Genomic DNA, 100,748 nt, shown 5'->3' on the forward strand with positions numbered 1-100,748 from the left:
CGTTTAATATGAAAAAGATCGTAAAAAGAATCGCAGCTATGGGTGCTGCTGTTATGATGATGAGTTCTATGGCTATTGGGGCTAGTGCATATAATTCCGGAAATACATATTCAAGTGCGACGTGGACAATAAGTGCAAAATACACACAAAGCACTAAATCTATAACCAAGACTCTTAAAGCTGGCAATAAAGTTAAGATCAACAACGGTACAACAAAGAATGTTATTATAACAAGTTGGACTGGGCAAGATGAGGTGCTCTATTCTAATGTTACGTTTAGTTCACCAAATGGCAGCAATAAAGTAACGATAGATAAAAGAGACAATTATGAGTATTTTATAACGATGACATCGTCATATAAACCAACAGCAGAAGTGAAGAATAAAATCACACTCAATAATTATGATGAGGATGATATAAAAGCTTCAGGATACACAAGAACGCCTAAATAATGTGCTATGGCTGCTGCTTGTCGGCAGCCATTTTTATAAAAGGAGCAACGATGAAAGAAATATTTAAGATATTTGTACTTCTTGTGATGATATGTACGTTTACAGCCTGTGCAGCAGGCGGTAAAACCAGTGATACAAAAGATATCAGCATAAAGCTTGAGAGCTTTTCTGATGTAAAAAAAGATATTTTGTCAACTGATACAGAGTATGAAAATATTTCTGTACCGACTGAAACACTTCAAACCTTGGCAAATGATCTGCCGGAAAAGGCTGAACTCGCTGACCTAAAGCAGGTGAACGATCGTGAGCAGTGTTTCGGTAAAATAAGGCCGCTGTTTATTTCCGACAAGGACTATAAGAAAGAGTATTATCAGGGCTTTGACAGTTCTTTTCCTGCCGGCAACGTTTATGATGACACAACGTACTATTTAAATGTTGCATCAAATGGAGGCATCGGATTTCTTTCTAAAGAATCTGCCTATGACTGTGAAACGATAAAAACAGTTTTTGTAGACAGACCCTATGAAGACGAAGAGTATGTTCTTGGCGGACAGACGTATAAACTCAGTCAGGGCGTTGAGTATGTAGACGGCTTTTTGCAGGCTTTGACCGACAGCGGATTTGGAAATATGAAAATAGCTTACGTTGATGTATTGAAATACGATCAGGAAAATGCTCTGCTTTTTCATATTCAAAGAACCGTCGATGGAATCGCCCTGAACGATTTCTTTTATAGCGACGGGGATTTTGATGAATATCCGTATTTTGGAGCAAAGCTGTATATGACCGCTCCAAACACCGTAGGAGAGTTCTTGGGAGATCATGGCTTTTGCGAGCTTGACGGCTCTGCGGAAAGTGTCGATAAATGCGTTACCTTAGAAAGTGCTTTAGATATATGTGAAAATACACTTGCGGCAAATCATAAATATACAGTCAATAAAATAGACCTCGGATATATGCAGAATGTTGTTAAAGCAAACGGTGAACCATGGAACAAGGATAGCGACGGACAGTTCTATTTTCAAGGTGATACAAAATATAAAACAGAGCTTGGCTGGTTTATATGGCTCGACACCACCACAGACAATGAACGAATGGTATTTGTCAATGCTCTGAATGGAGAAGCTTTGGTACTGTTCAACAATGCAGATGTTTCGGAAAACTGAGGATAGAACATGAATTTCAATAAGTGTCTGAAAACACAGCTTTATAAAATGCTCATCAGCCCTGTGCCTGTAATATGTGCCATTATGATATTTGGCTTGTGCTGTATAACAAATGTTTACACCGATGCAGACGGCGGAAAAGGCTATTCAGTATTGACCATACTGCTTTTGCGTGACCCCACAGAGGCTGTTGAAGGAAATTCTGTCGTTCGTGAAAATATTATTCGTGCAGCTATGAGCAGCTGGCTGATAATGTTTTCGCCTGTTGTATGCGTTCTGCCGTTTGTTAAAAGTGTTTCAGCAGAGAACAGCTCGTTAAAGCGGTTTGAAATGCAACGCAGCGGAAAAATTGCTTTTGCTGCATCAAGACTTGTGTCGGCGGTGCTTACTTCAGCGGCGGTACTTTGTCTGGGATACGGGCTTTTTGTGATATTTACAGTAATTATGTTTCCGTCTGTTATGGATACGAACAGTCATTCAGCTGCGGCAGTGCTTCATTCAATGAGTATAGGCTGCTTTTATTTGAGCCGAATGGCAGGTGCTTTTATAATAGGAGCGTTAAGTGCATTGCCTGCATATATCATCTCTGTTTTCAGCAGAAACAAATATATGATGACTTGCATACCGTTTATGTTCTTTTATTTTTACAACACTCTTATAAACAGACTTTCAAAAGGGTTTTCCGCCAATGTCGGAAAGATCGTCAGCTTATTTTCATTCAACGGGATATTCCGAGCCATAGAAAACGGCATGACTGTGTATGTGATCTTAGCCGCAGCCGTATTGATGATACTTGCGGCGATAATTGGCGTCAGCTTCTTGCAAAGGAGGTATGACTGTTGTGAGTAAAACAAGAATAAGGGCGGTATGGGGGACGGCACAAAGTGAATATATCAAATGGATATGCAGTTCAAGAATGTTGATATTTCTATGTGCATTGATATTCATAGATCAATTTGCCGTAAAGCCGTTAGTTGAGATATCAAAACAAACAGGCGTTAAACTTGGTCTGTTTGAGCCGTTTATTGCAATAACCAATTCAGACGTACTGCTGATGATAATGCCCATAGTTTTTATTACGCTTATAGGAGATTTTCCTAAAAACGATGGAAATATGCTGTTTTGCGTGCAGCGCACATGGCGTGTTAATTGGCTGCTTGGGCAAATGCTTTTTCTTGTTATGTCTTCACTTACATTTATGCTTGGAGTTATACTCAGCACGTTTCTTGCGGCGGCAGGTTATTTGCAATGGAGCGAACAATGGTCGGCAACAGTCACAGATTACAGCAGGCTCTTTCCCGAGAACGCCGATAGCGTTGCTGCAAATCTTATTCCTGAAAATCTTTACTACCAATATGTACCGCTGCGGTCGGCAGGCAATTCTGCGGTGCTGATATTTCTGCTGTTGTTGGTGTGCGGTCTTATTATGCTCGTTTTTGCAGAGCTTAGGCAAAAGCTTCTGGGTGTAGGCATAAATGTCTTTTTACTTCTGGCAGGCGGTGCGGCAATATACCTTGAAACGCCGATACGCTGGGCTTTTCCGTGTTGTAATGCCATAGTGAAAACGCATTTTACAAAGTTCTTCAGGCAGCAGATATATGAAATATCTTATTCCTACATATATTTCTTTTCAATCATAGTATCTTTGATCTTGCTGTCATTAGTTTTGCTACGGAAAACTAATTTTCTGACGGCTGGGGAGGAATGATAATGGATATCATAGGAGTTAGCAACGTGTGTCTTACTCTTGGCAAAACGGAGATACTAAAGCATATAAATGTGTCCTTTGAGGAGGGCAAGATACACGGACTTATCGGCAGAAACGGCAGCGGAAAGACAATGCTTATGAAGTGCATATGTGGTTTTATCAAGCCCACGAGCGGTGAGATTATCGTTGACGGCAAGAAGGTCGGAAAGGACGTTGATTTTCCGAAAGATATGGGAATTATCATTGAAACACCGGGGTTTATCCCATACTATTCAGGCTACAAAAATCTCAAGCTGCTTGCAGGGCTCAACAACAAGATCGGCAAAGAGGAGATAAAAAGCAGTATGAAACAGGTGGGACTTGATCCTGACCTAAAGCGTCACGTTCGTAAATACAGCCTTGGTATGCGGCAGCGTTTGGGACTTGCACAAGCCATTATGGAAAATCCGAAGATACTCATTCTTGACGAGCCTTTCAATGGTCTTGACAAGGACGGCGTAAAAGAAATGCGTGAGTACCTGCTTTCATACAAAGAGCAGGGCAAGACTATCCTTATTTGCTCTCACTCAGCGGAGGATATTTCTGTGCTGTGCGACACTGTGCATGAAATGGATAAGGGTGTGATAAGTGAGATCAAGGGGTAAGCTGATCAAAAAAACATCATCTGCGTCAGTGCGAGGCTTTGCCGTTGGCTAAGAATGGGACATTGGAAAATAAACCGGATAGCATTTTCAAATAAGTTTTGATATATAACGCAAAAAGACAGATACCTCAGTCAAATGAAGTATCTGTCTTTCTTATTTCTTAGTTATAGCCTGCTGTATAGGTCTTTCATAATAGTTGTTGAAAAGCTTCTATATTAGTACCGACCTAAGCCGTCCGCCATATTTTTCATATTGTATTAAAGCTGTGTATCAACAAAAATTGTATAGATAGCCTTCATTGCAGATTCAAAATCAGCCTCGTTTACACCGATGATGATATTAAGCTCGCTAGAGCCCTGATCTATCATCTTTACGTTTACATGAGCGTGTGCAAGAGCTGAGAATATTCTGCCTGCTGTACCTCTGTTTGACTTCATTGCACGTCCCACAACTGCAATAAGCGCAAGGTCTGTTTCAATATCGATTGTATCAGGGTGACAGTTTCTGTGCAGACCTGACATTATCTCCTGCTCCTTTGGAGCAAACTCTGCCTGATGAACAACGACAGACATTGTGTCGATACCTGATGGCATATGCTCAAAGCAGATACCATTCTTCTCGAAAACTTCAAGAACTCTTCTGCCGAAACCAAGCTCTGCGTTCATCATATCCTTTTCGATATTAACTACAGTAAAGCCCTTCTTTCCTGCTATACCTGTGATCGTGAATGCAGGCTTCTGAGATGTGGACTCAACGATCATTGTACCCATATCCTCAGGCTTGTTTGTGTTCTTGATGTTTATTGGGATACCTGCTTTTCTTACAGGGAAAATAGCGTCCTCATGAAGTACGCCTGCACCCATGTAAGAAAGCTCTCTCAGTTCCTTATATGTTATGGTAGTGATAGGCTGTGGGTTGTCGATAATTCTAGGGTCGCATACCAGAAAGCCTGATACGTCTGTCCAGTTCTCATAAAGATCAGCGTTTACTGCTGCGGCAACGATAGAACCTGTTACGTCAGAACCGCCTCTTGAAAATGTCTTGATAGTATCGTTTGGCATTGAGCCGTAGAAACCAGGTATTACCGCATTGTCAAGTGTAGCAAGTCTTTGAGGAAGCACCTCGTTTGTTCTTGCAGAATCGAACTGACCCTGATCGTTAAAATAGATAACATCAGCAGCGTCAACAAAGTTATATCCAAGATATTTAGCAAGAACGATACCGTTAAGATACTCGCCACGGGAAGCCGCATAGTCACGTCCTGCCTTGCCGATAAAGCAAGCCTTGATAGTTTCAAACTCCTTTTCAAGAGAAAGGTCAAGACCCAGATCATTGATTATGCCGTAATATCTTTCCTTGATAGCGTCGAACTCGCTGCTGAAATCCTTGCCCTTTGCAGCAAGATCATAGCAGCCATAAAGCATATCAGTTACCTTTGTATCGTTTGAAAACCTTTTTCCAGGAGCAGACGGCACAACAAATCTTCTTGAGCTTTCCGCTGTGATTATCTCCTTTACCTTTTTGAACTGCTCAGCACTTGCAAGAGAGCTTCCACCGAATTTTACAACCTTTGTCATTTCACAAACCCCTTATAAACTATAGAATTATTCCTGTCTGCGTACTTTTCCCACGCTGACGTTACAATAAATAGTATACCGAATTTGCGTGATTAAGTCAATGTATAAATGGACTAATTTTTATAGTTTTTTCGATGTATGTTTGTGAAATACGCTTGTATTTGTATGACGGACAACTCATACTTATCTGTCTGCCTATTATCTGTAATGTTCGTCTATCCACTTATCATGTTTTCGTGAAAGAAAGCCCCAGCGTTCTTCAACACAAAATGCAGCGGATAAAACAAGCGGCAAAGAAAGGAGCACAGCCGCAATAATAAGAATAGCCATATTACTTACGTTCACAAGAACGCCTCCCGTCTCGGTTTTGTTATGACTATATTATAGCGTTCCTTACTTAAACAGACCTTAATGCAAAGTGAAAACCATGTGAAAAAAGCCCCGACCGAAGCCAGGGCTTTTTTCATCAGACTGCTTAAACCGTCACAGCCTGAGTGTTATTATTTTTAAGCACCTCAATAAAATCTTTTTCAGGAACAGGCTTTGAGAAGTAGTATCCCTGAATGAAATCACAGCCCATGCCAAGAAGCGTGTCGAGTTGGTGCTTGTCCTCGATACCCTCGGCGACTATCTGCATATTGAGCTTCTTTATCATCGCCACTGTACTTTCAATGGCGATATGCGCCTTTTCGCTCTTGAAACATTCCCAGACTATTTCCTTTTCAAGCTTGATAAACCTGAAAGGCAGGCTGAGAAGATATGTCATATTTGAATATCCCGTACCATAATCGTCAAGTGCAAACTTCACACCATAGTCGGAAAGGGTCTTGATGTTTTTCTCCATAATGTGCGGAGTATACACCGCCGCAGTTTCTGTTACTTCAAGACAAATAGACGATGGGTCTACCTTGTATCTGTCCATAATGCTGAGAAGCTGCTCTACAAGGTCAGATTGCATACACTGGACTACCGACAGGTTTACCTGCACATATTCGATACCAAGTGAAGTTCCCACGCCTTTCTTTATAAAGCGGCAGGCTTCCTCGAAAACATATTTGCCTATTTTGAGTATCTTGCCGTTTTCCTCAGCTATAGGAATAAATTCCTGCGGAGGGATAAATCCAAGCTTTTCATCCTTAAGCCTAACAAGGGCTTCACAGGAAACTATCTTGTTTCTTGAACTTGAATATATCGGCTGATAGTATACCTCAAAGCCACGATTATCCAGAGCCTTGTCTATAGCATTTTCTACCTCGCTTCGACGTTTGCTGTCATAAAAGTTTATGTCAGTTGCATGAAGAAGTCTTTCAGTTTCAGGTTCACGATGCTTGAACTGCTCGATAAAGTCCACCAGCATATCTGCATTGTCAACGTCATCAGGGCAGTCGATACGCATAAAGCAGGCTGTTATCAAAGTATCAACAGTACCTATATTCCAGTTTTCAGACAGCTTTTTCCTTATTGCACGATACGTTTCTCCCACCTTTTCAGAATCCTTCGGAAACATAAGAGCAAAGCATTCGTCCTCCAAATAAAATCCATCGCCAAGATTAACAAAGTTATAAAGATAGTCGGAAAAGCTTCTTAACAGAGAGTTGGAAAAACGTCCGCCAAAGGTTTTCATAAACATTTTGAAATCCGGTATCCTTATGAGCAATAATGTAAAATCAGAAGCTGAGGCATATTTTATGGAACACCTATTGACAAAGCTGCTCCAGTTGAGCATTTTCGTTCCTTGGTCTATCATATCGTCCTGACTTTGCAAAGTGAACATTATTAGAAGCATACATACAGACGCCGCAAAGCACTCCACAAGAAGGAGTTTATTGATCATCTGAACAATTACCGCCACTACCGTCATTGAGATAAAGGCTGTTATAGAAGTGACCACCTGTCTTGATAGCATACTTCTATTACCCATTGCGTAAACGATGCCAAATATAAGATAATAAATCGCCACAATGTATGTAAATGGCTGAAGAGTGCCACGATGATAACCACCTTGACTATCCACATAGATGATAAAATGTGTTGCAGGCGTCGTAATCACAAGCAAAAGATCAACGATCATCGGTGTATATAAAAAGCTTTTGAAAAGAGCAGACATCTCTTTATAGCCGTCCGTCAGGAAAAGTATATATATCACAAATAGAAACGGAATAAGATTATGTGTAAAATAATAAGCCGTATGGAAGAAGATTTTAAGCCCTATGCCCCATTCGCCGGTAGAAAACACACTTAAAATATCCAACACAGTTGACAAAGCCGAGTCGCCCACGAGAATGCCAAAGGCCTTATTCTTGTTGCACGGAATACGCTTTTTGAAATAGAATACAACTCCTGTGATAGCATATATCACAAGGGCACATATATCATAATGGATAATATAACCCACAACGCAGACCTCCCCGTATTGTTATGGTAATATTTTAACATAACTCTGTTATGGCTTCAACCGATTTAACAAAAAGTTATAATATTTTTGGTTGTGTGCATAACTTACATATAAATAAAAGCCCGAATTTATGGTTTTTGTCAATTATTATCTATTCGTTGAAATGTTCATTCTTGCGGTTTACTGATAAGATATCATAAACATTTTAACATTATCCTAAAGCTTCACCCAAAAATGAAAAGTTAGAAAAACGATGATAATTTAACTTACGGCAAAAGATTATATATAGTTTTAAATAATTTTTAAATTTGTCGGTTTGACTTGACTAATAAACAATATAGAGTTATACTGAAATCACGGTAAAGATCCTGTCAGAGGACTTGTTATATGCTCGTATTTTGGCAGAGTTTCTGTATATGCCGAAATAATTAGTTCTTACTAATATCTAAAAACAAAACAGGAGGTAATAATTATGTTAAAATGTTTTAAAGACGAGAAATTCTGGTGTGCAGTAGGCGGAGCAGCCGCAGTCATTCTTGGCAAGAAAGTCGTAAAGGCTAAGAAAACAAGAGAGCTTGCCGTTACAGGTCTTGCAAAGGGAATGAAGCTCAAGAGCGACGCTCAGTCAGCACTTAGAAGCATGAAGGACGAAGCATCTGACATCTGCTATGACGCTAAGGTCGAGGCAGGGATAAATGACGAGGAAGAAGTAACTGAATAATGAAAGCTCAGATCGTTTATGACAAGCCCTGCCGCATACGTTTCCGCTGTGGTAGCGACGCTTTCACAAAAGAACTTGAACGGTCGATACATAAGCTTGTTATGTCAAACCCGTGGGCGGTCGCCTGCGAGGCTCACTATGAGAACGGCGGAATACTTATACGCTATAAAGAGGGTCACAGAGCCGAAGCTGTCGAACTTGTAAGAAAGCTCAGAGGAAGCGACCTAGCACCTGTCAGCGACAATCAGTATGACACCGAGGAGATAGACAGAACATTCAAATCTGACCTTGCAAAGCTTGTGATGCAAAGATATATAAGAAAAGCTATTCTGCCTGCACCTATAGGCGCAGCACTTATCGTGTACAGCGGACTTAAATACATAGCAAAGGGCGTAAGCGCACTGTTTGACGGCAAGCTTACAGTTGAGGTGCTTGACGGAGCGTCAATAAGCGCTTGTCTTATCCAGAAAAATTACAATACGGCTGGCACTGTCATGTTCCTGCTTTCTGTATCAGGCTTGCTGGAGGATTACACAAGAGCAAGAACAAGAGCCGCTCTTACTGACAGCTTGGCGATAAAGGCAGATCAGGTATGGCTGGCAGGCAAGGACGCAGATACTCTTATACCAATGTCACAGCTTCAGGTGGACGATTGCATAAGAGTTCGCACAGGAAGCGTTATTCCTGTTGACGGTCAGATAACCGAGGGCGAAGCTTACATAAATGAAGCTTCCATGACAGGCGAGCCTCTTGCGGTCATGAAGAGCGCAGGAGCAAGCGTATTTGCCGGAACCGTTGTCGAGGAAGGCTCAGTTGTGATAAAAGTTCGCAAGCTTTCTTCCGACACAAAGATAAGCAAGATAATCGAGCTTATCGACAACTCAGAAAACCTTAAAGCAGGGGTGCAGAGCAAAGCGGAGCGTCTTGCGGACTCTATCGTGCCGTACAGCTTTCTTGCCTTTGGTCTTACACTGCTGTTTACTAGAAATGTCACAAAAGCAGTTTCCGTTCTTATGGTGGACTATTCCTGCGCTATCAAGCTTTCAACGCCTATAGCCGTTATATCCGCTATTAAAGAAGCCGCTGATGATGACGTTACGGTAAAGGGCGGAAAATATCTTGAAGAATACGCACTTGCCGATTCTATCGTTTTTGACAAGACCGGCACTCTTACAAACGCTGAGCCTGTGCTTGAAAAGGTAATAGCCCTTGGGGATTACTCCGAGGCGGAAACGTTGAAAATTGCGGCTTGCCTTGAAGAGCACTTCCCTCACAGCGTAGCGAGAGCTATAGTAAAGGGTGCGGCCGATAGAGATATCGACCATGCCGAGGAACACGCCGAGGTGCAGTATATAGTTGCCCACGGAATTTCAACAACGCTTCACGGCAAACGTGCTATCATAGGAAGCAGGCATTTTGTCTGCGAGGACGAGGGCATAGAGATAACAGACGAACAGCAGGCTGAGATCGACGAAAAGTCGGGAGCTTGCTCAGTGGTTTATCTTGCTGTAGGCGACAAGCTCACAGGTGCGCTCTGCATAAGCGACCCGCCAAGACCTGAAGCTGAGGAAGCTGTTAAACAGCTCAAAGAAGCAGGCATCACAAATATCGTGATGCTCACAGGCGACAGCGCAAAGGCTGCCGAGATAACTGCACAGAAGCTTGGCATATCAGATTTCAGGGCGCAGGTTCTTCCTGAGGACAAGCACAGATATGTTCAACAGCTCAAAGAGCATGGACACAGAGTAATAATGGTAGGCGACGGAATAAACGACGCTCCAGCCCTTGCGGCGGCGAACGTTTCTGTTGCAATGAGCGATGCTTCCGATATCGCAAAGGAAACTGCCGATATCACAGTTCGTGGTGCAGACCTTACACAGCTTGCGTCTATAAGACAGCTTAGCGAGAAGCTAATGCACCGAATAAACAGTAACTACAGATTTATACTGCTGTTCAATTCAGTGCTTCTGCTGTCAGGAGCTTTCGGGCTTTTACAGCCGTCAGCCTCAGCGCTTCTGCACAACGCTTCAACAATGGCGATCTGTGCAAAGAGCATGACTCCTTTAGAGGATAAAAAGCGCAAAAAGAAAAACAAGTAAACAAAATATAAAGAGCGAATGATCGTAACGTCATTCGCTCTTTTTTGCATCTTAATAAATGTAACGCTTTTTTCTTAAATTACCTAGCAGGTGTACAGTAGCAAATAGAATAAACTGTGATATCGCCGTTTTTTGCCGCAGCATGAAGCTGATCCAGCTTATCAAAACCTGTACCAAGCTCCTTTACACAGTCTGCATATGTGAACTTAGCATAGTAATGATCATTCGCTCTGCCTGTTTCGCTAGGCTGAACTCTTGCCCAGTTTGCTCCTCCTGACCAGCTCTGGAGAATAAGCTCAAACTCGTTCTCTGCACCTGAATACTCAACATAGAAATAGCCATTTGCAGAAAGATACGAAACATCAAAACTGCCATAATTTTTTGAAGTCATAACTGAAACTGCCTGACCCCATGAGCCACATGATTTTGCACCCCAGAAAATAGATACATATGGATCCTGCTCCGGCTTATCAGGGTCAACAGGATCTACCGGATCAACCGGCTTTGTTGACTTTCCGACAATATACTTAACACTAAGAACTTCGATATCTCCGTTAGCCGCACCAACATGGAAGCGGTCTACTTTAGAGAAATCGGTTGTTCCGAACGCCGCCGCAACATCGTCGTAGCTGTACTTTGCGTATACAATGCCGTCCTTTTCTGTTACCTCAGTTGGTGAAACTCTCGCCCAGTCTGCACCGCCTGACCAACTCTGGAGAATGACCTCCGCCTTGTCTGTGACACCCTTGAACTGAACTTCAAAATATCCGTCCTTTTCGATAACTGAGCTGTCAAAGCTGCCGCCTTCCTTAGTTGTGGAAAGTGTGATAGCCTGACCCCAGCCTGATGTCTTTGCCGAGCCTGTGAAGATAACAGTTTCCTTTCTGTCACTTACCTCGCCTGTGGCAGGGATAACCTCTGTCTTTATCACCTTGCCGCAAGTTGTACACTCAGTGTGCTTTGAGCCATTTTCTGTCGCAGTAGCCGCCTTGTCGATTATCCATGCGCTTTCGCTGTGACCTGTCGCAGGGATAGTTTCAGTGTACTTTTCACCGCATGAGCAAGTGTATACCTTTTCGCCGTCAGCTTCGCAAGTTGCAGCCTTTGTTGATGTGAGGGTATAGCTGTGCCTGTGACCGATAGGGTCGGTGTAATCGTCCTTCTTTGTCTCACCGCAGGAAGCGCAGGTGTAGATAGTGTAGCCCTTTTCATTCTCTGTAGGAGCAACTGTCTCGCCCTTTACCCAGCTGTGACCCTTTGCAGGGATAGTTTCAGTGTACCTGTCTCCGCAAGTACAAGTGTAAATTCTCTCGCCCTCTGTTGTGCAAGTAGCTTCCTTTGTTACCTTTGCGGTGTAGCTGTGAGTGTGTGATGACTTAACATTCTTGACAGTGAGTGCAAATGTATCTGTGTTTCCGTCTGAGAATGTGTATGTAAGTGTGTAATTACCATTTGCAAGCGTCTTGAGCCAGCTTTCGTTGAGCATTATCTGACTTCCGCTTGTAGAATAATCTAAGCCGCCTGTAAGCTTCTTGCCGTTTACTATGATAGACTCAACGCTCTTTCCATAAAGCACAAGGTCTGTTCTCACACCGCTTGGAGCATCAGCGTCAAATATGCCTGACTTTGTGGAAAGGTGTGGCTTCTCGATCTGTCCGTCCTCGTAGAAAACAACATCGTCTATGTAAACTGTACCTGTCTTTTGAGCAGAATCTCCGCCCATATAGAACGAGAACTGGTTAAGCTTTGATGTATCAAGATTTCCGCCCGACTGCCAGCTTGGCGCTTTAAAGGCAGCGAATGGTATCTTGACAGTTTTTCCGCCTGCGAAATCAAGTGCTATCTGCGCTTCAAAATAATTGTCGTTTGCGTCTCTAAGCTGAACAGTAAGGCTGTTGCCTGTGCCGTCCCCCTCTACCCAAAGCTCAACGCCTGCAAATGATGAAGCATTTCTTATTGCAATAGGGTGGTTTACTCCGCAGTAGCCGTTTGGCGAGCCGATATCATATCCGAAAGCAAGTGCCTTTGAACCGTTCTTTGCAGCAAGAGAAAGTGAAACTTCATTGCCGCTTGTGTTTCTTGAATAAGACGACCAAAGTGCCTTATCATTTGAATAGCTCTCAAATGTGTCAAGCTCATCAAAGCCTGTGGTGTCGAAAACATTTATTGTAAGCTCCCTATCCTCGCCCTCATAGAAATCGAACTTAAGCGTCACAATGCCTGCTGAAAGCGTCTTGAGATATGCACTTTTAATGGTCACAGTGTCGCCCGAAGTTGTGTAATCTGTACCCTCTGCGAGTGCTTTTCCATCAGCAACAATGCCTCTGAACTCGCTTGTCTTGCGATCCATGGTGATATCAACATCACTGCACTTCTTAGGGTTTACGTCAACAGAGATTATCTCAGGTGAGATAATAGGCTTAGGGATAGAGCTGTCGCTCACCGTCAGATTGAACTTAGGCTGATTGCCGCCTGTTGTGAGTATCCTGCACGAATACTTTGCAAGCTCCTGCCTTTTAAGATAAGAAGCCTTGATAGTAACAGCGTTGCCCCTTATGGTGTAATCGTCTGACGAGAGTTTCTTTCCGCCGACCTCAACACCGCTTATGCTGCCCTCTTTCATAGAAACATTCACCACAACGTTACCTGACTTGCTTCTGTCAAAACTGTATGTAGACTTGTCAGTGGTGTTTACAATGTTCTTCTTTTCCATTTTTGCAGCAGCGTTCATCATAAGAGTTCTTGTGCTGTCCGTCTTTTCGATACCCTCAGGACCGTAAACGGTGTAGCCGTCATAGTCCTGATAAAGAGTGCCGTCATCAAGATAGGAAGCTATCATCCAGTAGTTGAAGCCCTGATATTCGACACCCTCATAGTAGTCCCCTGTTACAATATCCAGCCAATCGGAATAAGCGGCGTCACGCTTTGTTTTGTCTGTAAGACCGAATTCCTCAAAGATAATAGGCTTGTCAGCGGAAGATGTGGTCTGGGCATGGCGCTTTATCCACTCGAGGTCATCATCGCCAAGGTCAAAGCCCCACTGATCAACGTACATATGTGGTGTGCCAAAATCTACAGTGTCGATAGTCATAAGCTTGTCAAAGTCAACACCGTAGTAGCCTGAATATGCGGAAGACGGAAGATCTTGCCTTGCAGCTTCCTGATAGCCAAGGTTATAAAAGCCCTCGTCGCCAACAGATACCATGTGATAAGGGTCGATAGACTTTACATATGCTGACATTTCCTTTGCCCAGTTATAAAGAATATCGTCCTTGCAGAACTCGTCAACAGTACATCTCGGCTCGTTTGAAAGCTCCCAAGAAAAAACAGCTTCAGAATCCATAAGCTTCTCGCCTGTGTAGTAGTTGGTGTGATTTAACAAAGTCTTGATATAATCCTTATACCAACCCTTGATAGTTTCATTAGTGTAAAAATCGCAGGTGTCCTTTTCGTCCACTTTGCTATTGCCAACGCTCTTGCCCTGTGACATCTGATACCACTTTACATACTGACCCATTCCGCCGAACGCTTCCCAATAGTTCGTGAAAGTGATAACAAGCTTCATATCATGTTCTTCAGCCTGCTTGATAATATAATCAAGATGTCTCAGGCCGTCCTCGCCCTCGTTCACAACAGGCTTGCCAGCCTCATCGTCCCAATACTGGAAGTAAACTCCGTCCTTTTCGCCCGTTCCGTCATTGTTGCCCTCAAAGGTCTCATGACCAGACTGCGGGTCGATCTCGCCTGTTTTCTTACCAACGTCAAGATTTCCCCAAATTCTTATTACTTTAAGCCCCATTTTTGAAGCGTCATCGAAAACATTCTTTACCTCACTCTTTGACTTATAGGTGAGATAATAGCAGTTCGTGCCGCCGTAATAGTAAGGGCTCCCGTCGCACATAAACTTTGAGCCGTCAGCATAAACAAATCCCTCTGGGTGTGTCGCCGCATACTCCGCATATGCGCTGATATCTGCGAAAGGCACAATGCTAACAGCCATTGCAGCAGCCGCCAGAGCCGCAGAAAATCTTCTCATTACTCCTGTCATAACCATACTCCTTTTTCATTACTTTAGCTAATTTTTGATTAATTTAGCTTATCAAATTATTGCATTTTTACTTTATCACAAACTTAATTTAATGTCAATCTCTTAAAACGATTAAGCAAGCAAGTTTTTAAAAATCAATGTTTTTGACAAATAAAGAAGTACAAACTTAGTGAATTATGCTATAAGTAATCATCATTTTATATTATTTTTGTCTTTCATTGCCAAAGAAAATAATAGTTAAAAAACGTTTACATTTCGTATTAACATCAAACGTTTAAGATAAACAAATTAACAAATGCAATTTACACACAAAACAAAGCCGGGCATATCATTTCAAAATGATATGCCCGGCTATACAAAAAGATATTCAATACACTTACCATGCATAAAGATGATCCCTATGTAAACATAAAAAAACACCTATCCAAGTGCCACATCAAGTATCATCATAAGCACAAAGCCCAGCGCAAAAACTATCGTTCCAATATTGGAGTGTGGCTTTTCCGACATTTCAGGTATAAGCTCCTCCACCACGACATAAATCATAGCACCTGCCGCAAAGCTTAGAAGATATGGCAAAACAGGGATTATAAACTGTGCCAATAGTATCGTCAGCACAGCCCCAACAGGCTCGACAACTCCCGATAAAACGCCGTAAACAAAGGCTTTTCCCTTTCCCATCCCCTCCGAACGCAGTGGCATGGATATTATCGCACCCTCTGGAAAGTTCTGTATTGCGATACCGAGGGATAATGCCAACGCACCAGCGGCGCTTATGGCATGATGGTCAGCCGCCCAGCCTGCATATACAACACCAACAGCCATTCCTTCGGGGATATTGTGTAGCGTCACCGCAAGCACAAGCATCGTTGTGCGCTGAAAACTGCTTTTTGCACCCTCAGGCTCGGTGGCGTTCATGTGAAGATGTGGTATAACTCTATCGAGAAAAAGCAGAAAAAACACTCCAAGCATAAATCCAACCGCCGCAGGAACAAACCTCAGTCTACCCATTTTCGCTGATTGCTCCATAGAGGGTATTAGCAAGCTCCACACGCCTGCAGCCACCATTACTCCTGCCGCAAAGCCTGTCAAGGCTCGCTGGACAAGATAATGCAGATTTTTCTTCATGAAAAGCACACACGCCGCACCAAGAGATGTACCCAAAAACGGTATCAGAATGCCTTTAAAAATAGTCATGCTCATTGTTCTTCACTGATATGCTTCTTCAATGCCGCAAAGCTCTCGTCAGACAAAACGTGTTCTATCTTGCAGGCGTCATGTTCAGATATTTTTCTGTCAACACCAAGACTTACAAGCCACTCTGTCAATACAAGGTGCTTTTCGTAGATCTTTTCCGCAACATATCTGCCGGCGTCAGTTAGAGTGATAAAACCGTTTTCGTCCATTGTGATGAACTTTCCCTCACGAAGTATCTTCATAGCGTTTGATACGCTGGGTTTTGTAACATTCAGTTCCCTTGCAACATCAATGCTCCTCACCTCGCCGTTTTGCTTGTTCCATAAAACGAGTATCGTCTCCAGATAGTCCTCCCCAGACGTGTGAATGTTTCCCATTTGTATGCCCCTTTCTTTGTTAGCTATAGCTAACTTGCATCTATAAAATTACTGCACGCCACGAAGCTAAGCCTATCGAAACAAAATGCCTTTTCACAAAAAGCTTTTTGCAAACTTAGCCGCACCTTTCTCGTGCAGTATCAAAAGTATAGAACATCGGTTAATGTATACTAACCGATGTTTATTATATCACAGAAAATATGTTTTGTCAAGCAAACAAAAAAAGCCGTGACAGACCTTTTCATCTGCCACGACTTTGTGCATAGCTATTTACTTGAATCTTGCAAAAAATCCTTTTTTCTCATAAGGCTCTCTTTCAGCGGAAATAAAAGTGTAGCCTGTTTTCTCAACTGCTTCTTTAAGCTTTTCATCAGGGATATCCTCATCAACTATAGCCACAGTTTCGCCCTTTGCATGGGAAGAGCTTACCTTTTTCACCTTGAAATTCTGCCTGAAAGTGTCATTCATATGCGATTCACACATTCCGCACATCATTCCGTCTATTTTTACTGTTATCTTTTCCATTTCTGACCCTCCAATGCTTAATAGGTTAGAATTTGCTAACCATGCTTATTGTAACACAGCCTATAGCTTTTTTCAAGTCAATAATGTAAATTTTAATCTGCCGTTTGTCTGTTGTTCTCCGCAAGAAGAAAATTCTTCACTTCCCAAAGCTTCTGAGAAAGGTCAACATAATAAGTGTGCGGATTTTCAAATCTTGTGATCTCGTCCCAAAGAGTGTCTATCTCAGCCGCCGCATACTTTACGATATCCTCATATGCAGGCTTCTTGTATACACACTTGCCGTCCTTGAATATCTGCTGTTGAATAGGCTTTGCCTCAAAGTTTTTGACGACCTTTTTCTTCCATGTAAACTGTGGGTCAAAAAGCGTAAGGGGTCTGCTTTCATCTATCACCTCGTCATGAACACACAGCAGGTCAGCCACAGCCTTGTGGTTATTCTTATCATAAATTCTGTAAAGCTTTTTGAAGTGTGGAGTGGTTATCTTCGCCACGTTCTCTGATATCTTTATCTTAGGCTGGATATTTCCCTCGTCGTCCTCCACAGCCGCAAGCTTGTAAACTCCTCCGAAAACAGGCTCGCTCTTTGCGGTGATAAGTCTTTCGCCCACTCCGAACATATCCACCTTTGCGCCCTGATATATCATATCTCTTATAAGATACTCGTCAAGGGCGTTTGACGCACATATTTTGCAATCAGGATAGCCTGCCTCATCAAGCATTTTTCTTGCTTTCTTGGAAAGATAAGTTATATCTCCCGAGTCTATCCTTATTCCCACAGGTCGGCAGCCCATAGGCTTCAGCACCTCGTCAAAAGCCTTTATTGCGTTAGGCACACCGCTTTTCAGCACATTATAAGTGTCCACAAGCAGAACAGTGCCATTAGGATAGCACTTACAGTAAGTCTTGAAAGCTTCAAGCTCACTGTCAAACATCTGCACCCATGAATGTGCCATTGTGCCTGTTGCATTGAATCCGAAAAGCTGGTCCGTGATAGTGCAGGCTGTGCCTGAGCAACCGCCTATGCCTGCGGCTCTTGCACCGAGTATGGCAGCGTCTGCACCATGAGCACGTCTTGAACCAAACTCAGATACCGCCCTGCCCTGAGCCGCCCTTACAATACGGTTAGCTTTTGTTGCAATAAGTGTCTGATGATTTATGCAAAGCAGAAGATAAGTTTCCACAAGCTGAGCCTGCACCGCAGGTGCTCTCACCGTTATGATAGGCTCGTTAGGAAACACCACCGTACCCTCCGGCACAGCAAATATATCTCCTGTGAAGCGGAAATCCTTAAGATATTCAAGGAAGCCCTCGTCAAAAATGCCCTTTGAGCGCAGGAACTCTATGTCCTCTTCGTCAAAATGCAGATTTTCGATATAGTTTATGACCTGCTCAAGACCGCAGGCAATGGCAAATCCGCCACCGTCAGGTATCTGTCTGAAAAACAGATCAAAATAGGATATCTTTTCCTGCATACCGCTTACAAAGTAGCCGTTTCCCATTGTCAGCTCATAAAAATCGCACAGCATAGTGTAATTGAATTTGTCCATTTTGCTCTCTCCTTTTCAGCTTATAACAAGAGGGACTAATGTCCCTCCTTGCTGTTTTACAATATTATATCACGCCACAGGTGCAAAAACCTGAACTAAAGCGCAAACTTTTCTGAATATTCAGCCAACAGCTTCTCGTAATAGTCAGGACCGTTTCTGTGAAGCTTATCAAGATATTCATGCTTTTTAAGGCTGTTGTATTTCTCTTGGTTTGCGATAAGATAGACCGCAATATTTGAGCAGTGGTCTGATATTCTCTCAACATTTGTGAGTATATCAAGGAAGTTCACTCCCACCTCGATGTTGCAAAGACCATTCTTAGACCTGTCGATATGAACAGCCTTAAGCTCCTCAACAAGTCTGTCTACTACTTCTTCAAGTGGCTCAATCTCCTTGAGAACGTTCATATCCCCTGTCTTTGTGGCTTCGATAGCAAGCCCGATTATCTCCTGAATGGCGTTGCACACAACGTCAAGCTCATGCTTCGCCTGCTCAGAAAAACCGATCTCCTTTTCATAAAGAACATCCGCAGTTTCATAGATGTTTATAGTATAGTCACCTATTCTCTCATACTCTGAAATAAGGTGGAAAAGCGCTGTAACAGTTCTCGACTCATCCTCGTTCAGACCGCAGTCGTTGAGCTTTATAAGATATGAACCTACTCTGTCCTCAAGCCTGTCGATAAGCTCCTCACGCTCTTTTATCTTGTCGATAGACTTAAGGTCATACTTGTCATAAAGCTCTCTTACCGATATGAAATTCTTCTGTGCCAGCACGCCCATTTGAACAACTGCCTCTGTAGCCTGTGCGATAGCAACGTTTGGAGTAACAAGAAATCTGTCGTCAAGAAGATCCTCCTTAGTGAAAGTATCATCGTCCTCAGCGTTCTTCTTATCTCTGATAGTCCATTCGGCAAGCTTTTCAAGCACTGTATAGAACGGCAGAAAGATTATAGTTACCACAACATTGAAGATAGTATGGAAGTTTGCGATGCTTCCCGTTGTAAAGCTATTATTCCAGAACGGAAATCCTATTGTATACTGAATGATATAAACGCCGATAAGAAAGATTATAGTACCGATAAGGTTGAAATAGAAGTGTATCATAGCGGCTCTCTTAGCGTTCTTTGAAGCACCTATACTTGAAATAAGAGGTGTAGCACAAGTACCGATGTTAGTACCCATTATGATAGGAAATGCAGAAGCAAATGTTATAGCGCCTGACACTGAAAGCGCCTGCAAAATGCCTATAGAAGCTGCTGATGACTGTATGATAGCCGTGAATATCGCACCCACCAATACGCCCAAAACAGGGTTTTTAAGCACTGCAAAAAGCTGCTCGAACTGCGGAAGCTCTGCCAGCGGAGCTATCTTCTCCTGCATAAGTATCATTCCGGTAAAAAGGATACCTATGCCCATCATTATCTCGCCCACGTTCTTTGTCTTGTTCTTCTTGCCCACCATTATGATGATAAGACCGATAACGATAAGTATAGACGAGAAATTCGACGGCTTGCAAAGCTGCAATATAGCAGGACCGCTGCTGTCGCCCTCAAGGTTTGTGAGCCTTAATATCTGCGTTGTCATGGTCGTTCCGATATTTGCGCCCATGATTATTCCAACTGCGCCCTTAAGCTTCAAAAGGCCTGCGTTTACAAGTCCCACCACGATAACAGTAGTTGCAGACGATGATTGCACCGCTGCTGTTACCAATGCACCGAAAAGTATTCCGGAGAACACGTTTCCCGTCATTTTCGCAAGGACCTTCTCCATAAGTCCGCCCGAAGCCTTTTCAAGTCCCGAACTCAATATGGTCATTCCGTATAAAAACAGACCAAGTCCGCCCGCCATTCCGATAATGTTAAAGATACTCAAATCAATTCATTCCTTTTCTTGTTTTTTCCACTGCACAACGTCCGAGCACGCCCCTGCGCACCCCATTACTTACCTTACCTTTACGCCGATTTTACTTAATAAATAAAACAAAGCCAAAGCCTACACGGATATCCCGCAAGGCTCTGACTTTGATAATTATTTCTTTCCTGCCACCACAAGTCTGTTCATGGCACGTCGCAGCTTCTGCTCCGCCCTTTCAAACTCTTTCTGGCTAGCATTTTCTCTGAGCTTGTTTTCTGCCGCAGCCTTTGCCTTTTCGGCTCTTGCAACGTCTATCTCATCAGCCCATTCGATAGCAGATGTCACCACTGTCACACCGTCAGCAGACACCTTTATAAGCCCTCCCGAAATAGCGGCTGTTCTGAACTCACCTTCTATTTTGATACGGAAAGGAGAAGAAACGATATTTGCCACATATGGCGCATGACCTGCAAGTATACCGATATCACCTGATACGGTCCTCACAATGATCTGCTCAGTATTTCCCTCAAAAAAAGTTTTTTCAGGGGTTATTATCTTAAGATCAAAAGGCGTCATAATCTTTCTCCATAAGTTTTTTACAAATCAGCGCGTGCGGCACAAAATTGCCACATACATTCACTATATACTATAATCCGACTCTTGTCAAGTATTTTTCTTTAAACGTTCTGTTACTACTGTTCACTTTCTGCGATCTGTCTGCCCTTTTCAACAGCCTCGTCGATAGTTCCCACGAACAGGAAAGCAGATTCAGGCAGGTCGTCATGCTTGCCATCGATTATCTCCTTGAAGCCTCTGATAGTTTCCTTGATAGGCACATATTTGCCCTTCATACCTGTGAACTGCTCCGCAACGGAGAACGGCTGTGACAGAAAACGCTGTATCTTTCTTGCTCTTGATACAGTGAGCTTATCCTCGTCAGAAAGCTCGTCCATACCCATGATAGCGATGATATCCTGAAGCTCCACATACCTCTGCAAGATAGACTGGACCTGTCTTGCCACCTGATAATGCTCGTTGCCCACTATCTCAGGTGAAAGTATCCTGGAGTTTGACTCCAACGGGTCAACGGCAGGATAGATACCAAGTGATGAAATGCTTCTTGAAAGCACAGTTGTTGCATCAAGGTGAGCAAACGTAGTTGCAGGCGCAGGGTCTGTCAAATCGTCCGCAGGCACATAAACTGCCTGAACGGAAGTGATAGAGCCTTTTGTTGTTGAAGTGATACGCTCCTGTAGCTGACCCATTTCAGTTGCAAGGGTAGGCTGATAACCAACGGCTGACGGCATTCTGCCAAGGAGTGCTGAAACCTCAGAGCCTGCCTGAGTAAATCTGAATATGTTGTCGATAAAAAGCAACACGTCCTGATGCTCAACATCTCTGAAATACTCCGCCATTGTCAGACCTGAAAGTGCAACTCTCATTCTCGCTCCAGGCGGCTCGTTCATCTGACCATACACAAGCACAGTCTTGTCGATAACTCCCGACTCTTTCATCTCATAATAAAGGTCGTTGCCCTCACGGGTACGCTCTCCAACGCCTGTGAATACCGAGATACCGCCGTGCTGATTGGCAACGTTATTTATAAGCTCCTGAATAAGCACCGTCTTGCCTACTCCTGCACCACCAAAAAGACCTATCTTTCCGCCTTTCAGATATGGTGCGATAAGGTCGATGACCTTGATACCGGTTTCCAGAATCTCGTTTGAAGCAGACTGCTCTTCATATGTCGGAGGCTCTCTGTGTATCTCCCAGCGCTCCTTAGTTTCAGGGGCAGGCAGATTGTCAACAGGCTCACCCAGAAGGTTGAACATTCTCGAAAGAGTTTCCTTGCCCACCGGAACAGAAATAGCCTTGCCTGTATCAACAGCGTCGATACCTCTCACAAGTCCATCTGTAGAGCCCATGGCGATACATCTTACTATATCGTCGCCTATATGCTGAGCCACCTCAACAACGAGCTTTTCGCCCTTGTTGTCTATCTCAATGGCATTGAGCAGGTCAGGCAAGCTGTCCTTTTCAAAGCGGACATCAACTACCGCACCAACTATCTGGACTACCTTGCCTATGTTTTTGCTTTCCATTTATTTACCACCTTTCAAAAAGGGATATCATAGCTTGATATGTTTAAAAGCCTGCAAAATGCAGACGAACGCTGTTCGCCCCTGCAAGACTTCTCCAACAATACCCACAACATTTACTTTTGAACGCCCACATTCGGGGCATAATTATTATTTCTATCTTCCGATAGTTGCCGAGCTTATCTCTGTAAGCTCCTGAGTTATCTGCGCCTGTCTTGCTCTGTTGTAAAGGAGCGACAGATTGTCTATCATTTCTCCTGCGTTGTCCGTTGCAGACTCCATTGCAGTACGTCTTGCCGCCTGCTCAGAAGCGTAAGAATCCACTATCGCAGAATAAAGCATACCGCCTATATACTGCGGTATCATGCCGTCAAAGACCTCCTCAGGGGACGGGTCATAGATAGTTGACGGGTGCTTTCTTCCCCCAAGCTTGTCAAGATCCTCCACGGGAAGTATCTGCAAACTGCAAGGCTCCTGTGTCAGTACCGACACGAATGTGGTATACACAAGCTCTACCTTGTCATAATCCCCATGCCTGAAGCCGGCGATAATGTCCTCTGCAATGTCCATAACAGTGTCAGCGTCAATGCTCTCCGCTATCTGCGGATATTTCCACACAAGGTCATAGTCACGCTTCTCAAAGAACTCAACAGCCTTTTTGCCCACAGCCATAACACGAAGCTGACCACCTGATGACAGCACATCGTCAGCCTTTGCCTTAGCCATTTTCAGAACGTTGGAGTTAAATCCTCCTGCAAGTCCCCTGTCGCCTGCCACTACTATAAGCAGTGTGGAATTAAGAAACTTCTTCTTTGTATACACCGACTTGAAAGCTCTGTCGCAGGATATATCGCACATTGTCTTAAAAAGCGTTTCAAAGAACGGCTGAACTGCCACCGCCTTGTCTTTGGCACGTCTGAGCTTAGAAGCCGCCACAAGCTGCATGGCTTTTGTTATCTGCATGGTGCTTTCAACGCTTTTGATACGTCTTTTGACGTCTTTCATATTAGCTGTTGCCATCGCTCAGCGCTCCTTATCTGCTTTGAAGAAACTTCTGTGAATACTCCGCAAGCACATCCTTTATTGCCTGTTCATTCTCTTTTGTAAGCTCTCCTGTTTCTCTTATTGAAGAGAAAATATCAGGGTGAGTTTCATCTATATACACAAAAAGGTCTTTCTCAAATTCAGCGATATCCTCAACTCTGATATTTTTCAGATAGTTGTTTACCACCGCATAGATTATGACCACCTGCTTCTCAACGTCCAATGGCGAGGTCTTGCCCTGTTTGAGCACTTCCACGATACGTTCGCCCTGTGCAAGTCTTTCCTTTGTGTCCTTGTCAAGGTCAGAGCCGAACTGCGAGAACGACTGCAATTCTCTATACTGCGAATACAGCAGTTTCAACGAGCCTGAAACCTTTTTCATAGCCTTTATCTGTGCCGAACCGCCTACACGGGATACTGATATACCAGGGTTTACCGCAGGTCTGACGCCTGAGAAGAACAGCTCAGATTCAAGGAATATCTGTCCGTCAGTGATAGATATAACGTTTGTCGGGATATAAGCTGAAACATCGCCTGCCTGAGTTTCGATAATAGGCAGAGCGGTTATAGAGCCTCCGCCGTAGTCCTTGTTAAGACAGCAGGCTCTCTCCAAAAGTCTTGAATGGAGATAGAATACATCTCCCGGATAAGCCTCTCTGCCTGTTGGTCTTTGGAGCAGAAGTGACATAGTTCTGTACGCCACAGCGTGCTTTGAAAGGTCGTCATAAACGCACAGCACGTCCTTGCCCTGAAGCATGAAATATTCAGCCATTGCAACGCCCGCATATGGTGCTATATACTGCAAAGGAGCCATTTCAGAAGCCGTTGCCGATACAACGATAGAATAATCCATAGCCCCATGCTTAGAAAGGGTATCCACCACGTTTGCCACAGTAGACTGCTTCTGACCTATCGCAACATAGATACAGATAACGTCCTTTCCTTTCTGATTTATGATAGTGTCAAGCGCTATAGAAGTTTTACCTGTCTGTCTGTCGCCTATAATAAGTTCACGCTGACCCCTGCCTATCGGTATCATAGAGTCGATAGCCTTGATACCTGTCTGCAATGGTCTGTTTACTGATTGTCTTGTAATTATTCCGAAAGCAGGGCTTTCCACAGGTCTTGTTTCTGTTGTAAGCACAGCGCCCCTGCCGTCGATAGGTGCACCGAGAGCGTTCACAACTCGTCCGAGAAGCGCATCTCCAACAGGCACAGAAACTATCCTGCCTGTCCTCTTTACTCCAGACCCCTCTTTTATTCCGTCCTCAGAGCCGAGAAGTACACAGCCTACAAAATCCTGCTCCAAGTTCATTGCCATGCCGTATGTTCCGTTAGAAAATTCAAGAAGTTCGCCCGACATACACTTGTCAAGTCCATGAACTCTTGAAATTCCGTCGCCAACAGTGCAGACCGTCCCCACATCGTCAAGCTCAAGCTTGCTGCGGTAGTCCTTGATCTGCTGTTTTATCAAGCCTGTTATTTCATCAGGACGTAATTTCATGTTAAAATACCGTTCCTTTCCTATGCAATGACCCCGTCGATCTGAGCCTTGATATCATCAAGCTTAGTTCTGACGCTGCCGTCTATTTCTGTGTCTGAATATCTCAGCACGATACCGCCCATAAGGCTTTTATCCACCTTTTCCACAAGCACTATCTTTGCCCCCAAAACAGCCTCCAGCTTAGCCACAAGCTTGTCCCTGAGCCTTTCAGACAGAGGCATAGCCGTCACCGCAGTGACCTCTATGATATTATTATGCTTTTCATAAAGCTCCTTGAACTTTGCGCATATCTCAGGCAGAAACCTTATCCTGCCCTTTTCGCTCACAAGGCAAAGAAAATTAAGCGTAACAGGCTGTATCCTGCCCATAAACACCTTTTCCAGCGTCGCCCTTTTCTCGTTCTCCGTCACCAGCGGTGACGCAAGCAGCTCCACATATTCCTCCTGACCCTGAGAGAAAATTATATTCCTTATGCTCCCAAGCTCACCATAGACTTCATCAAGGCAGTTTTCCTCGCAGCACACCTCGAAAAGTGCGTTGCCGTAAATATTCCCGATACTGTCTGCCATTACATCTCACCCACATTGTCAATGAACTTCTCGATAAGACGTTCGTTGTCCTCGCCTGTCATATCCTTTTCCACAACTGCCGCCGCAGCCGAGAAAGCAATATCGGTGATCTCGTTCTTGATCTGGTTGACAGCGATCTTCTTTTCTCTTTCGATCTCTCTTGAAGCGTTGTCCACAAGACCCTTTGCCTCAGTTCTCGCTTCGCTGATTATCTCGTCAGAACGCTGTTGAGCCTTTCTTGTTGCCGTCTGTATAATCTGTGCAGACTCTTCCTTTGCACCCTCTAATCTGCTTGTATACTCAGCTTCAAGCTTCTCGGCATTTTCTTTTGCCTCGTCAGCCTGCCTGTAAGTTTCCTTAACATCATTTTTCCTGTCCTCGATGACCTTGTTCACCTTATCGAACAGAAAATGCTTGAGCACCAAAAACAGTATGAGCGTATTGAGCAAAGTCGCAATTATCGTTGTCAGATCTATTGACAGAAACTCTGTCACATCGCCTGCTGCCAATACCATTTATCCAACCTCCCCTCCGCATCCATGCAGAGCAAATCTTGTTTGAAGCTTTTTATTAAAGCTTTCCGATAAATGGGTTAGCAAAGAGCAGGATAAGCGCTACAACGAATGCGTAGATACCTGTTGACTCAGCCATAGCAACGCCTATGAACATTGTTCTTGTGCAGTCGCCCTTAGCCTCAGGCTGTCTTGCGATAGCCTCGATAGTCTTTCCTACTGCGTAGCCCTCACCGATACCAGGTCCGATACCTGCGATCATTGCAAGTCCTGCACCGATTGCTGAACAGCCAAGAAGAATAGCCTTTTCCATAATGATAAACCTCCGTTATTTACTATTTACTTTTTTATACTTTCCGCAAAAGCGGTAATTTACTCTGTTTCCGCAGCCGCACCAACGTTTACCATGGTGAGCATTGAGAAGATATAAGCCTGTATGCACCCTGAGAACAGGTCGAAATACACGCTGAGCACCGCAGGTATACCTACCTGAAATACACTGAACGCCCATGAGCCTGCCTCAAAAGTCAGTCCAATCGCCGATGACAGTGAGCCGAGCGCACCATAAAGCAGTCCCGTTATTACCATGCCGCCTGCAACGTTGCCGAACAGACGGAACGCCATAGACGCAGGTGTAGCCACCTCACTGATGATATTAAGCGGCAAAATGAAAGCCACAGGCTGTGCAAAGCTTTTAAGATAGCCCTTGAAACCGTTCGCTTTTATCTTGTTGTATGTGATAAGCACGAATGTCATAAGAGCCCACGTTGCCGTAACATTGATGTCCGCAGTCATAGACCTCAGACCTATCATACTGATAAGAGCGCCAAACACCGCATAAATAAGCAGCGTAGCAATATAAGGGGCATACTTCATCATCTTAACGCCCATGTTCTCTTTGACCATGTTATTGACGAAGTTCACAAGCATCTCCGCAACCACCTGACGCTTTTTCTCAGGCACTTTTTTCAAATCGTGTGTGAGCCACAAGCACAGTATCAGCACCGCAACTATAATAAGCCAGCCCATCACCACCGTTTCGGTGATCCTCAGACTGCCTATCTCAAACACTATCTTAGGGCCGTTTCCTATACCCGTCATTTATTTATCCCTTCTTTCTCTTATCTGTATGACATACAGAATTATCCTCGGATAAAACTGTGGCAGAAGTATCCCAACTGGACTTACTGCCTTTGTGAGCATAGCCCCCGCACAAAGCACAAAAAGCACTCCATACCTAGTCATGTAACACCCAAGCATTGTCCGCTTAGCCTTTTGGCCCTCAAGCTCCACAGCCTTTTCGCAGGTCACACCAAGGTAGTACATACAAAGGCACATATAGCCCCAGCCCAATGCAAAGCCCGCAAGCTGTGTGATGTCAAAGCCCCACAGCAAAGTAAATGCCCAGCATACAACAGCCATAACACCGCCCCATAAGCATATTTTTTTCAACAAGCCGCCAAGCTCAGAGCCTATATTTTTCACTTATTTTCTCCGATTTTCATAAAGAAATCCACCATAAATCTTTACATTTTCTTAATAGCAGAAAATATCTGCCTGATGTATTTCATTATACCACACAGCCCCACATTTTTAAAGAGCAAACCGCAAACTTAAACATTTATTTTACATGGATTTTACACTTCGTTCACAGCTAGTCAAATAATTAGTTAATTATGATTTGGCGTTAATAATTTATCAATAGTCAACCATTGACTTTTGACATTGTTTGAGTTTTATCATACGATTTCACAATAAAAAACGGACTGCCGCAAGCCGAAATAATATCACGGCTGAGCAGTCCGCAAGCATATGTGCAGCTTATCTGATGATATCGTCAACAACGCTTTCTACAGTGCTTACAGTATCATCAATAATATCCGCACCACCGCTTACAGTGTCCTTGATACCATCGCCAACACGGCTCACAAGCGTGTCGCTGTCATCACGTCTGCTTGTGACCTCATTTTTAGAAGTTGTGGTCGCAGTAACGCCGGAAGATGTCGAACCTGAGTTATCGTCATTTCTTGAACAGCCTGCGAGCATAACACCGCAAAGGCCAAGACAAGTTAGCATAGCGAACAATTTTTTCATAATTAAGTTCCTTTCAGTATAAGATATGCCATTTTAGGCTAATGCTATTATTTCTCGGAGATGAGGATATATTCATAAAAAAATAAAAAAGAGATGAGCCAAAAGCCCATCTCTCTGTCAGATCAAAAAAATCAATAAAACCGCGATTTCTTTTTCTTGATAACGAAAATAACAGCACCGACAATAACCACCGCAACGACCACAATAACTACAATGCCTACTACTCCGATACCCTTTGAAGATTCAGCCTCAGATGACGAAGTGCTGCCCAGTCCGTTTGACTTAGGCTGTATCTTTAAGCCCTGTACGATCTCCTGTGCCTTTGCACTTTTATTGTAGCCATCGAGATTCATTACCTGAAGATCTACACCGTTCTTCTGCAACGGAGTATCTATTACAAGATTATCAATATAAAGAACATCTGTCTTATCCATTTTCTTTATAACCGGTATCTCGAATACGAACTTTGTTGCTCCGCACTTGTCAGGTACTGGTATAAGTGCTGTCGCATACTGAGTAACATTATTGCTTGCATCTGTATTTATTTCAAGCTGAACACTATTGCTGGTCACCTTTTTGTATTCCTCAGTACAAGGAAAAGCAAACACAGAATCTCCCATAAGCTTGCCCTGAGCGTCCTGATTTATCCTGTACTTAAAAGAAATCATACAGCCGTCAAAACAAGTCATACCAAAATCCTTGGCGTCGATCTCAACGCCCATCGTTATATAAGGCGCATCTTCAGAATCAGAGCCAGGATAAACCAAATTCTTATCGTCATCTCTTATAAGCGAAGCAAAAGTACAATAATCGCTTATGTCATTAGGCTGTGTTGCTGTTATCTTAAGGCTTGCACCCTGATAAGCATAGGTCTTTTCTTGGGATGCTCCCACTGAAATCTTCTCACCGTCAGGAGTCACCTTGATATATCTCTCCCAATCCTTCATATCAAACGACAAGGACGGTGCTGAAGTATCTGTTGTAAGGATACTCTTGTCGGCACTATATTCAGGTATTTCAGCCTCACTGTCGGCATAAGCAGGCACAGCACAAACGCCAAGCATCATTATCGCTGATACCACGCCAAGTATTCTCTTTGATCTCATTTTAATTCTTATCCTCCCTTGATACTATTGTATGTAAACGCTTTCATAGCCGTTCACACAAGTATCGAAACGTTATAAAACACTATTAATATTTTACACCTTTTTAACAAATCTGTCAAGTGTACCATACAATTTTTCATATAATGTAACTGTTTTGTAATACAAGCTAAGCGTTTTAACCAAAATAACCACACGATTTTTATGAATAAGCTCTTATTGACAGCCATTTTTATCAAAAAAAGACCGCCTTCTCAGACGGTCCTGCGAACTTATTGAATACCAAGGAACTGGAAATACTGCTTATCCGGCATTGTTGTAACAGAAGTGGCTCTCAGGTCATCAGCCTCCGAAAGTCTGTACTGCACCTTGAGAACTCCGTCCTCCTTTACCCAGCCAACATCAGGAACTGTTCCTCTTATACCCTTGTTGGAAATGGTCTTTTTGATACCTTTCTGCTTAAGAGTAAAGAATTTAAGCTCGATATCCTGATTGTATGGTACTACGCATATCTTTACAGCACCCTTGTCGCTGTCCTTTACATCATAAAGTATTATCTGATACTGGCCGTCAGGCGATATGGTATTTGATTCTGAAGTTACTTCAGTGAGCTTCTTGAAGTTATCTCTGTAGAGAGCATAAACACTTGACGATGTGTCAAGATCTGAATTTAGCACAGTTTCAACAGACGTGCCTCCGAAAAGGATATTAAGCACAAAATATGCAACTATTCCAAGAACATACATAAGCAGATATATTGTACCCATTATAACCTTTACAGTTTCGTTCGTGCCTGCTGCAAAGAACATTATGATAGCAACAATGAACGGCGGAACTATCAATATCCAGTCGCCCATGTTGAAAAGTATCATGCAGAACACGACCGGAAGCATGAGTATGCTCAATATCTCCGTCACAAGCTCACGTCTTGAAAAGAGCATAAGTCCCATAAAAACTACGTTAAGCACCACATACACTGTGAAAAACGATTTTTCTCTGCCTGCCGCAAACTCCAGATCATACAGGAACGTTGCATAAGTGAGCAGAGTTATTACAGCAAAGTAAGCGACATTGAAAACTGATACCGCTCGCTTTACCCATACGTTAGATAAAAAATCCTTCATTTTTAGTCCTCCCTAGACACTCTGTTCTTTTATTTTACACGAAATTACGCAAAAAATCAAGTGCTTTATTTCTTTATTTTTTCTTAAAACACAAATCAGACATATCAAATAGTATTTAATTGGCTGAATGCCGTCAATTGAGTATTATCTCTTCACCGCCGCTGAGTCCCGAAAGTATCTCAACGTTGTCGTTGTCCTCGATGCCAAGCTCTACGTCCTGCTCTATCTTTACACCGTCCACAAGCAGGTTCACATAGTTGCGTCCATCAAGCTTCTTCACCGCCTTCTGCGGAACTATCACAGTATCAAGCCTTGAATACACGTCAAAGACAACCTCTATGCCGCCAAGATCCAGCATATCGTTCTCCTCGTCAGGGGTTATAACATAAACATATGCCGAGAAATCTCCGCTCTCATTGTAGATTATATCCGTCACAGTGCCGCCCATCGTATTGGCACCCTGCACTATCTGCACTGCAGTGCCAAAATTGACGTTTGTGAGCGCGTTATCAAACACAGACACGCACAGAGCCTTTTGTGATTTATCGGAAGTATACCCAAGCACCTCGCCCTTATTCACCGGCATGAACGCTGTCAGCTCCTGACCTTGTCTGTCTGCAAGATCAAACTGTCCGTCACATGGAGCGTAAACCTTATAATCCTCCAAGGACGCCACAAGACTGTCATATTTGAGCTGTTCTATCTGTAAGTCATACTGAGAAAGCTGTATCTCACTGTAGTCAGCACCGTTCGCCTGCAATGTAGCGACCGTCTGCTTCGCCTGATTGAGCCTTATTTCTTCCTCTTCTATCTGTTCGTCCACATCGTCAGAATAAAGTGTGCAAAGCAGGTCACCCTTTTTCACATCACAAGGTGACTCCACATCTATAGACTTTATCTGACCGCTTGCCTTGAAGGTGACAGTTTCACTGTAAGGGTAATCATAAACACCCTCCTGATGATACTCCTGAGAGATATCTCCTATCTCAGCTTTTACCGTCTTATATGTTATATCCTTAGTTTCCAGAATAGGCACAGCTATCTCGTCTTTTTTCTCCGACTTTCCGCAGGCGCAAAGTCCGAAACACATTGCCGCTGCTGAGATCAAAGCAATAAATCTTATACTTTTCATAAAAAAGCCCTCTCGGTAATATAAAACTGCGGACACACTCCGCCGCAGTGAATTATACCACATTTTCCGTCATTTTTCAAGCTTATCCCCTACATATCGTATATCTATTGTATAACTGCACAACACTGTCTGCCTATATTTATACAGGTTTACCACAGCAGTTCACCGATAATAGAGTTTGAAGCCAGAAATCCCGCAGGCGTAAGCCTTAAAATACCCTTTTCGACCATGCAAAGCCCCTGTTTCTGAAACAAAGCCGCCTTCTTGCGGATATTCTCCCCAAGCTCTTTACCGCCAAGCTCCTCGGCTTTACCTATGTCAATGCCCTCCGTGAGCCTTAACCCCAGCATGACATACTCCTCTGCCTTGTCAGGGTCGTCCTCAAGCACCACCATGCTCTGCACCTTGTCAGAAATAAACTCCTCAACATCGCTCTTGCAGTAATATCTCTCATTATCAAAGAAAGAATGTGCCGACGGGCCAATGCCTATATATTCTTCCCCGTGCCAATATTTAAGATTGTGCCGTGATTTTCCGTCCTCTTTGGCAAAATTTGATATCTCATACTGTAAGAAGCCCTTACTTGCAAGCTGTCCCACAGTTTGCAAATACATATCGCACAGCATATCGTCATCAGCTACAGCGTTTCTCATCTCATCACAATCAAAAGCCGTACCCTTTTCTATTTTCAGCATATAAGCCGAAATATGATCAACAGGGAGTGACGTAAGGCTCTCTATGCTATCCCAAAGGCTTTCAAGGGTCTGACCCTTTACCCCGAGCATGATATCGCATGAGATGTGCCTAAATCCCACCTGAGCCGCCGTTTCCACAGCCGACTTTGCCTGAGAAAAGTCATGAAGCCTGCCCAAGAAGCCAAGCTCCCTGTCATTAGCCGATTGAACGCCAAAAGAAAGCCTTGTTACCCCTGCTTTTCTCCACCCTGACATCTTCTCCCTGTTCACAGAGCTGGGATTAGCCTCCAAGGTTATTTCAGGCTTGCAAAGATCAAAGCACTTTCCTGCCGTATCTATTATCCTGTCAATCTGTTCAGCCGACAGCACAGAGGGCGTACCGCCACCAAAGTATATAGTGTCGCACTTTATACCTCTGCCCCTGAAAGCCTGAATATTGCGGCACACAGCCTGAGTGTAGTCCTCATAAAGCTCAGGCCTGCACACAGAGTAAAAGTCACAGTAAGGGCACTTCCTTTTGCAGAAAGGCACATGGATATAAATTCCCGTCATAGCATATCCTCGTCATCATCAAAAGCCTTGTCGATATACTCTCCTGTTTTTTCACGGTTGAGCCGAAATCTCTCTATCGCCTTTTTCACACCAAATATACCGCCCCACACAAGGAACATACAAAGGCTTATAAGCACCGCATAAAGCACGAAATAAGCCTGCTGTTTCAAACTGAGCTGAAAATACACCGACCGCCTGTTTAGCATATCGGAAACTTTGGGGTGGATAACGATATAGCAGATAACGCCAAGAATACCTGCATAAGCAAGTGTGCATACCATGCCCATAAAAGCTTCCTTGAATTTGAGTGCCGAGAATTTAGCTCCTGCACACACCGCCCACACAGCGATAAGCACAAGCCCAGCCGCCGCAGAGATATTGGCATACACCTCATAAAGCACAGGCAATATCACCGCACCGCTCAGCCCGAAAGCCAGCGACAATTTCATAGACTTTTGTATATCAGGCATAGCTGCTCCTTTCAAAAAAATGTTGATATATTTGTATAAACCAAAACCTATCCACTCTCCGAACGGGCTGTCGAGGGCGCCAGCCCCTACACCAAAATTCTACCACCGCAAAATCGCTCCGCTCGGTGTTTTCTCTACTTTGTATTGGTGATTTGCTCGGTATGGCTTCGCCAATTCCTCACTCCTCACTCCTCACTCCTCACTTAAACTACGCTACTCGTCCAGCTTCAGCACCGACATAAACGCTTCCTGTGGCACTGACACAGATCCAAGCTGTCTCATTCGCTTCTTTCCCTCTTTTTGCTTCTCCAACAGCTTCTTCTTTCTTGTAATATCTCCGCCATAGCACTTAGCAAGCACGTCTTTTCTCATAGCCTTGATAGTTTCTCTGGCTATTATCTTTCCGCCTATAGCCGCCTGCACAGGTATCTCAAAAAGCTGTCTTGGTATATTCTCTTTAAGCTTCTCCGTAAGTCTTCTGCCCCTTGAATAAGCCTTATCCTCGTGTACGATGAATGAAAGAGCGTCAACCACCTCGCCGTTAAGGAGTATATCAAGCTTCACAAGCTTAGACTTCGCATAGCCCATCATCTCATAGTCAAATGAAGCATAGCCCTTTGTGCGTGATTTCAATGCGTCAAAGAAGTCATAAACTATCTCGTTGAGGGGAAGCTGATAATGCAGGTCAACTCTAGTTTCGTCTATATACTTCATATCCTTGTATACGCCACGTCTGTCCTGACAAAGCTCCATTATATTTCCAACATATTCAGACGGCGTATAAATATGTGCATTAACTATCGGTTCCTCTGCCGAAGCAATATTTGCCACATCAGGATAATTTGTCGGGTTATCAATGAACACAGTTTCGCCGTTAGTCAGATTTACCTTATAAATAACAGACGGCGCAGTTGTGATAAGGTCGAGATTATATTCTCTCTCCAAACGCTCCTGGATTATCTCCATGTGCAGAAGTCCGAGGAAGCCACATCTGAAACCAAAGCCCAGTGCAATTGAAGTTTCAGGCTCGAAGGACAGTGAAGCGTCATTGAGCATAAGCTTTTCCAAAGCGTCACGAAGGTCAGGATATTTTGCTCCGTCCGCAGGATAGATTCCGCAGTATACCATAGGGTTTACTTTCTTATATCCAGGGAGTGCCTCAGCGCAAGGCTCAGCCGCATTTGTCACAGTATCACCCACACGAGTGTCGCCGATATCCTTGATAGAAGCAGCGATATATCCTACCTCGCCTGCATGAAGCTCACCCACAGGCACAAGGTCAGTTGCTCCCATATAGCCTATCTCCACCGTCTGAAATTCAGCCCCCGTAGCCATAAGCCTGATGGTATCTCCAGCCTTTATATGTCCCTCTTTCACACGGCAGTATATTATAACTCCCTTGTACTGGTCATAATAGCTGTCGAAAATAAGAGCCTTAAGCGGAGCGTTCTCGTCGCCCTTTGGGCATGGTATATCCTTTACAACACGTTCTAGCACTTCCTTGACGTTCGTACCCATTTTAGCTGATATCCTCGGAGCGTCCATAGCAGGAATGCCGATAACGTTCTCTACCTCCGCACAAGCCCTTTCAGGGTCAGCGGACGGCAGGTCTATCTTGTTTATAACAGGCACTACCTCGAGGTCATGTTCGATAGCAAGATAAGTGTTTGCAAGGGTCTGCGCTTCTATACCCTGGGAAGCGTCAACGATAAGCAATGCACCCTCGCAGGCAGCAAGAGAACGTGACACCTCATAGTTGAAGTCAACGTGACCTGGGGTGTCGATAAGGTTGAAAACATAGTCCTGCCCGTCGTCAGCGTGATAATTAAGGCGCACCGCACGAGCTTTGATAGTGATACCTCTTTCTCGCTCGATATCCATATTATCGAGAAGCTGATCTTCCATATCTCTCAGCTTCACAGTATCGGTAAGCTCCAAAATTCTGTCGGCAAGAGTAGATTTGCCGTGGTCTATATGAGCTATAATGCAGAAATTTCGTATATTATTTTCGTTCATTTACTGATTTTCCTCTCTCAGACAAGTATACTTTTCCATAATACTTTATTATAACACGCTTGCCCGCCCTTGTCAATTTTTCCGAAAAGAAAAAAGGCAGACACGAATCGTGCCTGCCCAAATGCCATATGTTATTCTGCGCTGATATATGCCGTTACAGCGTCATCAGAGCTGTCAGAAGTTGTTCCCTCTGGATAAGAACTGAATGTGAACTTGTAATCCTTGTAGCCCTTTACCATAAGGAAAAGGTTTACATACTTGTATGTATTTCCAACAAAATATTCGTTCTTTTTCTGTGTAAGAAGCTCAGTAGTTCCGCCCATGCCGATATAAGTAGAAGCTCCGTCAGCAGAAGGTATTCCTCCGCCGCCCTTGTTGGAAGCAGAATAGTTTACATCAGGAGAGATTATGCCCCATTCATTGCTAGGGAAATCCTCAGGAACATAGACCTCATATTCCATAACGCAAAGCTCACAGTCATCAGGTATTTTCAGCTCGCTCTCGTCTATCTTAGAAAAATCACTGCCAACAGAGTTGTTGAGCTCGATAGCCTTGTTTACATAATCTGCATCCTCACTTTTGCTAACTACCTTTGTTATCCTTGTATAGATAGTGTGGTAGATCTTGTCTGTAGCGCAGTATCTGGTAGTCTTTATCCACTGACCGATAGGCGCAAGATTTTCCTCGCTTGTTTCAGAAGGCTCGATAGCACTAGCCGCAATATCGTTGCTGTCAACGCTTGCAGGCTTGTTTTCGTCAGCAGTGCTTGTGTCAGCCACCTCAGCCTGTGATGATTCCGTTACCGCAGGAGCAGTTGTTGTGGTAGTTGTCGTTGCTGTTGCATCTTCTGATGAGTCAGCAGCACTGCTTTCCGTCTGCACAGCCGCAGCAGAGCTTTCGTTATCACTGTCGGAAGACCCACTGTCAGAACAGCCTGCCATGCCAAAAGCCATTACCACTGCCAATAAAAGAGCAGATATTTTTTTCATAATGTTACCTCCATATTTCTTTAATAAATTTATTTTACAACATTCTCCTATGCAAGTCAACAATATTTTCGACATTTATAAATATTTTGTTAAATACCCACAAACAGCCACAGTGTTTTTACAACATAATGTAGTAAGAAAAGCACAACATAATGTTGTATGATATATTAAATATAGACTATCAGAAAGGAATGGAGCGCCGCATGGTTTTTCAAAGAATACGAGATATGCGAGAAGACGCAGACCTTAAACAAAACGATATGGCAAAAATACTCCATTGCTCACAGCAAGCTTACAGCAACTACGAACTAGGACAGCGTGATATTCCCACGGATATCCTCATAGCCCTAGCTGAATATCACAAAACAAATGTAGACTATCTTCTGGGACTAACCAAAAACAAGACCTACTATAAAGATATGTAAAGCGGAAAGAACATCTCTTTCCGTTTTTTTACAACCCATTTCATACACATTTATACAATCCTCTTCTATGCAGGATTTGTTAAAATTGCCTATGACATTTTTAGAAAAAAAGTGTTATAATGTATATAAGAGGCAAAATAAAGTTGTATTCACGATTTAATGAGGAAGGAGCGTTAAAAATGCTAAAAAAAGGCGACGTCATATCATATGGTACGACCGGAGTGTGCAAAGTCGAGGGCGAGTGCGAACAGACCGTCAAGGGTCAGAAAAAGCGCTACATAGTTCTAAAGCCTGTCCACCAAATCAATTCCACCTTGTATGTGCCGGTAGATAATGACGAGCTTAAAACAAAGTTCAAACCTCTGCTCACAGGCGATGAGATAGAGGAGATCATAAAAGAAATGCCCGAGGAGAGTTCCCTTTGGATAGAAAGCAGCAGCGAGCGTGCCGAGCTTTATTCACAGGTACTTGAAAGTGGCGACAGAAAGCGACTTGCACAGCTTGTGAGAACATTGTATCTCAGACAGAAACATCTTATTGCGAAGGGCAGACATCTCCATTCATTGGACGAACGTTTTTTCAAGAATGCGGAAAATCTGCTCTTTGACGAATTTTCAGCCGTCCTGGGCATATCCCAAGACGAGGTCTTCGACTTTATAGAAACCCGCCTGAGCAAAGCCTAAATATATACAAATGGCACAAATAATATCGGCAAATAAAAAAGGACAAACCACAGTGGCTTGTCCTTTTTGTTTTCATAAATGATGCTCGATTATTCCTTGTCAACGTCCTCAACAGGCTCCTCGATAGCGTCGAGCTGAACTTCAACGTCAGCATCCTCCTCAGTTGCAGCCTCGTCCTCAGCAGGCTCTTCAGCCTTTTCCTCAGACTTCTCAGCGTCCTCTGCCTTGTCAGCTTCATCAGCCTCGTCAGAACACTCGTCGCAGCCGCAGCAATCGTCGAAATCCTCGTCGAGATCTTCGTAATCGTAGTTTTCAAGCTCCTTGTGCTTTTTAAATGCAAAAATAGCAGCAGCTCCTGCAGCGATCGCACCGAGTGCAGCTATAACTTTCAATCCGCTTGCCATAATAAAACGCTCCTTTTTTGAATATTCCACTCTGAACTGCGTTCAGACTATCTACAGTATAGCATATTTGTTATAAAAAATCAAGACGTTTACAAAAAATACTGATTTTTTATACAACCTGCTCAAAAAATCTCAGTAAGCTTTGACAAATTGCCCACCGCTACATATTTCCCGTAAGGCTCATTATCACGCTAAGAGCCGCCAGTGGAGCTGTCTCGCACCGCAGTATCCTAGGTCCAAGACTCACCACAGTGACCCCTGCCTGACTGCAACTCTCCGCCTCATGGCTCTCGAAACCGCCCTCACAGCCGATAAACAAGCCAATAGTCTTTTCCTCGCCCTCACTGACAGGGGCAATGCCTGTCTTGCTAAGGCTCACACCGCCTTTTTCGTAACACATAAAGCTCTCATCGCACTCTTTAAGTTCACCAAGGCATTCCTCAAAGCTGATAAAATTCGTCACCTCAGGCACATATCCCCTGCCCGACTGTTTCGCCGCTTCCAAAGCTATCTTATTGTATCTTTCCACACGCTTTTCATAGCCGCTTTTTGCAGGTCTTGAAACGCACCTCGCCGTAATAACAGGCACTATCTTGTATACTCCAAGCTCCACAGCCTTTTGCACTATAAGATCCATTTTATCAGACTTAGGCAACGCCTGATAAAGCACCACATTCACAGTAGGCTCGTTTTCGCTTTTCTCAGCAGAAAGCACATCGCAAACCACTTCCTTATCAGAAATGGACAGAATTTTTGCTCTGTATTCCACCCTGTCTGCACAAACAGTGATGATATCTCCAATTCTCATACGCAAGCTTCTGCCGATATGATAAGCATCATTACCCCTGATAGAAATCGTATTCCCCGATACGCTGTCAACAAAAAATCTAGGCATATTCCCAACCAGTGTCAAGCACTGTCCTCCAATCTCAAATCACGATTTTACGCACTTTCACGACGCTCCCGTCGCTTCTTGGTATAGTATACCACACCTTCAAAAATTGTTCAACAAAGTTCACATAACTAACACAAAACTTTCATACGCAGTACATACGGGCAAGGTATTATATAGTTGTCGCAAGGGACAAGACCCACCGAGGAAAGTTCCGAGAGCGGCAGTTGATTTTTGGTATGTAGGCTTTTACCCCAAGCCTTCATATATACAGCTTGTAGATTAATTTCTACTAGCTTCTCCCCTATAATTTTTTATTTTTTGGCACCCACAGTTTTCTGTGGGTGTTTTTTTGTCCTGTCGAGGATATCGCAGGACGAACCTGTTTTATGACGCATGACGCAAAAAAAGCGGAACGCCCCACACAGAACATTCCGCTTAAATCAAACTATTCTATTTAGTTATATTAAGGGAGCGATTATCTTGCACCCTCAGCAAAGCCGCTGTCAACAAGATCAACAAGACCCTTTACTGCTGCTTCCTCATCTGGACCGTCTGCAATGATCCTGATAGTTGTGCCGCCTACGATGCCAAGTGAAAGGATTCCAAGAAGGCTCTTTGCGTTTACTCTTCTCTCCTCTTTCTCTACCCAGATAGATGACTTGAATTCATTTGCCTTCTGGATGAAAAATGTTGCAGGGCGTGCGTGAAGTCCTACCTGATTCTGTACTACTACGTCTTTTACGAACATACTGATCTCTCCCATTCATTATAATGCTGTTAAACTCCCTAATTAAGGGACTTTTTCAAGATACCCTCAGGTTATTTGATATATTTATTATACTCGACAAGTCTGCCTTAGTCAACGCAAATTTTAGACAAACAAGCGAAAAACCCGCAATTTTCAGCACAATGCTCTAAACTTTGCAACTTTTGTGATTAAACTTGTGATATATTCACAACACAGATTTTTACATTATATCACTTTGTACAAATTCATTTAACAATTATGTGAAAAGTGTTGAAAACCAATGTCACTTTTTATTCTCTTTTTCTTCTAATTTGTGTATAATAGCCAAATCTTTTTCCGTCAGCGGACTTCTTTCCAACAGCTCAGGACGCTTCAAATAGGTGGCTTTTACAGCCTCCTCACGGCGCCATTTCGCTATCTCAGCATGATTGCCCGATAGAAGCACTTTAGGCACTTCCCTGTCATGCCACACCTCAGGACGTGTGTACTGTGGATATTCCAGCAGACCATTATAATGGCTCTCGTCCTCATAGCAATCCGCCTGCGAAAGCGTTCCCTCCAGCATTCTCACAACGCAGTCCACCAGCACCAACGCAGGAAGCTCTCCGCCGGTAAGCACATAATCCCCCACGGATATTTCTTCATCAACTATTTCGTCAATGACCCTGCTGTCCACTCCCTCATAATGACCGCATAATATAAATATGCTGTCAAGCCGAGAAAGTTCCTTTGCACGCTTCTGGTTCAGCGTTTTTCCCTGGGGGGACATATAGATAACGTGGGGCTTAGACTTGCCCTCAGTCACCGACTTGTAGCAGTTGTAAATAGGCTCGCACTGCATGAGCATACCCTGTCTTTCGCTGTAAGGGGTATCGTCTACTCTGCGGTGCTTGTCCTGAGTGTAGTCCCTGATATTATGACACGTTACCGTGAAAATATTCTTAGCCCTCGCCCTGCCTACTACGCTTTCAGAAAGATAATTCTCAAGCATTTCAGGAAAAAGCGTTGCAATATCTATGTTCAAATCAATTCCTCCATATCATGTCAAAAGGCTGGTAAGCCCAATTTTCCTCAGCGCTGTTCAAATGCTCCTGCACAGAGCCACCGCTTTTTTCATAGTATCCTATGCCCTGCACAACACCGATAGTCACCACAATAGCAATTATTATCACCACAAATAAGCTCCACAAAGCAGACCTGCGCTTCTTCGGCTTGTTGCCCTCGTTATTATAGTATACCCTCAGACTTGTGAGCATATTGTCAAGCTCCATAAAGCTCAGCCCCTCGCCCTCATATGTGTTGGCAAGCCTGTTGAATCCGCTCTCTTTTCTCAGCCTTTTTATGAGCCATTTTTCCTCAGCCCTGGGACTTTTCAGCCGTGGGCTTTCATCTATGTATGCCGTAAAGACTTTTTCGATACATTTCAGCGACTTTTCACGGCTGTTGAGCTTTGGAAATATCAGGCTGAACATTCCGTCAGAATAATCTCTGACAAGCCTTTCCAAGTCCTCGTATTTGCAGAACTTCATTAATCAAAAAGCCCCTCCAGCGGAGTTATCTTCATCACGCCGCCCTCGATATCAGTTTCAGCCACAACTTCAGGTATGGCAGGGATAAGCTTAACGTTCCCCTTTTCGTCAGTGATGTGGTAAACATCGTTAGCGCCTGTCTGACTTACGTCTGTTATCTTGCCGTAGCTTTCACCGCTGTCAGCGTCGACCACTTCAAGACCTATAAGATCCTGAACAAAATAGCAGCCCTCATCAAGCTCCACATCGTCACGGTCGATATAAAGCACCCTGTTGCGAAGCTTCTGAGCCTCCTCCACAGTGTCAACTCCCTTGACTTTCATTACAACGATATTCTTTGCAATTCTCGAACGCTCTATCTCCACAGGAGTACCGCTTTTATAATATAGTGTGTCAAATCCGCAGAGAAATTCAGGTCCATCACACCATGGCTGTACTTTTATCTCGCCCTTTATGCCGAACACCGATACTATCTTTCCTGCTTCAAGATATTTTTTTACGTCCATTTTGATTACCTCCCGATAACAAATCTTACAGCTTTCTTTTTATAGATTGTAACATATTTTTTTACCCTTTGCAACGCTTTAACTACGCTGTTATGCACATAGCTCAGGATATTTACAAAAAGTTTATTAATTACAATTCGGTTACTCAAAACGAACTTTACGTCCCTCTTTTGTACAAAATCACCATGAAAACCTGTGATTTAACAAAAAATTCACACATAAGAGAGCAAAATGTGTTACAATTTGTAATATATCAGACCGCAGACCAGTGCTTGAAACTGCGGTATAAAAGTTTTTTTGCATATTTTCACTATAAAACACTTGCAAAACATATCGTTTTTTGTTATAATAACAATGTGCAGACATCTGCCCTTATGGGGTAATTATGCCCATGGCAGAACTTAGGTCGAAAATTTTTGCAAGTAGAGGGGAATAACTTATGTCAAACAGATTATTTCAGAGCGTTGTTCATCAGATGCGTGACACTATCGACTGCGTCATAGGCGTAATAGATGAGAACGCAACTATCATTGCCTGCTCTGAGCTTTCACAGGTCGGAACGACTAACGAATTTGTTTCGTTAGATCTGGGCGATTCACACGACATTTTTGTTAGAGACGGTTATACCTATAAGCCATTCGGTGCTCATATGAAACCTGACTATGCTGTTTTCGTTGAGGGAACAGACGAGGTGGCAGCAAAGTATGCAAGCATACTTGCCATTACTCTTTCCAGCATAAAGCAGTATTATGACGAAAAATACGACAGAAACAATTTCATCAAGAACGTAGTGCTTGACAACGTGCTGCCGGGCGACGTTCATGTTAAAGCTAGAGAGCTGCATTTCAGCGCTGACATTTCAAGAGTCGTGCTGCTTATCAGAATACTCTCCACAAATGACGTTTCAGCTTACGATGTTATCCAGAACCTTTTCCCTGACAAGTCTAAGGACTTCGTTTTCAACATCACTGAGAGCGATATCGTGCTTGTTAAGGAAGTGGCAAACGGCGTTGAGTCAAAGGATCTGGAAAAGCTGGCGCGTTCTATTTCTGATACCCTTTCAAGTGAATTCTATACAAGAGTCACTGTAGGTATAGGAACAGTAGTAGAGGGCGTAAAGGATCTGGCAAGAAGCTTCAAGGAAGCACAGATAGCTCTCGAGGTAGGAAAGGTGTTCGATACTGACAAAAATATCGTTTCTTATGACAATCTTGGTATCGCAAGACTTATCTATCACCTGCCTACAACACTTTGCGAAACATTCCTTAAGGAAGTTTTCAAGAAAGGCTCTATCGAGTCGCTGGATCATGAAACACTTTTCACTATCCAGAAGTTCTTTGAAAACAACCTGAACGTTTCTGAAACTTCAAGAAAACTGTTTGTTCACAGAAATACTCTTGTGTACAGACTTGAAAAGATCAAAAAGCTCACGGGTCTTGACCTGAGAGAGTTCGACCACGCTATCATCTTCAAGATAGCTCTTATGGTAAAGAAGTATCTCTCCGCTAACCCTGTCAAGTTCTAAATCCTACGAGCGGAAAAGAGGCTTGCTTGCCTCTGTAAAACTAAGGCGGTGTAAATTTTGGTAGAGTTTAAAGACGTGTCCGTTACCTATTCAAGCGGTGTGGACGCTCTGAACAAAGTAAACCTGAAGATAAACGACGGCGACTTCGCTTTCGTGGTAGGTCCTTCAGGCGCCGGAAAATCAACACTTATCAAGCTGGTGCTTAAAGAAATAGATGCGACCAGCGGTACAGTAATGGTAAACGGCTTCAATCTGAAAAAGCTGAGAAGAAGAAAGATACCTGCCCTTCGCAGAACTATCGGCGTTGTTTTTCAGGATTTCAGACTTATCCCTACAATGACAGTTTATGAGAACGTGGCGTTCGTGCTGAGAGTGATCGACGCTCCTGCAAAGTACATAAGAAGCCGTGTTCCGTATGTTATAAGCCTTGTGGGACTTTCCGATAAGGCGAAAAGCTATCCGACCGAGCTTTCAGGCGGTGAGCAGCAGCGTGTGGCACTTGCAAGAGCACTTGTAAACGACCCACAGCTCATCATTGCCGACGAGCCTACAGGAAATATCGACCCTGCGCTTTCATATGAGATAGTAGAGCTTCTCAAAGGCATAAACGAGTGCGGCACTACCATTCTTATGGTTACCCACGAGCATGACCTTGTGCGCTATTTCGGAGGCAGAATTATCAACATCAACAAAGGTCAGATCGCCTTTGACGAAGTGATAGGAGGCTCCAATGAAAGCAAGTAGTTTTAGATATCTTATAAATCAGGGCTTCAAGGGCATTTGGAAAAACAGAATGATGACGTTCGCCTCTTTCTGTATCCTGCTCGTTTCCCTGCTTATGGTAGGCACTTCGGTGCTGGTTTCCATTAACCTTACAAGAATAATCGGCGGTATCGAGGACAAGAGCGAGGTCATCGTTATCGTTAAGGACGGCACAAGTCAGGCTGATATGCAGACCCTTGAAAATAATCTCAAAGAGGTCGGAAATATCAACACTGTGAGCCTTTATTCAAAGGACGAGGCGTGGAAAAATATGCTCAAGGGCATGACAGACGAGGAAAAGGATTTCTTCCAGTATGCTGACGATAACCCATTGCCTGATACATACAAGGTAACGGTCAAGGATATCGAGAAGATGAGCGAAACAACCACTCAGATAGAGACCTTTGACAATGTTGACTCAACAAAGTCCCCTACAGCATTTGCTGATATCCTTATCAGTATAAGAAGAGTATTTACGATAGTTGCCTTTGCGGTCATTGTGGCACTCGTTGTGGTTTGTCTGATAATCATTTCAAATACCACCAGAGCAAGCGTTTTCGCAAGACGTAAAGAGATCAACATCATGAAATATGTAGGCGCTACCAACAGCTTTATCAGGATACCTTTCTTTATCGAGGGTATGATAGTTGGTCTGCTTGCAGCCGCAGGCGCACTGCTGCTCACAAAGTTTGCCTACGAGGGAATTTACAACATCTTCAATGATGACTTCAAGCTCTGGAGCATTCTCGGTGTTCAGAATTTGTATTCGTTCAAATCCCTCTTGCTCCCTGTTGCAGCATCTTATCTTATCACAGGCGCTGTTATCGGTGCGGTGGGTACTTCTATAAGCACAGGCAAGCATCTTAAAGTATAATACATTTGCCAAATATAGACATAAGGCAGGCTATGATCCAACGGGGTTTTTAGACTGCCTTTTGTTGCAGTTTAAAGCATATCCTGATATGAGATAAAAAAAGAAAGAACGTGCGGGATAATGCGTTAGAGGAAGATAAAAACGTGTAAAAATGGTCTTTTTTAAGACGGAGGACAGGTATGAAAACAGGTATATTCACAATGAAGCGAGTATTGGCTTTCACTATCGCCGTAGTTGCTTCCATGACAATGCTTGCAGGCGGCACACAGCCGGTCATGACAGCGCAGAACGCTTCTGCAGAAAGTCAGGCAATAAAGAACAACAAGAAAAAAATATCCTCTGCCAAGGATAAAATAAGCGAGCTTGAACAAAAGCAGGCTGACCTTGACAAGCAGATAAACAGCACAAAGGACGATATCTCCAAGGAGGAAGAAAATCAGAAAGCGATCCAAGAGCAGATAGAAACTGTTCAGGAAACTATACTGACCCTTGAGGATTCTATCACTGACCTTGAAACTGAGATAGCCGACCTTGAAGAGGCTATCGCAAAGAGCGAAATAAAAATAAAAAACAAGAGAACTGAGATAGAAAATGGCGTTGTTGACTTCAAACAACGTCTTAGAGCAATGTATGTTGCTGGAAATAGTTCATACACCGATATTCTTATTGGTTCGACGGACTTTTATGATATGCTTATGAAAATAGAGCTTGTCAAAAGAGTGGCTGACCATGACAACACCATGATCGACGGACTTGTTGAGCTTAAAGGCGAGTATGAATCTCAGGAAACAGAGCTTGAAGCCAACAAGGCTGACCTTGAAACTAACAAAACTACCCTTGAGGAACAAAAGGCCTATCACACTGAGCAGAAGAAAAAGCTTGACGACCTTTATGCAAAAAGTCAGGCTGTTATCGACCAGCTTGAGGAAGATAAGGCGGCTTATGAAGCTAATAAGGAGCAGATAAACAAGGAGCAGGATGACTTCGAGGCACAGCTCCAGAAGCTTTACAAGGAGCAGGAGCAGATCAAAAAGAAGGAAGAAGAGGAACGTAAGAAAAAAGAAGAGGAAGAACGTAAGAGAAGAGAGGAAGAAGAACGTAAACAACAGCAGCAACAGCAGAATAATAACGGCAATTCTTCATCTTCTAATGCAAACGGCAACACCTCTAACAGCGGTCAATCTTCTACCAATAACGGTGACTACAATTATACCGACAAGAGCCAGTTTACATGGCCTGTGCCGGGTTATTATCATATTTCCTACGGCGTGGGTTGGCGCTGGGGCGCTTATCACAAGGGTATCGACATCTGGTCTCCTGGAATAAGAGGCGCAAAGATATGCGCTGCCGCTGAGGGTACTGTTATACTCGTCAGCAACACCTGCACACACGATTATGGCAAGAACGGCTCATGCGGCTGCGGCGGTGGATACGGAAACTACTGCATAATCGACCACGGCAACGGCTACTGGACTCTTTACGGTCACTCACAGTATATGAGCGTAACACAGGGTCAGCACGTCAACAAGGGCGACGTTCTGGGTATTGTCGGCTCAACAGGATATTCAACCGGCGACCACCTGCACTTTGAGGTGCGATTGAACGGCGTGGCTCAGAATCCGTCAAATTATGTATAAACAGGCAATGCCGAAAGGTCTTGCCCCACAACCAAAGGAGTCTTTTATTTCATGAACAGGCTTTACAGCTTAAAACGCATTCTCACTTTCATTATCGCATTCGCTGTTACCGCTGGTATTGCAGGAAGCAGCTACAATTCGTCTTTGAAGATAACCTCAGCGGACACTGAAAGCTCGCAGGGGGAGGACTATAGCTATACTGACTCTGTGGCTGACGGAGGTCAGCAAAGCGATGAACAAACAGAAAATGACGATAATTCTCAGGAGGAGTCAACAGGTTTTGACATCACACAGTATGCAGAACAGCTAAGAGAGCTATCAAAAAAGCAGACGGAAATAAACGAACAGCTCGACAAATATGATGAGGACATTGAGAAAAACGAGAAAAAGCAGAAGCTTCTGAAAGAAAAGATAGATTCTATAAATGACGAGATAGACGTTCTCAAATCTTACATGACCGCACTGGAGCTTCAGATAAACACCAATCAGCGAAATATCGATAAGAAGCAGGCTGAGATAAACAAGGGCATAGAGGACTTTAAACAAAGATTAAGGGCAATGTATATCGCAGGGTCGGACAGCTACACCACAATGCTTTTGGAATCAGACAGCTTTTATGACATACTCATGAGATTAGAGCTTATAAAGCGTGTGGCACACCATGATGACACTATCATTGATAACCTTATAAAACTCAAAACTGAATATGAGGGTATGCAAAAGACCCTTGACAAGCAGAAAGCCGAGTATGACGCTCAGTACACACAGTATACACAGCAGAAAGATATGCTCAGTCAGCTTTACCGCTCCAGTACCAAAACACAGCAGGAGCTTAAAGCTAAGCAGAAGAAGCTCAGAGAGCAGAACGAAGCCTATGAGGCGGAGCGTGAGCAGTTTGAGGGCAGCCTTTCCGGCATACTGAAATCGTCAGGCTCAGGCGGAACAGCAAGAGATAACGAAGTTTCCGCCACAATGGCACTTGCAGATGTGAAGCTTGAGGAGCTTCACAAGGAGATAAATGACCGCCTTGACAAGGGCGAAAAGCTTGGAGATACCGAGCCTGATTACTACTTCGCATGGCCTGTTCCGGGGGCTTACTCCGTATCATCAGGCGTGGGCGCACGCTGGGGCTCATATCACACGGGTCTTGACATTCCTGCGGCTCATGGCACGCCTATTCACGCTTCATGCAGTGGCAAGGTCATAAAGATAAACACCACCTGCACGCATGACTACGGCAAGGAGGAGTCCTGCGGCTGTGGCGGCGGTTATGGAAACTATGTTATCATCGACCACGGCAACGAATTCATTACCCTTTACGGACACCTTTCCGAGGTAGATGTAGAGATAGGCGACGAGGTGAAAAAAGGCGACGTTATCGGCAAAATGGGTTCGACCGGCTTTTCAACAGGCGACCACCTGCACATTGAGATACGCTATCAGGGTTATATATTGAACCCTGCGTTCTATCTTGATGTTACACAATAAAAAAAATCGACCTCTTATGAAAAAACATAAGAGGCCTTTTTTTATCTTATTTTGAAGCACTCGCACGCTTACAAAAACGTGAAATAATCGCTGTGATAAATCTTGTTCCTGCAGTGCAAAGAAGCATTATCACTGGGATAAATGTGACGATATATCTCGGTGGATTTTCCCAGATAAGGAAAAAGAGTATAACTCCCGTGAGAGTCACTATGCTGAAAAACAAAACAGAGTGGCGACGCTTGCCAGCGGCATAAACTGCACCAAACGCCATTGCTATGAGCATTGCACTGTGATAGCCGTCTACATAGCTACCAAGCAAGCGACTGTTCAATACCTCTCGCAGATCTCCTGAGGGGTCGGAGCGTGATAGATATTTGCCATAGGAAAAACCACCGCTGTCCCACGTTCTGGCGACTTTGTGATAAGCCATTTTGCAGGCTTCATAAGGGGTGCTTATATTTTCAAGGCGGGCTTTTATTTCTCGGATATTCGCCTGCTTTTTGGCGTCATATGTATCAAATGACATAGTGAAGTCAACGTCCTCGTCAACGTGGGTCTTGTATTCGCTGTTAAGGCTCATCATTATCCAGTGTGTAACAGGGAAACGATATCTGTCTACCATTTTTTCATCAGAGATACCCATAGAAAGACCGCCATAGTATGCCGCCTTTGAAACGCCAATAAACAGCATAACGGCCGCAAGGCTCAGGATAGCTCCCCTTTTTACACCCATTTTCAGCACAAAAATATCATTACTGAAATCAGCATTACTGCAATGCTTCCCTTTACAGTGTTTCCAAGTGCGATAAAAAGGCTTGCTATAAGAGCATAAACAACGCTTTTGGTTTTGCTTTTTTCTTTCACCGCAAGGGTAAGAAAATAAAGAGTACAGCTTACAAATATCATGCCTGCTGTGTCAGAATGAAAAAACGGCGTATACAGAAGCATAACAGGCATAAGTGCCGAAATAATGCCGCAAAAAAGCCTTTGACTGTTAAGTTTGAATATCCTCTCCCCTGCGAGAAAGGTCATTATTACGCTAAGTTGAATAAGAATTACGTTAAAGGTCTGCCCCGCATAGATGCTCACGCCGCCGGTGAAAAGCTTCCATAAGGCGAAAAATGGTATCTGCAAATATATCATGCCCCATGCGTTAGGGTATTTTGCAGCATAAATACGATAGCTTTCTTTGATGCTCCCCAGATCTTCACCCATGACAAAGCGTTTTGCGAACTCCCCTGTTATTTTGGGGTCAACCATTTCGTAATTGTAATAAAGATAACGCACAAACAATATCTGCAATGCAAGCAAAATCAGGCAGAAAAAAGCAAATATAAGTCTGACACGCTTTTTGGTAAGCTTCTTTTCACAGCGTTTCAGAGCAATATACAACACTATCGCCGCCGCAAGGAAAAATGGTCCAAGACAAAGCATTCGTATGTTACTGCGTTTTATGTATGAGATAAACACAGTTGCAGTGCAACAGCAGCACACGATCATGCTTGTGACCGCAAAAAATCGGCCGGTTTTCTTCACAAACATTTTTATCTCCTTATTAGGATGTATCCTCATAATATATTTTTTTACATGAGTTCGCCCTGTTTATTTATTTTGTTCTATATTTCTACATTTGAATTATATCATCAACGAAAATAAGTTTCAATTATTTTAACAACTGAAATTGAATGAACTTTTTAAAGTTTTTTTAGTGAAGTAAACAAAAAAAACGCCGCTCTGTTGCAAAAAACAAAGCAGCGAGTATTAGTATAAGACCATTATTTTGTGCCGAAGATCCTGTCACCTGCGTCGCCAAGACCAGGAACGATATAAGCGTCCTCGTTAAGCTTTTCGTCAAGGTTGCCTACATAAATGTCGATATCAGGGTGAGCCGTTCTCAGAGCGTCAAGACCCTCAGGAGCAGCGATTATGCACATGAACTTGATGTTCTTGCAGCCCTTGTCTTTCAAGAAGTCAACAGCCTGTATCGCAGATCCGCCTGTCGCAAGCATTGGGTCACAGACAATAACAAGTCGCTCGTTTATTCTATCAGGGAGCTTGCAGTAATACTCGTGAGGCTCGTGTGTGACCTCGTCACGGTAAAGACCGATATGACCGACCTTTGCAGACGGAACGAGTGCAAGAAGTCCGCTTACCATGCCAAGACCTGCCCTCAGGATAGGCACGATAGCAAGCTTTTTGCCGCAGAGCATAGGGAGCTTTCTTGTGGTGATAGGTGTTTTGACCTCAACGTCCTCTGTTGGAAGATCTCTCATAGCCTCGTAGCCCATGAGCATTGCGACCTCTTCCACAAGTATACGGAACTCTCTTGTTCCTGTGTTTTCGTCACGCATAAGCGTTATTTTGTGCTTTACAAGCGGGTGATTGATGATATTTACGTTTCCCATTTTCCGATTTCCTTTCGTAATGATTTATAAATTCGCATTTTTTTGTGTGCAGTAACGTGCGAACACTGTTAGCCTCTGCAATTTTGTTATAATTATTTCTTGGCTGCGTTGCCTTTTTTCTTTGAGAGCATAACGTTTGTAAGAATGCCAAGGATAAGTGCTGCCGCTACTTCTGTGAGTGTTATATCACCGAATGTGAGTGTCAGACCGCCGATACCTGCAATGAGGATAACTGACACAACAAAGAGATTTCTGTTATCGTCAAGGTTTGCGTCCTGTATCATTTTAAGACCTGAAACTGCGATAAAGCCGTAAAGAGCAATACAAACGCCACCCATTACGCAGGCAGGGATAGAATCAACGAACGCAACAAGCGGAGTGATGAAGGAAAACAGCATACAGCCGACAGCTGCTGCAAAGATAGTAATAACGGAAGCATTTCCCGTGATAGCAACGCAAGCAACGGACTCGCCGTATGTTGTGTTCGGACAGCCGCCGAACAGTGCGCCTGCGATAGAACCTACACCGTCGCCGAGAAGCGTTCTTGTAAGACCGGGCTCTTCAAGGAGGTCATGGTCGATAATAGAAGAAAGGTTTTTATGGTCAGCAACGTGTTCTGCAAAAACAACAAGTGCAACCGGCACATAGGCTACAAATATAGTAGCAAAATATGTGAAGTCGAACTCCTTAAGACCTTTCAGACCTGAAACGAACGCAAAGTCAGGCAGGCTAACAAAGGTTTTCAGTGAAACGCTGCCGTCTGTGAGCATATAGCTGCTGAAAACGCTGAAATCTACTATTTTAAGTGCGTCAATATCACATATATTGCCGATAACAGTGAAGATCGCTGCGGCTGCATAGCCTACGAGGATACCGATTATAAAAGGTATAAGTCTGAGTGTTTTCTTGCCATATGTTGAGCAAAGCATTACCACTGCGAGGGTAATAAGTCCGCAGATAAGAGCCACATATGACGAGCCAACAGGCACATTGGATACAGTTTCTATAATCTCAGGTGTGCCGCTGTCTGTTGACACCGCATACTCTGTTACCTGCTTTGTAACATCGCCTTTGACGAGGTCGCCGATAGCATTTCCTGCAAGGGAAAGGCCTATTATAGCAACGGTCGGTCCTATTACCACCGCAGGCATGAGCTTATTGAGCCAGCCTACTCCAACAAATTTTACTACTATTGCGATAACGACATATACAAGTCCTGCAAGGAATGCACCAACGATAAGTCCAAGCATACCAAGCTGCATTGAAACGCCGCCTGCAAAAGCCGCCGCCATTGAGCCTAAAAAAGCAAAGGACGAACCGAGGAACACAGGGCTTTTTCTTTTTGTAAAAAGGATATAAACTATAGTTCCCACACCTGCACCAAACATTGCAGCCGCAGGAGTAAGACCGTTGCCGATAATAAGCGGCACAGCGATGGTCGCCGCAAGGATAGCCAACATCTGCTGAAGTGCAAACACTACCAGTTGACCAGCCTTTGGCTTGTCTGAAACATCAAAAATAAGTTTCAATATAACACCTCATTCATATTTTTTCTTTTCCCATATAAATGGAAAACACTTCTTTGCGGTACGTTTTGACACAAACCGCCTTTTTAATTTTAACTTATAACAATATTTTTGTCAATGAGCTAAATGCCGTATTTCAGCAGGATTTTTTGTGCGTAATTGCCCATTTTCTTTGACAAATAAGCTGTTTTGCGTTATAATAGCAATTGATATATTGTATTATGTGAGGTAATGACATGAAAAATTACAGATATGTTCTTTTTGACCTTGACGGCACGCTTACTGAGTCGGGCGAGGGCATAATAAATTCGGCTGTATACGCACTGAAAAAGTTCGGCATAGAGCCTGAGATGGGCACGATGACAAAGTTTCTCGGCCCACCGCTGAAAGACTCTTTCAGGGATTTTTACGGCTTTGATGATGAAAAATGCGAGCAGGCTGTTAAATACTACCGTGAATATTACACCACCAAGGGCATTTTCGAGAACCGTGTTTATGACGGCGTTGAAGAATGTCTTAAAAAGCTGTCAGAGGCTGGGCTTCACCTTGCGGTGGCGACTTCTAAGCCGCAGGTCTTTGCGGTGAAGATACTGGAGCATTTTCACCTTGCACAGTATTTTGACTACATAGGCGGTGCTGAGCTTGACGGCTCTAGGAGCGTAAAGGCGGACGTTATCGTGCACACTTTGAAAAACTGCGGAGTTAATGACCGCTCACAGGTGATAATGGCAGGCGACAGGTATCATGACGTACTGGGTGCAAAGGCTCTTGGCATAGACTGCATCGGTATGCTTTACGGCTACGGCACAAGAGAGGAGCTTTCTCAGGCAGGTGCGGTGTATATAGCCGAAACGCCTCTGGAAGCCGCAAAATGGCTTCTGGGATAAATTTGACAGGTGTACAAAAGAGCGAAAACCTATTGCAAAAGTCAAATGTTTATGATATAATAAAATAAATTATTATGTGGCGGCATAAGAAATAAGCTTGTGATCCTGCCACGATCAAGAGGAGTTGTTTTCTGTGATAAAGTTTCGCAACCACATTGGAACTATAGGTATATCCACTGGATATCTCAGACAGCTTATCTCGGATACTGCCGAAAGCTGTTTCGGCGTGGCAGGACTTAACGCCTATGGTGCAAAACAGGGCGTTTCTGCAATGCTAAAAAAAGAGAACACCACAAAGGGCGTTATAATCCGTCAGGACGGGGACGAGCTTATCGTTGACCTGCACATCACTGTGAACTACGGCATAAATGTCGGAGCTATCGTTGACAGCATCATTCACAAGGTAAATTATGTTCTGACAGAGCAGGCAGGTGTCAACGTTAAATCTGTGAACGTTTACGTTGACGAAATGAAAGGCTGAACGTCCTAGGATATCTATAACAGTATAGGAGGAAAACTATAGTGATAAACGGAGGCTTGCTGCGTGACGCTGTCATAAGTGCCGCACACAGCATATCTAACAAGAAAAAATCAGTTGACGAGCTTAACGTGTTCCCAGTACCTGACGGAGATACAGGAACAAATATGTCAATGACTATAACAAATTCCGTAGCAGAGCTTGAAAATCTCAGCGACGATACAGACTGCTCAGTTGTGGCAAGCACAACAGCTTCTGCACTTCTTAGAGGTGCAAGAGGAAACTCAGGCGTTATACTTTCGCTTATTTTCAGAGGCTTTGCAAAAGGACTTGCAGGCAAGAAGGAAATGGGTGCGAATGAGATTGTGGAGTCGCTGGAACAGGGCGTTTCAGGAGCATACAAGAGCGTAATGAAGCCTACAGAGGGAACTATCCTGACAGTTGCAAGAGAGTCTGCGGAGAAAGCAAGAGAAATGCTCCACTCCACAAACGATCCTATTATTATAATGGAGGAAGTTTGCAAACAGGCTGAACTTTCACTGAACGAAACACCAAAGCTTCTCCCTGCACTTGCCAAGGCAGGCGTTGTTGACGCAGGCGGCAAGGGACTTCTCATTATCTTTGAAGCAATGAGAGATGTATTCAAGGGTGGCGAAATAGTAAAGGCCGATGCTCCTGCACAGAAACAGCAGGTAACAGTCGACACATTTGCGGCTACTGTTGGTCAGTATGACTGTGAGATACACTTCACATACTGCACTGAAATGATAATCACAAAGAAAGCTGACGCTGACGATTCATCAAAGCTGAGAGCTTATCTTGAAACCATAGGTGACTGCGTTGTAGTTGTCGAGGACGATGAGATAATAAAGGTACACGTTCATACCAACGACCCTGGTAAGGCTATCCAGAAGGGTCTTGAATTTGGCTATATCAATCTGCCAAAGATAGAAAATATGAAGCTCCAGCACAAGGCCAGACAGAAAGAAGCAAAACAGGAGTTCGTTCCTGCAAAGCCTGAAAAGCAGTACGGCTTTGTTGCAGTTGCGGCAGGAAACGGCATTGAGTCAATGTTCAGAGATATCGGTGTTGACTGCATCGTTAAGGGCGGACAGACCATGAACCCGTCCACAGAGGATATACTTGCGGCAATAATGTCATGCCCTGCTGAAACGGTTTTCGTTCTGCCAAACAACAAGAACATTATCATGGCGGCTGAGCAGGCTGTTAAGCTTGCAGACAGAAAGGTATGCGTGCTTCAGACAAGGACTATACCGCAGGGAATGTCAGCAATGCTGGCATTTGACCCTGACGCTGATTTCAACACAAACCGCATTGAGATGACCAATGCACTTGAAAGAGTTGCCACAGGTCAGGTAACATTTGCGGCAAGGGATTCTGACTATGAGGGTCACGCTATCAAGCAGGGCGAGATACTCTGCATCGAAAACGGCAAGCTGAGCTTTGTGGAAAAAGACGTTTCAAAGGCAGCTTACAAGCTCACAAAGAAGCTTGTTAAGGGCGACAGTTCCTTCATCACGATCCTTTACGGCTCAGACGTTACAGACGAGGCGGCCGAGGCACTGCAAAAGCAGGTAGCTGCGAAGTTCTCAAATCTTGATGTAAACCTTATAAACGGCGGTCAGCCTGTTTACTACTACATCATTTCTGTAGAATAAGATAACAAGGCGGACGGCATTGAGCTGTCCGCTTTTTTTGTACAATGGAGAAATTTTTATGAGTGATATAACAAAGGTTCAGTGCAGAAAATGCCTGTTGGAGAATATGGACGAAAATGATTTTCTCCGTGATATGCGTTCGCACATTGCGACATATCCTGCGGACAAGAGGGTATCGGAGGAAGAGTATCGTCGGCGTTTGGCGTTTTGCAAGGATTGCGAAAAGCTTGTGGACGGAATGTGCGTTTTATGCGGCTGTTATGTTGAACTGAGGGCGTTGAAGATAGGTATGCGTTGTGCGGATATAGATAAGAAGTGGTAAAGGCAGCATTTGATTGTAGGGGATAGTTTGTTGTGCCGCAAAATCGCTGTCGCTCTTTGCGGATTTTACTTTGTTTAATGGGATAGGAAAAAGCGGTGCAGAGATTTGTTCTCCGACACCGCTTTATTATTTCTTTTACTGTTGTGTGCTTTTTTACTTTTCTGCACCGCTTAGTCGGCTGTCGCCGAATGAGGCTCTGCCTCATACTCCGCAGGGGCTTTGCCCCTTGACCCCACAAGCCCTCTAGCGTCGGGCTTGAGCCTGCGCTTTATTGCTCGCTTCGCTCGGTGCTTAGTAATTTGCTCGGTTCAGCTATGCACATTCCTCACTCCTCACTCCTCACTTACCTCACTCCTCACTCACTCCGCCATTGCTTCTTCCATTTCCTTTACAAGCTCTCCGAACATTGCAAGTGCTTCATTAATAGGCTGAGTTGTTGCCATATCTACACCTGCACCCTTAAGCAATGAGATAGGGTCAGTTGAGCAGCCGCCTTTCAGGAAGCCTATATAATCCTTTACCGCAGGTTCGCCATACTTCAATATTCTCTGTGAAAGTGCGATAGCTGCGGAATAGCCTGTTGCGTACTGATAAACATAATAGTCATAATAGAAGTGCGGTATCCTTGCCCACTCCAATTTTATCTCATCATCAAGCACTATTCCGTCACCGAAATAAAGCTTGTTTAGCTGGCCGTAAAGCTCGTTCAGCCCCTCGGCTGTCAGACTCTCCCCTGCCGCTACCATTTCATTTATTTTCAGCTCAAACTCTGCGAACATTGTCTGGCGGTAAAGTGTGGTACGGAACTGTTCAAGAAAGTAATTTATAAGATACGCTCTCTGCTTTTTATCCTCGGTATTTTTCAGCAGATACTGCATAAGAAGGGCTTCGTTGCAAGTTGAGGCTACCTCTGCCACGAAGATAACGTAATCTGAATATACCACAGGCTGATTTTTATTTGAAAGATACGAGTGTATAGCATGACCCATTTCGTGCGCCAGAGTAAACATACAGTTAAGTGTATCCTTATGATTGAGCAGCACATAAGGGTGAACTCTTGCACCTGCGGAATATGCTCCACTTGTTTTGCCCTCGTTCTCGTAGACGTCTATCCAGCGGTTTTCAAAGCCCTCTTTGAGTATTGCAAGGTAATCCTCACCCATAGGTGCAAGGGCTTTCAGGACAGTTTCCTTAGCCTCCTCAAAGGTTATCTTCATATCTGCGTCAGGAACAACAGGAGTATAAAGATCATAGAAATGCAGCTCATCAACGCCCAAAAGCTTCTTTCTCAGTGCAACATAATCGTACATATAGTGCATATTGTCATGAACGGCTTCAATAAGGTTTTTGTACACTGAAACAGGTACTTCTGTTCCGTCCAAAGCGGCTTCAAGACTTGAATCATATCTTCTTGCCTTTGCATAGAAGTTTACCGCTTTTATCTGTGCCGACAGTGTTGCCGCACAGGTGTTCTTGAACTTGTCAAATGTGCCGTACATAGACTCGAAAGCCGACTTTCTCAGTATTCTGTCCTCGCTCTGCACCAGTGGGATATAGCTTCCGTGTGTGACCTGATGAGCCTTGCCGTCCTTATCCACAGCGTCAGGGAAACGCAGGTCTGCGTCAGAAAACATAGAGTAGATATTCTCAGGGGACTGACCCATTTCACCAGTCAGGGCAAGTATCTTCTCCTCAGCCTCAGAGAGGATATGAGCCTTTTTGCGGCGGAGCTTATCCAGCGCACGCTTATAAAGCTTCAACTCAGGCTTATCCTCATAGAATTTCTGAAGCTTATCCTCCTCGATAGAAATGATCTCAGGTGTTTCAAAGCTTCCTGCTGAGTTTACTGCAACATAAGCGTTCATAAGCTGACCGAGAAAGCCCTGATACTTTGCATTTGCAGTGTCCTCGTCAGAACGTCTTTGAGCATAGTTGCCAAGGCTGTCGCAAAGAACAGATATCTCGTCTGAAAGCTGCATAAAATCATAAAGCGTGTCAGCACTCTCGCTAAGCCTGCCCTTGAACGCCGCTATCCTCTCAGGCATAGCCTTAAGCTTTTGCAAGTCCTCCGCCCACTTTTCGTCAGTGGCATAAATATCCTCCAGTGCCCACTTGAACTGTTCAGGCACTTCACTTCTCTTAGGTATTCTTTCCTCGCTCATTTTCATGACCTCGTTTCTATAATAATAGGTATAGGCTTGTCTTGTGTGGTATTGCCTATAATTAATTTGCGTAACGCTGGTTACATTATACTCCATTGACGTACTTTTGTCAAATTAGGGCAGGTGAACTGTAAAATAATACACGATACAAATAAAAATACGCCCAGCGGCATAAAGCTAGGTGTACAAAAAAGCCGTGGCGGGAATGCCCGTCACGGCGAGTGACTTGGTGCCGGTGACCGGGGTCGAACCGGTACGGTATCGCTACCATCGGATTTTGAGTTTTGAACTTCGTTTCACTCCAAATCACTTCTCGTCACTCAGAAATCACGCTATTTCAACGTTTCATGAAATACGAGCTATGAAAGATGCGCTAATTCAACATTTTCAAAATACACCTCAAAAGCCCCTCAGAAAAAAATTTTTGGCAGAAAATAATCCCGTATAATAAAACTTGACACATACAAAACAATCAAAGTATAATAAAAACAAAGGAGATTGGCACAGATTGGGGAAATAGACACAGGTGCAGGCTCACGTACACCGGGAGAGTCACTTACTATCGCACAGCAGCTTCAGGCGGATAAAAAGTCCCGTGAGCTGTCCGAAGCGTCAGTAACAATAGTGGAGTATCTCCGCCATGAGCAGAACCGAGGTCAACAGCAGAAACGCAAGTGGAATGACCTTGAATGATACAGCGCATTGCACCGAGGATTTTCCTTTAATTGCTGCGCCCTGCACAAGAATTATTACAATTATTCTGATATGCTGGGCTCTGAAATCATTGTAGGCTATAATATGGTTACTATGAAATTGGAGGTGCATGATATGTTAGTGATACCCGAATTGGCAATGCCGAAATCACAAAAAAGTCACGACTGTCTGCAACGGCAGGCGTGAGATCTGAACGGACTATGAACAGGCAAAAGCATATTTCCTTGAACTCATGATGTCTATGGACGGTGAGGAGCATGAACGTGCGAAGTGCGTTTACATTCAACTGCTTCGCGGGCTTGACGAGTGTAGTGATGAGGACTGATATGAAAAATAGGAGCGTTACCACAATGGCAACGCTCCTATTTTTACATACAAATATAATCAGCAAGTGAATCACATATCTTCTTATGCTTAGTATTAGGAGTAGTCTGAAAAATCTCTCCTGTGGTTGACTGCCATATTACAATGCCATCAATGTTCAACTGCTCTATAACGTACCAGTCAGCAGGAACATCGGGAGTAATGCTCCTTTCACTCAGCGTTACATCAACAACGTTGAGACGCTTTGCCTTGCATATTCCTGTTATCTCATGACCATCATAAGTCGCAAATCCGAATTTTAACAAATACTGTTTGTATTCAGCGGAGAATGACAGTTTGAGTTTTTCTTCTGCTTTGGTAATGTCATCTGCTGATCCTGCAATATAGGATTTAAACAAGGGTTGCTTTTTCAATGCCGCCAGTATATCCATACTATATCTCCTTTATGCACTAAGTAACGTCGCCATACTTTTCCAAAAATCCATACGTTGAGTATCCCAAGTATTACCAGGAGCATGAGCTTCGCTCGCTTTTCCAAATACGTGCCATATTTTATTGTTGCCATTTTGCATATGCTCCGCTTTGGTAAGAATAGCAAGAGTAGAATCAGCCTTTTGACCTATGTGATGTAGCTCATACGGCAAACCAGAAATCGGATCAATTGCCGCTTTTCCTTGCTGCATTAGCTCTAAATTAGTCATTCCAGTAGCTTCGTCAACAAAGTTTAGGTCTATATTTCTGATTAAAGCTGTTTTGCCGTTAACCATTTCAGCTGTCAGCCCTGCCTCTTTGCATATTTCAAATTGCTCCATGTTACTAAATTGTTTAATAACATCAATGGGGTATTTGGATTCTTTCTGAATTGTCGCAGCCTGTTTCATTGTCAAACCATTCAGTGTTGCACCTTTTAGTGCGATAGCTTCACTGGATCCACCTGTTATAGCACCCGTACAAGCTCCCCACATATACCCTTCGCTGCCTTTGAAAGCAGCGGCTTTTACAGCCTTATCGAAATCGTGGGTTTGGATCCCCTCTACTACTCCGGCAGATACACCGCTGATCACACCTGATGATAGAGCAAATACAGTTGCAGATTTTGCGGAAGCCGCAAATATCATACTTACCGCAGGTGCTCCAGCACCGCCTGTTACTACCGATACGGTCACACATAATAAGATAACCCCTGTTCCGATGGCAACATTGCGGATAACTTTATCGAAGGTATCATCATATTCCTCGAACGGAACAACATCTGTCTGACCGTTTTCACCGAGTGTGAAGATAAATTTATCCCCCTGAAAAGCCTCCTCAAGATCAGATAGCTTATAACCGAAATAGATATTCTCTTGAGAATTATAGGCTAATTCATCAAGATATTCCTTAGAAATGTAAACTGCTTCAACATTCTCTACGAAATACTTATCGCTGTCGAGCTGATTGACCAGATCAGTATAAACTGTATCCTCCACATATCTCATAAGATTAGGATCGTTCAGGGAAGTGAAAACGAGAGAATTAACATATTCTTCGGAATTTGTATCCACAGTAGATTGTGCTGAGGTCAGATCTGCACTTTCATTTGGTACAGTGGCTTCTGTAGCTAATGACTCTGTTTTATCCACTTCGGAAATATCAGTCTGTTCTGTGATCGATATTGTAGTCTCAGATGATGTATCGACTGCATCTTGTAAGGAACACCCCGTAAGGAGCATAGCACAGGAAAGCAGTATGGCAAGTGCTTTTTTCATAGCGTCCCTCTTATTATTCATCATTTTTCTTCTTTCTGAGAACGGTAGCAATTATACCGCCAAGAGCTACAACACCAATACCTCCGCCAACTATGAGGAGTACAGATTTACTCTCATTCTTTTTGACGGAGGCAGTTGTGCTGTTTGCTGCATCTGATGTTGCTTCAGGACTTGATGTTGTAATATCAGCGGTAGTGGTTTCCACCACAGGCTCAATAATATCTCCGTCGTCAGTAATTGTATATCCCTTATCGACAAGGGCATTCAACTCAGATATTTCGTAATGCTTAGAAGAATTGAGATTCTTGGTGTATGCTGTTAGAATATTGTTGCTTCCAACATATATAGTCTTTACGGCAGGCTCAAGTTTATCATCATAGCGGTTAAAGGCTTTGATGGTGTATATTCCTTCATCGGTAAACGTTTCTCCGTCAGAAGCAACGCCATTAAATCTTGTATCCTCTACAAGCCCATTCTCCGTATTATTCAGTATTTCTTTCTTGACTTGGAGCTTGGGATAACTTGATTTTGCAGCGTCGATACGAAAGCCATTTTCTGTAACATCACCGTTGTTCAGCTCTGTACCTGATTTGGAGTCAAAGATATAAACCATACAGTTTGCGTTTCTTATCTTGAATTTGAATGAGGTCTGATAATATGTTGTGCTGTCCCAGCCATCATAATCTGTTATAGCATAATCAAGATGAACCTCATAGTCTCCCTCTTCAAAAAGTTGAATCGCAGTATCTGCACCCGGTGACGCAAGTGCGGCAAGATAATCGGAATACTTAACCTCCTCTGCCACATTCTCAGAGTCGGTATGGCGTATAATCAGCTCTCCATGTTTCATGTTATGAGCCGGAACTTTGAATTCTTCATCAGAGCCGTTTTTATCACTCTCTATTTTAAAATCGCTGTTTCCATTCAGTTTTTTGATGTCCTGATCAAGATGGAAAGTTAATTTGACTTTATTTCCTACCTTTTTAAGGTAAACATCTTCTGAATCGCCTTTATCTGTGTATCCGCTTAAACAAAAGTAACCAAGATCTCAGCCGTAATGCGGATCGTCTTTTGTAATTGTCTGAGAGCCAGCGTAATTATTCTTCTTTGTTCCAACGGTATACGATGCATTTTTCGCACCTGCATAGAAATAATACTTTTCGCCTGTCGGTGTAGTATTTATGTCCTTATAGCTTGCATAGAATTCATATACCTGAGCTATTTTTTTGGTACTATAATCATCGGTTTTATAGAACTCCTTAAAAGACCACGAATAATCTTTTGTTCTTTTTTCAGCTTCAAAAGCAGCTATGATTCTATAATAACAGCCGTTGGAAAGCTGAACATTATTTATCTGATCTTTTTCAAACGTCTTATTATCTGTAATGTTGACGGTTGTATTGATAGTAACCCATTTCTCGCCGTCAATGGATGTTTGCAGAATAAGCGCTCCATAATCAATATCGTCACTGAGTTCTATGCCATTAACAACATCGTCCCCATCTTCGATCAGGTGCCAGCTATCTTCTTCGGCTTTTTTTCAGAGTGTCTATGTACTTGAAATCAAGCGAGAATGTCCCATCATCGGCTATCTCATATGCTTTAATTCCGTTTTTATCATAGCTTCTCTGAATATCACCATTTATAGACAGTGTACCTATTCTGAACTCCTTATCCGCATTATCAGAAGGTTCTGACGAATCGATCTCATATTCGCTCTTTTTTCCTAATTCATATACAAGACCATCAATATCAACGGTCTGTTCTTTTGCTTCTGCAACGAACGGAAATGCACCTAAAACTACCGTGAGCATCATTGCAACACCAAATGTGCAGAATAGTTTTTTCAGTAATCTTTTCGTATTACCCTCCCCATTTTAACATGAAGTATGCATATTGCCACAATAGAACTTTTTTAGTAAAATATTCCCTTAATATTATACCACAAAACGGTGTTTTAGTCAATATTGCAAGAAACGAAATAGCTATCGTTGTAATATTTTTATGATAATATACAAATGGTTTCGTTTTCCTATTTTATAATCATTGTATCATATCTTTGAAATCAATTATAAAAATGTATTCCGATAATACAGCCCTCAGAGTGAATTCCGAGGACTGCTTTTATATCAAAGATACTGATGAAGCCAATCAGGTATATTAGGATCATCAGTTGCCCATGATTCCACTTCTCTTTCATCAGTTTCCCAACTGTTTTCATGTCCGTCAAAGAACTTTTGTCTATGGCACTTATACTTTACTACTGTTCCGCCTTCAAGACGGTACTCGTACCAGTAGTAGTTCTGTTTACCATAGCCCTTGTACTCCTGTGTTGTGTAGATAGTCATGACAACAACCTCCTTCACTCATTGTCGATTTCGTTTTTTTCACTCTCGTCATACTGCTCACTATCATAATCGTTACATATCTGCCTTATAGCTTCCTGAGCAGCTTCGGAACGTTCTTTAACCGTCTGTGTCTTCGCTTTGTGCTTCTGAACGAGATACTTGATACCTTCGTATGCACCTATTGCAGCAGTAATTACAACAGTTACAACACCAGCACCCTCAATCATACCGTGTTCATGACCTTCCTGATAGCCTTCATTATGAATATCATCAATGAAGTTGTCTACACCACCGTGTTCGCTTGCTGTCTTTGTCAAATATGCGTAATTGCCTTTTTCATTTGCATCCCACGCCATAAATCATTTCTCCTTTCAGTTAGTCAATATAATTAAACAGTCTGTCAGCTGTATCCGGACCTTTACCACTCTTTTGTGTCGATTGTCTGCTGCTGACGAACGAATTTGCAGAGGTGCGTACTGCAAAGACCTTATACCCCTGCAAGAGATCGACCGCATCATTCTGTATTACGTTACACACAATAACTATCTCTATCTCAGGATCCTTCTTTTTCAGCTTATCTATCATACCAAGGACGGACTTTCCTGCATTGATAACGCTGTCAACAATAATTGCTACCCCTTGTTGTATAGCTGGGAGTTCATCATTTTTAGGATTGTAGCTGTAGAAAGTACCACCAAAGCCCGTATATACACCATCACCGAAGAAGCGACCGCCACGTTCAAGTACGATAACAGCAGCATTGATATTGGGGATAAAACCTCGCATGACCTCACCGAGTTTTCTTCCAAGCCTGATGTGTGCATCTACAAGCCTTGCACCGTTCACACCTGAATCAGACTTGCAGATTGCAATGTCATCTGCTATACAGCCGTTATTGTCAGCCAGTATGTATGGTGATATGTCATAGACTAAATTTATTCCCGACAAATCCGAATCCCCCAGAGAACGGCTAAGATATTTGCCGATATACAGGTAGCCCTTGTCTGCCTGTTTCAGCATATAATAATCATTCTTGCCGTCACCGTATGCTGTGACAGCATATCCTTTATCTTGCAGGAGCTTGACTACAAAGAACTTAGTGTCAGCCGAGATAAGCGTATCAGCGATCACATTCTTTAACGTAAACTGTTCGGAAAGCTGTTTCCAAAGCATCTTGATACCAGATGAAAGTATAACATGGTTTTTATCAGCAACCATACCGAAGATAGTTCCATTTAGGTCTACTGTTCTGAGTTTTTCGATATCATAGCTTAGGTTTTCAACTTCTTTGGTGAACTGAAATGCCTGATACCCCGTATAGAAATTGCCGTCAAATACATGAGTAACGTGACCGCCTGTGCAAACCCTGAACGAGTCCTGTTCTATAATGGTCTTGTCACCGTCGCATATATGAATATCGCATGGCTGCGGATAAAAGTGCATGATTTGATTGGCTATGTCCTCAGCAAGTCCGAATGAACTGAACCCATTCTCAATACTGTCGATGAAAGCCTGCAATCCCTCAGCAGTAATATCTTTCACTACATAGAAGTCCTTGTTACGCTTATGAGATTCTGTTCTCAGGCTTTCGATCTCAAAACTCTGCCACTTGCGAATTCGCTCAACAGAAAGCTCTGCAAATCTTCTATTTTTATCAGAACTTTTCAGCCGCTCTCTGATAATTTCAGGCTCGCAGTATAGGTAAATGAAAACATCATAAAGATCTCCATCGGCATAGGTAAAAGCCACATCATCAAGGAACGAATAGTGACCGTCCGAGATAAAGCTGTCAGTTCTTGCTTTGAGCTGTTCGGCATATCTGATACGTAGAGCATTTTTTTCAGCATCGGAAAGATCCGAAAATCTTCCCGATGCCATTTTGTTAAGTTTCATACTGCCATGTATCACAGGGATAGTAAGTCCTTCAAATATCGTTGTCTTGCCTGCACAGGGCAGACCGTAGAGTGCAAACCGCATTTGTTATCACTTCCTTATAAGTCTGCTGATACTGATGAAAGCCACATTTACAAGTGTTACGCCAACTGCGGCAGCTACCATACTTCCATATTTACGGACTATCTTATTTTTATTATCAGGTTTAGTTTCAATGTTTTTCTCAGGCTCATTATCAGCTTCTTCCGCTGCCTCAAGTTTTGTCATAAGTATTGCAAAATCTTTCTTGAATTCAGTCATATCAATCGCCATCTGGTATTCTTCTGGACATTTGACCTCAGTTACAGCCTCCATCATGGTACAAATGTCCTCATAGGAATACCACTGATTGCTTGTGAACCTTTCAATGAAAGAAGGAAGATAGTTGCTGGGGCAGACTTTTATATAATGATACTTACACTCAACATCAATGCGAGGATTGGTGAAAGTTACGATCTTAAAGATTTTCAGATAATCCATTCCAGCACGTTCAAGTGCCTTGCGGAGTAGAGCTTCACGCTCGTCCATCTTATCAGCGATATTACAGTCATGGTGCATCGAGTTACCTATTCTGTAAAACTCGCCATTCTCATCAATAAAGATGTTCTTTTTGCTGTTCTTGATCTCGATGATGAATATAGCATGATTGGTGAACACGATAGCGTCAATCTCAGTACGTCTGCCATCGAATTCAAGTTCAACATTGTGAAGCACACCGTTCTGACAGCCGAGGTTATCTAATGCTCTGAATACCTTCTGTTCTCCTGCATTTCCTGAAAACTCAGCACTAATGTTATTGCAGACTACCTTGCTGCCATTTACGAACCGTGCAAGTTCATCGTCAGCTACATGACCACGCTCCTCGTTCATCTTGCGGAAATGCCTTTCAACGTCCCAAAGCTGAAGATCACAGTTTTCAGCATGTTCAGCTTTGAAGGTAAGATCAATCAACTCTTTTTGGAGTTTAAGCAGCTCAAGCAGGTACTCACTCCTGGTATAAGTATCCTTAGAAAAAGCGGTTATCTGGGAAATGATCTCGTTTACTCTCTTTTCATTCATCATTTCAAATTCCTCCCTCTTAGATTGAAAACGGGCGTTTTTCTTCTGTACACATTATAATACATATCAGAAAACAGTTATTAAAACCGATTCCATGACCTACAGCCCTTGCGATTCTCTGAAACAAGTATTTCGGTCAAATTCAGGAATTTCGGGTTTTATACGTTCAATAGGCGTATCTGCTTTTGCTATCGGCGGTAAATCTACGCAGTTACCGCATAAATAAACGTTCCCGTTAGCATAGAAGATGTTGTTTATTCCTGCTCCGCACATACCTCCGTACATGGTACAGTCATATTTGCCTATACGGACATTAACCCTGTTCCTGGCTTTATCAAGGAAAATATGAAACTCATCTAAGGATATACCGCCTGCACCTATCATTCGTGAGAATGTTATCCTGCTGCCGAACGGTTCAAAGAAAGCAATCGTATCTTCTGCCTTTTTGAGCGTATCTCTGCCAACGGTACAATTCATTGAAGGATAGCAGCCGTTTACTGAATAATAAAGCTCAATAGCGTTCATGACTTCTGAATGGGTATTGCACCTTAGTCTGTTATGTATCTCAGGTATTCCGTCTATCGAGAAACCCACATTAACCCTATGTCCCTTGAAGAATCCGAGCATTTCTTCATTGACAAGTGTTCCGTTTGTTATGGTATAGGCAGCAATCCTGCCCGACAGAAGGTAGTCGCTGATATACTCAATGTATCCTTCCAGTGATACATAGTCGAGCAGAGGCTCGCCGTTGCCTACAAAGCCGAGTTTGAATACCTCAATATCGTACTTGTCTATGTGTTGCTTGATATTGTCGAGTATATCATACACGTTCATTTCTGCTTCTGTAAGGTATTCCGCCTTTTCAGTGGTGTGAAAGTGGCAGCAAGCACAGTTCAGGTTACAGCGGTTGTTGATGCTGATGCAGGCTCTGGTTATCATCTGAAACTCCTCTTTTTCTTCGATTTGTTTCGATCTTTCATACGCCCCAGTTCAAGGTATTCGTTATACCTATCTTCATAAGTCATATCATCAATGTCAACGATTTTTCTATCAGCCCCTGCTTCCAGTAATATATCACGACATTTAAGATAACCATTCGCACAGGCTTTTATCAAAGCAGTAAACCCGTTTGCGTCCTGCTGGTTGATACTTGTTCTCTCATCATCACAGAGCGTCTTAACAAATTCGACCTTGCCGTCCCAAGCAGCATCCATCAACGGCATATTTCCTTCGTTCTTTTCACGTTGCCTCAGTTTTCCTGCATCGTGAGGATTTCGGCCTTCGACATTCGGATTTGCATGACATTCGTTCAGGAGAAAAATGAACATATCATAATCGTTCATCTGAATTGCATGAGTGAGAGGAGGAAAATACCTATGTTTACAATCCCTCTTGTTAACATCAGCCCCATTATCTATAAGCCACTTGATCTTCGCTTTACGTTGAGTCAAACTATGCTTACGGTTTCTAACCACAGACATAATCAGAGTATTGCCATCAGCCAAGAAAGCATTAATCTCATCCTCATCGGGAGCAATTATATCAGAGTAGTCGTCTGCATAGTAATTATCAAGTTCAACAAGCCCCCTTCATATTGACCAGCTTTTGTTTGGTTATCATATACTCTCTGAGGTGTAAAGCGGTAACAGTTTCATCGCCTTTTAGAAATGCAGAATAGTCAGCATCATCAGTAATAATCTGAACTTCGCACCCGTATTTTTCAGCTGCTTTTTTTGCTACTGCTATAATTTGCTCATCTTTTTCAATTGATTTGTCACCATCATATTCCATTCTTATTACTCTGTCACCGTACCCAATTTCTCGAATAATCTCCCACGCTTTTTTTCCGAGTGCCCCAGCGTTTGAGTTTTTTATTCCATCCAGTTCTCTTATAACAACGTCAGGAATCACAACAATGTTGTATTCCTCGCCAAGTTCATCTACTAACTGAGAATTTTTTATTAAAGCAGAGGTATCAGGAACAGCGATTTTATCTCCGCGCAGGAACTGTTCTGTCTGTTTCCCTGAGTATCCAAAGACATCACAGTATGCCCTTGCCCACTTAATAATAGTTTTTTCTCCTGCCGAACCGCTTTCAGCTCTTGAAAGTGTAGATTTGTTGTCCACACGATATTCATCGTTGCCGCTTGCAGTAAGCAGTTTTCTCATGGATTCAAGACTCTTAACTCCGTTCTTTTCACGAAGCTGTTTCATTCTTCTACCTAAAGATTCCATTTCTTTCTTGGCCATAACTAATTCCTCCTTAGCTGAATTGGGAAACGTTTATCCTGTGATTATATGGCAACATATTGTTGCGTAAATGTCAATATATTTTGAGAAAACGCAACAATAATTCGTAAATTGCAACATATCAATTATTTCTGCGATTTATGCAACGATGTAACAATGTACGCAACATGGCTTAAAGTTTTCTCTATTTACGCAACGATTTTGATTTCAAATGTTATTCAAAATATCGTTTATACGGCATTTATAATATAAACAGCACCCAGAAAACTGAGTGCTGTTACGCTCAAAAGTATAATTAAGGCTCAAAAATGTACTCAATCCTGTCATAATCAGTACCGTAAGCCCATATTTTAGCCACATCAGTAGCGCCGTTGCCGTTCAGGTTCTCAACACAGGTACTGAAGTATTCGTCCTCAGTATCAACGATCTTATCGTCCTTGTAGAACAGAAGCTTAAACTTTGCGAAGTAATCAATCTCATCAACATTCTGCTTGAAGGTGATATACAGATCATCGCCAGTTTGATTATACTGCACCATTTCAACGGCGTTACGCTCTCCGGTCATGAAAGAGTCCTTCTTTGCCTGAGCATTTGCCTGAATGTTTGCGCTTGATATATCGCCTTCAAATGAGTAGCGGAAGAAGTTGTTCTGTCCTGCGGTCAGTACAATATCATCGAAACTCTTTCCCATAACATTGCCGTCAGCTCCATACGCTAAGAGCATAGCGGAAACAGACACATCTTTCTTTGCAGTCGTAGTAGCCGTAGTCTTGGGCTTTGCTGTTGTTGTAGCTGCTGTTGTTTCTTTCGGCTTGGAGTATGTGACCGTATCATCGGTAATAACAGCATTTTCGACCTTTTCATAGTTGATTACCCATGAACCCGCCATATTTTCGATAGTAGTGGTCTTTACGGTCACAGTATCGCCTTCCTTAATATCAGGATTGCGGGACGATACGAAGTTCAGATGCTCGCCAGCCCATACATTATAGCCGAGCTTTGATTGCGGGTGAAATTCTCCTGCAATAAAGCGAACCACCTTACCTTCAAGTTTTTTGCCCTCGTTCAGTGCCGCTTCAAACGACTCTGCATCTCCATAGTCGATCATGACTTCCTCTGCGGAAACATCTTCACTCTGCTGAGTTTCTGCCGACGACGCTGCGGCATCTTCTTTCTGTTCGTTACTGCCGCATCCGCAAAGCGTGAGAGACAGGCACATGACCAGTGCAAATAGGCTTCTCTTGATGTTATTCAGCTTGTTCATAGTAACCCTCCGTTCTTGTTGTGGTTTATGGGGAGTTCGTCCCTCAATCTGATTTTTTGGCTGCCGCCATTCCGAGCAGAAGCACGATAGCATCGTCAACCGGACCCGGGGCAAAGTCGATCGGTGATACGATATACAGGATCACCAAAACGATCAGCATTCCTTTTCCAACATCACTCATGATATTACCTCCTTTGGTAGTGTCGGTGTGCCTTGTGTTTCTTACTGATTACAGTATATCACAGCTTAACCGGAGGGTATAAAAACGGATTCCAAAACAAAAAGCAGGCTCAAAAAGAACCTGCTTTCACATTTATATCTGATTTCGTTTGTCGGGCGATACCTCACGGCAAACGCCCTGTTCCTTGTATGTTTCATTGATATGGTCTATCTCAGCGATCAGCTCACGGCATCTTGCTGTATCCTGCATTTCCGTATATATGTCGAGCAGAATATTCAGTAGTTCCGCTTGTTTGTCGATATACGGTATCATGTCGGGATATTTCCTGCATATCTCCACCGCTTCTTCGATCTTATCGGCTGCCGAACGGAAGTCGTTGTGATAAAAATAGCAGTTCGCCGTCGGGATATGGATAATGTCGATAATCTCCAAGTCTATCGGGAACACCTGCCTTGCAATCTCCTCAGCCTGTTCTGTCAATCTCCGTGTTTCCTCAATGTCAGGCACGGCAAGCGTGTAGTACCAAGCAGCCACCATACAGTAATAGCAATGGTTGTCGGTGTTCTCCTCGATCAGATCGTACACCTTGTCGAGCAGTTCAGCAGCTTCATCAAATTCCTCCGGAACACTTCTTATCAGAATACTTGCTAAATCAAGATAATATCCCGTGAGTTTTTTTTCGCTGCTGGCATCGGAGGATAGTTCCGCTTCTTTAATAGCCTTATCCATAGAATCAAACATATTCTGCAATATCTCTGCTTCTTCCTCAGTGTAGGGAACATATCTGCCGTTAGCTAATGTATCATAATAGCAGCCGAGCATATCATAATACATAGCCGTAATAATATGACGAGGGTGCTTATCTCTGAAAATATCAGCTTCACGCAGTATTTCCTTGATCTGCACATCATTCGTCATTCCCGCATAAATGTCGATCATCTTCTTGTGATAGTCCATGACAGTCACATCGTCCGCAGACCAAAGCCAGTTTCGCACCGTTTCCGCTATGACAGGGTGCAGACGAATCCTGTTATCATCGTAGAGCCAGCCTTCCGCAGAGAGCTTCGACACTGTTTCGAGCTGAATAGTGGGAAAGAACTTCTCCACAAGGCTCGTTTCCAGACCTCGCACATTCAGAAGAGCAAGGATTTTCAGCGTGAGCCGAGCTGTATTGTCCACGGCACTTGCCTTGAATAAAGCTGAGATAATAGCCGACAGCGTATCGTAAACTTCCTCACCGTCCTTGATATTGCCTATCTTTTCGCCGGAAAAGCGAGAAAAGCCGTTCTCACGGATTAGGTCAAGCGCTGTGTGAATATCGAGCCTGCCTGCTGCAATTTGCCTTGCGATCAGCTCTAAAACAAGCGTATGCCCCTGAATGAGCGTGATGATCTCCTCAAAGCACAGCCGTTCTTCTTTGGTCGGTGTGCGTTCAAGGTTGAGCGTCACAAGCCTGAAAAGCTCCGAAGTATCGGCTATCGCACCGACCTCCAACACGGCAAAGCTGTTCTTCGACGGCTTCTGCCTTGTTGCGATAATAGTCTCATATCCGCAGTCGATGATACGGCTCAAATCTTTGGTCAGCCTGTCTGTATAGTTGTCAAGGACGAACAGCACCCGTCGCCCGCCGCAGATACGCTTGAAAGCCTTGAGCTTACGGGCAAAGTATTCGTCGAGGGGTTCACCGTCCTGCCGTGACACCGTACTAATCTGCAACTGCACATCATCACAGAAAGTGTGCTGAATATCGCCGTCATATTCAAGGTAAGCGATCACATCATATTCCGTCCGGTATCTTGCGATATAGTTCTTGACGAGCATAGTCTTGCCGATACCACCCACACCAGTCAGATACAGAACATGGTTGGTTTGCAGGCTCTCTGCAATCTGCCTGATCTCCGTGTCTCTGCCCACGAAATCAGGTGATACAGACGGCAGAATAGGAATAATATAATCCTTCTGGTTCAGCAATTCCACAAGCGCACCGAGGAGCTTTGTGACCTCATCAATGGTCTGAAAACGGTTCGTTGCAGAGGAACGTATCGTATTTCTGAATAGTCTGGTGAAAAGTGCTTGAATATCGGGGCGCTCAGAGTATTTGTGATATTCACTCTTGCAGTCCTCAAACGGGAATCTGGAAAAGCCCCTATGCTCTGTATCATTGGAATGTCTGCCAATAAGAAGATAAAAGACTATTTCTCCAACAGTATAGATGTCCGCAGCCATGCTGATCTTTGTGGCAGCATACGGATTGAGCTGCTCAGGTGCGGCCCAGTCTCTTGTGTAGGAAAACAGCGTATTACCGCCGTTATTCACATCACGGATACTGTCAAAGTCGATAAATTCCACAAGCTGTGTTATAGTATCATCAGGAGCGTTTTGCACGATAAATATGTTTTCAGGTTTCAGGTCAAGGCAGAGAAATCCCGACTTATGGTAATAGCCTACGGTTTTGGCTATCGTTTCGCAGAGCGCCATATACTGCGGTAATGTCAGCGAATCGAGCTTATCAAGTGTCGTGCCGTTATAACAGGCAACGTCGATATAAGCCGTACCGTTGGCTTCAAAAACATGACTAACAGGCGGAGTCTGATTAGTCAGCACAGACTTCTGCCGTATTGTATTCTGCATATTGCCTGAAGCTATGAAACGCGCCTTGCCGACTTCAATATCATCATTGTCATGGAGAGCGTATTCTTTCAGAATGCACTTTGTCATAAGCTCACCATGACTGCACTGCGCAAGGTAGACAACTGTGTTCGCACCGCTGCCAAGCTGTTCTATGACCGTGTATTGCCTGCCGTCAGCAATAAAGGTGTAGCCGTTGTTTAGCATAGCACCGACCTCCTTTCACCTATATTATATATGAATGTTTCGGATGATTATAAAAATCAATTCCGTCCATTCTGGATAACGCAGTACAGCGTATCAATAGGATCGTAGGAGTTTGCACAATACAGAAGAAGGCAGTCGAACGGGTGACGTACATAGAGTTGGGCAAATCCGCAGGAAATAAGAACACCGTTAAGCTCCTCATAGAAGTCCATAAGGTTTCCACCGATAGTATTCGGATCGGTGTTTTCGGCTTCATAGTAGAAGTTATAGAATTTCAGGAGCATAAGAGTTTTACGCAGTAAATCGTATGAAGCTACATCGCCTTTTATGATCTTGCCGAGCGTAACATCATTCGGGAGTGATTCGGTAAAACGCTTCGGGAGCTTACGGTCCTTGCTTTTCTTACTTGAACCCTGATATTTGACACCGAGCAGAGCTTCAATCGTAAGACTGCCGAGCCGTTCAGGAGACAGTATCCTGTCAGCTTCATATCTCAACAAGATACTCCGCACAGTTTCGATTTCTTCGCTGATAATGCTTCTTGCAAGCTGAAACTGTTGCTCGTTATTATAGCAATGCTCCGACAAATACCGCAGGAATTTTTCGTCATCATCAATGTCCAGTATCATGGAGATGATCTGCGAAGTCGATGTATGGGCATTTTCCTGAGATACAAATCCCTTAGACTTTTCAAGCAGCTCAGTTACCGCAGAATATGACTTCTTATGGTACAGAGCGTACATAAACACCGCATCTACGCTGCTTTTAACATTGAAAGGCATTGTGAGATAATGCTTCTGAAAGAAAACAGCCGTCTGCTGGAAGTCCATTTCAAGGGCATAACAGAGGTCATAGTGATTACGGCGATTGGTTACACCCGGCATAGTGCCTTTTATCCACTCCTGCACTGTCCGAGGGCAGGGAAAGCCTAAAATCTCCTTATATCGACGTTTAACCTCTGTAAGCATAGGCTCAATATCATCGGCTGCACAGGCAACACCGAGCTGAGTCAGCATTGCTGCCACACCTTCCAATAATACGGGACGAGCTTCAAGCTCCATAGCACGACTGATACCCGAAGCAACATCTTCGGCATTTTCAGGATTGATAGGATCACCGAAACAGGTTACATCGTAAATATATTCAGTAAAATCATCACGCTGAAGCTCTGGTGTGTTATCTCTGCTGATGCTCATTGTTCTATCCTCGCTTTCTTTATGACAAAGCTCCCAGTCAGGCTGAGAGCTATACAACATAATATGTGTGTCTCAATTATACCATTTCTGATGTTATATGTCAATCTATGCATAAAAAAAAGAAAGAGTATCTGAAAGCTGATACTCTTTCTGATTATAGCAAAATCGTCTGTTTATCGCACTTTTAGATTGTTCGTAAGGTGTTCGGGTAGGTTCAACCGCCAAAATGGGTACTGGTACGAATGTCCAGAAGAAGCCGATCGCAGTCTACGACCTCGATATTCCGTGGAGACCGGCTGACCTTGAGCAGCGCACCGGAAGAATTATCCGTCAAGGCAATGAAAACAAGCAGGTGCAGATCTTCCGCTATGTCACCAAAGGCACTTTCGATGCATACAGCTACCAGACTTTGAAGAACAAGCAAAAATTTATCTCTCAGATCATGACGAGTAAGACTCCTGCGAGAAAGTGCGAAAATGTGGACCAGCAGGCACTTACATACTCGGAGATCAAGGCACTCTGTACGGACGATGAGCGTATCAAGGAAAAACTGATGCTTGAAAACGATGTAAAGGAGCTAAGGGTACTTGCTGCGGAGTATAGAAACACGGTATTTGAAATGGAGGACAGGATCGCTAAGTTCCCTGGGCAGGAACAGAAACTTACTGCTATTCTTACTGATCTCCATACTGACCGTGAAGCTCTCCGCAAACTCCCGATTGATCCTGAGCGAAAATTGCCCGTATTCAAGATCACCATTGGTGAGACTGAGTACACTGACAGAAAAGAAGCAGCTAAGGCTTTTGAAGCTAAGAAAAACGCTCCGAAGCGAGAAAAGACTTGCTACTTTGAAAGGGCGAAGATGAAGCGTGATGACGCTGCTGAGATGAGAGCAGCCTACAAAGTCGGCTTCAAGGACGGTGCAACTATGCTGTAGGAGATTCAGGACTGATATAATCACAGCATAAGGAAAAGGGCAATGTCCTCCGTGAGTGGAAGGCATCGCCCTTTTTTCCTTTAGAAAAAAATCAGTTCAATTGTTTTTGCAGCCATTGAAGGCGATACAGATCATCAAATAAAGTGTCTGCTTTGTACTGCTCCCTAAAACTATAATTTCATCATACGATACCCAATACCGATATGTGTTTGTATCAGCGCCTGACTGCTGTCACTCAGCTTTTTTCGCAGGGTAGCCATAAATACACGCAGGGAGGCTTCGCTGTTATCCGCAGGAGTTCCCCATACACTTTGGATAATGTACTTATGCGTCAGCACCTTGCCGACATTCTTGGCAAGCAGGCAAAGCAGCTTGTATTCTATCGGTGTCAAGTGAATTTCTTCATCATCAAGGTGAACACAGCCCGAAACATAGTCTATCCGTAGTCTGCCATTGACAAACTCCGTGACCGAGATGTTTTCGGACTTCATAAGCCGCCTTTGTATCACCCTGAGCCTTGCGAGAAGTTCGTCAACAGAGAAAGGCTTTGTCAGGTAATCATCTGCACCTTTGTCAAGGGCTGTTATCTTGTCCCTTTCCTCGCTCCTTGCACTGACTATGATGATAGGAACATCGCTCCAAGTGCGTATATGCTCTATCACCTCAACGCCGTCAATATCAGGCAGTCCAAGGTCAAGTATGATAATATCAGGCTTATGCGAAGCGCTGAGCATGATCGCTTCATTGCCCCTGACAGCAGTAATAAAGCGATAGTCGTTCATTTTAAGAGTAGTTGTAATAAGATTTCTGATAGGCTTGTCGTCCTCCACCACCAGAACAAGATATTCATTCATTTAGATCGACCTCTCCTATTGGCAGAGTAAAGCTGACAACTGTACCGTTTGGTATGTTGTCGCTGACAGATATAGTACCGCCGTGTGAAGTAATAATTGACCTGCACAGTGCAAGCCCCAGCCCCAGACTTCTTCTGCTGTCTGAGGAACGGCTGCCGCCCGTATAGAACATATCAAATACCTTTTCTTTTTCTTCATCGGAGATACCAGTGCCATGATCGGACACGGATATCACAACAGTATGCGCATTTTCTCGGCGCACACTGACGGTAACATCAGAATCTTCATCGCTGTACTTGACAGCATTATCCATAAGATTGACTATGACCTGTACGATAAGGTTCGCATCTGCCATAACGGGGATTATCTCGTCATACATATCAACGATGATATTTCGCTTTGGGTGAGTGCGTTTGGTGTGTTTGACAGCCTCCTGAACAATGTCATCAAGTATCTCTACCGAGATATTGAGCTGCATTCTGCCGTCCTCAATTCGTGTAGCGTATAAAAGATTTTCCACCATTTCGATAAGCCACATTGATTCGGAATAAATATCCGTGTATATCTGCTGACGTGCTGATTCATCAAGCGTATCGCCGCCGGAAATGAGCGTACTGGCATTGCCTGATATAGAGGTCAGCGGTGTTCTGAGATCATGGGATATGGAACGGAGCATATCAGCTCTAAGCTGTTCATTCTGCGCCAGAAGTGCCGCCTCCTCCTTTTCACGGGCATTCTGCTCGGCGATCAGGATATTGCGTTTCAGCTTATTGGCAAGCGTTCCTGCAATGAACGCTGTAATAAACATCGTCACAAATGTGACAAGATAGCCTGCATCGTGAACTGAAAGAGAAAACTCAGGATAGGTGAAGAAGCAGTTGAAAAGCATTACTCCTACTAATGATGATATCAGGCAGAAATACATCTTTGATGTAAAAATGGATATCACAAGCACAGCAATAATATACAGCATGATAATGTCCGCATCGGCAAGTTGAAATGCTTTGAATGCGTATCCGGCAAGTGTTGCGGCTGTCAGCACCACAATACATATAGCGGAGTCTTTGAACACAGAAAATGCTTTAGAGCTTTTTATAGAATTAGCAGTCATAAGGATCACCCTTGCTATTATAACATATCACTTTTGTGTTCGTCAACATCATCTTCTGACAGGTCGTGTCCACGTCTGCTCTTTTGTGTCTCCTCGATGAATTCATCTACTTTTTTCATAATATAAAAACCGTAGAGAAACATTGCTCCTACAGATAGTGCAAGCAGAACATTTCTCACACGATCATCTCCTAGATTCTGAAACACTTCTGGATATCCCGAACCTCACCTATGACAAATGCGATGTCATCAGTTTCAATTACAGTGTCCGGTGAAGGGATAAATACCTCTTCTCCGCGTTTGATCGTCAGAATATTGATCTTGAATTTCTTTCGTATATCGATCTGTGAAAGCGACTTTCCGAACCAGTCCTTCGGTACTTTCAGTTCGTAGATCGAGTAATTGTTATCCAGATGAATAAAGTCGAGTATGCTGTCTGATGCATATTTTGTAGCGATGCGAAGTGCCATCTGCTTCTCAGGATAGACAACCTCATCGGCTCCGTTTTTAAGCAGGAATTTCATTTGTACATCATTTGTCGCACGGGATATGACTTTCTTTGCCCCCAGCTCCTTGAGCAAAGACGTTGTTTCCAAAGAGGACTGAAACCGGCTGCCGAGGGCAACGATACAAACATCATAGTTTCCTACACCAAGCGAACGGAGAAATTCCTCATTGGTGCTGTCACCGATCCTTGCGTTGGTCACATAAGGCAGTATATCGTTGATATGCTTCTCATTTTCATCTACTGCCATGACCTCACACCGAAGCTCCTCCATGCGTCTGGCAATATGACTGCCAAATTGACCTACTCCGATAATTAAAACTGTTTTCATATATAAGACTCCTTACCCTACGGATATTTTTTCAAGCGGTAAGCGTGAATTCTGACTGTCCGCCGACGGCAGAGCTGCATAAATGAGTGTCAGTCCGCCGACTCTCCCGAAAAACATAAGTATCATCAGTATCACACGGGATACAGCAGACAGACCGCTTGTAATGCCAAGTGACAGCCCTACAGTACCGATAGCTGAGCTTGTTTCAAACAGACAGGTCAGCAGCGGTAGATCTTCCACTCTGCTGATAATGACACCGCTTGTAAAGAACAATACAAGATACATAAACAAAACAGCGCCTGCACTGCGGACAGTTTCGTCTGATATTCTTCTTTTGAAGCACTGCACATCATTTCTGCGGCTAAACACTGTGATCGCAGAAAGGAATAGAACAGCAAAAGTCGCTGTTTTCATACCGCCTGCGGTGGAACCTGGAGAACCGCCTATAAGCATAAGAATGACCATAATGGCTGTACCTGATTCATCCATAGCAGCGAGATCAGTTGTGTTAAAGCCTGCGGTTCGTGTTGTGACAGACTGAAACAGTGAATGGATCGTCCGGTCATGGATAGTCCCATGGTCATATTCAAAAAAGAAGAAATACAGCGCAGGCAGAACGATCAAGACAGCAGATGTCATCAGTACGACCTTGCTTTGCAGAGAGAAGCGCCTGATCCTGTGCTTGTGTGTTCCGATATCGCCCCAGACGAGGAAGCCGATGCCTCCCGTAATAATTAGCAGCATAATGATGATATTGAGATAGATGTTGCTGTGGTAAAAGGTCAGCGATGAGAACGGTTCTTTTATGCCGAACAGATCAAAGCCTGCATTGCAAAAAGCCGATATGCTGTGAAACAAGGAATACCACAGTCCCTTAGCGATACCAAGATCATTGCAGAAAACGGGTGCAAGCAAAGCCGCACCGATCATCTCTATGATAAGTGATGTTTTAAGGATAAAGCCTGTCAGCTTCACAATACCGCCTACCTGCGGTGCGGAGATGGATTCCTGCATCGTACTGCGCTGCCACAGACCGATTTTCCGCCCTGATGCTCTAATGATCGCAAGCCCGACGGTGATAACGCCCATACCTCCGATCTGAATTAGCATCAGAATGACCACCTGCCCAAACAGAGACCAGTATGTAGCAGTATCCTTTACAACAAGCCCAGTCACACAGGTAGCTGAAACGGCTGTGAACATTGCATCAGGGAATGAAGTCACACACCGCTGCCTTGATGAGATCGGCAGCATCAGAAGCAACGAACCTACCAGAATCAGGCAAAAGAAACTGATAATGATGACCCGAAATGAAGTCATATGAGTTCTGTTTTTTACTTTACTTTTATGTAACATCGTACACCTCTCGTTCAAATTATAGCTTTATTATATCACATGAGCGGTTAAAGTGCTGTTAAGATTACGGTTACTGTGTTAAGATTTCGTTAAGGCACAATATTGATGTGTGCCGCTTGCCCGTAGTCTATTGGAACACCTGCAAACCGTTCCACATAAGTCCATATCATCATTATGGCGCGCGCCACAATGACAGCATACCCTTTTGAAACTGAATAACTCACAAAGGCCTGCGATTTGCTCACACAAGCACTTCTCAGGTCTTTTCTTTTCAGGCGGTTGGTTTTCCGCTCCGCAGGCTCGGACGGCTCTGAGGGGCGTTTCCGTTCGTCTGAGGTGGCTTTCAAGCAGAGGTAGGCTCGCCAATGCTCTTGGTGGTGAAGCAGAGACAGAAGAGAATGAGGACACTAATAAAAAAAACAGGCTCTTGATACAAGAACCCGTTTTCATGGTGCCGGTGACCGGGGTCGAACCGGTACGGTATCGCTACCATCGGATTTTGAGTCCGACACGTCTGCCAATTCCATCACACCGGCACATAACACTATGATTATAGCACACTTTTTTCATTTTGTCAAGCAAACTGCAAGTAAATTCTGCATTTACTGGTTTGTATATTTTCAACATAAAACATATTTGACGACTCTTGACTTTTGGAGAATTTTATGATATAATTAAAAACAAGGCAGTAGAGAAATTATTTTCTCCGTCATCGGCAATTACGGAACTGCTGCCGCAAAATAATCGGGAGGGATCTATCGTGAATATAAATGAAATGACAGTGCTTATATGCGACGATTCTATGTTCGCTCGCAAAAAGCTCAGTATGTCTATTTCTGGATTTGGAGTAAAAGCCGTTTATGAAGCAGCCGACGGTGAGGAAGCTGTTAGCAAATATAAGGAGTTCAAGCCTGACGTGGTTTTCATGGATATCATCATGCCAAAGGTAACAGGTATTGAAGCCCTCAAACAGATAATAGCAGAAGACCCTGACGCTAAGGTGATAATGGCTTCTTCTGTTGGTACTCAGAGCCATTTGAAAGACGCTCTTAAGTCGGGAGCTGTGGACTTTTTGCAGAAACCTATAGCTGATAATGACGCTCTTAAAGTCCTTGAGAACGTTGCAAAGGGGGTACTGTAAATGTTTGCGCAGTTTTTTGGAGGCTACCTCTTTAACCATAAGCTTTGTACCGCTGAGGATCTTACTCAGGCTTTCGAGGCTAAAAAGCATACAAGACTTCGCCTTGGCGTTCTCGCTATAAACGCTGGTCTTATGACAGCCGAGCAGGTGGAGCACGTCAATATCACTCAGCAGAGTGTCGATAAACGTTTTGGCGACCTTGCCGTGGAGCTTGGCTATGTTACCGCTGACGACGTTGAAAAGCTTCTCGCTCAGCAGCCTACTGATTATCTGCTCCTGGGTCAGACCCTTGTTAATAACGGTGCTCTTACCAATGCTGAGTTTGAAAAGGCACTTAAAGACTATAAGGCTGAAAATCAGATAACCGACGATATTTCAGACAATCAAACAGAAACTCTACATAACCTTATCAATGAGTTCTATCATTTTGACAATGATGAAAATGCTCGTATCTGTACTGATTATGTTACTTTGCTTTTCAAAAATCTTATCAGATTTATCGGTGACGATTTCACTCCTATGGAAGCGTCAGTTATAAAGAATTTTGCAGCAGAACATATCGTTATCCAAAAAATAAATGGAAAGTATAACGCTGAGGCTTGCATTTCCACAGATTCAAAGACATATATGGCTTTCGCTGAGAGGTTTGCCAAAGAGAGCTTCACGGAGGTCGATGACTTTGTAAACGCTACAGCAGGCGAATTTCTGAACGTAAACGACGGTCTGTTCGTTGTAAATGAGTCAAACGAGCATGGCGTTGAGCTTACACTTACACCGCAGGAATTTTTGGAAAATGGTGAGCTTGCCCTGTCTGGCACTGCATTCTGTATCCCTGTGAACTATCCGTTCGGCAAGCTGAATTTCATCATTGCCACCTGATATAATTTTACAAGCACATAATATCCGCCGCTGTCCAGCTTTGTTCAGCGGCGTTGATGTTCTTTGCCTTTTTTTATAACTTTTTTTCAAAAACACTTGAAATTTCATTGGAAGTATGTTATAATAGTAAGGTAACAAAAGTTAGATTGATATGATTCAGTTATTGTTCCTCATCAATCCGAGATATAGGTGTGCGGGTCCTGTGCAATGAAACGCTGTGAACCATGTCAGGCGGGGAACCGAGCAGCATTAAGCGGTTTGTTTCGTGTGTCACAGTTCCGCCCGCACGCCCATATGTCGGATTGATTTTTTTATTTTCTTGATTGGAGTGAGAGTTTTGTATCAGGCATTGTACAGAAAATGGCGTCCAATGTCATTTGACGATGTTGTTTCACAACCGCATATTACAACTACTCTCAAAAATCAGATAAAAAGCGGCAAGACCGCCCACGCCTATCTTTTCACAGGCTCGAGAGGTACGGGAAAGACCACCTGCGCAAGAATTTTTGCAAAGGCAATCAATTGCCTTGACCCACATGACGGTGAGCCATGCCTTGAATGTGAGATATGCAAAGACGCTGACAACGGCACTCTTTCCGATATTATCGAGATTGACGCTGCTTCAAATTCTAAAGTAGACGATATCAGAGAATTGCGTGAAGGCGTTGTCTATACTCCTGAAAGATGTAAATATAAGGTATATATCATAGATGAGGTGCATATGCTTTCCGCGGGCGCATTCAATGCCCTGCTGAAAACTATGGAAGAACCTCCTCCGCATGTGAAGTTTATTCTTGCCACTACGGAGATACATAAAGTTCCTGCAACTATCGTGTCGAGATGCCAGCATTTCGACTTTCACAGGATAAGAAACGAGGATATTGTTTCAAGGCTTATGTATATTGCTTCTCAGGAGGGCTTTACCCTCCACGAAGATGCCGCAGGCATGATAGCAAGGCTTTCTGACGGTGGTATGCGTGACGCACTTTCTCTTTTAGACCAGTGCGTTGCCTATGAAAACGACATCACCCTTGACGTTGTGTCCTCAGCTTCCGGCATTGCAGGACGTGATTATCTTTTTGATATTCTCGAAAAGATAGCCGAAAAGGACGCCGCAGGCGCACTCAGGGTCGTTGACAAGCTTTATGATATGTCAAAAGATCTGAAAGTCTTGGCAGGTGAACTGCTCGCTCAGATGAGAAATGTCATGATAATCAAAACTATCGACAACAACAAGGATCTTATAACTTGTCTGCCTGACGAGTATGAAAGACTTAAAGCCCTTGCAGAACGCATGAAGCTGGACGAGATACTCGGGGATATAAATACTTTGCAGGAGTGCAGCGAGCGTTTTGCAAAAAGCACATCAAAGCGTATCGAGCTTGAAATGTGTATCATAAAGCTGTGCGGAGCTGCTCAAAAAGCAGGTGCAACTGTGCAGGCTGCATCAGGCAATGCAGAGATCACAGTGCTTCTTAATAGAATAACTCAGCTTGAGAATGCACTAAAAAATGGTGCCGTTTTGCAGACTCAACCGCAGATCGCCACACCAGCTCAGCAGGAACAAGCTCCACCGCCAAAGCCTTTTGACCCGGATTTCAAGAAAATGAAAGCAAGCGACTTCAAGCTTGTGCAGACTTGGGACAACATTGTCGAGCAGGTTAAGCAGACAAATCCTGCCATAGGCTGTTTCTTAGTCAATTCGAAGGCTTATATGTGTCAGAATGTGTTGCTTATGATAGTACACAATGACTTTTATCTCAAAAAGTTCAAAGCAAGCGGTGATGCTACGGTGCTTAATGAGATACTGAAAAATAATTTCGGACAAAACTTCACTATCAAAGTCAAATCAGCCAAAAATGTCGCACCTGAGGATACGGAAAATCCTATAAATCAGTTGCTTGACAAAGCGAAAAAACTTGATATTGAAGTTGATATAAAAAAATAATTTTGAATATAAGGAGTTTTTAAAATGAAAGCAAGACTTCCACAGGGAATGGGCAAGGGTCCTTCCAATAACATGAATCAGATGCTCAAGCAGGCTCAGAAAATGCAGGACGAGATCACAGCTCTTCAGGCAGACCTTGAGCAGAGAGAGTTCACAGGTACAGCAGGCGGCGGAGTTGTTGAGGTAACTATCAACGGCAAGAGAAACGTTCTTAAGCTTGATATCAAGCCTGAGGTAGTTGATCCAGAGGACGTTGAAACACTTCAGGACCTCGTTATGGCAGCTTTCAATCAGGCTGTTGCTAACCTCGATGAAGTAAGCGACACTGAAATGCAGAAACTCACAGGCGGAGTATCATTCCCAGGTCTGTTTTAATGGCTGAGTCAAACGCACTGCCTTTGGTACTTCTGGCAGAGCAATTTGCAAAGCTCCCTGGTATAGGCATGAAGTCCGCACAACGCCTTGCCTACTATGTTATGTCCATGACAGACGAGGACGCATCAGCTTTTGCAGCGGCTATCACTAATGCCCACAAAAGCGTTCATCTTTGCAGCGTTTGCCAGAACTTTACTGACAAACCAAAGTGTCCTATCTGTGCCGACCCAAGACGTGACCACACAACGGTCTGCGTAGTAGAAGACCCAAAGGATATAGCAGCTTTCGAGCGTACTAAGGAGTACAAAGGTGTTTACCATGTTTTGCATGGACTTCTCTCCCCTATGGACAACATTTCCCCTGATAAGCTTAAAATAAAAGAACTGCTTGCGAGGATAGAGCCTGAGAATGTTAAAGAAGTCATTATGGCTACTAATCCTACAGTTAATGGCGAAGCTACGGCAATTTACATTTCAAGGCTGCTGAAACCCCTTGGTGTAAAGGTCACACGTTTGGCGTTCGGTCTACCCGTTGGCGGAGTGCTTGAATATGCTGATGAAGTGACGCTTTACAAGGCTTTGGAAAATCGAAACGAAATATAAGGAAAACCTCCCCGAACTATTCGGAGAGGTTTTTTTTACGTCTAAGATTTTTGAAAAATTCCGTCAGTGTATCTGCACACCGCTCTTGCAGTATACCGCCTGTGCAAAGAGGTTTGTGATTATAGGGTAGCTCAAAAAGATTTACCACCGACCCGCAAGAACCAGCCTTTTGGTCATACGCACCAAAAACCACACGCTCAATTCGAGAATTTATTATCGCACCCGTACACATAGGACAAGGCTCGAGAGTAACAAAAAGCTCACAACCCATAAGCCGCCAACCCCCAAGATTGCGACTCGCTTCCTCAATAGCCACAAGTTCGGCATGAGTCAAGGGGGAACGCCCATACTCACGACGATTGAATCCCCTGCCGATTATTTCACCGCTAGAACGCTTCACAACTATCGCACCCACAGGTACTTCCCCCTGCTCTGCGGCAATTTCCGCAAGCTCCAACGCTTTTTTCATGTAAAGCTCATCTCTTGTCATATTATCCTCGCACACACAAACATGGTCACAAGAATTGCAGCTATCCACACTGCGATCGAGTTAGTTGCAATGAAAGATTTAACTCGCTTTGACATCGTCATAAAGGAATTATCATTTTCAATGTTGAATGTCCAGTCACCAAAGCTTGTAAGCTTCGAGTACATCACAAGTGATACACCAACGATCACTGTACATATTATGACTTCTGCTATTTTGGCATAAGGAAGATCATAGAGAACAATGTAACTTAATACAAAATTCGTGATGTGGGCGCAAATACTCATTGAAATTGCAGTAAAAACCGAGCCTGTTCGTATAGTAAAAAGCCCAAGAACCGCAGTACAGCATACAACAAAAGGCAGATATGTAATATCATAGTAGCATAAACCATTCACAACAGCAGTGATCATAATAGCGAAAGTGTCGCCAAATTGACGAAAAGTCTGCAAAAAAACTCCTCGAAATACTATCTCTTGCATTATAGGAACAATGATCGCAAAGAAAGCAAAAGAAACAAGAGCTACAACAGGATCTTCAGAGAATACAAAAATAGAATATATCCCGTCTAAATGCACAGTTGAAAACAGCAGACTAAGGATATATTGTCCAACTCTGCCCACAACGATTATGACCATCATAATTACCACTGCAGTTCCACGCATTTTTTCGTAGCCCTTTGAATTTGCAAAAACGACTTTATTAGGGATCTTAGTAACGATCTTAAAAATAAGACCAGGCACAACAAACTTTGCAGCAAACAACAGACCTAAAATAAAAGTCATTCCAACATCATATCTGCCATATCCGCCATCTGTTTGAGAAAAATACACAAATGTACCAGTTGTATCCGGCGCGTATTTATTCACTATAAAATAGTTAAGAAAATCAATAGCAAGCATTACCACAAGACAAATGCCCAACAAACTACAGCATTTTAACATAGAGATCCTCTCAGCTACCTCTGCCTTATGAGGCACAAAACCCTCGCCATCAATGTATGAGTGTTCTCTTGTATCATGTATAAACTGGAATCCAAAAGAATTCTGAGGATTTGAACGCCACTTTGCAAACGACTTCTTATAATCATCACTCTGATTTTGATAAGTTGTATCCTGAGCAACGTCAATCATATAATCTTTAGTATTTGTATCGTTCAAATTCTCACCTCCATTATACTAATTATAGCATATCACCGTACTTTTTTAAAGCATACAAATATCATTTAACTTATTATTCATAATATTTTAAGACAAAAAAAGATCGGATACATATTGTACCCGATCTTTATATAGCGAACTAAAAATTAGTCTCTAACAGCTGTAACGACGCCAGAACCTACTGTTCTACCACCCTCACGGATAGCGAAACGAAGTCCCTCTTCGATAGCGATTGGAGTGATAAGCTCAACATCCATCTCTACGTTATCGCCAGGCATGCACATTTCCTTGTCAGCAGGAAGTGTGATAACGCCTGTAACGTCAGTTGTTCTGAAATAGAACTGTGGTCTGTAGTTGTTGAAGAATGGAGTATGACGGCCGCCCTCTTCCTTCTTCAGAACGTAAACCTGACCTGAGAACTTTGTGTATGGGTGAATGGAACCTGGCTTACAAAGAACCTGGCCTCTCTGAATGTCAGATCTCTGGATACCACGGAGAAGTGCACCGATGTTATCGCCTGCCTCAGCGTAGTCAAGGATCTTTCTGAACATCTCGATACCTGTTACAACAGTCTTTGGTCTCTCAGTTGAAAGTCCGAGGATCTCAACTTCGTCACCAGTCTTGAGCTGACCTCTTTCAACTCTACCAGTAGCAACTGTACCACGGCCTGTGATTGTGAATACGTCCTCAACAGGCATCAGGAATGGGAGATCAGACTTTCTGTCTGGTGTTGGGATGAATGTGTCAACAGCGTCCATAAGGTCAAGGATTGGCTTGTAAGCTGGATCTGAAAGATCGTCTGGAGCTTCAAGAGCTGCAAGAGCTGAACCCTTGATGATTGGAGTCTCGTCGCCAGGGAAATCGTACTTGTCGAGGAGCTCTCTGATATCCATCTCAACGAGATCGAGAAGCTCTTCATCGTCAACCTGGTCAGCCTTGTTCATGAAAACAACGATAGCTGGAACGCCTACCTGTCTAGCAAGGAGAAGGTGCTCTCTTGTCTGAGCCATAGGACCGTCAGAAGCAGCAACTACGAGGATAGCGCCGTCCATCTGAGCAGCACCAGTGATCATGTTCTTTACATAGTCAGCGTGGCCTGGGCAGTCAACGTGAGCATAGTGACGGTTCTTTGTCTCATACTCAACGTGAGCTGTGTTGATTGTAATTCCTCTCTCTCTCTCCTCTGGAGCTGAGTCGATGTTGTTGTAATCCTTCTTCTCAGCAAGACCTTCAAGAGCAAGAGTCTTTGTGATAGCAGCAGTAAGAGTTGTCTTACCGTGGTCAACGTGACCGATTGTACCAATGTTAACGTGTGGTTTGGTTCTTTCGAAATGTGCCTTTGCCATAGGAATTTTCCTCCTTAAAATTTAATAGTTTCCGATTTAACATACCGTAGTATAATTATATCAAATAAAAAGCAAATTTGCAATAGAAAAAGCAGAAAATTTTCCGCAAATTTATTAGTCCTTGTTTCTTGAAGCCATGATCTTCTCAGAGATAGACTTTGGTACCTGAATGTAGCTGTCAGGCTCCATTGTGTACTGTCCACGACCCTGTGTCTTAGAACGCAGGTCATTTGAGTAACCAAACATTTCAGACAGTGGAACGAGAGCGTCTACCTGAACAGCACCAGTTCTCTGCTCCTGACCGAGGATCTGTCCACGACGGGAGTTGAGGTCGCCTATAACTGTTCCGAGATAATCATCAGGAGCGATAACGCAAACCTTCATGATAGGCTCAAGAATGATTGGTGAAGCCTTTCTCATAGCCTCCTTGAACGCCATAGAACCGGCGATCTTAAATGCCATTTCAGAAGAATCGACTTCGTGATAAGATCCATCGTACAGCTCAACCTTAACGTCAACTACCTGGAAGCCTGCGAGAACACCGTTCTCCATAGCGCCCCTGATACCTGCATCAACTGCAGGAATGTATTCCTTAGGAATAGCACCGCCGACAACCTTGTTGATGAACTCATAGCCCTTACCGGACTCGTTTGGCTCAACGTTTATCTTAACGTGACCGTACTGACCCTTACCACCTGACTGCTTAGCGTACTTGTAATCAACGCTTGCAGGAGCAGTAATTGTTTCCTTATATGAAACCTGAGGAGCGCCGACATTAGCCTCTACCTTGAACTCACGGAGAAGTCTGTCTACGATGATCTCAAGGTGCAGCTCGCCCATTCCGGCGATAATTGTCTGACCTGTTTCCTCAGAAGTATAAGTTCTGAATGTTGGGTCCTCTTCAGCAAGCTTTGCAAGAGCGATACCCATCTTTTCCTGACCTGCCTTAGTCTTAGGCTCAATAGCGAGCTGGATAACAGGCTCAGGGAATTCCATTGACTCAAGAAGTACAGGGTGCTCTTCATCACAAAGAGTGTCACCTGTTGTTGTGTTCTTCAGACCGATAGCGGCACCGATATCACCAGCGTAGATAGTATCGATATCCTTTCTAGCGTTAGAGTGCATCTGAACGATTCTTCCGATTCTCTCGTCCTTGTCCTTAGTGGAGTTATAAACTGTAGAACCGGCTGTCAGAACACCTGAATAAACTCTGAAGTAGCAGAGCTTACCAACGAATGGGTCTGTAGCGATCTTGAATGCGAGAGCAGCGAATGGCTGATCGTCGCCTGAAATTCTCTCAACTTCCTCACCTGTATTTACGTCAGTACCCTTGATGTGTGGTACGTCGATAGGTGAAGGCATATAATCTACAATAGCGTCAAGAAGCTTCTGAACGCCCTTGTTTCTGTATGAAGTTCCGCAGGTAACAGGTACCATTGTGTTAGCGATAGTACTCTTTCTGATTACCTTCTTCATCTCGTCGATAGTGATCTCTTCGTCTGCGAAATACTTCTCAGCGAGATCGTCATCAACTTCTGCAAGATGCTCGATAAGGTCAGCGTGATACTGTTCAGCCTTTTCCTTAAGGTCCTCAGGGATCTCTTCCTGACGGATATCCTTTCCAAGGTCATCATAGTATACATAAGCCTTCATTTCGAGCAGATCGACGATACCCTTGAAGTCGTCCTCAGCACCGATAGGGAGCTGGATAGGAACGGCATTACAATGAAGTCTTTCATGGAGCATATTCAAAACGTTGTAGAAGTTTGCACCCATGATATCCATCTTGTTGACATATACCATTCTTGGTACCTGATAGTTATCAGCCTGTCTCCAAACTGTTTCAGTCTGAGGCTCAACACCACCCTTAGCACAAAGAACTGTTACAGAACCGTCGAGTACACGAAGTGAACGCTCAACCTCAACTGTAAAGTCAACGTGGCCTGGAGTATCTATAATGTTGAGTCTGTGACCCTTCCAGTAGCAAGTAGTAGCAGCAGAAGTAATTGTGATACCTCTCTCCTTCTCCTGTGCCATCCAGTCCATTGTAGATGCACCGTCGTGTGTTTCACCGATCTTATAGTTTACACCGGTATAAAACAGGATACGCTCTGTAGTAGTAGTCTTGCCGGCGTCGATGTGTGCCATGATACCGATATTACGGTAATCCTGCAATTTACATTCTCTTGCCATATATATCCTCCTTTATACCTCTTACCATCTGTAATGAGCGAAAGCCTTGTTAGCTTCAGCCATCTTATGAGTTTCGTCACGCTTCTTGCATGAACCGCCAACGCCGTTAAGAGCGTCGAGGATCTCTGCTGCGAGTCTCTCTCTCATTGTGTCCTCGTTTCTCTCACGAGAATACTTTGTTATCCATCTCAGACCAAGTGTCTGTCTTCTGTCAGGACGAACCTCCATTGGTACCTGGTAAGTCGCACCGCCTACACGGCGAGCCTTGACCTCCAGCTCAGGCATGATGTTATCCATAGCCTCCTGGAATACTTCAAGAGCAGGTCTGCCTGTCTTTTCTTCGACAATTTCAAATGCTCCGTAAACGATCTTCTGGGCAACACCCTTCTTACCGTCAAGCATGATGTTGTTTACAAGACGTGTAACAAGCTTAGAATTGTATACTGGATCCTGAAGCACGTCTCTCTTTGTAACTCTACCTCTTCTTGGCACTTTAATTCCCTCCTTCACAAATAATGAATTCACAGGTACTCGCTCTGTAACCACGGCATACAGCCGTTTTACAGCCCCGTCAGTTCCTTGTAGAGTCAACTAATATATATTAATCACTCCACATAAACTGTGGTCTTCGCAATATGCGACAATGAGTTATTACCTTGTTACTAAAATGAGCTTTTCAGTTTTTGATTACTTGGCTGCTCCTGCCTTTGGCTTCTTAGCGCCATACTTGGATCTCGCCTGCATTCTCTTAGCAACGCCCTGAGCGTCGAGAGTGCCTCTGATGATGTGATATCTTACACCAGGGAGGTCCTTAACACGTCCGCCTCTGATAAGAACAACGGAGTGCTCCTGAAGATTGTGTCCAATACCAGGGATATAAGCTGTAACTTCGTTTCCGTTTGTGAGCTTAACTCTGGCAACCTTTCTCATAGCTGAGTTTGGCTTCTTAGGTGTAGCAGTTCTTACTACTGTGCAAACACCACGCTTCTGTGGGCAGCTCTGATCGATAACTACCTTCTTCTTTGAGTTGAAACCCTTCTGAAGAGCAGGAGCTGTAGACTTGTCTGCAAGGACATTTCTTCCTTTTCTTACTAACTGGTTAAAGGTTGGCATATTTTCTCTCCTTTCATAGATTTGATACTATACGCTGATATACAATACATCAGCATACCTTGATATTATACACTATTCTCCGTCTCTTGTCAAGCACTTTTTCTTGACTTTTTTAACTTTTTGAAAATTTCAGTTAAATTTTCTGTCAAAAGCTATAAAAAGCACAGGGCAGCGGCTTTTCACGCCCTGCCCTGCTGTAATCCTGTCTATATACTATCTTAAATACCGTCCGTTCTGTTATTTTCCTTTGATGATGTCTCCTGAGCCGCCCGGATAGACCACCTCGCCGCTGCGTGTATAGATGCTGTGGTAGGTCATCACAACGTCACTGTTATCTGTTTTGTCTGATATTTCCTCCGGCGTGTCCACTTCATTGAGATATATTTTAAAGTCATCGTTAAAAAATGCTGACAGGTGGCTTACAAATCTAACATCCAATATCCACTGCTTATTGTCATCGAAGAAATTCGCCTTATGTGTATATATCCCGTCAAAGTCTTTCTCGCCGTTGACGTCCGCCATACTGAATTTCACGGCGTTGTTCCAGTTAGATGTGATGGAGTAATATCTTTCGCCTATCTTAACCACTGCACCTTCATCGGTGGTTTTTACCACTTCTGCTGTAGTGTTTTTATAATCCTTGAGTGGTGTGACCGATATAGGAAAATCTATAGTTATCTTGCTTGTGACGTAATCATAGGCTGAGCAGTTGCTGAGAGCCTGCCATTTGATACCCAAGCTGTCAGTACGCTGCTTATAATTGCTTACGATCTCAACATCGCTGTCTGTGAGCATACCGCCTCTTCCTGCATCGACCGCACATTGCAGCACCTGCTGCTTCATTTTTTTCTCGCCCTCGTCTGTTGAGGTGTCGATATCATGCACTGCTGCCACCGCACTGCACAGCTCTGAATAAAGCTGCGTACCCATACCGTCGCCCTGCCAATCTTCAGTTGTGTCATAGTGGGTCACAATGTCATAAGCTGTCACAAAAGAGATGTCGTCCTCGAACTTTGTGCCGATAACTACTGCCGAGCCTATATCAATATCCTGAGCATAGACTGCCTTGCCCGTGGTCTTATCCTTTACGCCGAAATCCACCTTAAAACGCAGAACTCTGTTTGCAGACATAAGCGACGCCACGTCATAAACGTCCTTGATGTCGTCATTCACTTCTACATATGGCTTTGCAGAGCTATATATCTTATCCACAAAAATATAGCAGTCACCGTTGCTTGTTGCCCCTGCGAAAATACCCTCGATAACTATTTCATCATCTGAGATAAGCTTTAGCAGACCCTCCTCAGCAGCCTTGCCGTAGTCTATCTCCGCTGTTTGTGAGCTATCCTGTGCAGAACTTTCTTCCTGTGCCGCAGAGCTTGCCGAAGGTGTTATCTCTATATCGCCTTCGTCTCTGAAAAGCGTCATTGCACCGCCCACCACCAGAAGCAAAGCCGCAAGCACCGCACCTGCAAGCTGAAAGCCTGTAAGTTTTGTTTTATTTTTCTCTGTAGGCTTGTCATACATAAGCACACTCTCCTTCCAATCCGAAGGAGTTTTAATGCAGTAAAAAGCGTTTATTTTTTTCATTTTCTGCTCCTTTCTGTGATATTATCATTGCAAACTATAATGTTATGTCTAAAATGCCAGCCCCTACTTAATGTTTTTTACCGCTTTTGTAGGGGAGCGGCTCAATTTCTGTTTCACAGAAATGCGACGTCCCGATACTTTATGTCTTTATTGACATTCATATAGTTCACAACATTATCATATCCTTCAGTTGTTCTCTTCCACGTTTGAGATGTGTTTTTATCGTGTTTTCCTTGATATTTGTCAGCTCAGCTATCTCCTGCACTGACAGCTCCTCAAAGTAATAAAGATAAATACTATCCCGATATTTCGGGGGAAGTCTGAAAATAAGGTCAAGTATCTCTATGTCGCTGCCGTCCTTTGAGAAAGATGTTATGCTGTTCAGATCGACTGTGTTTTTCCTCAAACGATACCGCAAAACACTCCGGCATTCGTTGAGAGCCACTCTGATGAGCCACGCTTTCGGGTTTGGCAGACTGCCTTTTTTCATCTGCTTGAAAAGCTTGAAGAACACGTTCTGATAGCAGTCCTCAGCGTCGGAAAAATTTCCCGTGTGCACCACGCAAAGCCTTGTTACCATATCCGAATACTCCTCTACAAGTTGGCGGTATTCGCTTTCGGTCATATTCTTCATGCTTTCACTCCCCTTCATATACTAAAACGCCGTGGCAGGCAAAAAGGTTTCATACAAAATAAAAAAATCAGCCCGCATGAATGAACCATGCAGGCTGATATAAAAGTCATTAGTACAACGGTGTTTCTGCGGTGTTATGATTAGCCGCACTCTCATTCTTGACCACCTGAACGTTGTTGTAAACGTCCATACCGGTGCCGGCAGGAATGAGCTTACCGATAATAACATTTTCCTTAAGACCCATGAGCTTATCGGTCTTGCCTCTGATAGCTGCGTCTGTAAGAGCCTTAGTTGTCTCCTGGAATGAAGCAGCCGACAGGAATGAATCCGAGTAGCTTGAAGCCTTTGTGATACCCTGAAGAACAGGAACAGTTGTGATAAGTCTTGCGTTCTCGTCGCCAGCGTCGATCTGAGCCTGTATCTCCTCGTTGAGTCTTGCGACCTCTCCTCTGTCGATAAGTGAACCAGGGAGCAGATAGCTTGAACCGGAGTCGTCGATCTTGACCTTTCTCATCATCTGACGAACGATAACTTCGATGTGCTTATCGTTGATATCAACACCCTGCAGACGGTAAACCTTCTGAACTTCGGTGATGATGTAGTTCTGAACAGCCTTAGGACCATTAACTGCAAGGATATCAGCTGGGTTGATAGAACCCTCTGTGAGCGGCTCACCGGCTGTAACAGCCTGTCCCTCACGAACTCTTATCTTGTAGCCGTATGGGATAGCATAAGACTCCTGCTCAGGATTTTCAGTGTCCTCGCTTGTAACAGTGATCTGCTTGGTCTTCTTGACCTCCTCGATCCTAACTACGCCGTCGATCCTTGTGATGATAGCAGCACCCTTTGGACGTCTGCTCTCAAACAGTTCCTCGACTCTAGGAAGACCCTGTGTGATATCTTCCGCAGATGCGATACCACCTGTGTGGAAGGTTCTCATTGTAAGCTGTGTACCAGGCTCACCGATAGACTGAGCGGAGATTACGCCGACAGCCTCACCGACCTGAACGATATTTCCGTTTGCAAGGTTAGCGCCGTAGCACTTAGCGCAAACGCCATGCTTAGCCTGACACTGAAGAACTGATCTGATAGAGATAGAATCCTTGCCCTCAGCTTCGAGTGCAGCAACTATTCTTTCAGCGTCATGAACGTTTATGAGCTTGTTTCTTGAGCATATCATCTCGCCTGTCTTAGGATCCTTGAGATCCTCAACAAGGTATCTGCCAACAAGTCTCTCGCTGAGAGGCTCGATCATTTCATTGCCGTTCTTTATGTCGAATATCTCGATACCAACGTGAGTACCGCAGTCCTCCTGACGAATGATAACGTCCTGAGAAACGTCAACAAGACGTCTTGTAAGGTAACCTGAGTCAGCAGTACGAAGAGCTGTATCGGCAAGTCCCTTTCTCGCACCTCTGGAAGAAATGAAGTATTCCAGAATGTTAAGACCTTCACGGTAGTTAGCTCTGATAGGCATCTCGATAGTTGAACCTGATGTGTTGGCGATAAGTCCACGCATACCTGCCAGCTGTCTGATCTGGTTGATAGAACCACGGGCACCTGAGTCAGCCATCATGTTGATAGGGTTGTATGGATCAAGGTTAGCTTTCAGAGCCTCTGTAACTTCGTCTGTAGCGTTGTTCCAGATCTCGATGAACTTCTTTGACTTCTCTTCTCTTGAAATATAACCTCTCTTATACTGCTTGTCTATCTTGTCAACAAGTCCGTCAGCCTTAGCAAGGATATCCTTCTTAGCCTCAGGGATAGAAGCGTCGCATACTGCAACTGTGATAGCAGACTTTGTAGAATACTTATAACCAAGGCTCTTGATGTTGTCGAGAACTTCGGAAGTCGTAGTAGTACCGTGCTTCTGGATACATTTATCAATGATATCAGAAAGCTGCTTCTTCTTTACAAGGAAGCTTATCTCAAGATCGAACTGCTTTTCTGAATTTGTTCTGTCAACAAAGCCAAGGTTCTGAGGAATGATAGAGTTGAAGATAAGTCTTCCGACTGTAGCGTCTATCACCTTTGATACCTGCTTGTCGCCTATCTGCTTGGTAATTCTTACCTTGATAGCAGCGTGAAGTGAAACGATGTGCTGATCGTAAGCCATAAGAGCCTCGTTCACATCTCTGAACACCTTGCCCTCGCCAGGCTCGCCGTCCTTCTTCAGTGTCAAGTAGTAAGAACCAAGTATCATATCCTGTGTAGGAACTGCAACAGGGCGTCCGTCTGAAGGCTTCAACAGGTTGTTGGCAGCCAGCATAAGGAATCTTGCCTCAGCCTGAGCCTCTGCTGAGATCGGCAGGTGAACAGCCATCTGGTCGCCGTCGAAGTCAGCGTTGAACGCTGTACAAACCAGTGGGTGAAGCTTGATAGCTCTGCCCTCTACAAGGATAGGCTCGAATGCCTGAATACCAAGTCTGTGAAGTGTAGGCGCACGATTGAGCATTACAGGGTGACCCTGAATAACGTTTTCAAGTGCGTCCCAAACCTCTGGCTCAGCTCTGTCTACCTTTTTCCTTGCAGACTTGATGTTGATAGTAGGATTGGTGTCAACAAGTCTTTTCATAACGAAAGGCTTGAACAGCTCAAGAGCCATTTCCTTTGGCAGACCGCACTGATACATCTTAAGCTCAGGGCCTACGACGATAACAGAACGTCCTGAATAGTCAACACGCTTACCAAGAAGGTTCTGTCTGAAACGTCCCTGCTTACCTTTGAGCATATCAGAAAGTGACTTGTATGCTCTGTTGTTAGGACCTGTAACAGGTCTGCCGTGTCTGCCGTTGTCGATAAGTGCGTCAACAGCTTCCTGAAGCATTCTCTTTTCGTTTCTAACGATGATGTCAGGTGCTTCAAGCTCCAGCATTTTCTTAAGACGGTTATTTCTGTTGATAACACGTCTGTAAAGGTCATTAAGGTCGCTGGTTGCGTATCTTCCGCCGTCCAGCAGTACCATAGGTCTGATATCAGGTGGTATAACAGGTATAGCCTCCAGTATCATCCACTCAGGTCTGTTGCCTGATGTTCTGAAAGCCTCAACGATCTCCAGTCTTTTCAGAAGCTTGATACGCTTCTGACCCGCAGGAAGATCCTTCAGCTCAGTTTTAAGCTCTTCTGAAAGCTTCTCGAGGTCGATCTCTTCAAGAAGCTCCTTGATAGCCTCAGCGCCCATGCCGGCTCTGAACTCGTCCTCGTCATACTTTTCCTGCATTTCGCTATAATCCTTTTCAGTAAGGAGCTGACCCTTGATAAGCTCAGTGTTACCTGGATCTATAACGATGTATTTTGTGAAGTAAAGAACTTCTTCAAGTCTTTTCTGTGATATTTCAAGCATCTGTCCTATTCTTGACGGAGTTCCCTTGAAATACCAAATGTGAGAAACAGGTGCAGCAAGCTCGATGTGACCCATTCTCTCTCTACGAACCTTGGCTCTTGTTACCTCAACGCCGCAGCGCTCGCAGACTTTGCCTTTAAAGCGAATTTTCTTATATTTACCGCAGTGACACTCCCAGTCCTTTGAAGGTCCGAATATCTTTTCGCAGAACAATCCGTCCTTTTCCGGCTTCTGAGTACGATAGTTTATTGTTTCAGGTCTGGTAACAACGCCGTAAGACCACTCACGGATCTTCTGAGGCGAAGCAAGACCGATCTTGATTGATGCAAACTCATTGAATTCCAACAGCAGTACCCTCTTCCTGTTTAGTTTGAAGCACGGCAACAGCCGACTTCTATATGAAACGGTCGCAGGGGCGGAGCCTTCCGCCCTTTGACCTCAGCTTATTTAGTTACTGTGCAAAATTATTCACCGTCATTAAGGAACAGATCAGACTCGTCGGAAGCTGCGCTGCCCTCCAGTTCGGAAGTGCCGTTCTCGTCTTCAGCCATGAAGCCCTCGTCGAGATCGCCCTCGTCAACGCCGAAATCGATATGATCTTCGATAGCAGGCTGTGGAACAAGCTCCTCGTCCTCGTCAAACGACTGCTTAAGATCTATTTCCTCATTATTGATGTTGAGTACCTTGAGATCCAGACCAAGTGACTGAAGCTCCTTAACAAGTACCTTGAACGCCTCAGGAACACCAGGCTTAGGAACATTCTGTCCCTTAACGATAGCCTCGTATGTCTTGACTCTTCCCACAGTATCGTCAGACTTAACTGTAAGGATCTCCTGAAGTGTGTAAGCAGCACCGTAAGCTTCGAGCGCCCAAACTTCCATTTCTCCGAATCTCTGACCACCGAACTGAGCCTTACCGCCGAGTGGCTGCTGTGTTACCAGTGAGTAAGGACCAACTGAACGTGCGTGTATCTTATCGTCTACGAGGTGGTGGAGCTTCAGGTAGTACATATAACCAACTGTAACTCTGTTATCGAACTTCTCGCCTGTTCTTCCGTCATAAACAGTGAACTTGCCGTCCTCGCTCATGCTCAGAGCGTTAGGGTTGATGACCTCGTCCATTGTGTGGAGAGTGAACTCATCGTCCTTATGCTCCAGATAATTCTGCTGAGCCATTTTGAAGCATTCTCTGATGTCTGCCTCGTGAGCACCGTCAAATACAGGGGTCATTATCTTCCAGCCAAGAGCCTTTGCCGCCATACCAAGATGAACCTCAAGCACCTGACCGATGTTCATACGAGAAGGTACGCCCAATGGGTTAAGACAGATATCAAGCGGAGTACCATCCTCAAGGAATGGCATATCCTCCTGTGGGAGTATTCTTGAAACGACACCCTTGTTACCGTGACGACCCGCCATTTTATCGCCCACAGAGATCTTTCTCTTCTGTGCGATGTAGCATCTGACGAGCATATTTACTCCAGGAGAAAGCTCGTCGCAGTTCTCTCTTGTGAATATCTTAACATCAATGATAGTACCGGCCTCGCCGTGAGGTACCTTAAGAGAATTATCTCTAACTTCTCTAGCCTTTTCGCCGAAGATAGCTCTCAGAAGTCTTTCTTCTGCTGTCAGCTCAGTTTCACCCTTAGGTGTTACCTTACCAACAAGTATATCTCCTGAGCGAACCTCTGCGCCTATTCTGATGATACCGTTCTCGTCCAGATCCTTAAGAGCGTCCTCACCAACGTTAGGGATATCTCTTGTGATCTCCTCAGGTCCGAGCTTTGTATCTCTGGCTTCTGTCTCATACTCTTCAATATGGATAGAAGTGTACTTATCCTGCTTTACAAGGTTTTCGTTCAGAAGAACGGCGTCCTCGTAGTTGTAACCTTCCCAGGTCATGAAGCCGATAAGAGCGTTCTTACCAAGTGAAAGCTCACCGTTTGAGGTAGCAGGGCCGTCACCGATTATCTGATTAGCTTCAATTCTCTCGCCCTTGTTGACGATAGGTCTCTGGTTTGTGCAAGTACCTGCGTTTGAACGCTTGAACTTAGTCAGCTCATAAGTTCTGAGCATACCGCTGTCCTCACGGATAACGATCTTGTCAGCGTCAACGCTCTCAACAACACCTGCGTTCTTAGAAACAACAGCAACGCCTGAATCAAGACAAGCCTTGTACTCCATACCAGTACCAACGATAGGAGACTCAGTCTTGAGCAGCGGCACAGCCTGTCTCTGCATGTTTGAACCCATGAGCGCACGGTTAGCGTCATCGTTCTCAAGGAACGGGATACAAGCAGTAGCCACAGAAACTACCATTTTAGGCGAAACGTCCATGAAGTCGATCTTCTCTCTCTCTATCTCGAGGATCTGATCTCTGTATCTGCCGTTTACCTTAGGTCTGGCAAACTTGTTGTCCTCAGTAAGAGGCTCGTTTGCCTGAGCGACCATGTAGTTATCTTCAACGTCAGCCGTCATATAAACAACTTCGTCAGTTACAACGCCTGTTTCCTTGTCAACACGTCTGTAAGGAGCTTCTATAAAGCCGTACTCGTTTATCCTTGCGAAAGAAGCAAGGTAAGAGATAAGTCCGATGTTAGGACCTTCAGGCGTCTCGATAGGACACATTCTGCCGTAGTGAGTATAGTGAACGTCACGGACCTCAAATCCGGCACGGTCTCTTGAAAGACCGCCAGGGCCGAGGGCTGAAAGTCTTCTCTTATGAGTAAGCTCAGCCAGAGGGTTGTTCTGATCCATGAACTGTGACAGTGGAGAAGAACCGAAGAACTCTCTGATAGCCGCAGTGATAGGTCTTATATTGATAAGAGCTGTAGGAGTAACGACCTCAGTGCCCTGTGACTGAATGTTCATTCTCTCACGGATAACTCTTTCCATTCTTGTGAAACCGATCCTGAACTGGTTCTGAAGAAGCTCGCCTACTGAACGGATTCTTCTGTTGCCAAGATGGTCGATATCGTCAACAGTACCAACACCTTCGCAAAGGTTGAGGAAGTAAGAAACCGTAGCGATAATATCATCGATAGTGATGTGCTTTGGAACGAGGTCGTCAGCCTTAAGTCTGATGTTCTCCTTAAGCTCTTCCTCATTCTCAGAATCTTCAAGAATTTCTTTGAGAGCCTTGAAAGATACCTTTTCGTTGATGCCAAGCTCAGTGCAGTCAAAATCAACATAAGCGTTGATGTCTACCATGCCGTTGCCTATGATCTTAACTTCGCACTCTTCAAGCTTTGTAACAGCCTCGCCTGTTGCGGAAGTAAGATGCTCCTTTACCTCAACGTCAACGTAAGCCTCCATAACACCTGCGGTCTCGATCTCCATAGCCTTATCAAAGCTGATAAGATTGCCGGCCTCAGCCATTACCTCGCCTGTCATAGGATTTACAACAGGTCTTGAAAGTCTGTGACCTGAAAGTCTTGAACCAACGCCAAGCTTCTTGTTGTACTTATATCTGCCAAATCTTGAAAGATCATATCTCTTAGCGTCAAAGAACAGGTTGTTCAGGTGAGTAACAGCAGAATCTACTGTAGGAGGCTCGCCCGGACGGAGCTTCTTGTAAACCTCAAGAAGAGCTTCCTCTCTGTTAGCAGTCTGATCCTTCTGCATGATAGTCTGAGTAAGTCTTTCATCAGGACCGAAAACTTCCTCGATCTCCTCGTTAGTACCAATACCCAGCGATCTCAGGAAAGTAGTAAGAGGGATCTTTCTGTTTTTATCGATTCTGACATAAACCACGTCGTTAGAATCCATTTCATATTCAAGCCAAGCGCCTCTGTTAGGGATAACAGTTGTCTTGAACAGATCCTTACCGGTCTTGTCCTTATCAAAAGCGTAATAAACACCTGGTGAACGCACCAACTGAGAAACGATAACACGCTCTGCACCGTTGATAACAAAAGTTCCGCTGTCGGTCATTTTAGGGAAGTCACCCATAAATACCTCGGACTCCTTGATCTCGCCGGTCTCGGTATTGTTAAGTCTTGCAGTAACTCTCAGTGGCACTGCATAAGTTACATCTCTCGCCTTGCACTCTGCAACAGAATACTTAGCCTCTTCGTCGAAATGGTATCCAACAAAAGTCAGCTCCAGCGTACCATTATAATCAGTAATAGCTGAAACATCTCTGAAGACCTCCTTCAGACCTTCATCGAGGAACCACTGATAAGAGTTCTTCTGCACTTCAATAAGGTTAGGCATCTCCAGAACCTCATTGATCTTGGCAAAGCTCTTTCTCGTGTTCTTACCAAGTTTTACGTCCTTGACATTCACCATAGGCTCAATCACTCCTTAATTTATTTGGAAAATACATTTATATAACACTATATAACAATCGTATTCGCCAGTGGTTTTGGCGGTGTTTTCCATGATTTTCTGCACTCAAAAACGCATGAAATAGGTGGAAAACTCCATTATGATACAGTATACTATTATATAATATTAGCAAGCCCTTGTCAAGCATTTTAGCTTACACTTCTCACCGATTTTCCTATTTTCTCCGATTTGAACAAAAATCGCACAATTCGACGCAGAAACTTCTACTATTACCAATGTGTTATCAAATCGTAAATTTTTCGCTTACCAACCTGTTTTTATCACCCTCCGCCTCATTACCTCCACCCTAACCTACCCTTTATTTCATCACTATCTGCACCAACTTGTCTGCCATTACATAATAATTCCGATTTACTTGTCATATCCAACAAAAAATCACTTAACAAATTGTGCAAACAAATGATTTATATTTTAATTTGGCAACATTTCAGCAATTGTTGCATTTTTTATGCAACAAAAGTGGTGATTTTCGGGATAAGTAGAAAGCGTTTTGATACTTGCGGGCACGTACAAGCCCTGCGACTTAGTGAAACCGAGGTGAGTTTCTGGAACAGGCTGTAGAGTACTTGTGTCAAAGCGTGGGTGTGCATTGCGGTATTTTGTGTATACGCAACCAAGGGCTTAATACCCAATGTCACACCCCGAATGTAACTTGAAAATTGAATAAAAAACGACTGAAACACGACCCCCACGGCAACAAATCTGTAGGGGCGAACATCGTTCGCCCGTCGAAGAAACAAGTCCACGATTACAACCATTGTAGGGCAGAACAAAAAACTATCCTATCACGCTTGTAGGGGCTGGCGCCCTCGACAGCCCGCTCGAAGTGACGAGGTTTGAATTTACCATAAAGTCATGCAGATGCACAAAGACGTGCGAGGGGGTCGGGACGTCGCATTTCTGTGAGCTTGCGAACAGAAATTTCGCCAAGCCCCTACAATTCTGAAATTATAACAAATTCTGAACACGGACGAACGCTGTTCGCCCCTACAGTTATTTAGGCAAGTCCTACCTCCGCAAAATCGCTCCGCTCTTTGCGTATCTACGTTTTGCTATGGGATAGAAAAGCGGTGCAGATTTAATTCTCCGATATCACTTTCATCTAATATTTGACTTCTATATGCTATTTTCATTAAATCTGCACCTTGTCGGCTTGCGCCGAATGAGGCTCTGCCTCATACTCCGCTAGGGGCTTTGCCCCTAGACCCCACAAGCCCTCTAGCGCCGGGCTTGAGCGTGCGCTTTATCTCTCGCTTCGCTCGGTGCTTTATTTTTTACTTTATGCTTGCAATTTACTCTGGTCTGCTATGCTCATTCCTCATTCCTCATTCCTCATTCCTCATTTCTCATTTCTCACTCCTCACTCCTCACTTAAACTCCGCTCCTATTAAAAACTTTGTAGGTTTGTCAATCATATTGGACACTATTATTAAGAAATTCGATAGGCGAAAACCATTTGAGGGGACGCATAGGACGGTTGTTTGTTCGACTTAA

Annotated in this window: 92 protein-coding genes, 1 tRNA gene, 1 other RNA gene and 1 pseudogene; 27 read left to right on the forward strand and 68 right to left on the reverse strand. The window is 43.8% G+C overall.

Annotation, left to right across the window (positions count from 1 at the left end; translation table 11 throughout):
- The 5 genes from OCV57_RS11355 to OCV57_RS11375 form a co-directional block, all read left to right on the forward strand.
- Window positions 1-452, forward strand: a 452-nt coding sequence (locus OCV57_RS11355; protein WP_267301656.1) for a hypothetical protein, incomplete at its 5' end; no start/stop codon positions are given.
- A gap of 50 nt (window positions 453-502) precedes the next feature.
- A complete protein-coding gene (locus OCV57_RS11360; protein ID WP_267301657.1) occupies window positions 503-1,618 on the forward strand; it encodes a hypothetical protein in 1,116 nt (371 codons plus the stop codon).
- A 9-nt stretch (window positions 1,619-1,627) separates the two neighbouring features.
- Window positions 1,628-2,467: a hypothetical protein gene (locus tag OCV57_RS11365; protein ID WP_117864490.1), complete on the forward strand. Its 840-nt coding sequence runs from the start codon at window positions 1,628-1,630 to the stop codon at window positions 2,465-2,467.
- Window positions 2,460-3,326 (forward strand): hypothetical protein, encoded by an 867-nt coding sequence (locus OCV57_RS11370; protein WP_038671205.1) that lies wholly within the window; start codon window positions 2,460-2,462, stop codon window positions 3,324-3,326. The genes OCV57_RS11365 and OCV57_RS11370 overlap by 8 nt, the downstream gene beginning before the upstream one ends.
- A 2-nt stretch (window positions 3,327-3,328) precedes the next feature.
- Window positions 3,329-3,970 carry an ABC transporter ATP-binding protein gene (locus tag OCV57_RS11375; protein ID WP_038671203.1) on the forward strand — a complete coding sequence of 214 codons (642 nt, stop codon included), beginning with the start codon at window positions 3,329-3,331 and terminating at the stop codon, window positions 3,968-3,970.
- A gap of 257 nt (window positions 3,971-4,227) precedes the next feature.
- Here the strand turns inward: OCV57_RS11375 and OCV57_RS11380 are convergent, their stop codons facing one another.
- The 3 genes from OCV57_RS11380 to OCV57_RS11390 all read right to left on the reverse strand — a co-directional run bounded on the left by OCV57_RS11380 (window position 4,228) and on the right by OCV57_RS11390 (window position 7,942).
- Window positions 4,228-5,547 carry an aspartate kinase gene (locus OCV57_RS11380; RefSeq protein WP_022288602.1) on the reverse strand — a complete coding sequence of 440 codons (1,320 nt, stop codon included), beginning with the start codon at window positions 5,545-5,547 and terminating at the stop codon, window positions 4,228-4,230.
- A 198-nt stretch (window positions 5,548-5,745) separates the two neighbouring features.
- Window positions 5,746-5,892 (reverse strand): hypothetical protein, encoded by a 147-nt coding sequence (locus tag OCV57_RS11385; RefSeq protein ID WP_158455080.1) that lies wholly within the window; start codon window positions 5,890-5,892, stop codon window positions 5,746-5,748.
- Between the two features lie 130 nt (window positions 5,893-6,022).
- On the reverse strand, window positions 6,023-7,942 hold the full coding sequence (locus OCV57_RS11390; RefSeq protein ID WP_267301658.1) for a bifunctional diguanylate cyclase/phosphodiesterase: 1,920 nt from the start codon (window positions 7,940-7,942) through the stop codon (window positions 6,023-6,025).
- Window positions 7,943-8,414: 472 nt separating this feature from the next.
- Between OCV57_RS11390 and OCV57_RS11395 the strand changes: the two genes are divergently transcribed.
- The gene (locus OCV57_RS11395) at window positions 8,415-8,663 is read left to right on the forward strand and encodes a hypothetical protein (RefSeq protein WP_038671197.1); all 249 of its coding nucleotides are present in this window, start codon (window positions 8,415-8,417) and stop codon (window positions 8,661-8,663) included.
- Window positions 8,663-10,762, forward strand: a complete 2,100-nt coding sequence (locus OCV57_RS11400; protein WP_267301659.1) for a heavy metal translocating P-type ATPase — start codon at window positions 8,663-8,665, stop codon at window positions 10,760-10,762. The genes OCV57_RS11395 and OCV57_RS11400 overlap by 1 nt, the downstream gene beginning before the upstream one ends.
- 79 nt (window positions 10,763-10,841) lie before the next feature.
- On the opposite strand, the gene OCV57_RS11405 is transcribed toward OCV57_RS11400, so the two are convergent.
- From OCV57_RS11405 to OCV57_RS11515, 23 genes are all read right to left on the reverse strand, one after another.
- Window positions 10,842-14,810 (reverse strand): X2-like carbohydrate binding domain-containing protein, encoded by a 3,969-nt coding sequence (locus OCV57_RS11405; protein WP_267301660.1) that lies wholly within the window; start codon window positions 14,808-14,810, stop codon window positions 10,842-10,844.
- Window positions 14,811-15,230: 420 nt separating this feature from the next.
- Window positions 15,231-16,013, reverse strand: coding sequence for a ZIP family metal transporter (locus OCV57_RS11410; RefSeq protein WP_117904647.1), 783 nt, complete (start codon window positions 16,011-16,013; stop codon window positions 15,231-15,233).
- Window positions 16,010-16,384, reverse strand: a complete 375-nt coding sequence (locus OCV57_RS11415; RefSeq protein WP_022288608.1) for a metal-dependent transcriptional regulator — start codon at window positions 16,382-16,384, stop codon at window positions 16,010-16,012. The genes OCV57_RS11410 and OCV57_RS11415 overlap by 4 nt, the downstream gene beginning before the upstream one ends.
- Before the next feature lie 270 nt (window positions 16,385-16,654).
- Window positions 16,655-16,909 carry a heavy-metal-associated domain-containing protein gene (locus OCV57_RS11420; RefSeq protein ID WP_022288609.1) on the reverse strand — a complete coding sequence of 85 codons (255 nt, stop codon included), beginning with the start codon at window positions 16,907-16,909 and terminating at the stop codon, window positions 16,655-16,657.
- 92 nt (window positions 16,910-17,001) lie between these two features.
- A complete protein-coding gene (locus OCV57_RS11425; protein ID WP_256321390.1) occupies window positions 17,002-18,456 on the reverse strand; it encodes a nicotinate phosphoribosyltransferase in 1,455 nt (484 codons plus the stop codon).
- Between the two features lie 95 nt (window positions 18,457-18,551).
- Complete coding sequence (locus tag OCV57_RS11430) at window positions 18,552-20,330, reverse strand: Na/Pi cotransporter family protein (RefSeq protein ID WP_046439686.1); 1,779 nt, start codon at window positions 20,328-20,330, stop codon at window positions 18,552-18,554.
- Between the two features lie 156 nt (window positions 20,331-20,486).
- Entirely contained in the window at window positions 20,487-20,888 is a 402-nt protein-coding gene (gene atpC, locus OCV57_RS11435; protein ID WP_022288612.1) for an ATP synthase F1 subunit epsilon, read from the reverse strand.
- Window positions 20,889-21,004: 116 nt separating this feature from the next.
- On the reverse strand, window positions 21,005-22,414 hold the full coding sequence (gene atpD / locus OCV57_RS11440; RefSeq protein WP_267301664.1) for a F0F1 ATP synthase subunit beta: 1,410 nt from the start codon (window positions 22,412-22,414) through the stop codon (window positions 21,005-21,007).
- A 153-nt stretch (window positions 22,415-22,567) separates the two neighbouring features.
- Window positions 22,568-23,431 (reverse strand): ATP synthase F1 subunit gamma, encoded by an 864-nt coding sequence (gene atpG, locus OCV57_RS11445; RefSeq protein WP_267301665.1) that lies wholly within the window; start codon window positions 23,429-23,431, stop codon window positions 22,568-22,570.
- Window positions 23,432-23,444: 13 nt separating this feature from the next.
- On the reverse strand, window positions 23,445-24,959 hold the full coding sequence (gene atpA / locus OCV57_RS11450) for a F0F1 ATP synthase subunit alpha (protein WP_022288615.1): 1,515 nt from the start codon (window positions 24,957-24,959) through the stop codon (window positions 23,445-23,447).
- Window positions 24,960-24,979: 20 nt separating this feature from the next.
- The gene (gene atpH, locus OCV57_RS11455) at window positions 24,980-25,528 is read right to left on the reverse strand and encodes an ATP synthase F1 subunit delta (protein ID WP_267301666.1); all 549 of its coding nucleotides are present in this window, start codon (window positions 25,526-25,528) and stop codon (window positions 24,980-24,982) included.
- Entirely contained in the window at window positions 25,528-26,043 is a 516-nt protein-coding gene (gene atpF, locus OCV57_RS11460; RefSeq protein ID WP_038671185.1) for a F0F1 ATP synthase subunit B, read from the reverse strand. The genes atpH and atpF overlap by 1 nt, the downstream gene beginning before the upstream one ends.
- A gap of 55 nt (window positions 26,044-26,098) precedes the next feature.
- Entirely contained in the window at window positions 26,099-26,353 is a 255-nt protein-coding gene (gene atpE, locus OCV57_RS11465; RefSeq protein WP_022288618.1) for an ATP synthase F0 subunit C, read from the reverse strand.
- Between the two features lie 59 nt (window positions 26,354-26,412).
- Entirely contained in the window at window positions 26,413-27,141 is a 729-nt protein-coding gene (locus tag OCV57_RS11470; RefSeq protein WP_267301669.1) for a F0F1 ATP synthase subunit A, read from the reverse strand.
- The gene (locus tag OCV57_RS11475) at window positions 27,142-27,525 is read right to left on the reverse strand and encodes a hypothetical protein (RefSeq protein WP_022288620.1); all 384 of its coding nucleotides are present in this window, start codon (window positions 27,523-27,525) and stop codon (window positions 27,142-27,144) included.
- Window positions 27,526-27,861: 336 nt separating this feature from the next.
- Window positions 27,862-28,134: a hypothetical protein gene (locus OCV57_RS11480; RefSeq protein ID WP_038671183.1), complete on the reverse strand. Its 273-nt coding sequence runs from the start codon at window positions 28,132-28,134 to the stop codon at window positions 27,862-27,864.
- 131 nt (window positions 28,135-28,265) lie between these two features.
- Window positions 28,266-29,240, reverse strand: coding sequence for a hypothetical protein (locus tag OCV57_RS11485; protein ID WP_267301672.1), 975 nt, complete (start codon window positions 29,238-29,240; stop codon window positions 28,266-28,268).
- 269 nt (window positions 29,241-29,509) lie between these two features.
- A complete protein-coding gene (locus OCV57_RS11490) occupies window positions 29,510-30,361 on the reverse strand; it encodes a hypothetical protein (RefSeq protein WP_117892195.1) in 852 nt (283 codons plus the stop codon).
- 133 nt (window positions 30,362-30,494) lie between these two features.
- The gene (locus OCV57_RS11495; RefSeq protein ID WP_038671177.1) at window positions 30,495-31,493 is read right to left on the reverse strand and encodes an efflux RND transporter periplasmic adaptor subunit; all 999 of its coding nucleotides are present in this window, start codon (window positions 31,491-31,493) and stop codon (window positions 30,495-30,497) included.
- 149 nt (window positions 31,494-31,642) lie between these two features.
- Entirely contained in the window at window positions 31,643-32,740 is a 1,098-nt protein-coding gene (gene hemW / locus OCV57_RS11500) for a radical SAM family heme chaperone HemW (protein ID WP_267301673.1), read from the reverse strand.
- A complete protein-coding gene (locus OCV57_RS11505; RefSeq protein ID WP_022288626.1) occupies window positions 32,737-33,210 on the reverse strand; it encodes a hypothetical protein in 474 nt (157 codons plus the stop codon). The genes hemW and OCV57_RS11505 overlap by 4 nt, the downstream gene beginning before the upstream one ends.
- 213 nt (window positions 33,211-33,423) lie before the next feature.
- Window positions 33,424-35,226, reverse strand: coding sequence for a translation elongation factor 4 (gene lepA, locus OCV57_RS11510; protein WP_195247219.1), 1,803 nt, complete (start codon window positions 35,224-35,226; stop codon window positions 33,424-33,426).
- Between the two features lie 131 nt (window positions 35,227-35,357).
- Window positions 35,358-36,215 (reverse strand): hypothetical protein, encoded by an 858-nt coding sequence (locus OCV57_RS11515; RefSeq protein WP_265290418.1) that lies wholly within the window; start codon window positions 36,213-36,215, stop codon window positions 35,358-35,360.
- 203 nt (window positions 36,216-36,418) lie between these two features.
- Here OCV57_RS11515 and OCV57_RS11520 point away from each other — a divergent pair, with 203 nt between their 5' ends.
- Together OCV57_RS11520 and OCV57_RS11525 are read left to right on the forward strand one after the other, a co-directional pair.
- On the forward strand, window positions 36,419-36,640 hold the full coding sequence (locus OCV57_RS11520; protein WP_022288629.1) for a helix-turn-helix domain-containing protein: 222 nt from the start codon (window positions 36,419-36,421) through the stop codon (window positions 36,638-36,640).
- A 179-nt stretch (window positions 36,641-36,819) separates the two neighbouring features.
- Window positions 36,820-37,323, forward strand: a complete 504-nt coding sequence (locus OCV57_RS11525; RefSeq protein ID WP_267301675.1) for a CarD family transcriptional regulator — start codon at window positions 36,820-36,822, stop codon at window positions 37,321-37,323.
- 89 nt (window positions 37,324-37,412) lie between these two features.
- On the opposite strand, the gene OCV57_RS11530 is transcribed toward OCV57_RS11525, so the two are convergent.
- The 6 genes from OCV57_RS11530 to rimM all read right to left on the reverse strand — a co-directional run bounded on the left by OCV57_RS11530 (window position 37,413) and on the right by rimM (window position 41,405).
- Entirely contained in the window at window positions 37,413-37,727 is a 315-nt protein-coding gene (locus OCV57_RS11530; RefSeq protein WP_022288631.1) for a hypothetical protein, read from the reverse strand.
- A 160-nt stretch (window positions 37,728-37,887) separates the two neighbouring features.
- Complete coding sequence (locus OCV57_RS11535; RefSeq protein ID WP_242989025.1) at window positions 37,888-38,640, reverse strand: 16S rRNA (uracil(1498)-N(3))-methyltransferase; 753 nt, start codon at window positions 38,638-38,640, stop codon at window positions 37,888-37,890.
- Window positions 38,641-39,097: 457 nt separating this feature from the next.
- Window positions 39,098-39,370, reverse strand: coding sequence for an HPr family phosphocarrier protein (locus OCV57_RS11540; protein WP_022288633.1), 273 nt, complete (start codon window positions 39,368-39,370; stop codon window positions 39,098-39,100).
- Window positions 39,371-39,653: 283 nt separating this feature from the next.
- Window positions 39,654-40,394: a tRNA (guanosine(37)-N1)-methyltransferase TrmD gene (trmD, locus tag OCV57_RS11545; RefSeq protein ID WP_195221464.1), complete on the reverse strand. Its 741-nt coding sequence runs from the start codon at window positions 40,392-40,394 to the stop codon at window positions 39,654-39,656.
- A 1-nt stretch (window position 40,395) separates the two neighbouring features.
- Window positions 40,396-40,899, reverse strand: a complete 504-nt coding sequence (locus tag OCV57_RS11550) for a hypothetical protein (protein ID WP_267301677.1) — start codon at window positions 40,897-40,899, stop codon at window positions 40,396-40,398.
- Window positions 40,899-41,405: a ribosome maturation factor RimM gene (gene rimM / locus OCV57_RS11555; protein ID WP_267301678.1), complete on the reverse strand. Its 507-nt coding sequence runs from the start codon at window positions 41,403-41,405 to the stop codon at window positions 40,899-40,901. The genes OCV57_RS11550 and rimM overlap by 1 nt, the downstream gene beginning before the upstream one ends.
- 439 nt (window positions 41,406-41,844) lie before the next feature.
- Between rimM and OCV57_RS11560 the strand changes: the two genes are divergently transcribed.
- The 5 genes from OCV57_RS11560 (at window position 41,845) to OCV57_RS11580 (ending at window position 47,691) form a co-directional block, all read left to right on the forward strand.
- On the forward strand, window positions 41,845-42,930 hold the full coding sequence (locus OCV57_RS11560; protein ID WP_022288637.1) for a PucR family transcriptional regulator: 1,086 nt from the start codon (window positions 41,845-41,847) through the stop codon (window positions 42,928-42,930).
- Between the two features lie 57 nt (window positions 42,931-42,987).
- Window positions 42,988-43,674 carry a cell division ATP-binding protein FtsE gene (gene ftsE, locus OCV57_RS11565; RefSeq protein ID WP_022288638.1) on the forward strand — a complete coding sequence of 229 codons (687 nt, stop codon included), beginning with the start codon at window positions 42,988-42,990 and terminating at the stop codon, window positions 43,672-43,674.
- Window positions 43,661-44,566: a permease-like cell division protein FtsX gene (ftsX, locus tag OCV57_RS11570; protein WP_267301679.1), complete on the forward strand. Its 906-nt coding sequence runs from the start codon at window positions 43,661-43,663 to the stop codon at window positions 44,564-44,566. Before ftsE ends, ftsX begins: the two co-directional genes overlap by 14 nt.
- Window positions 44,567-44,745: 179 nt before the next feature.
- Entirely contained in the window at window positions 44,746-46,203 is a 1,458-nt protein-coding gene (locus OCV57_RS11575; RefSeq protein ID WP_267301680.1) for a murein hydrolase activator EnvC family protein, read from the forward strand.
- Window positions 46,204-46,254: 51 nt separating this feature from the next.
- Complete coding sequence (locus OCV57_RS11580; protein WP_267301681.1) at window positions 46,255-47,691, forward strand: murein hydrolase activator EnvC family protein; 1,437 nt, start codon at window positions 46,255-46,257, stop codon at window positions 47,689-47,691.
- A 46-nt stretch (window positions 47,692-47,737) separates the two neighbouring features.
- Here the strand turns inward: OCV57_RS11580 and OCV57_RS11585 are convergent, their stop codons facing one another.
- The 4 genes from OCV57_RS11585 to OCV57_RS11600 form a co-directional block, all read right to left on the reverse strand.
- On the reverse strand, window positions 47,738-48,424 hold the full coding sequence (locus tag OCV57_RS11585; protein ID WP_267301682.1) for a glycosyltransferase family protein: 687 nt from the start codon (window positions 48,422-48,424) through the stop codon (window positions 47,738-47,740).
- Window positions 48,425-48,426: 2 nt separating this feature from the next.
- Window positions 48,427-49,227, reverse strand: a complete 801-nt coding sequence (locus OCV57_RS11590) for a glycosyltransferase family 39 protein (protein WP_267301683.1) — start codon at window positions 49,225-49,227, stop codon at window positions 48,427-48,429.
- 239 nt (window positions 49,228-49,466) lie between these two features.
- Window positions 49,467-50,096 carry a uracil phosphoribosyltransferase gene (upp, locus tag OCV57_RS11595; RefSeq protein WP_117859597.1) on the reverse strand — a complete coding sequence of 210 codons (630 nt, stop codon included), beginning with the start codon at window positions 50,094-50,096 and terminating at the stop codon, window positions 49,467-49,469.
- Between the two features lie 92 nt (window positions 50,097-50,188).
- Window positions 50,189-51,625, reverse strand: coding sequence for a uracil-xanthine permease family protein (locus OCV57_RS11600; protein WP_267301684.1), 1,437 nt, complete (start codon window positions 51,623-51,625; stop codon window positions 50,189-50,191).
- 233 nt (window positions 51,626-51,858) lie between these two features.
- Between OCV57_RS11600 and OCV57_RS11605 the strand changes: the two genes are divergently transcribed.
- The 4 genes from OCV57_RS11605 to OCV57_RS11620 all read left to right on the forward strand — a co-directional run bounded on the left by OCV57_RS11605 (window position 51,859) and on the right by OCV57_RS11620 (window position 54,988).
- Complete coding sequence (locus OCV57_RS11605; protein ID WP_117958045.1) at window positions 51,859-52,509, forward strand: HAD family hydrolase; 651 nt, start codon at window positions 51,859-51,861, stop codon at window positions 52,507-52,509.
- Window positions 52,510-52,642: 133 nt separating this feature from the next.
- Window positions 52,643-52,990, forward strand: coding sequence for an Asp23/Gls24 family envelope stress response protein (locus tag OCV57_RS11610; protein WP_022288646.1), 348 nt, complete (start codon window positions 52,643-52,645; stop codon window positions 52,988-52,990).
- A 41-nt stretch (window positions 52,991-53,031) separates the two neighbouring features.
- Window positions 53,032-54,666, forward strand: coding sequence for a DAK2 domain-containing protein (locus tag OCV57_RS11615; RefSeq protein WP_267301685.1), 1,635 nt, complete (start codon window positions 53,032-53,034; stop codon window positions 54,664-54,666).
- Between the two features lie 58 nt (window positions 54,667-54,724).
- Complete coding sequence (locus OCV57_RS11620; RefSeq protein WP_138339096.1) at window positions 54,725-54,988, forward strand: DUF6171 family protein; 264 nt, start codon at window positions 54,725-54,727, stop codon at window positions 54,986-54,988.
- A gap of 359 nt (window positions 54,989-55,347) precedes the next feature.
- On the opposite strand, the gene pepF is transcribed toward OCV57_RS11620, so the two are convergent.
- Window positions 55,348-57,150 (reverse strand): oligoendopeptidase F, encoded by a 1,803-nt coding sequence (gene pepF, locus OCV57_RS11625; RefSeq protein ID WP_267301687.1) that lies wholly within the window; start codon window positions 57,148-57,150, stop codon window positions 55,348-55,350.
- 498 nt (window positions 57,151-57,648) lie between these two features.
- Here pepF and OCV57_RS11630 point away from each other — a divergent pair, with 498 nt between their 5' ends.
- On the forward strand, window positions 57,649-57,843 hold the full coding sequence (locus OCV57_RS11630) for a hypothetical protein (protein ID WP_267301688.1): 195 nt from the start codon (window positions 57,649-57,651) through the stop codon (window positions 57,841-57,843).
- Window positions 57,844-57,978: 135 nt separating this feature from the next.
- Window positions 57,979-58,189, forward strand: a pseudogene (locus OCV57_RS11635) (hypothetical protein).
- 43 nt (window positions 58,190-58,232) lie between these two features.
- On the opposite strand, the gene OCV57_RS11640 reads toward OCV57_RS11635, so the two are convergent.
- The 15 genes from OCV57_RS11640 to OCV57_RS11710 all read right to left on the reverse strand — a co-directional run bounded on the left by OCV57_RS11640 (window position 58,233) and on the right by OCV57_RS11710 (window position 73,001).
- On the reverse strand, window positions 58,233-58,619 hold the full coding sequence (locus OCV57_RS11640) for an SMI1/KNR4 family protein (RefSeq protein WP_267301689.1): 387 nt from the start codon (window positions 58,617-58,619) through the stop codon (window positions 58,233-58,235).
- Window positions 58,620-58,631: 12 nt separating this feature from the next.
- Window positions 58,632-59,936 carry an HNH/ENDO VII family nuclease gene (locus OCV57_RS11645; RefSeq protein WP_267301690.1) on the reverse strand — a complete coding sequence of 435 codons (1,305 nt, stop codon included), beginning with the start codon at window positions 59,934-59,936 and terminating at the stop codon, window positions 58,632-58,634.
- Window positions 59,937-59,949: 13 nt separating this feature from the next.
- Complete coding sequence (locus tag OCV57_RS11650; RefSeq protein WP_267301691.1) at window positions 59,950-60,786, reverse strand: hypothetical protein; 837 nt, start codon at window positions 60,784-60,786, stop codon at window positions 59,950-59,952.
- A gap of 670 nt (window positions 60,787-61,456) precedes the next feature.
- The gene (locus OCV57_RS11655; protein ID WP_267301693.1) at window positions 61,457-61,753 is read right to left on the reverse strand and encodes a hypothetical protein; all 297 of its coding nucleotides are present in this window, start codon (window positions 61,751-61,753) and stop codon (window positions 61,457-61,459) included.
- A 312-nt stretch (window positions 61,754-62,065) separates the two neighbouring features.
- The gene (locus tag OCV57_RS11660; RefSeq protein WP_267301694.1) at window positions 62,066-62,284 is read right to left on the reverse strand and encodes a hypothetical protein; all 219 of its coding nucleotides are present in this window, start codon (window positions 62,282-62,284) and stop codon (window positions 62,066-62,068) included.
- A 14-nt stretch (window positions 62,285-62,298) separates the two neighbouring features.
- Window positions 62,299-62,640 (reverse strand): hypothetical protein, encoded by a 342-nt coding sequence (locus OCV57_RS11665; protein WP_267301696.1) that lies wholly within the window; start codon window positions 62,638-62,640, stop codon window positions 62,299-62,301.
- Window positions 62,641-62,659: 19 nt separating this feature from the next.
- Complete coding sequence (locus OCV57_RS11670; protein WP_267301698.1) at window positions 62,660-64,261, reverse strand: uracil phosphoribosyltransferase; 1,602 nt, start codon at window positions 64,259-64,261, stop codon at window positions 62,660-62,662.
- Window positions 64,262-64,267: 6 nt separating this feature from the next.
- Window positions 64,268-65,278, reverse strand: a complete 1,011-nt coding sequence (locus tag OCV57_RS11675) for a nuclease-related domain-containing protein (protein WP_267301699.1) — start codon at window positions 65,276-65,278, stop codon at window positions 64,268-64,270.
- Window positions 65,279-65,374: 96 nt separating this feature from the next.
- Window positions 65,375-66,214 (reverse strand): radical SAM protein, encoded by an 840-nt coding sequence (locus tag OCV57_RS11680; protein WP_267301700.1) that lies wholly within the window; start codon window positions 66,212-66,214, stop codon window positions 65,375-65,377.
- Window positions 66,211-66,780 (reverse strand): ankyrin repeat domain-containing protein, encoded by a 570-nt coding sequence (locus tag OCV57_RS11685; protein WP_267301701.1) that lies wholly within the window; start codon window positions 66,778-66,780, stop codon window positions 66,211-66,213. Before OCV57_RS11685 ends, OCV57_RS11680 begins: the two co-directional genes overlap by 4 nt.
- A gap of 70 nt (window positions 66,781-66,850) precedes the next feature.
- Window positions 66,851-67,525, reverse strand: a complete 675-nt coding sequence (locus tag OCV57_RS11690) for a PIN domain-containing protein (protein WP_267301702.1) — start codon at window positions 67,523-67,525, stop codon at window positions 66,851-66,853.
- 295 nt (window positions 67,526-67,820) lie between these two features.
- Window positions 67,821-68,789 (reverse strand): hypothetical protein, encoded by a 969-nt coding sequence (locus tag OCV57_RS11695; protein ID WP_267301704.1) that lies wholly within the window; start codon window positions 68,787-68,789, stop codon window positions 67,821-67,823.
- A 43-nt stretch (window positions 68,790-68,832) separates the two neighbouring features.
- Window positions 68,833-68,970, reverse strand: a complete 138-nt coding sequence (locus OCV57_RS11700) for a YkvA family protein (protein ID WP_267301705.1) — start codon at window positions 68,968-68,970, stop codon at window positions 68,833-68,835.
- A 132-nt stretch (window positions 68,971-69,102) separates the two neighbouring features.
- On the reverse strand, window positions 69,103-71,805 hold the full coding sequence (locus OCV57_RS11705) for a protein kinase domain-containing protein (RefSeq protein WP_267301706.1): 2,703 nt from the start codon (window positions 71,803-71,805) through the stop codon (window positions 69,103-69,105).
- Window positions 71,806-71,861: 56 nt separating this feature from the next.
- A complete protein-coding gene (locus OCV57_RS11710; RefSeq protein ID WP_267301708.1) occupies window positions 71,862-73,001 on the reverse strand; it encodes a hypothetical protein in 1,140 nt (379 codons plus the stop codon).
- A gap of 226 nt (window positions 73,002-73,227) precedes the next feature.
- On the opposite strand from OCV57_RS11710, the gene OCV57_RS11715 reads away from it, so the two are divergent.
- Window positions 73,228-73,938 (forward strand): hypothetical protein, encoded by a 711-nt coding sequence (locus OCV57_RS11715; protein WP_267301709.1) that lies wholly within the window; start codon window positions 73,228-73,230, stop codon window positions 73,936-73,938.
- A gap of 170 nt (window positions 73,939-74,108) precedes the next feature.
- On the opposite strand, the gene OCV57_RS11720 is transcribed toward OCV57_RS11715, so the two are convergent.
- The 6 genes from OCV57_RS11720 to OCV57_RS11745 form a co-directional block, all read right to left on the reverse strand.
- On the reverse strand, window positions 74,109-74,792 hold the full coding sequence (locus tag OCV57_RS11720) for a response regulator (RefSeq protein WP_022288650.1): 684 nt from the start codon (window positions 74,790-74,792) through the stop codon (window positions 74,109-74,111).
- The gene (locus OCV57_RS11725; RefSeq protein ID WP_117928014.1) at window positions 74,785-75,903 is read right to left on the reverse strand and encodes a sensor histidine kinase; all 1,119 of its coding nucleotides are present in this window, start codon (window positions 75,901-75,903) and stop codon (window positions 74,785-74,787) included. Before OCV57_RS11725 ends, OCV57_RS11720 begins: the two co-directional genes overlap by 8 nt.
- Window positions 75,904-75,920: 17 nt before the next feature.
- Entirely contained in the window at window positions 75,921-76,082 is a 162-nt protein-coding gene (locus tag OCV57_RS11730; protein ID WP_267301711.1) for a hypothetical protein, read from the reverse strand.
- 11 nt (window positions 76,083-76,093) lie between these two features.
- Window positions 76,094-76,738, reverse strand: coding sequence for a potassium channel family protein (locus OCV57_RS11735; RefSeq protein WP_022288652.1), 645 nt, complete (start codon window positions 76,736-76,738; stop codon window positions 76,094-76,096).
- 12 nt (window positions 76,739-76,750) lie between these two features.
- Window positions 76,751-78,094 (reverse strand): TrkH family potassium uptake protein, encoded by a 1,344-nt coding sequence (locus OCV57_RS11740; protein ID WP_267301712.1) that lies wholly within the window; start codon window positions 78,092-78,094, stop codon window positions 76,751-76,753.
- A gap of 449 nt (window positions 78,095-78,543) precedes the next feature.
- A tRNA-Leu gene (locus tag OCV57_RS11745) sits at window positions 78,544-78,630 on the reverse strand.
- 224 nt (window positions 78,631-78,854) lie between these two features.
- On the opposite strand from OCV57_RS11745, the gene OCV57_RS11750 reads away from it, so the two are divergent.
- The 6 genes from OCV57_RS11750 (at window position 78,855) to recR (ending at window position 83,039) form a co-directional block, all read left to right on the forward strand.
- Window positions 78,855-79,235 carry a response regulator gene (locus tag OCV57_RS11750; RefSeq protein WP_038671146.1) on the forward strand — a complete coding sequence of 127 codons (381 nt, stop codon included), beginning with the start codon at window positions 78,855-78,857 and terminating at the stop codon, window positions 79,233-79,235.
- A complete protein-coding gene (locus OCV57_RS11755) occupies window positions 79,236-80,114 on the forward strand; it encodes a chemotaxis protein CheX (RefSeq protein WP_267301713.1) in 879 nt (292 codons plus the stop codon).
- Window positions 80,115-80,305: 191 nt separating this feature from the next.
- Window positions 80,306-80,405: signal recognition particle sRNA small type (gene ffs, locus OCV57_RS11760), an RNA gene on the forward strand.
- Between the two features lie 46 nt (window positions 80,406-80,451).
- Window positions 80,452-82,062, forward strand: coding sequence for a DNA polymerase III subunit gamma/tau (dnaX, locus tag OCV57_RS11765; protein ID WP_267301714.1), 1,611 nt, complete (start codon window positions 80,452-80,454; stop codon window positions 82,060-82,062).
- A 24-nt stretch (window positions 82,063-82,086) separates the two neighbouring features.
- A complete protein-coding gene (locus tag OCV57_RS11770) occupies window positions 82,087-82,437 on the forward strand; it encodes a YbaB/EbfC family nucleoid-associated protein (RefSeq protein ID WP_022288657.1) in 351 nt (116 codons plus the stop codon).
- On the forward strand, window positions 82,437-83,039 hold the full coding sequence (gene recR / locus OCV57_RS11775; RefSeq protein ID WP_195249025.1) for a recombination mediator RecR: 603 nt from the start codon (window positions 82,437-82,439) through the stop codon (window positions 83,037-83,039). Before OCV57_RS11770 ends, recR begins: the two co-directional genes overlap by 1 nt.
- 16 nt (window positions 83,040-83,055) lie before the next feature.
- On the opposite strand, the gene tadA is transcribed toward recR, so the two are convergent.
- The 10 genes from tadA to rpoB all read right to left on the reverse strand — a co-directional run bounded on the left by tadA (window position 83,056) and on the right by rpoB (window position 99,194).
- Window positions 83,056-83,529 carry a tRNA adenosine(34) deaminase TadA gene (gene tadA, locus OCV57_RS11780; protein WP_022288659.1) on the reverse strand — a complete coding sequence of 158 codons (474 nt, stop codon included), beginning with the start codon at window positions 83,527-83,529 and terminating at the stop codon, window positions 83,056-83,058.
- The gene (locus OCV57_RS11785) at window positions 83,526-84,686 is read right to left on the reverse strand and encodes a CPBP family intramembrane glutamic endopeptidase (protein ID WP_117863571.1); all 1,161 of its coding nucleotides are present in this window, start codon (window positions 84,684-84,686) and stop codon (window positions 83,526-83,528) included. Before OCV57_RS11785 ends, tadA begins: the two co-directional genes overlap by 4 nt.
- A 146-nt stretch (window positions 84,687-84,832) precedes the next feature.
- Complete coding sequence (gene tuf / locus OCV57_RS11790; RefSeq protein ID WP_022288661.1) at window positions 84,833-86,032, reverse strand: elongation factor Tu; 1,200 nt, start codon at window positions 86,030-86,032, stop codon at window positions 84,833-84,835.
- Window positions 86,033-86,146: 114 nt separating this feature from the next.
- Entirely contained in the window at window positions 86,147-88,225 is a 2,079-nt protein-coding gene (gene fusA, locus OCV57_RS11795; protein WP_046439623.1) for an elongation factor G, read from the reverse strand.
- Window positions 88,226-88,246: 21 nt separating this feature from the next.
- Complete coding sequence (gene rpsG / locus OCV57_RS11800) at window positions 88,247-88,717, reverse strand: 30S ribosomal protein S7 (RefSeq protein WP_022288663.1); 471 nt, start codon at window positions 88,715-88,717, stop codon at window positions 88,247-88,249.
- 195 nt (window positions 88,718-88,912) lie between these two features.
- Window positions 88,913-89,338 carry a 30S ribosomal protein S12 gene (gene rpsL / locus OCV57_RS11805; RefSeq protein WP_022288664.1) on the reverse strand — a complete coding sequence of 142 codons (426 nt, stop codon included), beginning with the start codon at window positions 89,336-89,338 and terminating at the stop codon, window positions 88,913-88,915.
- Window positions 89,339-89,575: 237 nt separating this feature from the next.
- Window positions 89,576-90,928, reverse strand: a complete 1,353-nt coding sequence (locus OCV57_RS11810) for a hypothetical protein (protein ID WP_267301715.1) — start codon at window positions 90,926-90,928, stop codon at window positions 89,576-89,578.
- Window positions 90,929-91,094: 166 nt separating this feature from the next.
- On the reverse strand, window positions 91,095-91,562 hold the full coding sequence (locus tag OCV57_RS11815) for an RNA polymerase sigma factor (protein WP_158455071.1): 468 nt from the start codon (window positions 91,560-91,562) through the stop codon (window positions 91,095-91,097).
- 109 nt (window positions 91,563-91,671) lie between these two features.
- Window positions 91,672-95,250, reverse strand: coding sequence for a DNA-directed RNA polymerase subunit beta' (gene rpoC / locus OCV57_RS11820; RefSeq protein ID WP_022288667.1), 3,579 nt, complete (start codon window positions 95,248-95,250; stop codon window positions 91,672-91,674).
- 119 nt (window positions 95,251-95,369) lie between these two features.
- On the reverse strand, window positions 95,370-99,194 hold the full coding sequence (rpoB, locus tag OCV57_RS11825; RefSeq protein ID WP_195551311.1) for a DNA-directed RNA polymerase subunit beta: 3,825 nt from the start codon (window positions 99,192-99,194) through the stop codon (window positions 95,370-95,372).
- Window positions 99,195-100,748: the final 1,554 nt, after the last annotated feature.

The sequence above is a fragment of the Hominimerdicola aceti genome, from assembly GCF_025567495.1.
GTDB classification, from domain to species: Bacteria; Bacillota; Clostridia; order Oscillospirales; family Ruminococcaceae; genus Hominimerdicola; species Hominimerdicola aceti.

Coding starts and splice junctions, on each gene's coding strand:
- recR (WP_195249025.1), top strand. CDS start 82,437: ATGGCTGAGTCAAACGCACTGCCTTTGGTACTTCTGGCAGAGCAATTT.
- OCV57_RS11480 (WP_038671183.1), bottom strand. CDS start 28,134: ATGAAAAAATTGTTCGCTATGCTAACTTGTCTTGGCCTTTGCGGTGTT.
- pepF (WP_267301687.1), bottom strand. CDS start 57,150: ATGAGCGAGGAAAGAATACCTAAGAGAAGTGAAGTGCCTGAACAGTTC.
- OCV57_RS11650 (WP_267301691.1), bottom strand. CDS start 60,786: ATGAAACATGGAGAGCTGATTATACGCCATACCGACTCTGAGAATGTG.
- ftsX (WP_267301679.1), top strand. CDS start 43,661: ATGAAAGCAAGTAGTTTTAGATATCTTATAAATCAGGGCTTCAAGGGC.
- OCV57_RS11645 (WP_267301690.1), bottom strand. CDS start 59,936: ATGAAAAAAGCACTTGCCATACTGCTTTCCTGTGCTATGCTCCTTACG.
- OCV57_RS11655 (WP_267301693.1), bottom strand. CDS start 61,753: ATGATGCTCACGGTAGTTTTAGGTGCATTTCCGTTCGTTGCAGAAGCA.
- OCV57_RS11580 (WP_267301681.1), top strand. CDS start 46,255: ATGAACAGGCTTTACAGCTTAAAACGCATTCTCACTTTCATTATCGCA.
- atpF (WP_038671185.1), bottom strand. CDS start 26,043: ATGGTATTGGCAGCAGGCGATGTGACAGAGTTTCTGTCAATAGATCTG.
- atpA (WP_022288615.1), bottom strand. CDS start 24,959: ATGAAATTACGTCCTGATGAAATAACAGGCTTGATAAAACAGCAGATC.
- OCV57_RS11520 (WP_022288629.1), top strand. CDS start 36,419: ATGGTTTTTCAAAGAATACGAGATATGCGAGAAGACGCAGACCTTAAA.
- rimM (WP_267301678.1), bottom strand. CDS start 41,405: ATGGACGTAAAAAAATATCTTGAAGCAGGAAAGATAGTATCGGTGTTC.
- OCV57_RS11640 (WP_267301689.1), bottom strand. CDS start 58,619: ATGGATATACTGGCGGCATTGAAAAAGCAACCCTTGTTTAAATCCTAT.
- OCV57_RS11690 (WP_267301702.1), bottom strand. CDS start 67,525: ATGGCCAAGAAAGAAATGGAATCTTTAGGTAGAAGAATGAAACAGCTT.
- OCV57_RS11405 (WP_267301660.1), bottom strand. CDS start 14,810: ATGACAGGAGTAATGAGAAGATTTTCTGCGGCTCTGGCGGCTGCTGCA.
- OCV57_RS11725 (WP_117928014.1), bottom strand. CDS start 75,903: ATGACTGCTAATTCTATAAAAAGCTCTAAAGCATTTTCTGTGTTCAAA.
- OCV57_RS11740 (WP_267301712.1), bottom strand. CDS start 78,094: ATGTTACATAAAAGTAAAGTAAAAAACAGAACTCATATGACTTCATTT.
- hemW (WP_267301673.1), bottom strand. CDS start 32,740: ATGACGGGAATTTATATCCATGTGCCTTTCTGCAAAAGGAAGTGCCCT.
- OCV57_RS11575 (WP_267301680.1), top strand. CDS start 44,746: ATGAAAACAGGTATATTCACAATGAAGCGAGTATTGGCTTTCACTATC.
- OCV57_RS11675 (WP_267301699.1), bottom strand. CDS start 65,278: ATGATGAATGAAAAGAGAGTAAACGAGATCATTTCCCAGATAACCGCT.
- OCV57_RS11665 (WP_267301696.1), bottom strand. CDS start 62,640: ATGGCGTGGGATGCAAATGAAAAAGGCAATTACGCATATTTGACAAAG.
- OCV57_RS11375 (WP_038671203.1), top strand. CDS start 3,329: ATGGATATCATAGGAGTTAGCAACGTGTGTCTTACTCTTGGCAAAACG.
- OCV57_RS11735 (WP_022288652.1), bottom strand. CDS start 76,738: ATGAAAACAGTTTTAATTATCGGAGTAGGTCAATTTGGCAGTCATATT.
- OCV57_RS11530 (WP_022288631.1), bottom strand. CDS start 37,727: ATGGCAAGCGGATTGAAAGTTATAGCTGCACTCGGTGCGATCGCTGCA.
- OCV57_RS11470 (WP_267301669.1), bottom strand. CDS start 27,141: ATGACGGGTATAGGAAACGGCCCTAAGATAGTGTTTGAGATAGGCAGT.
- OCV57_RS11515 (WP_265290418.1), bottom strand. CDS start 36,215: ATGAAAAAAATATCTGCTCTTTTATTGGCAGTGGTAATGGCTTTTGGC.
- OCV57_RS11700 (WP_267301705.1), bottom strand. CDS start 68,970: ATGAGTGATGTTGGAAAAGGAATGCTGATCGTTTTGGTGATCCTGTAT.
- rpsL (WP_022288664.1), bottom strand. CDS start 89,338: ATGCCAACCTTTAACCAGTTAGTAAGAAAAGGAAGAAATGTCCTTGCA.
- OCV57_RS11420 (WP_022288609.1), bottom strand. CDS start 16,909: ATGGAAAAGATAACAGTAAAAATAGACGGAATGATGTGCGGAATGTGT.
- OCV57_RS11810 (WP_267301715.1), bottom strand. CDS start 90,928: ATGAAAAAAATAAACGCTTTTTACTGCATTAAAACTCCTTCGGATTGG.
- OCV57_RS11360 (WP_267301657.1), top strand. CDS start 503: ATGAAAGAAATATTTAAGATATTTGTACTTCTTGTGATGATATGTACG.
- OCV57_RS11380 (WP_022288602.1), bottom strand. CDS start 5,547: ATGACAAAGGTTGTAAAATTCGGTGGAAGCTCTCTTGCAAGTGCTGAG.
- OCV57_RS11770 (WP_022288657.1), top strand. CDS start 82,087: ATGAAAGCAAGACTTCCACAGGGAATGGGCAAGGGTCCTTCCAATAAC.
- OCV57_RS11620 (WP_138339096.1), top strand. CDS start 54,725: ATGAGTGATATAACAAAGGTTCAGTGCAGAAAATGCCTGTTGGAGAAT.
- OCV57_RS11550 (WP_267301677.1), bottom strand. CDS start 40,899: ATGAAGTTCTGCAAATACGAGGACTTGGAAAGGCTTGTCAGAGATTAT.
- OCV57_RS11585 (WP_267301682.1), bottom strand. CDS start 48,424: ATGGGTGTAAAAAGGGGAGCTATCCTGAGCCTTGCGGCCGTTATGCTG.
- OCV57_RS11755 (WP_267301713.1), top strand. CDS start 79,236: ATGTTTGCGCAGTTTTTTGGAGGCTACCTCTTTAACCATAAGCTTTGT.
- tuf (WP_022288661.1), bottom strand. CDS start 86,032: ATGGCAAAGGCACATTTCGAAAGAACCAAACCACACGTTAACATTGGT.
- fusA (WP_046439623.1), bottom strand. CDS start 88,225: ATGGCAAGAGAATGTAAATTGCAGGATTACCGTAATATCGGTATCATG.
- OCV57_RS11560 (WP_022288637.1), top strand. CDS start 41,845: ATGTCAAACAGATTATTTCAGAGCGTTGTTCATCAGATGCGTGACACT.
- OCV57_RS11400 (WP_267301659.1), top strand. CDS start 8,663: ATGAAAGCTCAGATCGTTTATGACAAGCCCTGCCGCATACGTTTCCGC.
- OCV57_RS11815 (WP_158455071.1), bottom strand. CDS start 91,562: ATGAAGAATATGACCGAAAGCGAATACCGCCAACTTGTAGAGGAGTAT.
- atpC (WP_022288612.1), bottom strand. CDS start 20,888: ATGACGCCTTTTGATCTTAAGATAATAACCCCTGAAAAAACTTTTTTT.
- tadA (WP_022288659.1), bottom strand. CDS start 83,529: ATGACAAGAGATGAGCTTTACATGAAAAAAGCGTTGGAGCTTGCGGAA.
- OCV57_RS11680 (WP_267301700.1), bottom strand. CDS start 66,214: ATGATAACCAGAGCCTGCATCAGCATCAACAACCGCTGTAACCTGAAC.
- atpD (WP_267301664.1), bottom strand. CDS start 22,414: ATGGAAAGCAAAAACATAGGCAAGGTAGTCCAGATAGTTGGTGCGGTA.
- lepA (WP_195247219.1), bottom strand. CDS start 35,226: ATGAACGAAAATAATATACGAAATTTCTGCATTATAGCTCATATAGAC.
- OCV57_RS11425 (WP_256321390.1), bottom strand. CDS start 18,456: ATGGACAAATTCAATTACACTATGCTGTGCGATTTTTATGAGCTGACA.
- OCV57_RS11695 (WP_267301704.1), bottom strand. CDS start 68,789: ATGAACAAGCTGAATAACATCAAGAGAAGCCTATTTGCACTGGTCATG.
- OCV57_RS11365 (WP_117864490.1), top strand. CDS start 1,628: ATGAATTTCAATAAGTGTCTGAAAACACAGCTTTATAAAATGCTCATC.
- upp (WP_117859597.1), bottom strand. CDS start 50,096: ATGGGAAACGTAAATATCATCAATCACCCGCTTGTAAAGCACAAAATA.
- OCV57_RS11395 (WP_038671197.1), top strand. CDS start 8,415: ATGTTAAAATGTTTTAAAGACGAGAAATTCTGGTGTGCAGTAGGCGGA.
- OCV57_RS11660 (WP_267301694.1), bottom strand. CDS start 62,284: ATGACTATCTACACAACACAGGAGTACAAGGGCTATGGTAAACAGAAC.
- OCV57_RS11485 (WP_267301672.1), bottom strand. CDS start 29,240: ATGAGATCAAAGAGAATACTTGGCGTGGTATCAGCGATAATGATGCTT.
- rpoB (WP_195551311.1), bottom strand. CDS start 99,194: ATGGTGAATGTCAAGGACGTAAAACTTGGTAAGAACACGAGAAAGAGC.
- OCV57_RS11605 (WP_117958045.1), top strand. CDS start 51,859: ATGAAAAATTACAGATATGTTCTTTTTGACCTTGACGGCACGCTTACT.
- atpH (WP_267301666.1), bottom strand. CDS start 25,528: ATGGCAGACAGTATCGGGAATATTTACGGCAACGCACTTTTCGAGGTG.
- OCV57_RS11525 (WP_267301675.1), top strand. CDS start 36,820: ATGCTAAAAAAAGGCGACGTCATATCATATGGTACGACCGGAGTGTGC.
- OCV57_RS11410 (WP_117904647.1), bottom strand. CDS start 16,013: ATGAGCATGACTATTTTTAAAGGCATTCTGATACCGTTTTTGGGTACA.
- OCV57_RS11720 (WP_022288650.1), bottom strand. CDS start 74,792: ATGAATGAATATCTTGTTCTGGTGGTGGAGGACGACAAGCCTATCAGA.
- OCV57_RS11415 (WP_022288608.1), bottom strand. CDS start 16,384: ATGGGAAACATTCACACGTCTGGGGAGGACTATCTGGAGACGATACTC.
- OCV57_RS11705 (WP_267301706.1), bottom strand. CDS start 71,805: ATGCTAAACAACGGCTACACCTTTATTGCTGACGGCAGGCAATACACG.
- OCV57_RS11710 (WP_267301708.1), bottom strand. CDS start 73,001: ATGAGCATCAGCAGAGATAACACACCAGAGCTTCAGCGTGATGATTTT.
- atpE (WP_022288618.1), bottom strand. CDS start 26,353: ATGGAAAAGGCTATTCTTCTTGGCTGTTCAGCAATCGGTGCAGGACTT.
- OCV57_RS11505 (WP_022288626.1), bottom strand. CDS start 33,210: ATGCCTGATATACAAAAGTCTATGAAATTGTCGCTGGCTTTCGGGCTG.
- atpG (WP_267301665.1), bottom strand. CDS start 23,431: ATGGCAACAGCTAATATGAAAGACGTCAAAAGACGTATCAAAAGCGTT.
- OCV57_RS11490 (WP_117892195.1), bottom strand. CDS start 30,361: ATGAAGGATTTTTTATCTAACGTATGGGTAAAGCGAGCGGTATCAGTT.
- OCV57_RS11670 (WP_267301698.1), bottom strand. CDS start 64,261: ATGCGGTTTGCACTCTACGGTCTGCCCTGTGCAGGCAAGACAACGATA.
- OCV57_RS11495 (WP_038671177.1), bottom strand. CDS start 31,493: ATGAAAAGTATAAGATTTATTGCTTTGATCTCAGCAGCGGCAATGTGT.
- OCV57_RS11540 (WP_022288633.1), bottom strand. CDS start 39,370: ATGTTCGTAAAAGACGTAGTAGTACAGAATCAGGTAGGACTTCACGCA.
- OCV57_RS11715 (WP_267301709.1), top strand. CDS start 73,228: ATGGGTACTGGTACGAATGTCCAGAAGAAGCCGATCGCAGTCTACGAC.